At 30.7% G+C, this 115343-nt stretch carries 127 protein-coding genes, 2 tRNA genes and 1 other annotated feature (1 of these 130 running past the window's edge); of the genes, 117 read left to right on the forward strand and 12 right to left on the reverse strand.

Annotated features, from left to right (window positions below):
- Nucleotides 1-78 precede the first annotated feature (78 nt).
- Nucleotides 79-153, forward strand: a tRNA-Cys gene (locus ACQPVP_RS10295).
- Nucleotides 154-187: 34 nt separating this feature from the next.
- On the opposite strand, the gene ACQPVP_RS10300 is transcribed toward ACQPVP_RS10295, so the two are convergent.
- The 3 genes from ACQPVP_RS10300 to ACQPVP_RS10310 all read right to left on the reverse strand — a co-directional run bounded on the left by ACQPVP_RS10300 (nucleotide 188) and on the right by ACQPVP_RS10310 (nucleotide 3617).
- Nucleotides 188-1114: a S66 peptidase family protein gene (locus tag ACQPVP_RS10300; RefSeq protein ID WP_430849695.1), complete on the reverse strand. Its 927-nt coding sequence runs from the start codon at nucleotides 1112-1114 to the stop codon at nucleotides 188-190.
- A gap of 193 nt (nucleotides 1115-1307) precedes the next feature.
- Nucleotides 1308-2255 (reverse strand): magnesium transporter CorA family protein, encoded by a 948-nt coding sequence (locus ACQPVP_RS10305; RefSeq protein ID WP_430849697.1) that lies wholly within the window; start codon nucleotides 2253-2255, stop codon nucleotides 1308-1310.
- 210 nt (nucleotides 2256-2465) lie between these two features.
- The gene (locus tag ACQPVP_RS10310; RefSeq protein WP_430849699.1) at nucleotides 2466-3617 is read right to left on the reverse strand and encodes a M20 family peptidase; all 1152 of its coding nucleotides are present in this window, start codon (nucleotides 3615-3617) and stop codon (nucleotides 2466-2468) included.
- A gap of 142 nt (nucleotides 3618-3759) precedes the next feature.
- Here ACQPVP_RS10310 and ACQPVP_RS10315 point away from each other — a divergent pair, with 142 nt between their 5' ends.
- The 7 genes from ACQPVP_RS10315 to ACQPVP_RS10345 all read left to right on the forward strand — a co-directional run bounded on the left by ACQPVP_RS10315 (nucleotide 3760) and on the right by ACQPVP_RS10345 (nucleotide 7380).
- Nucleotides 3760-3975, forward strand: a complete 216-nt coding sequence (locus tag ACQPVP_RS10315) for a sigma factor G inhibitor Gin (RefSeq protein ID WP_430849701.1) — start codon at nucleotides 3760-3762, stop codon at nucleotides 3973-3975.
- 10 nt (nucleotides 3976-3985) lie between these two features.
- The gene (gene tmk, locus ACQPVP_RS10320) at nucleotides 3986-4615 is read left to right on the forward strand and encodes a dTMP kinase (RefSeq protein ID WP_430849703.1); all 630 of its coding nucleotides are present in this window, start codon (nucleotides 3986-3988) and stop codon (nucleotides 4613-4615) included.
- 87 nt (nucleotides 4616-4702) lie between these two features.
- Nucleotides 4703-5032, forward strand: a complete 330-nt coding sequence (locus tag ACQPVP_RS10325) for a cyclic-di-AMP receptor (protein WP_430849705.1) — start codon at nucleotides 4703-4705, stop codon at nucleotides 5030-5032.
- A 14-nt stretch (nucleotides 5033-5046) separates the two neighbouring features.
- Nucleotides 5047-5982 (forward strand): DNA polymerase III subunit delta', encoded by a 936-nt coding sequence (locus ACQPVP_RS10330; RefSeq protein ID WP_430849707.1) that lies wholly within the window; start codon nucleotides 5047-5049, stop codon nucleotides 5980-5982.
- Nucleotides 5983-5984: 2 nt separating this feature from the next.
- Nucleotides 5985-6890 (forward strand): PSP1 domain-containing protein, encoded by a 906-nt coding sequence (locus ACQPVP_RS10335; RefSeq protein WP_430849709.1) that lies wholly within the window; start codon nucleotides 5985-5987, stop codon nucleotides 6888-6890.
- Nucleotides 6891-6903: 13 nt separating this feature from the next.
- Nucleotides 6904-7107: a heavy-metal-associated domain-containing protein gene (locus tag ACQPVP_RS10340; protein ID WP_430843051.1), complete on the forward strand. Its 204-nt coding sequence runs from the start codon at nucleotides 6904-6906 to the stop codon at nucleotides 7105-7107.
- Between the two features lie 102 nt (nucleotides 7108-7209).
- Nucleotides 7210-7380 (forward strand): DUF362 domain-containing protein, encoded by a 171-nt coding sequence (locus ACQPVP_RS10345; protein WP_066889771.1) that lies wholly within the window; start codon nucleotides 7210-7212, stop codon nucleotides 7378-7380.
- Nucleotides 7381-7402: 22 nt separating this feature from the next.
- On the opposite strand, the gene ACQPVP_RS10350 is transcribed toward ACQPVP_RS10345, so the two are convergent.
- Nucleotides 7403-8056: an MBL fold metallo-hydrolase gene (locus ACQPVP_RS10350; protein ID WP_430849711.1), complete on the reverse strand. Its 654-nt coding sequence runs from the start codon at nucleotides 8054-8056 to the stop codon at nucleotides 7403-7405.
- A gap of 150 nt (nucleotides 8057-8206) precedes the next feature.
- Here ACQPVP_RS10350 and ACQPVP_RS10355 point away from each other — a divergent pair, with 150 nt between their 5' ends.
- The 5 genes from ACQPVP_RS10355 to ACQPVP_RS10375 all read left to right on the forward strand — a co-directional run bounded on the left by ACQPVP_RS10355 (nucleotide 8207) and on the right by ACQPVP_RS10375 (nucleotide 14021).
- The gene (locus tag ACQPVP_RS10355) at nucleotides 8207-8662 is read left to right on the forward strand and encodes a CtsR family transcriptional regulator (protein WP_430849713.1); all 456 of its coding nucleotides are present in this window, start codon (nucleotides 8207-8209) and stop codon (nucleotides 8660-8662) included.
- 64 nt (nucleotides 8663-8726) lie between these two features.
- Nucleotides 8727-11165 (forward strand): ATP-dependent Clp protease ATP-binding subunit, encoded by a 2439-nt coding sequence (locus ACQPVP_RS10360; protein WP_430849715.1) that lies wholly within the window; start codon nucleotides 8727-8729, stop codon nucleotides 11163-11165.
- Between the two features lie 195 nt (nucleotides 11166-11360).
- Nucleotides 11361-12302 carry a thioredoxin-disulfide reductase gene (gene trxB / locus ACQPVP_RS10365; RefSeq protein ID WP_430849717.1) on the forward strand — a complete coding sequence of 314 codons (942 nt, stop codon included), beginning with the start codon at nucleotides 11361-11363 and terminating at the stop codon, nucleotides 12300-12302.
- A 23-nt stretch (nucleotides 12303-12325) separates the two neighbouring features.
- Complete coding sequence (locus ACQPVP_RS10370) at nucleotides 12326-12550, forward strand: glutaredoxin family protein (protein ID WP_430849719.1); 225 nt, start codon at nucleotides 12326-12328, stop codon at nucleotides 12548-12550.
- 13 nt (nucleotides 12551-12563) lie between these two features.
- Nucleotides 12564-14021 carry an NADP-dependent glyceraldehyde-3-phosphate dehydrogenase gene (locus ACQPVP_RS10375; RefSeq protein ID WP_430849726.1) on the forward strand — a complete coding sequence of 486 codons (1458 nt, stop codon included), beginning with the start codon at nucleotides 12564-12566 and terminating at the stop codon, nucleotides 14019-14021.
- A 121-nt stretch (nucleotides 14022-14142) separates the two neighbouring features.
- Here ACQPVP_RS10375 and ACQPVP_RS10380 read toward each other — a convergent pair whose 3' ends face one another.
- Nucleotides 14143-14370 (reverse strand): glutaredoxin family protein, encoded by a 228-nt coding sequence (locus ACQPVP_RS10380; RefSeq protein ID WP_430843039.1) that lies wholly within the window; start codon nucleotides 14368-14370, stop codon nucleotides 14143-14145.
- Nucleotides 14371-14517: 147 nt separating this feature from the next.
- Nucleotides 14518-14679: a hypothetical protein gene (locus tag ACQPVP_RS10385; RefSeq protein WP_430849728.1), complete on the reverse strand. Its 162-nt coding sequence runs from the start codon at nucleotides 14677-14679 to the stop codon at nucleotides 14518-14520.
- A 131-nt stretch (nucleotides 14680-14810) separates the two neighbouring features.
- On the opposite strand from ACQPVP_RS10385, the gene ACQPVP_RS10390 reads away from it, so the two are divergent.
- The 4 genes from ACQPVP_RS10390 to disA all read left to right on the forward strand — a co-directional run bounded on the left by ACQPVP_RS10390 (nucleotide 14811) and on the right by disA (nucleotide 18871).
- Nucleotides 14811-15533 carry a GntR family transcriptional regulator gene (locus tag ACQPVP_RS10390; RefSeq protein ID WP_430849730.1) on the forward strand — a complete coding sequence of 241 codons (723 nt, stop codon included), beginning with the start codon at nucleotides 14811-14813 and terminating at the stop codon, nucleotides 15531-15533.
- Entirely contained in the window at nucleotides 15530-16255 is a 726-nt protein-coding gene (nagB, locus tag ACQPVP_RS10395) for a glucosamine-6-phosphate deaminase (RefSeq protein ID WP_430849732.1), read from the forward strand. The genes ACQPVP_RS10390 and nagB overlap by 4 nt, the downstream gene beginning before the upstream one ends.
- Nucleotides 16256-16418: 163 nt before the next feature.
- A complete protein-coding gene (gene radA, locus ACQPVP_RS10400) occupies nucleotides 16419-17786 on the forward strand; it encodes a DNA repair protein RadA (protein ID WP_430849734.1) in 1368 nt (455 codons plus the stop codon).
- Nucleotides 17787-17806: 20 nt separating this feature from the next.
- A complete protein-coding gene (gene disA, locus ACQPVP_RS10405; protein WP_430843029.1) occupies nucleotides 17807-18871 on the forward strand; it encodes a DNA integrity scanning diadenylate cyclase DisA in 1065 nt (354 codons plus the stop codon).
- 67 nt (nucleotides 18872-18938) lie between these two features.
- On the opposite strand, the gene ACQPVP_RS10410 is transcribed toward disA, so the two are convergent.
- Entirely contained in the window at nucleotides 18939-19328 is a 390-nt protein-coding gene (locus tag ACQPVP_RS10410; protein WP_430849736.1) for a DUF1573 domain-containing protein, read from the reverse strand.
- 213 nt (nucleotides 19329-19541) lie between these two features.
- Between ACQPVP_RS10410 and ACQPVP_RS10415 the strand changes: the two genes are divergently transcribed.
- The 65 genes from ACQPVP_RS10415 (at nucleotide 19542) to ACQPVP_RS10735 (ending at nucleotide 70417) form a co-directional block, all read left to right on the forward strand.
- Nucleotides 19542-20636: a PIN/TRAM domain-containing protein gene (locus ACQPVP_RS10415; RefSeq protein WP_430849738.1), complete on the forward strand. Its 1095-nt coding sequence runs from the start codon at nucleotides 19542-19544 to the stop codon at nucleotides 20634-20636.
- A gap of 11 nt (nucleotides 20637-20647) precedes the next feature.
- On the forward strand, nucleotides 20648-21316 hold the full coding sequence (ispD, locus tag ACQPVP_RS10420; protein ID WP_430849740.1) for a 2-C-methyl-D-erythritol 4-phosphate cytidylyltransferase: 669 nt from the start codon (nucleotides 20648-20650) through the stop codon (nucleotides 21314-21316).
- Nucleotides 21317-21707: 391 nt separating this feature from the next.
- The gene (locus ACQPVP_RS10425) at nucleotides 21708-23420 is read left to right on the forward strand and encodes a proline--tRNA ligase (protein ID WP_430849742.1); all 1713 of its coding nucleotides are present in this window, start codon (nucleotides 21708-21710) and stop codon (nucleotides 23418-23420) included.
- A gap of 11 nt (nucleotides 23421-23431) precedes the next feature.
- Nucleotides 23432-24832 carry a cysteine--tRNA ligase gene (gene cysS, locus ACQPVP_RS10430; protein WP_430849744.1) on the forward strand — a complete coding sequence of 467 codons (1401 nt, stop codon included), beginning with the start codon at nucleotides 23432-23434 and terminating at the stop codon, nucleotides 24830-24832.
- Nucleotides 24833-24876: 44 nt separating this feature from the next.
- Nucleotides 24877-25293, forward strand: a complete 417-nt coding sequence (locus tag ACQPVP_RS10435; protein ID WP_430849746.1) for a Mini-ribonuclease 3 — start codon at nucleotides 24877-24879, stop codon at nucleotides 25291-25293.
- Nucleotides 25294-25332: 39 nt separating this feature from the next.
- Nucleotides 25333-26226 (forward strand): 23S rRNA (guanosine(2251)-2'-O)-methyltransferase RlmB, encoded by an 894-nt coding sequence (gene rlmB, locus ACQPVP_RS10440; protein ID WP_430849748.1) that lies wholly within the window; start codon nucleotides 25333-25335, stop codon nucleotides 26224-26226.
- 21 nt (nucleotides 26227-26247) lie between these two features.
- Nucleotides 26248-26763, forward strand: coding sequence for an NYN domain-containing protein (locus ACQPVP_RS10445; protein ID WP_430849750.1), 516 nt, complete (start codon nucleotides 26248-26250; stop codon nucleotides 26761-26763).
- A 64-nt stretch (nucleotides 26764-26827) separates the two neighbouring features.
- Entirely contained in the window at nucleotides 26828-27457 is a 630-nt protein-coding gene (gene sigH / locus ACQPVP_RS10450; RefSeq protein ID WP_430849898.1) for an RNA polymerase sporulation sigma factor SigH, read from the forward strand.
- An 87-nt stretch (nucleotides 27458-27544) separates the two neighbouring features.
- A tRNA-Thr gene (locus tag ACQPVP_RS10455) sits at nucleotides 27545-27620 on the forward strand.
- Nucleotides 27621-27756: 136 nt separating this feature from the next.
- A complete protein-coding gene (gene tuf, locus ACQPVP_RS10460) occupies nucleotides 27757-28950 on the forward strand; it encodes an elongation factor Tu (RefSeq protein WP_430849752.1) in 1194 nt (397 codons plus the stop codon).
- A gap of 174 nt (nucleotides 28951-29124) precedes the next feature.
- Nucleotides 29125-29274 (forward strand): 50S ribosomal protein L33, encoded by a 150-nt coding sequence (gene rpmG / locus ACQPVP_RS10465; RefSeq protein WP_430843143.1) that lies wholly within the window; start codon nucleotides 29125-29127, stop codon nucleotides 29272-29274.
- 51 nt (nucleotides 29275-29325) lie between these two features.
- Nucleotides 29326-29559 carry a preprotein translocase subunit SecE gene (gene secE / locus ACQPVP_RS10470; RefSeq protein ID WP_430843141.1) on the forward strand — a complete coding sequence of 78 codons (234 nt, stop codon included), beginning with the start codon at nucleotides 29326-29328 and terminating at the stop codon, nucleotides 29557-29559.
- Nucleotides 29560-29595: 36 nt separating this feature from the next.
- Complete coding sequence (gene nusG, locus ACQPVP_RS10475) at nucleotides 29596-30117, forward strand: transcription termination/antitermination protein NusG (RefSeq protein ID WP_430849754.1); 522 nt, start codon at nucleotides 29596-29598, stop codon at nucleotides 30115-30117.
- Nucleotides 30118-30187: 70 nt separating this feature from the next.
- The gene (rplK, locus tag ACQPVP_RS10480; protein ID WP_430843137.1) at nucleotides 30188-30613 is read left to right on the forward strand and encodes a 50S ribosomal protein L11; all 426 of its coding nucleotides are present in this window, start codon (nucleotides 30188-30190) and stop codon (nucleotides 30611-30613) included.
- Nucleotides 30614-30665: 52 nt separating this feature from the next.
- On the forward strand, nucleotides 30666-31355 hold the full coding sequence (rplA, locus tag ACQPVP_RS10485; protein ID WP_430849756.1) for a 50S ribosomal protein L1: 690 nt from the start codon (nucleotides 30666-30668) through the stop codon (nucleotides 31353-31355).
- Between the two features lie 42 nt (nucleotides 31356-31397).
- Nucleotides 31398-31528: a sequence feature (ribosomal protein L10 leader region), on the forward strand.
- Nucleotides 31529-31566: 38 nt separating this feature from the next.
- Entirely contained in the window at nucleotides 31567-32070 is a 504-nt protein-coding gene (rplJ, locus tag ACQPVP_RS10490; RefSeq protein WP_430849758.1) for a 50S ribosomal protein L10, read from the forward strand.
- A 32-nt stretch (nucleotides 32071-32102) separates the two neighbouring features.
- Nucleotides 32103-32471, forward strand: coding sequence for a 50S ribosomal protein L7/L12 (gene rplL / locus ACQPVP_RS10495; RefSeq protein ID WP_066889828.1), 369 nt, complete (start codon nucleotides 32103-32105; stop codon nucleotides 32469-32471).
- Nucleotides 32472-32814: 343 nt separating this feature from the next.
- Entirely contained in the window at nucleotides 32815-36522 is a 3708-nt protein-coding gene (gene rpoB / locus ACQPVP_RS10500) for a DNA-directed RNA polymerase subunit beta (protein WP_430849760.1), read from the forward strand.
- 21 nt (nucleotides 36523-36543) lie between these two features.
- Nucleotides 36544-40077: a DNA-directed RNA polymerase subunit beta' gene (rpoC, locus tag ACQPVP_RS10505; protein WP_430849762.1), complete on the forward strand. Its 3534-nt coding sequence runs from the start codon at nucleotides 36544-36546 to the stop codon at nucleotides 40075-40077.
- Nucleotides 40078-40446: 369 nt separating this feature from the next.
- Complete coding sequence (gene rpsL / locus ACQPVP_RS10510; protein ID WP_008681201.1) at nucleotides 40447-40827, forward strand: 30S ribosomal protein S12; 381 nt, start codon at nucleotides 40447-40449, stop codon at nucleotides 40825-40827.
- A 152-nt stretch (nucleotides 40828-40979) separates the two neighbouring features.
- Entirely contained in the window at nucleotides 40980-41450 is a 471-nt protein-coding gene (gene rpsG, locus ACQPVP_RS10515) for a 30S ribosomal protein S7 (RefSeq protein WP_066889835.1), read from the forward strand.
- A 78-nt stretch (nucleotides 41451-41528) separates the two neighbouring features.
- Nucleotides 41529-43592, forward strand: a complete 2064-nt coding sequence (gene fusA, locus ACQPVP_RS10520) for an elongation factor G (protein WP_430849764.1) — start codon at nucleotides 41529-41531, stop codon at nucleotides 43590-43592.
- Between the two features lie 184 nt (nucleotides 43593-43776).
- Nucleotides 43777-44970: an elongation factor Tu gene (gene tuf / locus ACQPVP_RS10525; RefSeq protein ID WP_430849752.1), complete on the forward strand. Its 1194-nt coding sequence runs from the start codon at nucleotides 43777-43779 to the stop codon at nucleotides 44968-44970.
- Between the two features lie 707 nt (nucleotides 44971-45677).
- Entirely contained in the window at nucleotides 45678-45986 is a 309-nt protein-coding gene (rpsJ, locus tag ACQPVP_RS10530; RefSeq protein WP_008681195.1) for a 30S ribosomal protein S10, read from the forward strand.
- A gap of 78 nt (nucleotides 45987-46064) precedes the next feature.
- Nucleotides 46065-46694, forward strand: coding sequence for a 50S ribosomal protein L3 (gene rplC / locus ACQPVP_RS10535; RefSeq protein WP_430849766.1), 630 nt, complete (start codon nucleotides 46065-46067; stop codon nucleotides 46692-46694).
- Nucleotides 46695-46718: 24 nt separating this feature from the next.
- Nucleotides 46719-47339 (forward strand): 50S ribosomal protein L4, encoded by a 621-nt coding sequence (gene rplD / locus ACQPVP_RS10540; RefSeq protein ID WP_430840853.1) that lies wholly within the window; start codon nucleotides 46719-46721, stop codon nucleotides 47337-47339.
- The gene (gene rplW, locus ACQPVP_RS10545) at nucleotides 47339-47629 is read left to right on the forward strand and encodes a 50S ribosomal protein L23 (protein WP_317274682.1); all 291 of its coding nucleotides are present in this window, start codon (nucleotides 47339-47341) and stop codon (nucleotides 47627-47629) included. The genes rplD and rplW overlap by 1 nt, the downstream gene beginning before the upstream one ends.
- Nucleotides 47630-47693: 64 nt before the next feature.
- On the forward strand, nucleotides 47694-48527 hold the full coding sequence (gene rplB, locus ACQPVP_RS10550) for a 50S ribosomal protein L2 (protein ID WP_430840851.1): 834 nt from the start codon (nucleotides 47694-47696) through the stop codon (nucleotides 48525-48527).
- A 68-nt stretch (nucleotides 48528-48595) separates the two neighbouring features.
- A complete protein-coding gene (rpsS, locus tag ACQPVP_RS10555; RefSeq protein ID WP_066889845.1) occupies nucleotides 48596-48880 on the forward strand; it encodes a 30S ribosomal protein S19 in 285 nt (94 codons plus the stop codon).
- A 21-nt stretch (nucleotides 48881-48901) separates the two neighbouring features.
- Nucleotides 48902-49237, forward strand: coding sequence for a 50S ribosomal protein L22 (gene rplV, locus ACQPVP_RS10560; protein WP_008681188.1), 336 nt, complete (start codon nucleotides 48902-48904; stop codon nucleotides 49235-49237).
- Nucleotides 49238-49256: 19 nt separating this feature from the next.
- Nucleotides 49257-49925 (forward strand): 30S ribosomal protein S3, encoded by a 669-nt coding sequence (gene rpsC / locus ACQPVP_RS10565; protein WP_430849768.1) that lies wholly within the window; start codon nucleotides 49257-49259, stop codon nucleotides 49923-49925.
- A gap of 17 nt (nucleotides 49926-49942) precedes the next feature.
- Complete coding sequence (gene rplP / locus ACQPVP_RS10570; RefSeq protein WP_008681186.1) at nucleotides 49943-50377, forward strand: 50S ribosomal protein L16; 435 nt, start codon at nucleotides 49943-49945, stop codon at nucleotides 50375-50377.
- Nucleotides 50377-50589, forward strand: a complete 213-nt coding sequence (rpmC, locus tag ACQPVP_RS10575) for a 50S ribosomal protein L29 (RefSeq protein WP_008681185.1) — start codon at nucleotides 50377-50379, stop codon at nucleotides 50587-50589. The genes rplP and rpmC overlap by 1 nt, the downstream gene beginning before the upstream one ends.
- Before the next feature lie 22 nt (nucleotides 50590-50611).
- Entirely contained in the window at nucleotides 50612-50866 is a 255-nt protein-coding gene (gene rpsQ / locus ACQPVP_RS10580) for a 30S ribosomal protein S17 (protein ID WP_066889849.1), read from the forward strand.
- 28 nt (nucleotides 50867-50894) lie between these two features.
- A complete protein-coding gene (gene rplN / locus ACQPVP_RS10585; protein WP_008681183.1) occupies nucleotides 50895-51263 on the forward strand; it encodes a 50S ribosomal protein L14 in 369 nt (122 codons plus the stop codon).
- Between the two features lie 17 nt (nucleotides 51264-51280).
- Complete coding sequence (rplX, locus tag ACQPVP_RS10590) at nucleotides 51281-51595, forward strand: 50S ribosomal protein L24 (RefSeq protein ID WP_430849770.1); 315 nt, start codon at nucleotides 51281-51283, stop codon at nucleotides 51593-51595.
- 23 nt (nucleotides 51596-51618) lie between these two features.
- Nucleotides 51619-52161 carry a 50S ribosomal protein L5 gene (rplE, locus tag ACQPVP_RS10595; RefSeq protein ID WP_066889853.1) on the forward strand — a complete coding sequence of 181 codons (543 nt, stop codon included), beginning with the start codon at nucleotides 51619-51621 and terminating at the stop codon, nucleotides 52159-52161.
- Between the two features lie 15 nt (nucleotides 52162-52176).
- Nucleotides 52177-52362 carry a type Z 30S ribosomal protein S14 gene (locus ACQPVP_RS10600; protein WP_008681179.1) on the forward strand — a complete coding sequence of 62 codons (186 nt, stop codon included), beginning with the start codon at nucleotides 52177-52179 and terminating at the stop codon, nucleotides 52360-52362.
- 31 nt (nucleotides 52363-52393) lie between these two features.
- On the forward strand, nucleotides 52394-52792 hold the full coding sequence (gene rpsH / locus ACQPVP_RS10605; RefSeq protein ID WP_430849772.1) for a 30S ribosomal protein S8: 399 nt from the start codon (nucleotides 52394-52396) through the stop codon (nucleotides 52790-52792).
- A 62-nt stretch (nucleotides 52793-52854) separates the two neighbouring features.
- Nucleotides 52855-53397 (forward strand): 50S ribosomal protein L6, encoded by a 543-nt coding sequence (gene rplF, locus ACQPVP_RS10610; protein ID WP_430840846.1) that lies wholly within the window; start codon nucleotides 52855-52857, stop codon nucleotides 53395-53397.
- Nucleotides 53398-53417: 20 nt separating this feature from the next.
- A complete protein-coding gene (gene rplR, locus ACQPVP_RS10615; protein ID WP_416179364.1) occupies nucleotides 53418-53780 on the forward strand; it encodes a 50S ribosomal protein L18 in 363 nt (120 codons plus the stop codon).
- 19 nt (nucleotides 53781-53799) lie between these two features.
- Nucleotides 53800-54297 carry a 30S ribosomal protein S5 gene (gene rpsE / locus ACQPVP_RS10620; RefSeq protein ID WP_430840844.1) on the forward strand — a complete coding sequence of 166 codons (498 nt, stop codon included), beginning with the start codon at nucleotides 53800-53802 and terminating at the stop codon, nucleotides 54295-54297.
- Between the two features lie 12 nt (nucleotides 54298-54309).
- A complete protein-coding gene (gene rpmD / locus ACQPVP_RS10625; RefSeq protein ID WP_008681171.1) occupies nucleotides 54310-54489 on the forward strand; it encodes a 50S ribosomal protein L30 in 180 nt (59 codons plus the stop codon).
- A 23-nt stretch (nucleotides 54490-54512) separates the two neighbouring features.
- Complete coding sequence (rplO, locus tag ACQPVP_RS10630) at nucleotides 54513-54953, forward strand: 50S ribosomal protein L15 (protein ID WP_066889862.1); 441 nt, start codon at nucleotides 54513-54515, stop codon at nucleotides 54951-54953.
- A gap of 1 nt (nucleotide 54954) precedes the next feature.
- Nucleotides 54955-56229 carry a preprotein translocase subunit SecY gene (gene secY, locus ACQPVP_RS10635; protein WP_430849774.1) on the forward strand — a complete coding sequence of 425 codons (1275 nt, stop codon included), beginning with the start codon at nucleotides 54955-54957 and terminating at the stop codon, nucleotides 56227-56229.
- Between the two features lie 22 nt (nucleotides 56230-56251).
- On the forward strand, nucleotides 56252-56902 hold the full coding sequence (locus ACQPVP_RS10640) for an adenylate kinase (protein WP_430849776.1): 651 nt from the start codon (nucleotides 56252-56254) through the stop codon (nucleotides 56900-56902).
- Nucleotides 56902-57651 carry a type I methionyl aminopeptidase gene (gene map, locus ACQPVP_RS10645; RefSeq protein WP_430849777.1) on the forward strand — a complete coding sequence of 250 codons (750 nt, stop codon included), beginning with the start codon at nucleotides 56902-56904 and terminating at the stop codon, nucleotides 57649-57651. The genes ACQPVP_RS10640 and map overlap by 1 nt, the downstream gene beginning before the upstream one ends.
- Nucleotides 57652-57702: 51 nt before the next feature.
- On the forward strand, nucleotides 57703-58014 hold the full coding sequence (locus ACQPVP_RS10650; RefSeq protein ID WP_430849778.1) for a hypothetical protein: 312 nt from the start codon (nucleotides 57703-57705) through the stop codon (nucleotides 58012-58014).
- A gap of 7 nt (nucleotides 58015-58021) precedes the next feature.
- A complete protein-coding gene (gene infA / locus ACQPVP_RS10655; protein WP_066889870.1) occupies nucleotides 58022-58240 on the forward strand; it encodes a translation initiation factor IF-1 in 219 nt (72 codons plus the stop codon).
- A gap of 42 nt (nucleotides 58241-58282) precedes the next feature.
- Nucleotides 58283-58396: a 50S ribosomal protein L36 gene (rpmJ, locus tag ACQPVP_RS10660; protein WP_016205879.1), complete on the forward strand. Its 114-nt coding sequence runs from the start codon at nucleotides 58283-58285 to the stop codon at nucleotides 58394-58396.
- A 220-nt stretch (nucleotides 58397-58616) separates the two neighbouring features.
- The gene (gene rpsM, locus ACQPVP_RS10665; protein ID WP_430840837.1) at nucleotides 58617-58982 is read left to right on the forward strand and encodes a 30S ribosomal protein S13; all 366 of its coding nucleotides are present in this window, start codon (nucleotides 58617-58619) and stop codon (nucleotides 58980-58982) included.
- A gap of 15 nt (nucleotides 58983-58997) precedes the next feature.
- Nucleotides 58998-59390 carry a 30S ribosomal protein S11 gene (gene rpsK, locus ACQPVP_RS10670; RefSeq protein ID WP_136006888.1) on the forward strand — a complete coding sequence of 131 codons (393 nt, stop codon included), beginning with the start codon at nucleotides 58998-59000 and terminating at the stop codon, nucleotides 59388-59390.
- 23 nt (nucleotides 59391-59413) lie between these two features.
- Nucleotides 59414-60034, forward strand: coding sequence for a 30S ribosomal protein S4 (rpsD, locus tag ACQPVP_RS10675; RefSeq protein ID WP_430840835.1), 621 nt, complete (start codon nucleotides 59414-59416; stop codon nucleotides 60032-60034).
- A 102-nt stretch (nucleotides 60035-60136) separates the two neighbouring features.
- Nucleotides 60137-61084 carry a DNA-directed RNA polymerase subunit alpha gene (locus ACQPVP_RS10680; RefSeq protein ID WP_430840833.1) on the forward strand — a complete coding sequence of 316 codons (948 nt, stop codon included), beginning with the start codon at nucleotides 60137-60139 and terminating at the stop codon, nucleotides 61082-61084.
- Nucleotides 61085-61098: 14 nt separating this feature from the next.
- Entirely contained in the window at nucleotides 61099-61440 is a 342-nt protein-coding gene (rplQ, locus tag ACQPVP_RS10685) for a 50S ribosomal protein L17 (RefSeq protein WP_008681157.1), read from the forward strand.
- 204 nt (nucleotides 61441-61644) lie between these two features.
- Nucleotides 61645-62490, forward strand: a complete 846-nt coding sequence (locus ACQPVP_RS10690; protein WP_430849780.1) for an energy-coupling factor transporter ATPase — start codon at nucleotides 61645-61647, stop codon at nucleotides 62488-62490.
- Nucleotides 62475-63335, forward strand: a complete 861-nt coding sequence (locus ACQPVP_RS10695; protein ID WP_430849782.1) for an energy-coupling factor transporter ATPase — start codon at nucleotides 62475-62477, stop codon at nucleotides 63333-63335. The genes ACQPVP_RS10690 and ACQPVP_RS10695 overlap by 16 nt, the downstream gene beginning before the upstream one ends.
- An 11-nt stretch (nucleotides 63336-63346) precedes the next feature.
- Nucleotides 63347-64150 carry an energy-coupling factor transporter transmembrane component T family protein gene (locus tag ACQPVP_RS10700; RefSeq protein WP_430849784.1) on the forward strand — a complete coding sequence of 268 codons (804 nt, stop codon included), beginning with the start codon at nucleotides 63347-63349 and terminating at the stop codon, nucleotides 64148-64150.
- Between the two features lie 21 nt (nucleotides 64151-64171).
- Entirely contained in the window at nucleotides 64172-64906 is a 735-nt protein-coding gene (gene truA, locus ACQPVP_RS10705; protein WP_430849786.1) for a tRNA pseudouridine(38-40) synthase TruA, read from the forward strand.
- Between the two features lie 180 nt (nucleotides 64907-65086).
- Complete coding sequence (gene rplM, locus ACQPVP_RS10710) at nucleotides 65087-65521, forward strand: 50S ribosomal protein L13 (protein ID WP_008681152.1); 435 nt, start codon at nucleotides 65087-65089, stop codon at nucleotides 65519-65521.
- A 25-nt stretch (nucleotides 65522-65546) separates the two neighbouring features.
- Nucleotides 65547-65939 carry a 30S ribosomal protein S9 gene (gene rpsI / locus ACQPVP_RS10715; protein WP_430849788.1) on the forward strand — a complete coding sequence of 131 codons (393 nt, stop codon included), beginning with the start codon at nucleotides 65547-65549 and terminating at the stop codon, nucleotides 65937-65939.
- 232 nt (nucleotides 65940-66171) lie between these two features.
- On the forward strand, nucleotides 66172-67788 hold the full coding sequence (locus ACQPVP_RS10720) for a Na/Pi cotransporter family protein (protein WP_430849790.1): 1617 nt from the start codon (nucleotides 66172-66174) through the stop codon (nucleotides 67786-67788).
- 172 nt (nucleotides 67789-67960) lie between these two features.
- Nucleotides 67961-68641 (forward strand): N-acetylmuramoyl-L-alanine amidase CwlD, encoded by a 681-nt coding sequence (cwlD, locus tag ACQPVP_RS10725; RefSeq protein WP_430849792.1) that lies wholly within the window; start codon nucleotides 67961-67963, stop codon nucleotides 68639-68641.
- A gap of 360 nt (nucleotides 68642-69001) precedes the next feature.
- On the forward strand, nucleotides 69002-69844 hold the full coding sequence (locus tag ACQPVP_RS10730) for a fumarate hydratase (protein ID WP_430849794.1): 843 nt from the start codon (nucleotides 69002-69004) through the stop codon (nucleotides 69842-69844).
- 12 nt (nucleotides 69845-69856) lie between these two features.
- Nucleotides 69857-70417 carry a Fe-S-containing hydro-lyase gene (locus ACQPVP_RS10735; RefSeq protein ID WP_430849796.1) on the forward strand — a complete coding sequence of 187 codons (561 nt, stop codon included), beginning with the start codon at nucleotides 69857-69859 and terminating at the stop codon, nucleotides 70415-70417.
- Between the two features lie 119 nt (nucleotides 70418-70536).
- Here the strand turns inward: ACQPVP_RS10735 and ACQPVP_RS10740 are convergent, their stop codons facing one another.
- Nucleotides 70537-71397 (reverse strand): YitT family protein, encoded by an 861-nt coding sequence (locus ACQPVP_RS10740; RefSeq protein WP_430849798.1) that lies wholly within the window; start codon nucleotides 71395-71397, stop codon nucleotides 70537-70539.
- Nucleotides 71398-71579: 182 nt separating this feature from the next.
- Between ACQPVP_RS10740 and ACQPVP_RS10745 the strand changes: the two genes are divergently transcribed.
- The 9 genes from ACQPVP_RS10745 to iadA all read left to right on the forward strand — a co-directional run bounded on the left by ACQPVP_RS10745 (nucleotide 71580) and on the right by iadA (nucleotide 82297).
- On the forward strand, nucleotides 71580-72275 hold the full coding sequence (locus tag ACQPVP_RS10745; protein ID WP_430849800.1) for a response regulator transcription factor: 696 nt from the start codon (nucleotides 71580-71582) through the stop codon (nucleotides 72273-72275).
- Complete coding sequence (locus ACQPVP_RS10750; protein ID WP_430849802.1) at nucleotides 72259-74034, forward strand: sensor histidine kinase; 1776 nt, start codon at nucleotides 72259-72261, stop codon at nucleotides 74032-74034. The genes ACQPVP_RS10745 and ACQPVP_RS10750 overlap by 17 nt, the downstream gene beginning before the upstream one ends.
- Nucleotides 74035-74085: 51 nt before the next feature.
- Nucleotides 74086-74442 carry an arsenate reductase family protein gene (locus ACQPVP_RS10755; protein ID WP_430849804.1) on the forward strand — a complete coding sequence of 119 codons (357 nt, stop codon included), beginning with the start codon at nucleotides 74086-74088 and terminating at the stop codon, nucleotides 74440-74442.
- A gap of 215 nt (nucleotides 74443-74657) precedes the next feature.
- The gene (locus ACQPVP_RS10760) at nucleotides 74658-76886 is read left to right on the forward strand and encodes a ribonucleoside-diphosphate reductase subunit alpha (RefSeq protein ID WP_430849806.1); all 2229 of its coding nucleotides are present in this window, start codon (nucleotides 74658-74660) and stop codon (nucleotides 76884-76886) included.
- Between the two features lie 44 nt (nucleotides 76887-76930).
- Nucleotides 76931-77965: a ribonucleotide-diphosphate reductase subunit beta gene (locus ACQPVP_RS10765; RefSeq protein ID WP_430849808.1), complete on the forward strand. Its 1035-nt coding sequence runs from the start codon at nucleotides 76931-76933 to the stop codon at nucleotides 77963-77965.
- Nucleotides 77966-78287: 322 nt separating this feature from the next.
- On the forward strand, nucleotides 78288-79907 hold the full coding sequence (ptsP, locus tag ACQPVP_RS10770) for a phosphoenolpyruvate--protein phosphotransferase (protein ID WP_430849810.1): 1620 nt from the start codon (nucleotides 78288-78290) through the stop codon (nucleotides 79905-79907).
- 91 nt (nucleotides 79908-79998) lie between these two features.
- A complete protein-coding gene (locus ACQPVP_RS10775; RefSeq protein ID WP_430849812.1) occupies nucleotides 79999-80535 on the forward strand; it encodes a chromate transporter in 537 nt (178 codons plus the stop codon).
- Nucleotides 80536-81060 carry a chromate transporter gene (locus tag ACQPVP_RS10780; protein ID WP_430849814.1) on the forward strand — a complete coding sequence of 175 codons (525 nt, stop codon included), beginning with the start codon at nucleotides 80536-80538 and terminating at the stop codon, nucleotides 81058-81060. It abuts the gene before it with no gap.
- A 61-nt stretch (nucleotides 81061-81121) separates the two neighbouring features.
- On the forward strand, nucleotides 81122-82297 hold the full coding sequence (gene iadA, locus ACQPVP_RS10785) for a beta-aspartyl-peptidase (RefSeq protein WP_430849816.1): 1176 nt from the start codon (nucleotides 81122-81124) through the stop codon (nucleotides 82295-82297).
- A 113-nt stretch (nucleotides 82298-82410) separates the two neighbouring features.
- Here the strand turns inward: iadA and ACQPVP_RS10790 are convergent, their stop codons facing one another.
- Both ACQPVP_RS10790 and ACQPVP_RS10795 read right to left on the reverse strand, forming a co-directional pair.
- Complete coding sequence (locus tag ACQPVP_RS10790; RefSeq protein WP_430849818.1) at nucleotides 82411-82974, reverse strand: cell wall hydrolase; 564 nt, start codon at nucleotides 82972-82974, stop codon at nucleotides 82411-82413.
- 63 nt (nucleotides 82975-83037) lie between these two features.
- On the reverse strand, nucleotides 83038-84033 hold the full coding sequence (locus ACQPVP_RS10795) for a hypothetical protein (protein ID WP_430849820.1): 996 nt from the start codon (nucleotides 84031-84033) through the stop codon (nucleotides 83038-83040).
- A 151-nt stretch (nucleotides 84034-84184) separates the two neighbouring features.
- Here ACQPVP_RS10795 and cdaA point away from each other — a divergent pair, with 151 nt between their 5' ends.
- From cdaA to glmM, 8 genes are all read left to right on the forward strand, one after another.
- Nucleotides 84185-85042 carry a diadenylate cyclase CdaA gene (gene cdaA, locus ACQPVP_RS10800; protein WP_430849822.1) on the forward strand — a complete coding sequence of 286 codons (858 nt, stop codon included), beginning with the start codon at nucleotides 84185-84187 and terminating at the stop codon, nucleotides 85040-85042.
- A complete protein-coding gene (locus ACQPVP_RS10805) occupies nucleotides 85015-86298 on the forward strand; it encodes a CdaR family protein (RefSeq protein ID WP_430849824.1) in 1284 nt (427 codons plus the stop codon). Before cdaA ends, ACQPVP_RS10805 begins: the two co-directional genes overlap by 28 nt.
- Before the next feature lie 153 nt (nucleotides 86299-86451).
- Entirely contained in the window at nucleotides 86452-88053 is a 1602-nt protein-coding gene (locus ACQPVP_RS10810) for an NAD(P)/FAD-dependent oxidoreductase (RefSeq protein WP_430849826.1), read from the forward strand.
- 155 nt (nucleotides 88054-88208) lie between these two features.
- Nucleotides 88209-89117: a phosphate butyryltransferase gene (gene ptb / locus ACQPVP_RS10815; protein WP_430849828.1), complete on the forward strand. Its 909-nt coding sequence runs from the start codon at nucleotides 88209-88211 to the stop codon at nucleotides 89115-89117.
- A 21-nt stretch (nucleotides 89118-89138) separates the two neighbouring features.
- On the forward strand, nucleotides 89139-90209 hold the full coding sequence (gene buk, locus ACQPVP_RS10820; RefSeq protein WP_430849830.1) for a butyrate kinase: 1071 nt from the start codon (nucleotides 89139-89141) through the stop codon (nucleotides 90207-90209).
- A 231-nt stretch (nucleotides 90210-90440) separates the two neighbouring features.
- Nucleotides 90441-91271 carry an AIM24 family protein gene (locus ACQPVP_RS10825; RefSeq protein ID WP_430849832.1) on the forward strand — a complete coding sequence of 277 codons (831 nt, stop codon included), beginning with the start codon at nucleotides 90441-90443 and terminating at the stop codon, nucleotides 91269-91271.
- Between the two features lie 103 nt (nucleotides 91272-91374).
- Complete coding sequence (locus ACQPVP_RS10830) at nucleotides 91375-91680, forward strand: YerC/YecD family TrpR-related protein (protein ID WP_430849834.1); 306 nt, start codon at nucleotides 91375-91377, stop codon at nucleotides 91678-91680.
- 83 nt (nucleotides 91681-91763) lie between these two features.
- Complete coding sequence (gene glmM, locus ACQPVP_RS10835; RefSeq protein WP_430849836.1) at nucleotides 91764-93107, forward strand: phosphoglucosamine mutase; 1344 nt, start codon at nucleotides 91764-91766, stop codon at nucleotides 93105-93107.
- A 55-nt stretch (nucleotides 93108-93162) separates the two neighbouring features.
- On the opposite strand, the gene ACQPVP_RS10840 is transcribed toward glmM, so the two are convergent.
- Entirely contained in the window at nucleotides 93163-94068 is a 906-nt protein-coding gene (locus ACQPVP_RS10840; RefSeq protein ID WP_430849838.1) for a MerR family transcriptional regulator, read from the reverse strand.
- Between the two features lie 282 nt (nucleotides 94069-94350).
- On the opposite strand from ACQPVP_RS10840, the gene ygiD reads away from it, so the two are divergent.
- From ygiD to ACQPVP_RS10905, 13 genes are all read left to right on the forward strand, one after another.
- Nucleotides 94351-95127, forward strand: a complete 777-nt coding sequence (gene ygiD / locus ACQPVP_RS10845) for a 4,5-DOPA dioxygenase extradiol (RefSeq protein ID WP_430849840.1) — start codon at nucleotides 94351-94353, stop codon at nucleotides 95125-95127.
- Between the two features lie 607 nt (nucleotides 95128-95734).
- A complete protein-coding gene (ilvN, locus tag ACQPVP_RS10850) occupies nucleotides 95735-96247 on the forward strand; it encodes an acetolactate synthase small subunit (protein WP_430849842.1) in 513 nt (170 codons plus the stop codon).
- Nucleotides 96248-96315: 68 nt separating this feature from the next.
- A complete protein-coding gene (gene leuC, locus ACQPVP_RS10855) occupies nucleotides 96316-97584 on the forward strand; it encodes a 3-isopropylmalate dehydratase large subunit (RefSeq protein ID WP_430849844.1) in 1269 nt (422 codons plus the stop codon).
- 48 nt (nucleotides 97585-97632) lie between these two features.
- On the forward strand, nucleotides 97633-98121 hold the full coding sequence (leuD, locus tag ACQPVP_RS10860) for a 3-isopropylmalate dehydratase small subunit (RefSeq protein WP_430849846.1): 489 nt from the start codon (nucleotides 97633-97635) through the stop codon (nucleotides 98119-98121).
- A 138-nt stretch (nucleotides 98122-98259) separates the two neighbouring features.
- Complete coding sequence (gene leuB / locus ACQPVP_RS10865; protein WP_430849848.1) at nucleotides 98260-99330, forward strand: 3-isopropylmalate dehydrogenase; 1071 nt, start codon at nucleotides 98260-98262, stop codon at nucleotides 99328-99330.
- Nucleotides 99331-99349: 19 nt separating this feature from the next.
- Nucleotides 99350-101008, forward strand: coding sequence for a dihydroxy-acid dehydratase (gene ilvD, locus ACQPVP_RS10870; RefSeq protein ID WP_430849850.1), 1659 nt, complete (start codon nucleotides 99350-99352; stop codon nucleotides 101006-101008).
- 128 nt (nucleotides 101009-101136) lie between these two features.
- A complete protein-coding gene (gene ilvB / locus ACQPVP_RS10875; RefSeq protein WP_430849852.1) occupies nucleotides 101137-102807 on the forward strand; it encodes a biosynthetic-type acetolactate synthase large subunit in 1671 nt (556 codons plus the stop codon).
- Between the two features lie 19 nt (nucleotides 102808-102826).
- Entirely contained in the window at nucleotides 102827-103831 is a 1005-nt protein-coding gene (ilvC, locus tag ACQPVP_RS10880; RefSeq protein ID WP_430849853.1) for a ketol-acid reductoisomerase, read from the forward strand.
- 245 nt (nucleotides 103832-104076) lie between these two features.
- Nucleotides 104077-105042, forward strand: coding sequence for a 1,4-dihydroxy-2-naphthoate polyprenyltransferase (gene menA, locus ACQPVP_RS10885; protein ID WP_430849855.1), 966 nt, complete (start codon nucleotides 104077-104079; stop codon nucleotides 105040-105042).
- A 173-nt stretch (nucleotides 105043-105215) separates the two neighbouring features.
- Nucleotides 105216-105704 carry a hypothetical protein gene (locus tag ACQPVP_RS10890; protein WP_430849857.1) on the forward strand — a complete coding sequence of 163 codons (489 nt, stop codon included), beginning with the start codon at nucleotides 105216-105218 and terminating at the stop codon, nucleotides 105702-105704.
- Between the two features lie 136 nt (nucleotides 105705-105840).
- Nucleotides 105841-106113: a GIY-YIG nuclease family protein gene (locus ACQPVP_RS10895; RefSeq protein WP_430849859.1), complete on the forward strand. Its 273-nt coding sequence runs from the start codon at nucleotides 105841-105843 to the stop codon at nucleotides 106111-106113.
- 611 nt (nucleotides 106114-106724) lie between these two features.
- Entirely contained in the window at nucleotides 106725-108551 is a 1827-nt protein-coding gene (gene glmS, locus ACQPVP_RS10900) for a glutamine--fructose-6-phosphate transaminase (isomerizing) (RefSeq protein WP_430849861.1), read from the forward strand.
- Nucleotides 108552-108576: 25 nt separating this feature from the next.
- On the forward strand, nucleotides 108577-108747 hold the full coding sequence (locus ACQPVP_RS10905; RefSeq protein ID WP_430849863.1) for a hypothetical protein: 171 nt from the start codon (nucleotides 108577-108579) through the stop codon (nucleotides 108745-108747).
- Nucleotides 108748-108823: 76 nt separating this feature from the next.
- Here the strand turns inward: ACQPVP_RS10905 and ACQPVP_RS10910 are convergent, their stop codons facing one another.
- Nucleotides 108824-109702 (reverse strand): ATP-binding cassette domain-containing protein, encoded by an 879-nt coding sequence (locus tag ACQPVP_RS10910; protein ID WP_430849865.1) that lies wholly within the window; start codon nucleotides 109700-109702, stop codon nucleotides 108824-108826.
- A 195-nt stretch (nucleotides 109703-109897) separates the two neighbouring features.
- On the opposite strand from ACQPVP_RS10910, the gene ACQPVP_RS10915 reads away from it, so the two are divergent.
- The 5 genes from ACQPVP_RS10915 to nifJ form a co-directional block, all read left to right on the forward strand.
- Nucleotides 109898-110320: a MarR family winged helix-turn-helix transcriptional regulator gene (locus tag ACQPVP_RS10915; RefSeq protein ID WP_430849867.1), complete on the forward strand. Its 423-nt coding sequence runs from the start codon at nucleotides 109898-109900 to the stop codon at nucleotides 110318-110320.
- A gap of 62 nt (nucleotides 110321-110382) precedes the next feature.
- On the forward strand, nucleotides 110383-110982 hold the full coding sequence (locus tag ACQPVP_RS10920; protein WP_430849869.1) for a nitroreductase family protein: 600 nt from the start codon (nucleotides 110383-110385) through the stop codon (nucleotides 110980-110982).
- A 58-nt stretch (nucleotides 110983-111040) separates the two neighbouring features.
- Nucleotides 111041-111718, forward strand: coding sequence for a pirin family protein (locus ACQPVP_RS10925; protein WP_430849900.1), 678 nt, complete (start codon nucleotides 111041-111043; stop codon nucleotides 111716-111718).
- Nucleotides 111719-112153: 435 nt separating this feature from the next.
- A complete protein-coding gene (locus ACQPVP_RS10930; RefSeq protein WP_430849871.1) occupies nucleotides 112154-112657 on the forward strand; it encodes an FxLYD domain-containing protein in 504 nt (167 codons plus the stop codon).
- 414 nt (nucleotides 112658-113071) lie between these two features.
- Nucleotides 113072-115343, forward strand: partial view of a pyruvate:ferredoxin (flavodoxin) oxidoreductase gene (gene nifJ / locus ACQPVP_RS10935; protein WP_430849872.1) — the 5' portion only. Its footprint extends 1259 nt past the window's final position; the window shows 2272 of its 3531 coding nt (coding positions 1-2272); it begins with the start codon at nucleotides 113072-113074; its stop codon lies beyond the right edge, outside the window.

Here is a 115343-nt window from a genome sequence, read left to right on the forward strand (position 1 = left end):
TCGATAGCTCAGTCGGTAGAGCAGAGGACTGAAAATCCTCGTGTCCCTGGTTCGATTCCTGGTCGAGCCACCAGGTATGGCGCTATAGCCAAGTGGTAAGGCAGAGGTCTGCAAAACCTTTATTCCCCGGTTCAAATCCGGGTGGCGCCTCCAAAAAAAATCCTACAAGTTATCTTGTAGGATTTTTTTACTTAAAGATAATTTCTTTTTGAATAAGTAAATTTTCATTAGATGAAAACTTGAATTTGCATCCTATTGGAAGAGTTATATTAGGATAGTCATGTCCTATTCTTAAACCATGAATGATAGGTATATTTAATGGGATAAGCTTTTCTTTTATTATATCTTCAAACTTAAGTTTATTATCTTTGCTAATACAGTTTGTAAAATATCCTATTATTATTCCAGATAATTTTTGAAGTTTTCCACAAGAAATTAGTTGAGATAACATTCTATCCACAGAATAAGGACTTTCATTCACATCTTCAACAAGTAAAATATTATTATTAAACTTTATTTCATAAGGAGTACCTATAGTAGAACAAATAATAGATAAATTTCCTCCAACTATAGTTCCACCGAAATCTTTCTTATTACAAACTATATAGTTATCATGGCAGATATCATTCAAATTATATATGACTTTATTATTATCATGATTTATTATATTAAGGAAGTATTTTCTAGTTATAATATCATTAAAGTCAGAAGTTATCATAGGTCCATGAAAAGTAGTGAATTTGCATTTACTGCTGATGTAGTTTAATAACAATGTTATATCACTATAACCAAAGAATGGTTTAGGGTTCTTTTTTATTAGTTTCAAATTTAAATAAGGAGCCATTCTAATAGAGCCATATCCACCTCTAAGACAAATTATAGCTTCTACTTCTTTATCTGCAAACATTTCATTTAAATCTTCAGCTCTATCTTTATCATTGCCAGCTAAATATCCATAATTATCATATAAATGTTTCCCTTTTTTTATTTTGAAACCTAGTGATTTAAAGAGAGTTATTTTTTTATCTATGAAATCTCTAGATTCTGGGGATGCAGGAGCAACTATTCCTATAGTTGCTGATGGTTTTAGACTATTAAGTTTATTTTTAAACAAAGAAATACACCCACTTTATAATATTTATATAATATATTATGAGAGTTATTTTATAATTATATGATTAATTTTTAATAAACTATATTATTTGAGATATTATAATTAAAGGATAAGTTTTGACATGATTTTAGATTAACTTAAAGAGAAAAATAGAATAATTAATTTATGGGGCTGTCTTTTCGACAGCTCCATCTTATGTGAACATATCTTTTTTATAAAGTAAGTAGGCAGCACCAAAGGTTAAAACTAATGTGATAATCATAGTAATTTCAAATCCGTATTCATTATTGATAAGAGGCATTCGGATAAAGTTCATTCCGAATATACCACCTATTACGGTAGGTATTGCCATTAAAATCGTAACAGAAGCAAGTACTTTCATCACTATATTTAGGTTATTAGAAATTACTGATGCAAAGAAATCCATAGTACTTGCAAGTATATTACTATAAATTTCTGTCATTTCTATAGCTTGTTTATTTTCTATAATAACATCTTCTAGCACATCTTGATCTTCTTCGTATTTTTGCATAATATCTAATTTTAGCATTTTTTCTAAGGTTATTTCGTTTGCCTTAAGTGATGTAGAAAAATAAACTAAAGATTTCTCTAAAGAATGAAGTTGAATTAGCTCCCTATTTTTCATAGATTTATGAAGTCTTTTTTCTATCATAAGACTCTTTTTATCTATTTGTCTTAAATACACTAAATAAGCATTAGATATTCTACTTAATATTTGTAATATAAATCTAGACTTTTTAAATGAATAAAATGATTTTATCTTTCCGTTTATAAAATCAGTTAAGATTCTACTATTTTTTAGGCATACAGTAATAAGTTGTTTTTCTGTATGAATTATAGCTAGAGGGTATGTATCATATGTTAATGAATTATCTTCCATTTCAGTAAATGGTATATCAACTATAACTAATAAGCAATTATCTTCAATATCTATACGAGAGGTTTCTTCATCATCTAATGGAGCCTTTAAGAAAGATAAAGGTACACCAGTTTTCTTTGATATTAGAATAAGTTCCTCATCTGATGGTGCTACTATATTAATCCAACATCCTGGTTCTAAATTATCAAGAATTTTTAGTGAAGGATTATTCTCATTAATACTTTTATAGATTTGTATCATAATTAAAACCCCCTTAAATAGAATTCATAGATAATTATACTATTTATAAGTGATTTTGTATCAAAATTTAAAATTTAATTTTTAATTTTATATATAAAAATATAAATGATTAAAGATATTCATATGAATATTGAAATTTAAATTTAGAATAAATAGTAGAAAGTTAATATAATGTACTATTTATGAAGGAAAATAGACTCTTTATAGAGCCTATTTTTTGTAAAATTCATTTTTAACTTCTGCAAGAAGATTTTCTTTTGAAATAATATCATAACCTGTAAAGGCTAAAGCTAATGCTGTTTTCATAGCTTCTTTAAAAGCATAATCAGTCATAGTAGCATTAGCAAAATCTTTCGTTCCATATTGTATGCTTTCATTATTTATTATTGAGAAAAATGGTTGAATTGATGGTACATTTTTACTTACAATTCCTAAACTTAAACCAGAGTAAATATCTCTAGGTCCATCTATATTAATAATACCTGTTTCTTTAAGGTTATGGCTAAATAACCTATTTAATGACCTATTAGTTATAAGTTCTTCATTTTCTGGTTCATATAAAGAAATAGAATTTTGTACTCTAATAAGTTTAGAAACATATATTGCTATTTCTCGTAATTTGCTTTCTACTATTCTTGCAACATCCATTTCTTTTGAACGTATATAAAACTTTGCTTCAGATTCTATAGGTAATAGTAAAGGCGTAAATCCTCCCTTAGATAATATTGAATTTACTTCTACATCTTTAGGAAATCCCTTTAATAATGAATTTAGTATATTAAATGTTAATAATACTCCATCTAATGATGTATATGCACCTTTGTTTAAAAAGCTAAGTCCATTATGTCCTAAGAATTTAATACTTAAGGGAATGATAGCAGAAGAACTTCCACTTTCTGAAGTAACAACATCAGGATGGGCAGTTAATACTATATCAATGCTATCAAAAACTCCTTGTTTAACCATAACTGATTTTGTTCCACCTAGGTATTCACCAGGACAACCGATTATAACTACAGAACCGCCAATTTTCTCAATTATAGAGCTTAATGCTAAGGCTGCTGCAACTGAAGTAGTTGTTAAGAGATTATGTCCAGTTATATGACCTTCATCTGGAATAGAATCATATTCACATAGAAAGCAAATTTTAGGATGATTATTTCCTTTATAGGCATAAAAAGAAGTTTTTAAATCTAAAAAGTTCTTCTCTATATTAAAATTATATTTTTCCAATAAGTCACAAATATAATTATATGAGTTAAACTCAGCATAGCTTTTCTCAGGATTATTATACAAAAATTTATTTAAGTTAAATAAGTCATCTTTATATTTTTCTATAAAATTAATCATTTCTTGTTTCATTTCTTTTTCCTCCCAAATTATCTTGCTTTTAATTTTCCCTTAAAGTCCAATAATTATTTATTAAATATGAGTTTTTAGAAAAAGTATAAAACTTACCAATATGGGTGAGAATTATTAATAAAAATTAGAAAGGATTGGTTTTATGAATTTAAATATTAAATCTATAGATTATGAAAAAAATAAATGTAGTGTCTGTGGTAAAAAAATATATGAAGATGATATAATTATAAACAGACGCTTACTATGCCATGAATGTAATGAAATAATTTCAAATATTGATCTAGATAATATTGAATATAATTTTTATAAGCAAAAAATTAAACAATGGCTTTTAAGCAAATATAATTTAATTGCATGAGGTAAATAAAATGAACAGAGGAAAATTTATAGCATTCGAAGGTGGAGATGGCTCGGGTAAAAGTACCATATTAGAAATGATATATGAATATCTAGTTAATAGTGGAATAAAATGTATAAAGACTAGAGAACCAGGTGGAATTAAAATTTCTGAGGATATAAGGAGTATAATATTAGATACTAAAAATACAGAAATGGATAGAAAAACAGAAGCTCTATTATATGCTGCTGCAAGAAGACAACACTTAGTAGAGAAAGTTATTCCAGAATTAAATAAGGGCACTATAGTTCTATGTGACAGATTCGTTTATTCTTCATTAGCATATCAAGGCTATGCTAGAGGAATAGATATTGAAGAAATATCTCAGATAAATAAGTTTGCTGTAGGAGAATATATGCCAGATTTAAATGTATTATTTGATGTTTCTCCAGAAGTAGGGTTAGCAAGAATAAATAAAAATAAAGATAGAGAGGTTAATAGACTTGATCTTGAAAAAATAGATTTTCATAAAAAGGTAATGGAAGGATATTACAAATTAGTAGAAGAAAATAATGATAAATTTGCAGTTATTAATGCAGAAAAATCAATAGATGAAGTTTTCGGTGAAGTCAAGGAAATAATTATAAATTTTATTAAATAAAATATAGTATAATATAAACTTTTTGATTAATTTATATATATTTTGTGATAAAATGTTAATAGGGGATAAATTTATGGAGGGATCAATATGAAATTAGTAATAGCTATGGTACAAGACGATGATGCATTAGATGTAGTAGATGCAATTACTGAAGCTGGGTTTAGAGTAACTAAATTAGCAACTACAGGAGGATTTTTAAAGTCTGGCAATACAACTTTAATTATAGGTGTAGAAGCTAATAAAGTTCAAAAAGTTATAGATGTAGTAGAAGAGGTTTGTAAAACTAGAAAACAAATCATTACTACTCCAACTACTATAACAGGAAATGTAGATATGTATATGTCATATCCAATTGAAGTTGAAGTTGGAGGAGCTACAATATTTGTAGTAGATGTAGATCAGTTCATTAAAATATAAGGTTGGAGGGTGTAATGGGACAATTTATTGGACATAAAAGTATAATAGATAGCTTTAAAAAAAGAGTAGATTTAGGAGAAATTTCCCATGCACACATAATTGTTGGAGAAGATGGTATTGGAAAAAGCAATTTAGCTAATAAATTAGCCAGAAATATATTAGGTAAATTTGAAGAGAAAGATTATATTGATATTATAAATTATAGATGTAAAAAGGCTTCTTTTGGAGTTGATGATATTAGGGATATTGTCGATGAAATAAATAAGAAGCCTTTTGAAGGAGATAAAAAGGTAATTATAATTTATGATGGAAATAAATTGACTGTTCAGGCACAGAATGCTCTTTTAAAGACTATAGAAGAGCCGCCAATGGGAGTTTATATAATTTTATTGTGTGAAAGTTTGGAGCTTATTTTAGATACTATAAAATCAAGATGCCAAATCTATAAACTAACTCCATTAACTAAGGATGATATAAGAGTTTATATAGATAGAATAAATGATTATAATTATAGTCAAGAAGAGATTAATGCGGCTATTGCTTATAGTGAGGGGATCCCTGGAAGGGCAGAAGCATTTTTAAGGGATTCTTCTTTAAAGGAACTAAGAAATACTTTAGTTGATTTATTATTTATTGTAACTAAAAGTAACTCTAAGGAGCTTTTAGATTTTGAAAATAAGATAATAGCCTTTAAGGATAAGAAAGAGGACATATTAAACATTTTAGCCTCCTTTATAAGAGATATTATAATTTATAAAGAAATTAGAGACGGTAATGGAATAATAAACGGGGATAAAATTGAAAGCATAAAAAAATTAGCTATGGAACTTTCCTATAAGAGACTCAACAATATTATTGATAAAATAGGAGAAGCTAGAAGATCATTACTAAGCAATTCCAATTTTCAATTGACAATTAGAGTAATGCTTATAGGTTTTATGGAGGTTTAATAATGATAAAAGTAATAGGCGTTAGATTTAAAAAGGCCGGTAAAATATATTATTTTGATCCAAGTGAATTAGATGTTAAGAAAGGTAACTTTGTTGTTGTTGAAACAGCAAGAGGAATAGAATTTGGGGAATGTGTAATAGGACCTAAAGAAATTCCAGAATCTGATATAGTTTCTCCATTAAAGAGCGTTATAAGAGTTGCAGGAGAAGCAGATATAAATAAACATAAGGATAATAAGGTAAAGGAGAAAGATGCCTTAGATATATGTTTAAAGAAGATTGAAGAACATGGATTAAATATGAAACTAATAGATGTAGAATATACATTTGATAATAATAAAGTAATATTTTACTTTACTGCAGATGGAAGAGTTGATTTTAGAGAATTAGTTAAAGATCTTGCAACTATATTTAAGACTAGAATTGAGCTTAGACAAATAGGTGTTAGAGACGAGGCTAAGATGCTTGGGGGGTTAGGACCTTGCGGTAGAACTTTATGTTGTTCTACTTTCCTTGGAGATTTTGCATCTGTATCTATAAAAATGGCTAAGGAGCAAAACTTATCACTAAATCCAACTAAGATATCTGGTATTTGTGGAAGACTTATGTGTTGCCTAAATTATGAGCAAAGTACTTATGAAGATATAAGAAAGAGATTGCCTAAAGTCGGGTCTATAGTAAATATAGGCGATGCTAAAGGAGAAGTTATTAGTAACAATACAGTAAAAGAAAGTGTAAAGGTTAAGTATAGAAGAGGCGATGAAGAAATAGTCGAAGACTTTAACATCGATGATATTGAATTGATTGAGGGTGGATATGAAGATTCAGTAGATGAATCCGAAATTAAGCTTGAAATAGAATCACCAGAAGATAAAAAATTAATAAAAGACCTTATAAAAGATAATTAAAGGAGGGGAGTATATGAAGACGGTATTAAACATTTCAAATCTTAATACAAATGAGGATGTTATCAGTGTTAAAGATGTTATAGCGCATAATGAAGGTGTGATAGCTTGTGAAGTTAACTTATCTAAAAAGGAAGTTAATGTTGTTTATGACGATAAAGCTGTAGATCTTGAAAAAATAGTAGCATCAGTTGAAGAATTAGGATATAGTGTAAAATAAAAATATATAAAATCAATATTTTTTTTAGAAACCTTTAAAATTTTGTACCTATGTGATAAAATAGTCAGTGAAATAAATTCATAATATTAGGAGGTGCTTATTATGGCATTCAAAATAGAAGATTCATGTATCAATTGTGGCGCTTGCGCTGCAGAATGTCCAGTTAATGCTATAAGCCAAGGAGATACTCAATTCGTTATCGATGAAGACACTTGCATAGATTGTGGAAACTGTGCAAATGTTTGTCCAGTAGGAGCTCCAGTACAAGCATAATTTTTTACATAAAGAACCGCTATTATAGCGGTTCTTTATTGTTTTTCCTTAATAAAATAACTGTTGGTTTATTATTAAATGATAAATCCTTAGAGTAAATAGTATTAGAATCATAGGAAGATATGTTTTTATATGAAGATAAAAATTTCAAAGGCCCATCTAAATAGAAGTCTTCAGAGGACGTTTTAAAACACATAGGAATAATATATTTAGGTTTTAAAATAGAAGCAAGTTTAGCAGCAGAACCTCCGTCTAAACAAAAATGTCCACCTACAGGAATAAATAAGAAATCTAAATCAGAGAGTTTATTAATTAACTCATTATCTAAAATATGACCCAATAGACCAAGATGACAAATCTTAAATCCATCAATTTCTATTAGATAAATTATATTTTTTCCTCTCTTAAATCCTGAAAAATTATCTCGAAAGCTATTAAATCCTTGAATATTAAAATAAGTATTACTATATGTAGTGGCTGAATTAATTATTTTATAACTATTATTTATATATTCATTAACAATTTCATTACTATGAAAGTGACTAAAAGTAATTATATCTGCTTTTAAATCATATTTTTGTATATAGGGATATATTTGTATTGGATCTAGAAGAATTTTTTTACCTAAGCAATTTTTTATTAAAAAGCTTGTATGATCGATCCACTTAATTTCCATATTTATCACCTCTTTTATAGTTTAGACAAATGGAATAACATCATTCCTCTAAATGAAAAAATATTAGCAAATTGGACATATTAAGACTTATAATATATAATAAAAGTCAAAGAAGGTCAATTTAAAATTTAAGTTTAAGAAGGTGAATATATGGCAAGAATTTCAGATACAATAGAAAATTTTATAAAAGAATTGTTAAATGAAGAAAGAGAAAGACAAGTTTTAATTCAAAGAAATGAATTAGCAGATAAATTTTCCTGCGCACCATCACAAATAAATTACGTATTAACTACAAGATTTACTCACGAAAAGGGATATATTATAGAAAGTAGGAGAGGTGGTGGAGGTTGTATAGTTATTAGAAAGATAACATACGATGACAAGGCTGAGAGATTAAATGTAATCAATAATTCAATAGGTGAAAGTATAACCTATGGGAATGCTTTATCTATTTTAGATCATTTAAAAGATACTAAATCAATTACCAATAAGGAGTATGAAATTATAAAGATATCTTTAAATGATAGAACCTTAGCATCTGTGGAAGATAAAAATAAATTAAGGGCAGATATGCTTAAGGGAATTCTAGCTGTTGTATTATCTTAAAGTATGTTATATATCTAGGGTTTGTCTGTAAATTGTAATTTAGCAATAGGGTATGGAGGTATTTATGGTTTTTAGTAAATTTACAGAAAGAGCACAATTAGTACTTGTAGAGGCTCAAAAAGAATCACAGTATTTTAAACATGGGTATATAGGAACAGAGCATATTTTATTGGGTATATTAAAAGAAGGTGGTTTTGCTAATAGGGTTTTGTATATTAGTGGTGTTACAATAGATAAGTCTAGAAAGCTTATAGAAGAATATTTAGGATTTGGTGATATAGAAATATCACTAGGGGAGATGATATTAAATCCTAGAACGAAGAGAGTTTTCGATGATAGCTTAGCTAAAGCAATGATGTACAATCATGATTGTATAAATCCAGAGCATATACTACTTGCTATATTAGATGATGTTGAAAGTGTAGCATATAATATAATTTTAAGTTTAAAGATAGATTTAAAATTAATAAAAAATGAATTGATAAGTTATCTTAAGAAGAATGATTTAAAGGATGTTAAATCTATAGAAGATAAGAATAAAAAAAATTTAGTTAAAACACCAATGCTAAATCAGTATGGAAGAAACCTAACTAATTTTGCTAGAGAAGGTAAGCTAGACCCCGTAATAGGAAGAGAATCTGAAAATAAGAGAGTCCTAGAAATACTATGTAGAAGAGGGAAAAATAATCCGTGCTTAATAGGTGAACCAGGAGTCGGAAAAACTGCTGTTGTAGAAGGATTAGCTCAAATGATAATTGAAGGAAGAGTTCCAGATATATTAAAGGATAAGTCCATAATAGCTTTAGATTTAACTGCTATGATAGCAGGAGCTAAGTACAGAGGTGAATTTGAAGATAGATTAAAAAAAGTGATGGATGAAATTATAAATTCCAAAGATGTAATTATATTTATAGATGAACTTCATACAATTGTTGGAGCTGGTGGTGCTGAAGGTGCAATAGATGCATCCAATATTTTAAAACCTTCCTTAGCTAGGGGAGAAATAAAGTGTATAGGAGCAACAACTATAGATGAATATAGAAAATATATAGAGAAAGATTCTGCATTGGAAAGAAGGTTTCAACCTGTTATGGTGGAAGAACCATCAAGAGAAGCTACTCTTGAAATTTTAAAAGGAATTAGAGAAAAATATGAAATTCATCACATGGTTAAGATAGAAGATGAAGCTTTAGAGGCAGCTGTGGAATTATCAGATAGATATATTAGTGATAGATTTATGCCAGATAAAGCAATTGATCTAATAGATGAAGCTTCAGCAAAAGTAAGAATAGATAATCTAACTTCACCTCCTGAAATAGGTAATTTACAGAAAAGTTTAGAAGAAATATCAAGAGATAAGGAAGTAGCAATTAAAAGTCAAAGATTCGAAAGAGCATCTTATCTAAGAGATGAAGAAAGAGAAATTAAAGAGAAGCTTGGGGTATTAAAAGTTAATTATAATATTGGCGAGCTTTTCAATGTAGTAAATAGAGAACAAGTTGCAAAAGTAGTTTCAACTTGGGCTAAAATTCCATTAGAAAAATTAACAGAAGAAGAGTCTGAAAGATTATTAAAACTTGAAGATGTTCTTCAGGAAAGAGTTATAGGACAGAGAGATGCTGTTACAGCAGTTGCAAAGGCTGTAAGAAGAGCTAGAGTTGGACTTAAGGATCCAAATAGGCCTATAGGTGCGTTTATTTTTTGTGGTCCAACAGGAGTGGGTAAAACAGAACTTTCAAATACATTGGCAGAAGTAATGTTTGGAGATAAAAAAAATTTGATTAGAATAGATATGTCTGAGTATATGGAGAAACATTCTGTATCTAGACTTATTGGTGCCCCTCCAGGGTATGTAGGATATGAGGAAGGCGGTCAGTTAACTGAAGCAGTTAGGAGAAGTCCTTATGCTGTTATTCTCTTAGATGAAATAGAAAAGGCGCATCCAGATGTTTTTAATATACTTCTACAAATTATGGAGGACGGAAAGTTAACTGACAGTAAGGGAAGAAGTGTTAATTTTAAGAACACAATTATTATAATGACATCTAATGTTGGAGCTCATGAGATTAAAAAGCAAAGTACAGTTGGGTTTTTAAATCAAAGTGCTATTGAAGATAATGAATATGAAAAAATGAAAAAAAATATAATGGAAGAAGTAAAAAAGCAGTTTAAACCAGAATTTTTGAATAGGGTAGATGATATTATTGTTTTCCGTAAATTAATGGATAAGGATATATTAAAGATTGTTAATTTAATGTTGAATAGTACCATAGATAAGCTAAGGGAAAGGAAGATAACAATAAATCTAAATGATGATAGTAAAAAGTTTTTAGTTAATAAAGGAGTAGATATTAACTATGGAGCAAGACCTCTAAGAAGAATAATTGCTAAAGAGTTAGAAGATAAGTTAAGTGAAGAAATGCTAAAGGGTTGTATCAAGGGTGGAGATAACTTAGAAGTTTATTGTGATGGTGAGGAACTTTATTTTAAGCATATATCATAATATAAAGGAAGATTTTCTTTGGGGAAATCTTCCTTTTATTATTTTAATAAATTTTAAGCAATGAATTAATACTATAAAAAAGGGGGGGGAAATAGAATTAATAAAAATTATTAATTAAAAGTAGTTGCATTTTAAAATATAGAAGCATATAATTAAATTAAAGAATATACCCCTAGGGGGTAGGAGGAGAAAAATATGAGTAAGGAAATAAAACATAAAGAACTTATAATAATTGGTGGTGGACCTGCTGGTTTAACTGCTGCAATATACGGAACAAGAGCAAAGCTGGATATGCTTTTATTAGAAGATCAAATATTAGGTGGTCAAGTAAGAAATAGTTATACTATTGAAAATTATCCAGGTTTTAAACAAGTTTCAGGTGCAGAGCTTGCAGATTTAATGCAACAACAGGCTGAAGAACTTGGTGCTGAAATTGATGAGTTTGATATGGTTGAAAGAGTTGATTTTAGTGGAGATGAAAAAATAATTGAAACTAATAATTATATATATAAAACTGACACAGTTATTATAGCAACAGGGGCTATTCCTAGAAAGTTGCCTATCGCAAATGAAGAAAAATTCTCAGGAAAGGGAATACATTATTGTGCAGTATGTGATGGTGCGATGTACGAAGGAAAGGTAATAGGAGTAGTTGGCGGAGGTAACTCTGCATTAGAAGAAGCTTTATTTTTAACTAGATTCGCTACTAAGGTATATATGATAAGAAGATTTGATTACTTTAAAGGTGAAAAAGCAACTATCGAAGAAGTGATGAACCATCCAAAGATAGAAGTTCTATTTAATGAGGATTTAGTTGATGTTGAAGGTGATGACTTTGTACAAAGAGCTATAATAAAGAATACTAAGGATGGTACAGAAAAAGTAATGGAAATGGATGCTATATTTGGATTCATAGGAACTGAACCGAAAACAGCATATTTTAAAGATTATATAGATTTAACACCAGCTGGTTATATAAAGAGTGATGAAAGTATGAAAACTAGTGTTGATGGAGTTTTTGCAGCTGGGGATGTTAGAGAAAAAGAATATAGGCAAATAACAACAGCAGTTGCAGATGGAACAATAGCAGCTTTACAAGCAGAAAAATTTGTAGTCGATAAGAAGAGAAGAAAGTAATAATCGTAGTAAGGAGAGATAAAATGATTAAAATTTATTCAACATCATGGTGCCCATCTTGTATCAAAGCAAAGAGATTTTTTGATATTAAGGGATGGGAGTATAAAGAAATAAATGTAGCTGATAAACATGAAGATAGAGAAGAGGTATTTAAAGTTTCAGGACAAAGAACAGTACCTGTTATTGATATTGATGGAGAAATTATAGTTGGATTTGATAAAAATAAAATAGAATTAGCAAAGAAATAAGAGGGGGCATAAAATGTTTACTTGTATAAAAGGAGAAAAGTTAACTTTTAAGAATTTAGTGAATGGTAATTGGATAACTAGTAATAGTAACAAATTTATTGATATATATTCACCAGTAGGAAATTGCCTAGTGGGTAAGGTTCCAGCAATGACTAAGGAAGAAGTAGACTTTGTAATTAAATGTGCAGATGAGGCACAAAAATCTTGGAAGAATATTCCTGTAAATGAAAGAGCAGAAATATTATATAAAGCTGCAGATTTACTAGTAGAAAAAGCAGATGAAATGTCTGATATAATGATGAGGGAGATTGGAAAAGACAAGAAGTCATCTGAATCAGAAATATTAAGATCAGCAGATTATATTAGATTTACAGCCGATACAGCAAAAAATTTATCTGGTGAAAGTATTCCAGGGGATAGCTTCCCAGGATTTAAGAAAAATAAAATATCTTTAGTAACTAGAGAGCCGTTAGGAGTAGTATTAGCTATATCACCTTTTAACTACCCAATTAACCTTGCATCTTCAAAAATTGCTCCAGCATTAATTGCTGGTAACACAGTAGTGTTAAAACCAGCAACTCAAGGAAGTCTTTGTGGATTATATTTAGCAAAGATATTTGAGCAAGCTGGAGTGCCAGTAGGTGTACTAAACACTATTACTGGAAGAGGTAGTGAAATAGGAGATTATATTGTAACACATCCTGAAATTGATTTTATAAACTTTACTGGAAGTACAGAAGTTGGTACTAGAATTTCTAAAATAACAAGCATGGTACCATTACTAATGGAACTTGGTGGTAAGGATGCAGCTATAGTATTAGAAGATGCAGATTTAGATTTAGCAGCATCTAATATAGTTTCAGGAGCATACTCTTATTCAGGACAAAGATGTACAGCTGTTAAGAGAATATTAGTAGTTGATGCAATTGCAGACCAATTAGTTGAAAAAGTTAAAGAAAAGGTAGAAAAGCTAAAGGTCGGTAATCCTGTAGATGGAGCAGAAGTAGTTCCATTAATAGATAATAAGGCTGCTGATTTTGTTTGGGAATTAATTGATGATGCTAGAGAAAAAGGTGCTCATTTATTAGTTGGTGGAAATAGAGAAGAAAACTTAATTTATCCAACATTATTTGATTATGTAACAACAGATATGAGATTAGCTTGGGAAGAACCATTTGGACCTGTTCTACCTATAATTAGAGTTAAAGATAAGGATGAAGCCATAGAAATTGCTAATAAGTCCGAATATGGTCTACAATCATCAGTATTTACAGAAAATATTAATGAAGCTTTCTATGTAGCTGATAGACTAGAGGTTGGTACAGTTCAAGTTAATAATAAAACTGAAAGAGGACCAGATCATTTCCCATTCTTGGGAGTTAAGGCTTCAGGAATAGGAACTCAAGGAATAAAATATTCAATAGAAGCAATGTCAAGACCAAAAGCTACAGTAATTAATATAAGAAGATAATTATATAACAAGTTATATAACAAAAGGAGTAGTTCCGAAGAACTACTCCTTTTGTTATATTAATATATGATAAAGGTCAAAATATTAATATATATTTAGTGAAACATTTTATGTTTTAAGATTAAATATTTAATGCTTTATCTATAGCATTTTTATCAAAACCAACGATAACTGTTCCATTTATATCTAAAACAGGGACTCCCATTTGTTTTGATTTGCTAACCATTTCTTCTCTAGCAGTCATATCTTCTTGTACATTAAATTCTTCAAATTCAACATTAGCTGATTTCAAATAATTTTTTGCTTTTACGCACCATGGACAAGTATTTGTACTATAAACTTTAACCATTTTAAAGCCTCCTTTTTATTATCAATAGATAATAAATATTATTTAATATAAAGTTTACACCATTTTACCACTAAATTCAACATTTATATTACAATTTATAAAAAATAAAGAATGTGGTATTATATCAATGGGAAATATAAGTATAAACTATTTAATAACATTATTGTTTTCTAAGTTAGAGTTAAGAATAATATTATCTAAAGAACTATCAGTATAATTTGAGAATAAGTCTTCAGATAGAACTTTACTTTTATATTCTCGTACAATATTTTTTGATTGCATATTTGAAAAATAATTTCTACTAACCATAAAATCACTCCTTCTCGGGTTATAGTATTATTTTTTGCAAAATAGTAATTTTTATAACATTAAAATAAATTAAGTAACTGGTCTAGACATCTATAACAATTTTTTATATAATATTTATAGGAGGATTAACAATGATAGATAAGAGTAGTCCGATTCCGGTTTATTATCAGCTAAAAAATGATTTAACATCTAAGATTTCTGAAGGTGTATGGAAGCCGGGGGAATGCATAGCAAGTGAAAGAGAGCTATGTGAAATATATGGAGTTAGTAGGATGACCATAAGACAGGCTATTGGAGAGCTAGTTCAGGAGGGAGTACTACTAAGAATTAAAGGAAAAGGAACTTTTGTATGTGAGCAAACTTTCAAACAAAAAGATATGATGAGCTTTACTGAAATAATAAAGCAAATGGGGAAAAACTTAAGATCTGAAGTAATTGAATTTGATAAAATTCCTACCCCAGAAGATTTTATAGATATTTTTTGTTTGGATGAAGTTTATAAAATAACTAGAAAGCGTATAGTTGATGATGAGTGTGTTGCACTAGAAAAAGTTTATATACCAGTAGATTATTGTGGATATATAGATGAAGAAATGCTAAAAGGGTCTCTATTCAAAATATTGGAGGATTATGGGTATATAATAGATAATTCCCAATCATCAATTATGTCAGTCATTATGGATGATGAACTTAAAGACACATTTAAGGTTAGCAGTCAGGTTCCTATGCTAAAGATTATTAGTAAGACTTATGATTTAAATAATAAACTTATTTTTATAGAAGAAGCTATATATAGATCTGATAAATTTATTTTGCAAGTAAATATATCGAGAAGAGAGGGGAAAATGCGATGAAGGTAATTGTTACGAAGAACTATGAAGAATTAAGTAAAGTAGCTGCTAATGAAATGGCTGAGGTTGTTAAAAATAACCCTAAAGCTATATTAGGATTAGCAACTGGTGGCTCACCAATAGGTATGTATAAAGAATTAATAAAAATGAACAAAGAGGGAGAAATTGATTTTTCAAATGTTACCACAGTAAATCTTGACGAATATGTTGGTTTAAGTGGAGATCATCCTCAAAGTTATAGATACTTCATGAATGATAATTTATTTAACCACATTAATATAGATAAGAAAAATACTTATGTTCCAAATGGTTTAGCAAAAGATGTAGAAGAAGAATGTAAAAATTATGATTCTAAGATAGCTCAATTAGGTGGTACAGATGTTCAATTATTGGGAATAGGAAATAATGGACATATAGCATTTAATGAACCTGATAATGCTTTAGTATCAGGAACTCACTTAACTAACTTAACTGAAGATACAATTAAAGCAAATGCAAGATTTTTTGATTCAATTGATGAGGTTCCAAAGACTGCTTTAACTATGGGGCTTGGTGGAATAATGAAATCTAAAAGGATTATAGTTATAGCAAGTGGTGAATCAAAGGCAAAAGCTGTTAAATCAATGGTAAATGGAAAGATAAGCACAAATATGCCAGCATCTATGTTACAAATGCATAGAGATGTTGTAGTAATAATTGATGAAGCAGCAGCAAAATTATTATAGAATTTAGATATAATGTTATAAAAGAGTTGTAATAATATGATTATTACAACTCTTTTATATTTTTTAGAAAATTATATTTTATATCATTGGTTTTTATAATTTTCTTATGATATAGTATTTATAGAAATTTATATGAAATAAACAAGATTGGTAGGTAAATTTTATGGCTAAGATTAAATCCATGTTTGTTTGTCAAGAATGTGGATATGAGTCTCCTAAATGGTTAGGGAAATGTCCAGATTGTAATAAATGGAATACATTAGTAGAAGAAATAAAAGAAACACAAAAAGAAGTAAAATCTAAGGTTAATAATATTAGAGTATTAGAAAATATGCCAAAGAGCATAAGGGATATAAAGTCAGGTGAAAAGGAAAGATATAATACTGGATTAAAAGAGCTTAATAGAGTATTAGGTGGAGGATTAGTCAGAGGTTCGTTAACTTTAATATCAGGAGATCCTGGTATTGGTAAATCTACATTACTTCTTCAAACAGCATATTCTATATCAAAAAATTATGGTAAGGTGTTATATGTTTCGGGAGAGGAATCAGAGGAGCAAATTAAAATTAGAGGAGATAGGCTAGGAGTTGATGCAGATCAACTGTATATATTATCTGAAACTAATCTAGATTTAATAGAAGCATATATTAATGAGTTAAAGCCTATATTTGTAATTATAGATTCTATTCAAACTGTTTATAAGGAGTCTATAACATCAGCTCCAGGAAGTGTATCTCAAGTTAAGGAATGTTCTAATGCTATAATGAGAATAGGAAAGAGTCAAAACATTCCATTGTTTATAGTAGCACATGTTACTAAACAAGGAGAACTAGCAGGTCCTAGGGTTCTTGAACATATGGTAGATACTGTATTATACTTTGAAGGTGAACGTACTGAAGAGTTTAGGGTTCTTAGAACAATGAAAAATCGTTTTGGTACTACTAGTGAAATAGGAGTATTTGAAATGGCAGAGGAAGGATTAAAGGAAATATACGATCCCTCAAGGATATTCCTAGAAGATACGAATTTTAATCAAGAAGGTTCTGCTGTAATAGGGGTTATGGAAGGTACTAGACCTATATTAGTTGAGATGCAAGCTTTAGTCAGTGAAAGCAATACACATTTAGCTAGTAGAACAGCTGTAGGTATAGATAATCAAAGATTAAGACTTATTTTAGCAGTTTTAGAAAAAAAACTAAGAGTACCATTTTATAAATATGATGTTTATGTTAATGTAGTTGGCGGTCTTACTTTAGATGGAACTACAGGTGACTTAGGATTAGCTTTGGCACTATTATCAAGTGTAAAAAATACAGGATTAAAACTTGAGAGAACAGTGATAGTAGGAGAAGTTGGATTAACAGGAGAAATTAGACCAGTTGCTTCTTGTGAAAGATTAATTAAAGAGGCCGAAAAGATGGGATTTAAAAATGCTATAATTCCAGAAAGAAATAAGGATAAGGCAAATAGTAGTACTATTAATATAACAGGTGTAAGCAATTTAAGAGAGGCAATTAATAAGATATTCTAATAGATTGGGTGAGTGTATGTATGAGGATAAAAGATGATGAAGAAATAAAAAGTATATTAAAGCTTATGAGTCCAGGAACAGCTTTGAGAGAAGGATTAGAAAACATACTAAGGGCCAAAACTGGTGGATTATTAGTAATTGGTGATGGCGAAGAAGTTATGAAAATAGTTGATGGAGGATTTAATATTAACTCCGAATATTCTCCAGCATATGTTTATGAATTAGCAAAGATGGATGGGGCAATAGTATTAAGTAGCGACTTAAAAAAAATAATTTATGCAAATACACAACTAGTACCAGATTATACTCTTACAACATATGAAACTGGTACTAGGCATAGAACGGCAAATAGAGTTGCAAAACAAACTGGAAATGTAGTTATAGCTATTTCTCAGAGAAGAAACATAATTACAGTCTATAAGGGTGACTTAAAATATGTTCTTCAAGAAAGTAGTATTATTCTTGCAAGAGCAAATCAAGCAATACAAACATTAGAAAAATATGTAAATGTACTTGATAGAGTGATAAATAATTTGAATTTATTAGAGTTTCAAGACTTAACTACTATATTTGATGTAGTTACAGCTATTCAAAGAACAGAAATGGTAATGAGAATAGTAGAGGAAATAAAAAGATATATAGTAGAGCTTGGTAATGAAGGAAGATTGATTTCAATGCAACTTAGCGAGCTAATAAGATTTATTGAAAGAGATGGAATATTATTAATAAGAGATTATTGTAAGGAAGATATGGATTATAATGAGATATATAATGAAATACAAAGACTTACATCGGAAGAATTAGTAGATCTAGATTTAATTGCTAAGTTATTAGGATATTCAGGAATGCCATTAACTGATACATTAATTTCTCCAAAGGGTTTTAGAATATTATTTAAAGTTCCAAGAATACCAGTATCGGTAATAGAAAATTTAGTAAGACATTTTAAAGAGCTTAAGTATGTAATTAAAGCTGATACTTCAGAATTAGATCGTGTAGATGGAATAGGAGAAGCTAGAGCAAAGGCCATTAGAAGTGGCTTGAAGAGGATAAAAGAACAAATATACTTAAAAAATGAGATTTAGTAATAAGATGTATAAAAGCAAAAAAAATAGATAATAATAGAAAAGCAGGGGTTATCCTGCTTTAAAACTATCTAAGGGTGAATTTCCCTAAGATATTAATTTTATTTTCTTCTTTTAGAAATATGTCATATAAATTCAAATCTAAGCAATTACATAAAGAAGTAAGATAAAATATACTATTTCCGATTTCATTTTCTATAACTTCACGACAATTATTACAAAGTTCTCCTTCTATATGAGTACTTAAAGAAGGTGGTGAATTGTTAGTGTCAATAAAAGTATCTTGTTTTGTTGCAGATATTTTTATACAGCCACAATTAGTCACTGCTTTAGCAAGAGCTCTATTGACTCTAGCGTTTGCTTCGCTTAATTTTGTCATTAAATCTAAAATACTTCTATGATGTAGCAAAGATTCATTAACATCATTCTGAAAACTATCAAATATTATATCTTTCATATACATCAACTCCTTGAAAGTTATGGCTGTTGTTTATGGTGTTATAGTGTTGAAAAGAAAATAGTAATTAACTTAAACCTATAATAAATTAAATGTTTGAATTTTTATAGGGGGTATTATTAAATTAATAAGATTTTAATAATTATTAATATTAGCAAATACCTTTATATGGTATAATTAAATAGTATATTATAGATAATAGGAGGTGAAAATATGTTAAAAAAGATTATAAGAGTTATATTTACCATAATAGGTTTAATAAGCGGATACATTGTTAGTGGATTCTTATTAAATATAATACTTATAAGTGGAAATTCTTTTTTATCTAAACCAATTGGAATTATATCTTTTCGTATCGTTATAACTTTATTATTTGGACTTATTCTTTATAGTGTTTCACCACGTATTTATGACTCTATTGTTAAAGCTATTGAATATATAGAAAAAAACATTCAAAAACTTACAGCAACTGAAATTATTTACGGGGGATTTGGAGCATTAATATCATTAATACTAACATCTTTGATAGGATTACCTTTAAATAGTATAGATTTATTTGGTCTAGGACCGATACTTTTTGTTTTATTAAACTTAATATTTGCAATAATAGTTGCTAATATTTTTATAGAAAAAAGGGATGATATTTCAAATGTCCTTTTAAATCTAAGAAAAAATAGTATTAAGGATAAAAAATCAAAGGTTAGTACTAAGAGTAGTCCTAAGGTATTGGATACATCAGTTATAATAGATGGAAGAATTTTTGATATATGCCAAACAGGTTTTGTTGAAGGACCATTAGTTATACCAAATTTTGTTTTAGATGAGTTAAGACATATATCAGATTCAGCTGATTCTCTAAAAAGAAACAGAGGAAGACGAGGACTAGATATATTAAATAAAATTCAAAAGGAATTAGATATAGAGACGCAAATTTGGGAAGGTGACTTTCCGGAAATTCAAGAAGTAGATAGTAAATTATTGAAGCTTGCTCAAACATTAAAGGGTAAGGTAATAACTAATGATTTCAATCTTAACAAAGTTGCTGAATTCCAAGGGGTTCCAGTACTTAATATTAATGAATTAGCAAATGCTATTAAGCCTGTAGTTCTTCCGGGGGAAGAGATGAAAGTAGTAGTGGTTAAAGATGGGAAAGAGGCTACTCAAGGTATTGGATATTTAGATGACGGAACTATGATAGTTGTAGAAGGCGGAAGAAAGTACATGGGTGAGCAAATAGTAGTTATAGTTACCTCTGTATTACAAACTGCTGCAGGTAGAATGATATTTGCAAAACCAAAAGATGAATAGTAGGTGTTTATATGATTAGTGCTATAATTTTAGCCGGTGGAAAAGGAAAGAGAATGGGTGCTAAAGTTAGTAAGCAGTATATAGAAGTTAAGGGTAAACCTATTTTATATTATACATTAGAGAAATTTGCTGCTTGCAAGGATATTGATAAAATTGTTTTAGTATTACCAAAAGATGAAATAGAATATTGTACTAAGGAAATATTAAATAAGTATTCTTTAAAAGTAGATATTATAGTAGAAGGTGGAAAAGAGAGACAAGATTCAGTATTTAACGCATTAAATAAACTAGAGGATGATGAAATAGTATTAATCCATGATGGAGCTAGACCTTTTGTTTCTGAAAGAATAATAAAGGATGGAATAAAATATGCAAAGCTTTATGGATCAGCAGCTCCTGGTGTTACACCTAAAGATACTATTAAGATTAAGGATAAAAATAATTTTTCTATTTCTACTCCAGATAGAAATGAGTTAGTGGCTATTCAAACGCCACAAGTATTTAAGCTTGATATCATAAAGAAATGTCATAAAAAAGTAAAAGAAGATAAACTAACGGTTACAGATGATACTATGGTAGTTGAGAACTATAATAATAAGGTCTATTTGTTTGAAGGTGATTATACTAATATTAAGGTAACCACTCCAGAAGATTTAATATTAGCTGAGAAACTTGTTTAATCAATATTCTAAGTATATTGACATTAGTTTAGTTAGAATATATAATAAATTAAGCTAAAATTAAATAGATATAAAGCAGTGAAGAAGAATAGTAGAATCCGATTTTCAGAGAGAAAATTCATAGGCTGTAAGATTTTCGATAGGATTTGAACCAGCTTTGGAGTTGTAGGAAAAAACTATCGGTTTAATATCGTTAAAATTATTAAAGTACAAATTTAGGTGGTACCGCGATACAAGTTCGCCCTAAGCAATTGGGGTGGGCTTTTTTTATTTAAAAAAATATTTACGAAAGATGATGAAAATATTTTTATGAAGCTATATAAGAATATTATATTCAAGCGATGTACTACTAGTTATAAAATATATATAAAAGTAATAGGAGGAAGCAAAAATGAAAATGTCTAATATGTTAATATCAACATTAAGAGAGGTTCCAGCAGAAGCAGAAATTAATAGTCATAAGTTAATGTTAAGAGCTGGAATGATTAGAAAAATGGCATCAGGTATATATAATTATATGCCATTAGGTTTAAGAGTTTTAAAAAAGGTAGAAGATATAGTTAGAGAAGAAATGAATAATGCAGGAGCTCAAGAGTTTTTAGCTTCAGCAGTATTACCAGCAGAATTATGGCAAGAATCAGGTAGATGGGATGTTTACGGAGAAGAAATGTTTAGACTTAAGGATAGAAATAATAGAGATTTCTGTCTAGGACCTACTCATGAAGAAGTATTTACTGATATAGCTAGAAATGAAATTAAATCATATAAGCAACTTCCAGTAAATCTTTATCAAATTCAGACTAAGTATAGAGATGAAAGAAGACCAAGATTTGGAGTTATGAGATCTAGGGAATTTATAATGAAAGATGCGTATAGCTTTGATAAGGATCAAGAAGGGTTAGATGTATCATATAATAAGATGCATGAAGCTTATATAAAAATATTTAATAGATGTGGAATAGATGCAAAATGCGTTGAAGCAGATTCAGGAGCAATCGGTGGTTCAAATTCTGCTGAGTTTATGGTTAAATCAGAAGTAGGAGAAGACGATGTGGTTTTCTGTACATCTTGTGATTATGCTGCTAATATAGAAAAAGCACCTTCTACTGTTGAAAAAGGTGAGATTGAAGATTTAAAAGAATTAATTAAAGCTGAAACTCCAAATACGAGAACTATTGAGGAGTTAGTAAAGTTCTTTAATACGACTGAAAAGAAATTTGCAAAAACTTTAATATACAATGCTGATGGAAAAATAGTAGCAGTAATGGTTAGAGGTGACAGAGAAGTAAACGAAGTTAAGGTATCTAATGCTTTAGGTGGAATAGTTAATTTAAATATGGCTACACCAGAAGAAGTTTTAAAGGCTACTAATGCACAAGTTGGCTTTGCGGGCCCTATAAATATAAAAGTGGATACTTTATTAGTTGATGAAGAAGTTGCAAATATGTATAATTTTATAGTAGGAGCAAATGAAACTGGGTATCATATTGAAAATGTAAACTATGGAAGAGATTTTGAAGGTGTAGTTGGTGATTATAGAAATATTACTAAAGGAGAAAAGTGTCCAGTTTGTGGAGAAAAAGTAACTATAGCAAGGGGAACCGAAGTAGGCCATATCTTTAAACTTGGAACTAAATACTCTGAAGCTATGAAGGCAACATTCATAGATGAAAATGGCAAAGAAAGGCCGTTTATGATGGGATGTTATGGAATAGGAGTAACTAGAACTATGGCATCTATAATAGAACAACACAATGATGAAAATGGAATAGTTTGGCCTTTAGCAGTAGCTCCATATCATGTAAATGTAATACCAGTAAATATTAAAGACGAAGAGCAAATGAAAATTGCTAATAATATTTATGAAGAGTTGAAATCTATTGGAATAGATGTAGTATTAGATGATAGAAATGAAAGAGCAGGAGTTAAATTTAAAGACTCAGAACTTATAGGGATTCCAATGAGAGTTACTGTAGGTAAGAAGATTTCAGAAGGTGAAGTTGAGTTTAAAATTAGAACAGCTGAAATGGAAAATATAAAAATAGAAGAAGTAGTTAATAGGGTAAAGGAAGAATTTAAGAAAAACAAATTATCTGTTAGATAGGAGGTAATTAAATGAAAATTTATAATAGCTTAACGAGAAAAAAAGAGGAGTTTGTGCCACTTACTCCAGGTGAAGTTAAGATGTATGTTTGTGGGCCTACTGTTTATAATTACTTTCATATTGGAAATGGTAGAACATTTATAGTTTTTGATACGATTAGAAGATATTTTGAATATAGAGGATACAAGGTTAAATTTATTCAAAATTTTACAGACATAGATGATAAGATGATAAAGAAAGCTAATGAGGAAGGCACAACAGTTGCATGCATTGGTGATAGATATATAGATGAGTATTATAAGGATGCAGATGGATTAAATATTAAAAGAGCATCTATTAATCCAAGGGCTACTGAATTTATAAACGATATTATAGATTTTGTTGAGGGCTTAATTGAAAAAGGATATGCTTACGAAGTAGATGGAGATGTTTATTTTAGAACTAAAAGATTTAGTGGTTATGGAAAGTTAATAAAACAAAGTCTAGAAGATCTTCAATCAGGTGCAAGAATAAATGTTGATGAAAGAAAGGAAGATCCAATGGATTTTGCTTTATGGAAGTCGCAGAAGCCAGGAGAACCTGCTTGGATAAGTCCATGGGGCTTAGGAAGACCAGGATGGCATATAGAATGCTCATGTATGGCAAAAAAACTACTTGGTGAAACTATAGATATTCACGCAGGTGGAATGGATTTAGCTTTCCCACATCATGAAAATGAGATAGCTCAAAGTGAAGCTCTAACAGGAAAAACTTTTGCTAGGTATTGGATGCATTCAGCATATTTAAATGTTAATAATCAAAAGATGTCTAAGTCTTTAAATAATTTCTTAACTGCAAGAGATGCTCTTGAAAAATATGATGCAGATGTAATTAGATTTTTAATGTTATCTGCTCACTATAGAGTACAATTAAATTTTAGCGATGATTTACTAGAATCTGCTAAGGCGTCAGTAGAAAGATTATATAATGCTATTTCAAATTTAGAAAATTTAATTGAAGAAGTTAAAAAAGAAAAGATGGATGAATCAGAAGAAAAGTATCTAAATTCATTAGATTCTTACAGACAAAAATATATAGAGAAGATGGATGATGATTTTAATACAGCTGATGCAATTACGGCTATATTTGATCTTATAAAGGATATTAATACAAACATTTCTATAGAATCATCTAAAGAACTTTGTGAAAAGACACTAGAGTTAATAAGAGAGCTTGGAAATCCATTAGGTATTCTTCAAAAGTCAACTAAGGGTAGATTAGAAGAGGAAATAGAAAGACTAATTGAAGAAAGACAACAAGCAAGAAAAGATAGAAATTTTGCTTTAGCCGATAAAATAAGAGATGATTTAAAAGCAAGAAATATAGTTTTAGAAGATACACCTCAAGGTGTTAGATGGAAAAAAATAAATTAATATAAAGGCTGCAAAATGCAGCCTTTATTTAAAGGAGAGAAAGTATGTTAGAGGATTTAAGAATTAGAGAATTTAGTAGAGAAGAAGCTAGGCAATTAAATCCTTTGCAGTTAGCGTTAATAGGAGATGGTGTATTTGAAGTGTATATAAGAAATTACATTCTTTCAAATAATACACAACTATCTGCACATAAAATTCATGTAAAGGCTATTAGTTATGTTAAAGCAAAAAGTCAATCTAATATAATGCATATAATAGAAGAAGAGTTAATGGAAGATGAACTGTATATCTATAAAAGAGGAAGAAATACTAAGTCAGCTACAGTACCTAAAAATGCAAATGTTATAGATTATAGGAATGCAACTGGTTTTGAAGCATTACTTGGTTATTTGTACTTGACGGGAAATAAGGAAAGACTATTTAATATATTAGAAAAATCTACTGAAATACAGGTAACATAACTTGTAAAAAGTATATAATAGAGATGAGGAGTGATTAAGATGACTAAAGGAACAAGAGAAGCTAGAATGAGAGCTAGAATGGAAAGACAAATGTTTGAAGATAGTCAGAATAAGCCTAAAAAACAGTTTTCTAAAGGAAATAAAAGACAATTAGATAATAGAGATAATTCTTTTGAAATAAATGAAGCTGAAACTAGAGAAGATTTAATCATAGGCAGAAATGCAGTAATGGAAGTTCTTAAAAGTGATAGGACTATAGAATCTGTATATATTGCCAATGGACACATGGAAGGTTCTATAAAGGTAATAATAAATATAGCAAGAGAAAAAGGTCTAGTTTTAAAAGAAGTAGATAGAAAAAAACTAGATGCTATGAGTGGAGGAACTAATCACCAAGGAGTAATAGCTCAAGTTACACCATATAAGTATTGTGAAATAGCAGATATGCTAAATTTAGCTAAGAAAAAAGGCGAAGATCCATTCATAGTTATATTAGATGAAATAGAAGATCCTCATAATCTAGGGTCTATAATAAGAACTGCTGAATTATGTGGTGTTCATGGTATTATTATACCAAAGAGAAGAAATGTTGGTATAACATCTACAGTTTATAAATGTTCAGTAGGAGCTATTGAACATATGAAGATAGCAAAGGTAACAAATATAAATGCTGCTATAGATGAATTAAAAAAAGAAGGCCTTTGGATATATGGAGCAGATATAGCTGGAGATGAATATAGCTATGAGGTTAATTTCGGAGGACCATGTGCTATGGTTATAGGAAGTGAAGGAAGAGGAATATCTAAGCTTACTTTAAAAAAATGCGATAAGTTAGTTAAAATACCTATGGTAGGTAAAATAAATTCTTTAAATGCTTCGGTTGCAGGTGGTATAATGATGTATGAAATATTGAAGGGAAGACTAGCAAAATAGTCATCTCGTAAGAGGTACCATGTGAAAATAATATTTGTTGATGGGTATAATGTTATAAATAGTTGGCCTAATCTAAAGGCTCAAAAAGATTATAGTTTTGATGGATCTAGGCAAAGTTTAATAGATAGTTTACATAATTACTCTGTTTATGAGGGATGTAAAATTATAATCGTTTTTGATGCACATAAGGTAAATGGAAGCATTGAAAAGAAGGAAGATATAAATAATAATATAAGTATAGTTTTTACTAAGGATGGAGAAACGGCTGACTCATATATAGAGAGAGAAGTTAATAACATAGGTAGAAGATTTGAAGTCTATGTTGTGACATCGGATTGGCTTGAGCAACAAACTATTTTTCAAAGAGGAGCAGTTAGAATGTCCTCCATTGAATTTTACAATGAAGTTCTTGATACACAAAATAGAATAAAAAGAAAAACATTAAAAAATACTAATATATCAAATAAAAATAATTTATTTGACAATATAGATGATGATGTTTTGAAAAAGTTAGAAGCTATGAGACGTAGTAAATAATATATGTACTTATTTATAGTATGGGCTTAAAAAAAGGGGGGGATATATAGTGGAAAGTATTAGAATGGAAGAAACTTTATATGTTGAATTCCAAAATAAATCGGATGAGGAAGTGGTTGATGAGGCTAAAAGAGGAAGCAGCAGAGCTCAAGAATACTTAATTTCAAAGTATGAAAATTTTGTAAAGGCTAAATCTAAATCGTATTTTCTTATTGGAGCAGATAAGGAAGATATTTATCAAGAGGGAATGATAGGTTTATATAAAGCTATACGAGATTTTAAAGCTGATAGATTAACCAGCTTTAAGGCTTTTGCGGAAATTTGTATAACTAGGCAAATAATAACGGCTATAAAAACAGCTACTAGACAAAAGCATATCCCCCTAAACACATATATATCTTTAAACAAACCAATTTATGAGGAAGAGTCGGATAGAACTTTAATTGATGTATTATCTGAATTTAAGATAACAGACCCTGAGGAACTTATAATAGGAAAAGAACAAATAAAACATATTGAAGGAGAAATGGCTAAAGTACTTTCTGACTTGGAAATGGAAGTTCTTCAATCTTATTTAGATGGAAAGTCATATCAGGAAATTGCTTGTGATTTAGATAGGCAAGCGAAGTCTATAGATAATGCACTTCAAAGAGTTAAGAGAAAACTTGAAAAATGTCTTTATAGCGAAAAATAAGTCAATAAATTCATATTGACAAATTTTTTGAACAATAGTAAACTTTATAATTGGTATATTAAAATGTAAACTAAAAAAGATGGAAATGCTCATGTAGCTCAGTAGGCAGAGCGTCGCCTTGGTAAGGCGGAGGTCGTCGGTTCAATCCCGATCATGAGCTCCAATATAGTTGAGTGCTCACTAATTGCGATTATTGTAATTTTAGGTTGCTTTGATCTTTGTGTGGGCTCAATATATCAACAAAAAAACTAGAAAACGCTAGGCAAAGTTTATTACAAAGATTAAAGGAGGATTTTACAATGGCAAAGCAAAAATTCGAAAGAAGTAAACCACACGTAAATATTGGAACAATCGGTCACGTTGACCACGGTAAGACAACTTTAACAGCTGCTATCACAACAGTATTAGCAAACAGAGGATTAGCAGAATCATTCAAATATGATGAAATTGATAAGGCTCCAGAAGAAAAAGAAAGAGGAATCACAATCAACACAGCTCACGTTGAATATCAAACAGACAACAGACACTATGCACACGTTGACTGTCCAGGACACGCTGACTATGTTAAGAACATGATTACAGGAGCAGCACAAATGGATGGAGCTATCTTAGTTGTATCAGCAGCAGATGGTCCAATGCCACAAACAAGAGAACACATCCTACTAGCATCAAGAGTTGGAGTTGACTACATAGTAGTATTCTTAAACAAAGCAGATATGGTAGATGATGAAGAATTATTAGAATTAGTAGAAATGGAAGTTAGAGAATTATTATCAGAATACAACTTCCCAGGTGATGATATTCCAATAATTAAGGGATCAGCATTACAAGCTTTAGAAAACCCAACAGATGAAAAAGCAATCGCACCAATCCTAGAATTAATGGATGCTGTAGATAGCTACATCCCAACACCAGAAAGAGCAACAGATAAGCCATTCTTAATGCCAGTAGAAGACGTATTTACAATCACTGGTAGAGGAACAGTTGCTACAGGAAGAGTTGAAAGAGGAGTTCTTCACGTAGGAGACGAAGTAGAAATCGTTGGATTATCAGAAGAAAGCAGAAAAGTAGTAGTAACAGGAATAGAAATGTTCAGAAAGTTACTAGACGAAGCGCAAGCTGGAGATAATATCGGAGCTCTTTTAAGAGGTGTTCAAAGAACAGACATCGAAAGAGGTCAAGTATTAGCAAAAACTGGATCTGTTAAACCACACAACAAGTTCGTAGGTCAAGTATACGTACTTAAGAAAGAAGAAGGTGGAAGACATACTCCATTCTTCGATGGATACAGACCACAATTCTACTTCAGAACAACAGACGTTACTGGATCAATCAAATTACCAGAAGGAATGGAAATGGTTATGCCAGGAGACCACATCGATATGAACGTTGAATTAATCACAAGAGTTGCTATGGACGAAGGATTAAGATTCGCGATCAGAGAAGGTGGAAGAACTGTAGGTTCAGGAGTTGTTACTAGCATAATAGAATAGTAATAATTAAATTATATAATGCATTGGGTTGGGTTTCATTACCTAGCCCAATGCAAGGTTTATATATTGACATAATACATGTTTTGTGATAATGTGTTTAAGTAATTAACGAAAACAAATTAACATAAAGTAGTAGATTTTTATATTATTTACGGTAAACTGGAGGTGCAGACTGTGAGAGTAAAGGTAACTTTAGCATGCACAGAGTGTAAGCAAAGAAATTACAATTCAATGAAAAATAAGAAAAATGACCCAGACAGATTAGAAATGCATAAATACTGCAAGTTCTGTAAAAAGCATACAACTCATAAAGAAACTAAGTAATTAGCTGATATAGTGTTGACATATACTCACAAAGATTAAGGATGTGAAGTAATGGCTGTTAAGGAAAATGTGAATTTAACTAAAAAATCACCAAGTAATGGTGGTGTATTCAAATTTTTTAGAGAGGTAAAAGCAGAAGTTAAAAGAATAACTTGGCCTTCTAAAAATGAAACTAAAAAAGCGTTAATTGCAGTTGGCGTAGTTGTACTAATATATCTTATATTAGTAGGTGGGTTAGATTATATTTTTCAAAACCTCTTTGGATTCTTTTTAAAACTAAAATAAAAGGAGGTTTAGGCGGGTGATCGCCTATAAGAAAATATGAGCGAAAGAGCAAGATGGTATGTTGTACACACATACTCAGGCTACGAAAACAAAGTTAAAGCAAATCTTGAAAAAACCATTGAAAATAGAAATCTTCAAAGCTTACTTCAAGACATTCAAGTGCCTATGGAGGAAGTTGTAGAAGAAAAAGATGGGAAACAAAAGATTTCTCTAAAAAAGAAGTTTCCTGGATATGTGTTAGTAAAAATGCTAATGACTGATGAGTCATGGTATGTGGTTAGAAACACTAGGGGTGTAACAGGTTTTGTTGGCCCAGCTTCTAAACCAGTTCCCCTAACAGATGAAGAAATTGAGTCTATGGGAGTTAATGAAGCTCCAGTAGAAATTGATTTAGAAGTAGGGGAAAGTGTAAGAGTTATCTCTGGTCCACTAAGAGAATTTGTGGCTATAATACAAGAGATAAATCTAGAAAAACGCAAAATTAAAGCGTTAATTGATATGTTTGGTAGAGAAACTCTAACTGAACTAGAATTTACACAAGTTGAAAAATTAGTTTAATATAAACTAATCTTTTAATAAGGTGGGAGGACATAAGTCCGTATTACCACAGTATAGGAGGAATATTAACATGGCTAAGAAAGTAACAGGGATGATTAAACTTCAACTTCCTGCAGGTAAGGCGACACCAGCACCACCAGTAGGACCAGCATTAGGTCAACATGGTGTTAACATTATGGGATTCTGTAAGGAGTTCAATGCAAAGACTGCTAACCAAGCTGGATTAATAATACCAGTTGTTATAACAGTTTACCAAGATAGATCTTTTAGTTTTATACTAAAAACTCCACCAGCAGCAGTTCTTATAAAGAAGGAATTAGGAATCGAAAGTGGTTCAGGAGTTCCGAATAGAACTAAAGTTGGTAAAATAACAAAAGAACAAGTTAGAAAAATTGCTGAGTTAAAGATGCCTGACTTAAATGCAGCAAACATCGAAACTGCTATGAGCATGATCGAAGGTACTGCAAGAAGTATGGGAGTAACTGTTGAAGAGTAATTCGTAAAAAAGTGGGAGGTAAAAACCGTTAACACCACAAAGGAGGCAAATTATGGGAAAGAATTATATTGAAAGCGCAAAATTAATAGATAAGAGTGCATTATACACTCCATCTGAAGCTTTAGATTTAGCTGTTAAGACAGCTAAGGCAAAGTTCGATGAAACTATAGAATTACATGTTAGATTAGGGGTAGACCCAAGACATGCTGATCAACAAGTTAGAGGAGCAGTTGTTCTTCCAAATGGAACAGGTAGAACTGTAAGAGTTTTAGTGTTCGCTAAGGGAGAAAAAGCTAAAGAAGCTCAAGAAGCTGGTGCAGATTTCGTTGGAGCAGAAGAATTAGTTCAAAAGATCCAAGCTGAAAATTGGTTTGACTACGATGTAGTTGTAGCTACACCAGATATGATGGGTGTTGTTGGTAGAATCGGTAGAGTTTTAGGACCTAAAGGATTAATGCCAAACCCAAAATCAGGAACAGTAACATTTGACGTTGCTAAGGCAATAGCTGAAATTAAGGCTGGTAAGGTAGAGTATAGAGTTGATAAAACTGCTATAGTTCACTGCCCAATCGGAAAAAAATCTTTTGGAACTGAAAAGTTACAAGAAAACTTCCGTGCATTAATGGATGCTTTAGTAAAAGCTAAACCAGCAGCTGCTAAGGGACAATACATTAAATCAGTATCTGTTTCTAGCACAATGGGACCAGGAGCAAAAGTTAACCCAACAAAAGTTTTAGATTAGTATTGACAGAAAAAAGATTATATAATATAATCTTAAATGTTGTTAAAAAGAATACTGATTCCAAAGACAGTAGGTGCCGAAAGGTTTAAATGATTGCCTACCGAGGAATACCAAGGTAAGTAATTATTTATTGGTCTTCCTATGTCTATGGGAAGGCCTTTCTTAATATAAATTTGCAGTTAAAAAACTGTGAGGAGGTGGACACACAGTAATGAACAAGAATAGACAAATTAAAGAAGCTAAAGTAGCTGAAATTAAAGAAAAGTTAGAAAAAGCTCAAGGAGTTGTTCTAGCAAACTATCAAGGTTTAACAGTTGAAGAAGATACAGCTTTAAGAAGAAGCTTAAGAGAAGCAGGTGTTGAATACAAGGTTTATAAAAACAACCTAGTAGTATTAGCTGCTAACGAATTAGGGATTCAAGGTCTAGATGAATATTTAGAAGGACCAGTTTCTATAGCATTTGGATATGAAGATGCTACTGCTCCAGCAAGAGTATTACATACATTTGCTAAGGATCACAAGAAATTAGAATTAAAAGCTGGTATGGTAGACGGTGCTGTATATAACAAAGCAGAAGTTGAAAAGCTTGCTACAATACCATCAAAGGAAGTTCTTATTGCAAAACTTCTTGGAAGCTTCAAGGCTCCATTATCAAACCTTGCATATTTATTAAATGCAATTAAAGAAAAAAAAGAATCAGAGTCAGCTGAATAATAACTGATAAAAATTTTGGAGGTGCAATTAAAATGACAAGAGAAGATATAATTCAAGCTATAAAAGAAATGACTGTTTTAGAATTAAACGAGCTAGTTACAGCTTGTGAAGAAGAATTTGGTGTAAGTGCTGCTGCTCCAGTAGCAGTTGCAGGAGCTGTTGCAGGTGGTGCTGCAGCTGCAGAAGAAAAAACTGAATTTGACGTAGTATTAGCTAACGCTGGTGCTCAAAAGATAAAAGTAATCAAAGTAGTTAGAGAATTAACTGGTTTAGGATTAAAGGAAGCTAAGGAAATAGTTGACGGAGCTCCTAAGACATTAAAAGAAGGCGTTTCTAAAGAAGAAGCTGAAGACATGAAAGCTAAATTAGCTGAAGTTGGAGCTGAAGTAGAAGTTAAGTAATTAACTTTAAATTTAAAAAGGTGCTGTAAAGGCACCTTTTTAATTGTCTAAATAAAACTATATAAAATATGAAATTGCTGGGATACTTTATATAGTTTTATATAAAAAACATTTAAAAAATAGATTTACATAAGTTATACAATAAAATAATTGACATTGAAAGAAGAATATGATAGTATCATTAAATGTACTATTCATTATGGGTAGGTATATATTCATATGAAAAAAATGTATAATAGCTTAAAAGCTGGTTATACTAATTAGTGATGTTGTCCGAAAACATAAAGTCCTTAGGGAAAGTGTGTTTTTGGTTATTTTAGTTTTATACAAGGGGTGAAAATTCATGGTACATCCTGTCCAAGTCGGAAAAAGAACTAGAATGAGTTTTGGTAAAGTTAAAGATGTAACAGAAATGCCAAATCTTATTGAGGTACAATTAGATTCATATCAGTGGTTTTTAAAGGAAGGTCTTCATGAAGTATTTGATGACATTAATCCTATTACAAATTTCACAGGCAATCTTGTTCTTGAATTTGTAGATTATAAACTTGATATGGATAATATTAAGTATTCAGTGGAGGAGTGTAAAGAGAGAGATTCTACTTATGCTGCACCACTAAAGGTTTCTGTAAGGTTACAAAATAATGAAACTGGAGAAATCAAAGAACAAGAAGTATTTATGGGTGATTTTCCACTAATGACTGAACAAGGAACTTTCATCATTAATGGTGCTGAAAGAGTAATTGTAAGTCAGCTAGTAAGATCGCCAGGAGTTTATTACAGTTTTAATATTGATAAAACTGGTAAAAGATTATACTCATCTACAGTTATTCCAAATAGAGGAGCATGGTTAGAATATGAAACTGATTCTAACGATATTATCTATGTAAGAATAGATAAAACGAGAAAACTTCCAATTTCTATATTAGCTAGAGCTATGGGATTTGGAAATGATCAAGAGCTTTTAGACTATTTTGGTGAAGATGAGAGATTTAAAGCTACAATAGAAAAAGATAATACAAAGACTAAAGAAGAAGCCTTATTAGAAATATACAAAAGGCTAAGACCAGGTGAACCACCTACAGTTGATAGTGCTATATCTCTTATTGATTCATTATTCTTTGATGCAAAGAGATATGATTTATCAAGAGTTGGTAGATATAAGTTTAATAAAAAATTAGCATTAAATTTAAGATTAGTCAATCAAATTGCTGCTACTGATATAGTTAACCCTGAAACAGGTGAAATTATGGTAGAGCAAGGGAAGAAAATCAGCAGAAGTATTGCTGAAGAAATCCAAAGCGTAGGTATTAACTCAGTTGATATTTTAGTTGAAGATAAGGTAGTTAGAGTAATTGGTAATCATTTTGTTGATATAAAGAAGTTTGTATCTTTTGATATAGAAGACTTAAATATCAAGGAATATGTTCATTATCCAATATTAAAAGAAATATTAGATAACTACGATGATGAAGAAACTATAAAAGAAGAAATTAAGAAAAATATAAATAGACTTATTCCTAAACATATAATTAAAGATGATATATTTGCAACTATAAGCTATGAATTAGGATTACCTTATGGCGTAGGATATGTAGATGATATAGATCATCTTGGTAATAGAAGATTAAGATCAGTTGGAGAGTTACTACAAAATCAATTTAGAATTGGTTTATCAAGAATGGAAAGAGTAGTTAAGGAAAGAATGACTATTCAAGACCAAGAAGCTATAACTCCTCAAATGTTAATTAACATAAGACCAGTTGCAGCTGCTATTAAAGAATTCTTTGGTAGTTCTCAATTGTCACAATTCATGGACCAAACAAATCCACTTTCAGAGTTAACTCATAAGAGAAGATTATCAGCTTTAGGACCAGGAGGACTTTCAAGAGAAAGAGCTGGTTTTGAAGTTAGAGACGTTCACCACTCACATTATGGTAGAATGTGTCCTATCGAGACTCCGGAAGGACCAAACATAGGTCTTATTAACTCTTTAGCTACTTATGCAAAAGTTAATGAGTATGGATTTATTGAGACTCCATATAGAGTTATTGATAAAGAAAAAGGAATAATAACTGACGAAATAAGATACTTTACAGCAGATGAAGAAGACCAATATCTTGTAGCACACGCTAAGGAGCCAATTGGTGAGGATAGAAAGTTTGTTGATAGTAGAGTTACTGTTAGAAACAAACATGACATTATAGTTGTTAATGCTGAAGAAGTTGATTTAATCGACGTATCCCCAAGACAAATTGTATCTGTAGCAACGGCTATGATACCATTCCTTGAAAATGATGATGCTTCGAGAGCACTTATGGGATCAAACATGCAACGTCAAGCAGTTCCACTATTAAAGCCACAAGCACCAATAGTAGGTACTGGTATAGAATTTAAAGCAGCAGTAGACTCAGGAGTTCTTCCAAAGGCTAAGAATGCTGGTAAAGTTGTTTATGTTAGCTCTAATGAAATAAGAGTAAAGAGAGATGTAGACGGCGGAATAGATACTTATAAACTTCTTAAATTTAAGAGAAGTAACCAAGGTACATGTATAAACCAAAGACCTTTAGTAGATAAGGGTGAAATAGTGTTTAAAAACCAAGTGTTAGCTGACGGTCCGTCAACTGATTTAGGTGAAATAGCACTTGGTAAGAATATAAGAATGGGCTTCATTACTTGGGAAGGTTATAACTACGAAGATGCTATGCTTATTTCTGAAGAACTAGTTAGAGAAGATGTATTTACTTCAATACATATTGAAGAATATGAATGTGAAGCTAGAGATACGAAACTAGGACCTGAAGAAATAACAAGAGATATTCCTAATGTAAGTGAAGATGCATTAAAAGATATAGACGACAGAGGTATTATTAGAATAGGTGCTGAAGTTAGATCAGGAGATATTCTTGTAGGTAAAGTTACACCTAAAGGAGAAACTGAATTAACTGCAGAAGAAAGACTATTAAGAGCTATATTCGGTGAAAAGGCTAGAGAAGTAAGGGATACTTCATTAAGAGTTCCTCATGGAGAAGCTGGTATTATCGTTGATGTTAAAGTGTTTACTAGAGAAAATGGGGATGAATTAAACCCAGGAGTAAATGAACTAGTAAGATGTTATATAGCTCAAAAGAGAAAGATATCTGTTGGAGATAAGATGGCCGGACGTCACGGTAACAAAGGGGTTATATCGAGAGTTCTTCCAGAAGAAGATATGCCATTCTTACCAGACGGAAGACCACTACAAATATGCTTAAATCCATTAGGGGTTCCATCACGTATGAACATCGGTCAGGTACTAGAAGTTCACTTGGGATGGGCAGCAAGTCAATTAGGATGGCATATAGCTACTCCTGTATTTGATGGTGCTACAGAAAAAGATATTGAAGAATGTCTAGAAAAAGCAGGTTACAATGCAAATGGTAAAACTGTACTATATGATGGTAGAACAGGCGAAGCATTTGATAATGAAGTAACTGTTGGTATAATGTATATCTTAAAGCTAGCTCACTTAGTTGACGATAAGATTCACGCAAGATCAACAGGACCATACTCATTAGTAACTCAACAACCACTTGGTGGTAAGGCACAATTTGGTGGTCAAAGATTTGGAGAAATGGAAGTTTGGGCATTAGAAGCATATGGTGCAGCTCATACACTACAAGAAATATTAACTGTTAAATCAGATGATGTTGTAGGTAGAGTTAAGACATATGAAGCTATAGTTAAAGGTGAAAATATACCAGAACCTGGAGTTCCAGAATCATTTAAGGTTCTTATTAAAGAACTTCAAGCTTTATGTTTAGACGTTAAAGTTTTAAATGAAGATAACCAAGAAGTGAAACTTAAAGAGTTTGCTGAAGAAGATATGGAAGATTTAGAAGTTAACATCGAAGGAACAGAAGATGTTGTTTCAGAAGATGTAAATATAGATGATAGTTATACAATTTCAGAGGACGAAGTTGAGGAAGAGGTTGAGTTTGATAACTTTGCATTAGAAGGATTCCATGAAGAAGACTTAGAACTTGATGATTTTGTAAATGATGAACATTAAATTTGAAGGGAGGATATACCCTTGTTTGAATTGAATAATTTTGATGCTATACAAATAGGCTTAGCTTCACCAGATCAAATAAGAGAATGGTCAAGAGGAGAAGTTAAGAAACCAGAAACAATAAACTATAGAACCTTAAAACCAGAAAGAGATGGTTTATTCTGTGAAAGAATATTTGGACCTATTAAAGATTGGGAATGTCACTGCGGTAAGTATAAGAGAGTAAGATATAAGGGCATAGTTTGTGACAGATGTGGAGTTGAGGTTACTAAGGCTAAGGTAAGAAGAGAAAGAATGGGGCATATTGAACTTGCTGCCCCAGTTTCTCACATTTGGTACTTTAAAGGAATTCCATCAAGAATGGGATTACTTTTAGATATGTCACCAAGAGCTTTAGAAAAAATATTATACTTTGCTTCATATGTTGTAATAGATCCTAAAGAAACACCATTATTAAAGAAACAACTTCTTAATGAAAAAGAATATAGAGAAGCTGTTGATAAATATGGTGAAGAAAGCTTTGTATGCGGAATGGGAGCTGAATCAGTTCAAGAGTTACTTGGAGAAATTGATTTAGAAGCTCAAGCAAGAGATCTTAAAGAAGAATTAAAAGTAAGCACTGGACAAAAAAAAGTAAGAATCATAAGAAGATTAGAAGTGGTAGAATCTTTCAGAAAATCAGGTAACGATCCAAGATGGATGGTTATTAATGTAATTCCAGTAATTCCTCCTGATTTAAGACCTATGGTTCAATTAGATGGAGGAAGATTTGCAACTTCTGATTTAAATGATTTATACAGAAGAGTTATAAACAGAAATAACAGATTAAAGAAGTTATTAGATTTAGGTGCACCTGACATTATTGTTAGAAATGAAAAGAGAATGCTTCAAGAAGCTGTAGATGCACTTATAGATAATGGTAGAAGAGGAAGACCAGTAACAGGACCTGGAAATAGACCACTTAAGTCATTATCAGATATGCTTAAAGGTAAGCAAGGTAGATTTAGACAAAACTTACTTGGTAAGAGAGTTGACTACTCTGGTAGATCAGTTATAGTTGTTGGACCAGAGTTAAAGATGTACCAATGTGGACTTCCAAAAGAAATGGCTTTAGAATTATTTAAACCATTTGTTATGAAAAAGCTTGTTGAAGATGGTGTAGCTCATAATATTAAGAGTGCTAAAAGAATGGTTGAAAGAGTAAATAATCAAGTATGGGATGTACTTGAAGAAGTTATTACTGATCATCCAGTACTATTAAACCGTGCCCCTACTCTACATAGACTAGGAATTCAAGCTTTCCAACCAGTTTTAGTAGAAGGTAGAGCAATAAAACTACATCCATTAGTATGTACAGCTTACAATGCTGACTTCGATGGTGACCAAATGGCGGTTCACGTTCCATTATCAGTTGAAGCGCAAGCAGAAGCTAGATTCTTAATGCTAGCAGCAGGAAATATAATGAAGCCTTCAGATGGAAAACCAGTTTGTGTACCTACACAAGATATGGTTCTAGGATCATACTATTTAACTATGGATAAGACTGGAGCAAAAGGTGAAGGCAAGATATTTGCTTCTAAAGATGAAGCTATTATGGCTTATGAAGTAGGAGAAATAGCTATACATGCTGAAATAAAAGTAAGAATGTATAGAGAAGTAAATGGAGAAAAGAAATCAGGAATTATTACTACTACAGTTGGTAAGATAATATTCAATGAATCTATTCCTCAAGATTTAGGCTTTGTTAATAGAAATAACAAAGATGAAGAATTTAACTTAGAAGTTGACTTCCTAATAACTAAAAAGACATTAGGAAAATTAATAGATAAATGTTATACAGTTCATGGACCAACTAATACATCTATAATGTTAGATAAAATAAAAGCTTTAGGATATCATTATTCATCAATTGGAGCCGTAACAGTTGCTGCTTCAGATATGATAGTACCAGAAGCTAAATATAGACTTCTAAAAGAAGCTGATGAAACAGTTGATAAAATAGAAAAGATGTATAAAAGAGGTTTCATATCAGAAGAAGAAAGATATGAAAGAGTTATAGAGAAGTGGACTAAAACAACAGAAGATGTTGCTGATGCACTTATGGATAGCTTGGATAAATTCAATCCGATATTCATGATGGCTGACTCAGGAGCCAGAGGTTCTAAGTCTCAAATTAAGCAATTAGCTGGTATGAGAGGACTTATGGCGAGTCCAACTGGTAAGATTATAGAATTACCAATCAGAGCATCATTTAGAGAAGGGCTTGAAGTATTAGAATACTTTATTTCTACTCACGGAGCTAGAAAAGGTAATGCTGATACAGCTCTTAAGACAGCTGACTCAGGATACCTAACAAGAAGACTTGTTGATGTATCACAAGATGTTATCGTAAGAGAAATTGATTGTGGAACTACAGAAGGTATTTATGTTTCAGAAATTAAAGAAGGTAATGAAGCTATCGAAGGATTAGCTGAAAGACTTTACGGTAGATATACAGCTGAACAAGTAATAAATCCAGAAACTGGAGAAGTTATGGTTGAAGCAGATCAATATATGGATTTAGATACTGCAGAAAGAGTTGCAGCATCTGGAATCGAAAAAGTTAAGATAAGATCTGTATTTACATGTAAATGTAAAGTTGGTGTATGTTCTAAATGTTATGGTATGAACATGGCAACAGCACAAAAGATTAATATAGGTGAAGCAGTTGGTATTATAGCAGCTCAATCAATCGGAGAGCCTGGTACTCAGCTTACAATGAGAACATTCCACACAGGTGGAGTTGTTGGAGCCGATATTACACAAGGGCTTCCAAGAGTTGAAGAGTTATTTGAAGCTAGAAAACCAAAAGGATTAGCTATAGTAAGTGAAATAGCAGGTACAGTTAGAATTGAAGAAACTAAGAAGAAGAGAACTGTATTTGTTACAGCTGGAGATGGAGAAGAACGTAGTTACGAAATACCATTTGGTTCAAGGTTAAAAGTAACAGATGATAGCTTTATAGAAGCTGGGGATGAAATTACTGAAGGTTCAGTAAATCCACACGATATTGCAGCTATTAAAGGTATAGATGGAGCTAGAAAATACTTACTATCAGAAGTTCAAAAAGTTTATAGACTTCAAGGTGTTGATATTAATGATAAGCACTTGGAAGTAGTTGTTAGACAAATGACTAGAAAAGTTAAAGTTTTAGATTCAGGTGATACTGATCTATTACCAGGAACTATGATAGATATGTTTGACTTTGAAGAAGAAAATACAAGAGTAAGAGAGTTTGGTGGAGAAGAAGCTAAAGGAGAGCAAGCGTTACTTGGTATAACTAAAGCAGCTTTAGCAACTGATAGTTTCTTATCAGCGGCATCATTCCAAGAAACTACAAGAGTTCTTACTGAAGCAGCAATCAAAGGAAAGATAGATCCATTAGTAGGATTGAAAGAAAATGTTATTATTGGTAAGTTAATACCAGCAGGTACTGGAATGATGAGATACAGAAATGTAAAGCTAGATGTAGAGGATGTTCCAGTCAATAATGAAGTAATAGAATCAATTGAATAATACAGCGCAATTTTATTGACATGTGTATGCGAAAATGATAAAATACGAATTGTATGATTTTGAGATATACTACAATATAATTGCTTACATGGATTCATGGAGGCAAAGTCATGAGCTATGCCTCTATGAACTTTTATAAATGAAATCAGTTCTTTATAAATAATATAATTAAATAGAAAACAATATATAATATTTATAAAAATGATAAAATAATTGTTTGTGTATAGCTTAGAAATAAGATAATTAATTTATTAAAAACGATAGATTTAACATAGGGATTTAAATGTAAAAAAAACTTTGTTAATTCGTAAAAATGCTTTTATCTTAAATTTTAGATATATAGATAAAAAAATTTCAGGAGGTGAAAAAATGCCAACTATTAGCCAATTAGTAAGAAAAGGCAGAAAAACTGTTATCAACAAGTCAACAGCACCAGCACTTAATGAGTGTCCACAAAGAAGAGGGGTTTGTACAGTTGTAAAAACAACTACTCCTAAGAAGCCTAACTCAGCGTTAAGAAAAATCGCAAGAGTAAGACTAACAAATGGATTCGAAGTAACTGCATATATTGGTGGTGTAGGACACAACTTACAAGAGCACAGTGTTGTTCTTATAAGAGGTGGTAGAGTTAAGGACCTTCCTGGTGTTAGATACCATATCGTAAGAGGAGCACTTGACTGTGCAGGAGTAGCTAACAGAATGCAAGGAAGATCAAAGTACGGTGCTAAGAAGCCAAAGGCAAAGAAGTAGTTTAAACTATAAACTACAGTAGTGCTTATCTTCAGCATTTACATAGATTTATAAATTAAGTTTATATAGATGAAGAGGCGAAGCACTTTACGGCAATGTTAATTGCAGAGTACCAATGAACTTAAATTTATTATGTTAAGGAGGGAAGAAAAGTGCCAAGAAAAGGACATATCGCAAAAAGAGATGTATTACCAGATCCAATATACAATTCAAAGGTTGTTACTAAATTAGTAAATAACGTTATGGAAGACGGTAAAAAAGGAGTAGCTCAAAAAATATGCTACGAAGCGTTTGAAATAGTGGCGCAAAAAACAGGCAAAGATGCTTTAGAAGTATTTGAAGAAGCAATGAATAATGTAATGCCTTTATTAGAAGTTAAAGCTAGAAGAATAGGTGGTGCTAACTACCAAGTTCCAATAGAAGTTAGACCTGAAAGAAGACAGACTTTAGGTTTAAGATGGCTTTTAGATGCTTCAAGAAAAAGAGGCGAAAAGGTAATGGCTCAAAGATTAGCTGGAGAATTAATGGATGCAGCTAATAACACAGGAGCAGCTGTTAAGAAGAGAGAAGATACTCATAAGATGGCTGAAGCAAACAAAGCATTTGCTCATTACAGATACTAATAAATACAAACTGTTTTGGACTTTTACCAAAACAGTTTTGTCGAATTTAAAATTACTCGTTGAGAGGAGGAAATACAGATGGCAAGAAAATATCCGTTAGATAAATTCCGTAACTTTGGAATAATGGCTCATATAGATGCTGGTAAGACTACAACTACTGAGCGTATATTATTCTATACTGGAAGAAGTCATAAAATAGGAGAAGTTCACGAAGGTGCAGCTACAATGGACTGGATGGTTCAAGAGCAAGAAAGAGGTATAACAATTACTTCTGCTGCTACTACTTGTGAATGGAGAGGTCACGAATTAAATATAATAGATACTCCAGGTCACGTAGACTTTACGGTTGAAGTTGAAAGATCATTAAGAGTACTTGATGGAGCTGTTACAGTTCTAGATGCAAAGAGTGGGGTTGAACCACAAACTGAAACTGTTTGGAGACAGGCAGATAAATACGGTGTACCAAGAATGATATACGTTAATAAGATGGATGCTACAGGAGCAGACTTCTTTAGATGTATAAACACTGTAAGAGATAGATTAAAGGCTAATGCTGTTCCAATACAAATTCCGGTTGGATCAGAAGATCAATTTAAAGGAATGGTAGACTTAATAACTAATAAAGCTATTATGTTCTACGATGATCTTGGAAAAGATGTTAGATATGAAGAAATACCAGCAGATTTAGCTGATCAAGCAGAAGAATATAGAATGGCTATGTTAGAAGCTATCGCTGAAACTGATGAAGAGTTAATGGAAAAATACCTTGAAGGTGAAGAATTAACTGAAGAAGAAATAATGACTGCTTTAAGAAAAGCTACTATAGCTAATGAAGTAGTTCCATGTATTTGTGGATCATCTTATAAAAACAAAGGTGTTCAACAAATGATTGATGGGGTTGTTGCATTCTTACCATCACCATTAGATATTCCTGCTATTAAGGGAACTACTTTAGAAGGTGAAGAAGAGACAAGAGAATCTTCAGATGAAGCTCCAATGTCAGCTTTAGCATTTAAGATAGCTACTGATCCATTCGTTGGAAAACTTGCTTTCACAAGAATTTACTCAGGTGTTATGCAAAGCGGAACATATGTATTAAATTCTACTAAGGGCAAGAAAGAAAGAATCGGAAGACTTGTTAAAATGCATGCTAACCACAGAGAAGAGGTTGAAGCATTAGAAGCAGGTGAATTAGGAGCAATTATAGGATTAAAGAATACAACTACAGGGGACACTCTTTGTGTAGAAAATGATCCAATAATATTAGAATCAATGGAATTCCCAGAACCAGTTATATCTGTAGCTATCGAGCCAAAGACAAAAGCTGGTCAAGAAAAGATGGGATTAGCATTAGCTAAGTTAGCTGAAGAAGATCCAACATTTAGAACTCACACAGACCAAGAAACAGGCCAAACAATTATAGCAGGTATGGGAGAACTTCACTTAGAAATCATAGTTGATAGATTAACTAGAGAATTCAAAGTTGAATGTAACGTTGGAGCTCCTCAAGTTGCTTACAAAGAAACAATTAGAAAGGCTGTTAAGGCTGAAGCTAAATATGCTAAGCAATCAGGTGGTAAAGGACAATACGGTCACTGTGTTATCGAAATGGAACCAACTGAAGGAGAATATACATTTGAAAATGCTATTGTTGGGGGAGCTATTCCAAAGGAATATATTCCAGCTATAGACAATGGTATTCAAGAAGCTGCTAAAAATGGTATAATAGCAGGATATGAGACTATTAACTTCAAAGTTAAATTAGTTCATGGATCATACCACGAAGTTGACTCATCTGAAATGGCATTCAAAATTGCAGGATCTATGGCATTTAAAAATGCAATGACTAAAGCAGATCCAGTATTACTTGAGCCAGTAGAAAAGGTTGAAGTTACAGTACCAGAAGAATACATGGGAGATGTAATGGGAGATCTTAACTCAAGAAGAGGAAGAATTGAAGGTATGGAAGCTATAAATGGAGCTCAAATAATAAGAGCATTCGTTCCACTTTCAGAAATGTTTGGATACGCAACTACTTTAAGATCAAGAACTCAAGGTAGAGGTACTTACTCAATGGTATTCGATCACTTCGAAGAAGTGCCAAAGAGCATTCAAGAAAAAATTAAAAGCGAAAGAAACTAATTCGCTTTAGTTATAAATTTTAGTAATGTTGCTAATAATTTAATTATAAGTAACATTACTAAAGATAAATTTAGTATATTAATACTAGAGGAAAATTCATATAAGTATAGAAAAATGGAACTAAATTAGATATAATAACTAAGAAGGTTCATATTATTTAATTTCCATAAAGGAGGATTTTACAATGGCAAAGCAAAAATTCGAAAGAAGTAAACCACACGTAAACATTGGAACAATCGGTCACGTTGACCACGGTAAGACAACTTTAACAGCTGCTATCACAACAGTATTAGCAAACAGAGGATTAGCAGAATCATTCAAATATGATGAAATTGATAAGGCTCCAGAAGAAAAAGAAAGAGGAATCACAATCAACACAGCTCACGTTGAATATCAAACAGACAACAGACACTATGCACACGTTGACTGTCCAGGACACGCTGACTATGTTAAGAACATGATTACAGGAGCAGCACAAATGGATGGAGCTATCTTAGTTGTATCAGCAGCAGATGGTCCAATGCCACAAACAAGAGAACACATCCTACTAGCATCAAGAGTTGGAGTTGACTACATAGTAGTATTCTTAAACAAAGCAGATATGGTAGATGATGAAGAATTATTAGAATTAGTAGAAATGGAAGTTAGAGAATTATTATCAGAATACAACTTCCCAGGTGATGATATTCCAATAATTAAGGGATCAGCATTACAAGCTTTAGAAAACCCAACAGATGAAAAAGCAATCGCACCAATCCTAGAATTAATGGATGCTGTAGATAGCTACATCCCAACACCAGAAAGAGCAACAGATAAGCCATTCTTAATGCCAGTAGAAGACGTATTTACAATCACTGGTAGAGGAACAGTTGCTACAGGAAGAGTTGAAAGAGGAGTTCTTCACGTAGGAGACGAAGTAGAAATCGTTGGATTATCAGAAGAAAGCAGAAAAGTAGTAGTAACAGGAATAGAAATGTTCAGAAAGTTACTAGACGAAGCGCAAGCTGGAGATAATATCGGAGCTCTTTTAAGAGGTGTTCAAAGAACAGACATCGAAAGAGGTCAAGTATTAGCAAAAACTGGATCTGTTAAACCACACAACAAGTTCGTAGGTCAAGTATACGTACTTAAGAAAGAAGAAGGTGGAAGACATACTCCATTCTTCGATGGATACAGACCACAATTCTACTTCAGAACAACAGACGTTACTGGATCAATCAAATTACCAGAAGGAATGGAAATGGTTATGCCAGGAGACCACATCGATATGAACGTTGAATTAATCACAAGAGTTGCTATGGACGAAGGATTAAGATTCGCGATCAGAGAAGGTGGAAGAACTGTAGGTTCAGGAGTTGTTACTAGCATAATAGAATAGTAATAATTACTATATAAGTAAATTAATACTTTAATTAATAAATAGAAAATTGTGATCACATTTAGAGAGTAAGGGGACGCTTTTACTCTCTTTTCTTTTTAGGGTATATACGAATTATAAAAATGTTATCATGTGAATAAACTTTTATGATTTTTTTATTTAGTTCAGAAGTGATTCTATTAAGTTTGAGATGACTTTGATAAAATGTAACGGGATAAGCAAAATGAATATAGAAAAAACTTATTTATTAAAGTTTAAATTAAAAAAATATAAAAATTTAAATATTTGTAAATGATTAATATATTGAATTTAGTTAAGAATAATAAATGATATAGAAATATCAGAAAAATTTACTAAAAAAAATATATTGATAAATAAAAGAAACACATATAGAATATATTTGCTAACGAAATTATGTGATAGAATTAATAAAAAATATGCTTTGAAATTTATTAAAAAAAGGTTAAAAAACTCTTGAAAAGCCTATGTAAACATAGTATAATGTAGGAGTTGTATAGCAAACAGCGATGAGTCAGGAGGTTGCCGGACTTCCGGGTTAATTCCTGATGAGTATGTTAGGATCTAGAATCCAACGACAGGGGTTTTGTAAAATACTGTTTCAAAGTAGGAAACACCAGGAACAGTTTATAGAACATCCGCTGTTGTGCGTTAGAAGTAAAGCGTACATGAAAAGGAGGGAAACCAAGATGTCAAAACAAAAAATAAGAATCAGATTAAAAGCTTTTGATCACAATATTTTAGATCAATCAGCTGAAAAAATTGTTGAAACAGCAAAATCAACAGGAGCTAAGGTTGCAGGTCCAGTACCACTACCAACTGAAAAAGATGTTGTTACTATATTAAGAGCTGTTCACAAATACAAAGATTCAAGAGAGCAATTCGAAATCAGAACACACAAGAGATTAATCGATATAGTTAACCCATCACCAAAGACAGTTGATGCGTTAATGAGATTAAACTTACCAGCTGGTGTTGATATCGAAATTAAGCTATAATTAATACTTATTAAATAAACAGTTTGAACTATTATGATTGTCTAACAATCCGCTAATATGTTTAGGAGGTGTAAATACATGAAAAAAGCTATATTAGGAAAGAAAATCGGAATGACTCAAATTTTTGATGTTAACGGAAAAGTTGTTCCTGTAACAGTAGTAGAAGCTGGCCCATGTGTTGTTGTTCAAAAGAAAACTATCGAAAAAGATGGTTATGAAGCAATACAAGTTGGTTTTGGAGACGTAAGAGAGAAATTAGTTAATAAGCCAAAGAAGGGACACTATGCTAAGGCTGGGGTTTCACTAAAGAGAAGATTAAAAGAATTCAGATTAGAAGATTGTTCAGCTTATGAAGTTGGTCAAGAAATTAAGGCTGATTTATTTGAAGTTGGAGAAAAGGTAGATGTATCTGGAGTTTCTAAAGGTAAGGGATTCCAAGGTGTTATCAAGAGATGGAATGCTAATAGAGGACCAATGAGTCACGGTTCTAAATTCCACAGAGCAGTAGGTTCTATGGGAGCTTCATCAGATCCATCAAGAACTTTCAAAAACAAGAATATGCCAGGACATATGGGTGCTGTTAACACAACAGTATTAAACTTAGAAGTAGTTAAGGTTATAGCTGAAAAGAACTTAATACTAATCAAGGGTGGTATCCCAGGACCTAACAAGGGTACAGTAGTAATAAGAAACGCAGTTAAAGCTTAATTTCTGTAGAAAGGAGGAAACAGGATGCCTACAGTAGGATTATTTAATCAAGAAGGAAAACAAGTTGGAGATATCCAATTAAACGATAATGTGTTCGGAGTTGAAGTTAACACAGATGCTATGCATCAAGTTGTTGTTGCTTTATTAGCAAACAAGAGACAAGGAACTCAATCAGCTAAAACAAGAGCTGAGGTTAGAGGAGGCGGAATCAAGCCTTGGAGACAAAAGGGAACTGGTAGAGCAAGACAAGGTTCTATTAGAGCACCTCAATGGATAAAAGGTGGTATTGTTTTTGCACCAAAGCCAAGAGATTATAGAGTTTCAGTGCCAAAGAGTATGAGAAGAGTAGCTATGAAATCTGCTTTAACTAGCAAAGTTCAAGATGGCCAAATGGTAGTACTTGAAGCACTAGCATTAGAAGCTCCAAAGACTAAGAAAATGATTGAAGTTTTAAAAGCATTTGATGCTAAGAAAACTTTAATAGTAACTGGAGAATCTAACGAAGTACTTTACAAATCAGCTAGAAATATTGCTGATGTACAAATTATGCCAGTTAACAACATCAATGTTTATGATTTATTAAAATTTGAAAAATTAATCATAACTAAGGATGCTGTATCAAAAATTGAGGAGGTGTACGCATAATGACAAGCTATGATATTATAAGAAAGCCTGTTATCACTGAAAAGAGTATGACTGCTATGGCAGACAAGAAGTACACTTTCATAGTTCAAATAAATGCTAACAAAGTTCAAATCAAAAAGGCTGTTGAAGAAATCTTCGGCGTTAAGGTTGAGAAAGTTCAAACTTTAAGAACTATGGGAAAAACTAAGAGAATGGGCGTACATGTAGGAAAAAGAGCTGACTTCAAGAAAGCTGTTGTTACTTTAACAGAAGATAGCAAGAGTATTGAATTCTTCGAAGGAATGCAATAAGGCGAATAAAGCATATTATTGGTATTTAGATACCAGAGAAGCTTAAAGTAAGGAGGGAATTTACATGGCAGTTAAAAAGTTTAGACCAACTACCCCATCAAGAAGACAAATGACAATGGCTACTTTTGAAGAAATTACAACAAGTACTCCTGAGAAGTCACTTCTTGTTTCATTAAACAAAACTGGTGGTAGAAATGCTCAAGGTAAAATAACTGTTAGACACCACGGTGGTGGAGCTAAGAGAAAATATAGAATAATAGATTTCAAGAGAAATAAGGATGGTATCCCAGCAAAGGTTGCTACAATAGAATACGATCCAAACAGAACAGCATACATAGCTTTAGTTGTATATGCTGATGGTGAAAAGAGATATATAATTGCTCCAGTTGGATTAAAGGTTGGAGATGTTATAGTTTCTGGAGCAGATGCTGATATTAAAGTTGGTAACGCTCTTCCATTAAAGAATATACCAGTAGGTACTTTTGTACACAATATAGAATTACAAATTGGCAAAGGTGGCCAAATGGTAAGATCAGCTGGTACTTCTGCTCAATTAATGGCTAAAGAAGGTAACTATGCTACATTAAGATTACCTTCAGGTGAAATGAGATATGTTAGAATCGAATGTAGAGCTACAATCGGAACGGTTTCAAATACTACTAACGATATAATCAATATCGGTAAAGCTGGTAGAAAGAGACACATGGGATGGAGACCTACAGTTAGAGGTTCTGTAATGAACCCTTGTGATCACCCTCACGGTGGTGGTGAAGGTAGATCACCTATCGGTAGACCAAGTCCAGTTACTCCATGGGGTAAACCAGCACTTGGATACAAGACTAGAAAGAATAAGAAGTATTCTGACAGATTCATAATAAAGAGAAGAAACGATAAGTAGTATGAAGAGAAGTTAAATTTCTCTTCATGGCTTGTCAGCCTAGAGATTATGAAGGGAGGCAAATTATAGTGAGTAGATCAACAAAAAAAGGGCCTTTTGTACATGAAGGACTTTTAAAGAAAATTGAAGAAATGAATGCTAGTGGAGATAAGAAGGTTGTTAAAACTTGGTCAAGAAGTTCAACAATATTCCCACAAATGATTGGTCATACAATTGCTGTTCACGATGGAAGAAAGCATGTTCCAGTTTTCATAAGTGAAGATATGGTTGGACATAAGCTTGGTGAGTTCGCTTTAACTAGAACTTACAGAGGACACGATTATGACGAAAAAGCAGCAAGAAAAAGAAAGTAATCCCGGAAAGGAGGAACATAAATGGAAGCTAGAGCTATAGCTAAATATGTTAGAATGTCTCCAACAAAAGTAGGAGTAGTTCTTGATTTAATAAGAGGAAAAAATATTCAAGAGGCTTTCGCTATTTTACAATATACTCCAAAAGATGCAGCTGTTGTTATAAACAAAGTTTTAAAATCAGCTGTTGCTAATGCAGAAAATAATCACGAAATGGATGTAGAAAGATTATATGTAGCAGAAGCATTCGTTGGTGCAGGTCCAACACTTAAGAGATTTAGACCAATGGACCACGGTAAAGCATTTAGAATTAACAAAAGAACAAGTAACATTACACTTGTAGTTAAAGAAAGAGCTTAGAAAGAAGGAGGGAAATCAAGTGGGTCAAAAAGTACATCCTCACGGACTTAGAGTAGGAGTTATCAAAGATTGGGATGCTAAATGGTATGCTTCAAAGAAGAACTTTGCAGACAATCTAATAGAAGATAACAAAATAAGAGAATTCGTAAAGAAGGAACTTTTCTCAGCTGGTATTTCAAAGATTGAAATTGAAAGAGCTGCTAAGAGAGTTAAATTAAATATATATACTGCTAAACCAGGTGTTATAATCGGAAAAGGTGGAGCAGGAATTGAAGCTTTAAAAGCTAAATTAGCTAAAGTAGTTGATAATAAGAATTTATTAATCAACATAGTTGAAGTTAAAAATGCTGAAGCAAATGCCCAATTAATGGCAGAAAACATAGCTGCTCAATTAGAAAAAAGAGTATCATTCAGAAGAGCTATGAAACAAAGCATCCAAAGAGCTATGAGACTTGGAGCTAAAGGTGTTAAAACAGCTTGTTCAGGTAGATTAGGTGGAGCTGAAATAGCTAGAACAGAACAATATCATGAAGGAACAATTCCACTACAAACTTTAAGAGCAGATATTGATTATGGATTTGCAGAAGCTGATACAACTTATGGAAAGATCGGCGTAAAAGTTTGGGTTTATAATGGAGAAGTTCTTCCAACTAAAAAAGTTGAAAAGAAGGAAGAAGTTAACGCATAAGAAAGGAGGAATTAGTCATGTTAATGCCTAAAAGAGTTAAGCATCGTAAGGTACAACGTGGTAGAATGAAAGGGAAAGCTACAAGAGGTAATTTCCTTGCATACGGAGATTTTGGTATTCAAGCTACAACATGTGGTTGGATAACTAGTAATCAAATTGAATCTGCCAGAATTGCTATAAACAGATATATAAGAAGAGGAGGAAAACTTTGGATAAAGATTTTCCCAGATAAGCCAGTAACTGAAAAACCAGCTGAAACAAGAATGGGTTCAGGTAAGGGTTCACCAGAATACTGGGTAGCAGTAGTTAAACCTGGTAGAGTTTTATTTGAATTATCAGGAGTTAATGAAGAAGTTGCAAGAGAAGCTATGAGACTTGCATCACACAAACTTCCTGTAAAGTGTAAGTTCGTTACAAGAAGAGATTTTGAGGAAATGGGTGGTGAAGAATAATGAAGGCTAGAGAATTAAAAGAATTAAGAGCAAATAATCCTCAAGATTTAAAGGTTAAATTAAATGACCTTAAAGCTGAATTATTCAACTTAAGATTCCAATTAGCTACAGGTCAATTAGAAAATCCTATGAGAATAAGAGAAGTAAAAAAATCTATAGCCCAAATCAAAACCATCATTAGAGAAGAAGAGATCAGGGCTTTCGAGCAGTAAATCTGAAAGGAGGTAACTCTTAATGGAAAGAGGATTAAGAAAGAAAAGAATAGGTAGAGTTGTTTCAGATAAAATGGATAAAACAATAGTTGTTGCTGTTGAAACTAAGGTTAGACACCCATTATATGGAAAAACAGTTAATAGAACAACTAAGTTTAAAGCTCATGATGAAAACAATGAAGCTAAAATTAATGATAGAGTTTTAATTATGGAAACTAGACCATTATCTAAAGATAAGAGATGGAGACTTGTTGAAATAGTTGAAAAAGCTAAATAGGCTTTAAGTCTGAAAGGAGGGTAATTCAATGATACAACAACAAACCTTACTAAAAGTAGCAGATAACTCAGGTGCAAAGGAAATAATGTGCATAAGAGTTTTAGGCGGTTCAAAAAGAAAGTTCGGTAACATTGGAGATGTAATAGTTGCTAGCGTTAAAAGTGCAACACCAGGCGGAGTTGTTAAAAAAGGAGACGTTGTAAAGGCTGTTATAGTTAGATCAGTTAGAGGATTAAGAAGAGCTGATGGTTCATACATTAAGTTTGATGAAAATGCAGCTGTTATTATAAAGGATGATAAGCAACCAAGAGGAACTCGTATCTTCGGACCAGTTGCTAGGGAGCTAAGAGATAACGAATTTAACAAGATTTTATCATTAGCACCTGAAGTTCTATAATGGAGGAGGTGTCTTATTTGAAGGTACATGTTAGAAAAAACGACACAGTTGTAGTTGTTTCTGGTAAAGATAAAGGTAAAACTGGTGAAGTTTTAAAGGTATATCCTAAAACAGGTAAAGTTATTGTTCAAGGAGTTAATATAATTAAAAAGCACCAAAAGCCAAGCAGAACAAACATGCAAGGTGGAATAGTTGAAAGAGAAGGAGCTATATACAGCTCAAAAGTTATGTTATACTGCACAAAGTGCAAAAATGCTACAAGAATTAGTAACAAAATATTAGAAGATGGTACTAAAGTTAGAATTTGTAAGAAGTGCGGAGAAACATTCTAAAATCTGAAAGGAGGTACTAAATTATGACAACAAGACTTCAAGAAAAGTATCAAAAAGAAGTAATTCCAGCTATGATTGAAAAGTTCGGATATAAAAATATAATGGAAGTTCCAAAGCTTGAAAAGATAGTTATCAACATGGGTGTTGGAGAAGCTAAGGACAATCAAAAAATATTAGAAGCTGCAGTTAATGATTTAAGCATCATTGCAGGTCAAAAGCCAATCTTAACAAGAGCGAAGAAATCAGTTGCTAACTTTAAGATTAGAGAAAATATGGCTTTAGGATGTAAGGTTACATTAAGAAAAGCAAAGATGTATGAGTTTGCTGATAAGTTAATGACAATTGCTCTTCCAAGAGTTAGAGACTTCAGAGGAGTTTCAAGCAAAGCCTTTGATGGTAGAGGAAACTACTCATTAGGAGTTAAAGAGCAATTAATATTCCCAGAAATCGAGTATGATAAAATAGACAAGGTTAGAGGAATGGATATAATCTTCGTAACAACAGCTAATACTGACGAAGAAGCAAGAGAATTATTAAGATTCCTTGGTATGCCATTCGCTCAATAATAAGGAGGGGAAACCGTGGCACGTAAAGCTATTATAGAAAAGTGGAAAAAAGAACCTAAATATAAAACAAGAGCTTATACAAGATGCAGAATATGTGGAAGACCACATTCAGTATTAAAGAAGTTTGGTATATGCCGTATATGTTTTAGAGAACTTGCTTACAAGGGCCAAATCCCTGGTTGTAAGAAAGCAAGTTGGTAAAAAACAGATATAGTGAAAGGAGGCACATTAAATGGTTATGACAGATCCTATCGCAGATTTGCTAACTCGTATAAGAAACGCAAATGCTGTAAGACATGAAGTAGTAGAAGTTCCTTCATCAAACGTGAAGAAGGCTATTGCAAATATATTATTACAAGAGGGATATATTAAAGAATTAGAGGAATATAACGATGGTGTTGTTCCAATGTTAAGAATATCTCTTAAGTATGGTGCAGATAAAGAAAGAGTTATAACTGGTATAAAGAGAATTTCTAAACCAGGACTAAGAGTTTACTGCAAGAAAGATGAAATTCCAAAGGTATTAAGCGGACTAGGTATTGCTATAATCTCAACTTCAGCTGGATTATTAGTTGATAGAGAAGCAAGAAAAGCTGGATTAGGCGGAGAAGTAGTTTGCTACGTTTGGTAATTATAAATTAGAAAGTAACTAGATTAACATATATAAGAACAAGTAAAACAGGAGGTGCGATTATGTCAAGAGTAGGTAGATTACCTATAACTATACCTGCAGGCGTAACTGTAGCTGTTTCAGCAGATAACGTTGTTTCAGTTAAGGGTCCAAAGGGCGAACTTGTTAAAGCTATGAACAAAGACATGAATATAGCAGTTGAAAATAACCAAGTTGTTGTTACTAGACCTAGCGATCAAAAAGAGCACAGAGCTCTTCACGGATTAACTAGAGCATTAATCAACAACATGATAATCGGAGTTGAAAAAGGATTTGAAAAGAGCTTAGAATTAATCGGTGTTGGTTATAGAGCTCAATTACAAGGAAAGAAACTTGTAATGAACTTAGGATATTCACATCCAGTTGAAATAGAACCAATTGAAGGTATTACTTTCGAAACTCCAGCTGCAACTAAAGTAGTTGTTAAGGGAATAGATAAAGAAAAAGTTGGAGCAGCAGCGGCTGATATCAGATCATGGAGAAAGCCTGAACCATATAAGGGTAAAGGAATTAAGTACGATAACGAAGTAATCAGACGTAAAGAAGGTAAAACTGGTAAGAAATAATAGAAAGGAGTGAAACCTTTATGTTTAAGAAGGTAGACAGAAAAGCTAGTAGAGAAAGACGTCACCTAAGAGTACGTAAGAAAATTTCTGGTACTCCTGAAAGACCAAGACTTTCAGTATATAGAAGTGAAAAAAATATATATGCTCAAATTATAGATGATGTTAATTCAGTAACATTAGTTTCAGCTTCAAGCTTAGATAAAGCAGTAGATGTTAAAGTAGGCGGAAACAAGGAAGCTGCTAAATTAGTTGGTGAATTAATAGCTAAAAAAGCTTTAGAAAAAGGAATCTCAGAAGTAGTATTCGACAGAGGTGGATACGTATATCACGGAAGAGTTCAAAGTTTAGCTGAAGCTGCAAGAGAAGCAGGCTTAAAATTCTAATAAACAAGGAGGGAAATACATGAGAATCGATCCTAGCACACTAGACCTTAAGGAAAAGGTTGTTAATATAAACAGAGTAACTAAGGTTGTTAAGGGTGGTAGAAACTTCAGATTCAGCGCTTTAGTAGTTGTAGGTGACGAAAACGGACACGTAGGCGTTGGAATGGGTAAGTCAATAGAAATCCCAGAAGCAATTAAAAAAGGAATAGAAGACGCTAAGAAAAACTTAGTAAGTGTTGCAATAGTTGGAACAACTGTTCCTCATCAAATATATGGAAAATTCGGAACTGGTAAAGTTCTTATAATGCCGGCTAAAGAAGGTACAGGAGTTATCGCTGGAGGTCCAGCTAGATCTGTATTAGAATTAGCAGGTTTAAAGGATGTTAGGGCTAAGTCATTAGGTTCAAACAATCCAAAAAACATGGTAAATGCTACAATCAACGGTTTAGCAAGCTTAAGAACAGCTGAAGATATAGCTAAATTAAGAGGCAAAACTGTTGAAGAAATTTTAGGTTAGGAGGGAAAAGCAATGGCAAAAATTAAAGTTACTCTTGTTAAGAGTTTAATTGGAAGAAAAAAAGACCATATTGCTACTGCACATGCCCTTGGACTAAAAAAGATCGGTAAGACAGTAGAACATGAAGAAACTCCTCAAATCAGAGGAATGATTAATAAAGTTGACTATCTACTTAAAGTAGAAGAAGTTTAAAAAAAGAGGAGGTGCATTGAGTAATGAAACTTCATGAATTAAAACCAGCAGCTGGAAGTAAAAAAGCTCCTAAAAGAGTTGGTAGAGGTACTGGTTCAGGTTTAGGTAGAAATGCTGGAAAAGGTGAAAAAGGCCAAAAGGCTAGATCAGGTGGTGGAGTAAGACCAGGATTTGAAGGTGGTCAAATGCCATTATATAGAAGACTTCCTAAGAGAGGCTTCACAAATATATTTGCTAAACAATATGTTAGCATTAATGTTGATAGATTAAATATATTTGAAAATGGTACTGAAATAACTCCAGAAGTTTTACTTGAAAGAAGAGTTATCAGTAAGGTAAAAGACGGCGTTAAGATTTTAGGAAACGGCACATTAGAGAAAAGCCTAACTGTTAAAGGATGTAAGTTTTCAAAATCAGCAGCTGAAAAGATAGAAGCAGCTGGAGGAAAAGTTGAGGTGATTTAGTATGCTATCAACCCTACGTAATGCCTGGAAGGTTCCCGAATTAAGAAAGAGATTTTTATGGACTATATTTTTAATTGCAATTTTCAGGATAGGAACACATATTCCTGTTCCTGGAATTGACACAACTGTTTTAAATAGTTTAGCAAGTAGTGGAACAATATTTGGTTTCTATGATTTAATATCAGGAGGAGCATTTAGACAATTTAGTATATTTGCTTTAAGTGTTACACCTTATATTAATGCTTCTATAATAGTACAACTATTAACTATAGCTATTCCTTCATTAGAACAACTTTCAAAAGAAGGTGAAGAAGGAAGAAAGAAAATTCAAAAGATTACAAGAATTTTATCAATAGTTATTGGATTTATTCTTGCTTTTGGAACATATAGTATGGTTGCCGCTAGAGGTGCCGTAACAGGAATGCCTTGGGCTGAAATTATTGTTGTTTTAATAGCATTAGTTGCAGGTTCAACATTCTGTATGTGGTTAGGAGATCAAATCACAGCTAAAGGATTTGGAAATGGTATATCCATATTAATATTCGTAAATATAGTATCTCAGTTACCTATAACTTTAATGTCATTATTTACATTAAAGGATCAAGGAAAAATTACTATAATTGAAATTTTATTATTTGTTGCTGCTGCAATTGTATTATTAGGAATAGTAATATTCTTCTCACTAGCAGAAAGAAGAATTCCTGTTCAATATGCTGGTAAGGCTGTTGGCTCTAAGGTTATGAGAGGCCAAAGCACTCATATTCCTTTAAGTATAATAGGATCAGCTGTTATAGCAATAATCTTTGCTATGTCAGTGATGATGTTCCCTAAGACAATTGCTGAGTTTTTCCCAAGTCACAACTGGGCAATTTGGATAACAAGTAGTAGTTATAGTATATTTAATGAAACAACTTGGATGTATCCAGTAGTTTATGCATTATTAACTATATTCTTTACTTGGTTCTATACACAAATTACATTCAAGCCAGATGAAATGGCAGAAAATCTTCACAAATCAGCTGGATTTGTGCCAGGAATAAGACCGGGCGAGGCAACAGAAAAATATTTTGAAAAAGTACTTACAAAAGTATCTTTAATTGGAGGAGTATTTGCTGCTTTACTAGCAATACTACCAATATTAATTTCAAATTCACAACTACAAGGAATTCAATTTGGTGGAACATCATTATTAATTATGGTTGGTGTTGGACTTGATTTCTCAAGACAATTAGATTCACAATTAGTAATGAGACATTATCAAGGATTCTTAAAATAGATTAATAATGGAGATGATGCCCGTGAAGATAGTATTATTAGGTCCTCCTGGAGCAGGTAAGGGAACACAGGCAAAATCAATTAGTAATAGATACTCAATACCACATATTTCTACAGGAGATATATTTAGAAAGAACATTTCTGAAAATACTCCTCTAGGAATAGAAGCTAAGAAGCACATCGATAAAGGACAGTTAGTACCTGATGAAGTTACTATTAATATGGTAAAAGATAGGCTAGAACAAGATGACTGTAAAAATGGATATTTATTAGATGGTTTTCCAAGGACAGTTAATCAAGCAGAAGCTCTTCAAGAATTTCTTTTAGGAAGAAATGAAGGAATTGATACAGCTTTATTAATTGAAGTACCTACTGGATTTATTTTAGAAAGAATGACTGGTAGAAGAGTATGTCCATCATGTGGAGCTAGCTATCATATAAAATTTAATCCACCAACTATAGCAGATAAATGTGATGTTTGTGGAAGTGATATAATCCAAAGAAAAGATGATACAGAAGAAACTGTATCTGAAAGACTTGATGTGTATGAGAGACAAACACAACCACTGATTGATTTTTATAAAGAAAGAAACTTACTTTCAATTGTAGATGGAACGAAAGCTATTAATGAAGTATTCGAAGGTATCTGCAGTATCTTAGGGAGTGTTGAATAGTGATTTTCATTAAAAACAACAAAGAAATAGACCTAATGAGAAAAGCAGGTAAAATAGTAGCAGAAACATTGCTATTAGTTGAGGAAAAAGTAAGACCAGGAATAACTACTGCTGAATTAGACAGAATAGCAGAAGAATTTATAACTAAGCATGGAGCGAAGCCTTCATTTAAAGGGCTGTATGGTTTTCCAGCTTCACTATGTATATCTGTTAACGAGCAAGTAGTTCATGGGATCCCAGGAGGTTATGTATTAAAAGATGGAGATATAATTAGTGTGGACTGTGGAGCTAATATAAATGGCTTTCACGGAGATGCTGCTAGAACATTTGCTGTAGGTAATATCAGTGAAGAAGCTAATAAGTTAATTAATGTAACTAAAGAAAGTTTTTTTAAAGGTATTGAATATGCAAAGGTTGAAAACAGACTTACTGATATATCACATGGAATACAAAGCTACGTTGAAGCTTCAGGCTTTTCTGTAGTAAGAGATTTCGTAGGACACGGTATAGGTAGAGTTGTACACGAAGATCCAGAAGTACCTAATTATGGTCTTCCGGGAAGAGGACCTAAGTTAGTAGAGGGAATGGCTTTAGCCATTGAACCTATGGTTAATGTAGGCAGCTATAAAGTTAAAACATTAAGCAATGATTGGACTGTAGTAACTAGTGATGGAAGTCTATCTGCACACTACGAAAATACAATTGTAATTTTACCAGATGGACCCGAAATATTAACACTGATTAAATAAGTGTTGCTTAGTTATAAATTCGCATGATACCAAAAGGTGGCTTGTAGATTTATGGCTAAGGTAATCATTGAGGTGAAAAGTTTGCAAAACAATGACTTAATTGGGAAAGTGGTTCTTTCAAGAAGCGGAAGAGATAAAAATTATTTATATGTTGTAATAGGACATTTAAGTGATGACTATGTAATTCTGAGTAATGGGAGTACTAAAACAGTTCAGATGCCTAAACATAAGAATCTAAAACATATAGATGTTTTAGATGATGTAGATGATGAGATTAAAGCATCTATCATATCAAAGGATAGAGGTACTGATTTAAAAATAAAGAGATTTCTAAAACTTAAAGGCATTGTTAAGGAGGGTTGATTACCTTATGTCAAAAGATGATGTAATAGAAATGCAAGGTACTGTACTAGAAGCATTACCAAATGCTATGTTCCAAGTTGAACTAGAGAGTGGTCACAAGATTCTAGCACATATTTCAGGAAAATTAAGAATGAACTTCATAAGAATTTTACCTGGAGATAAGGTTACAATAGAACTTTCTCCATATGATCTAACAAGAGGTAGAATTACATGGAGAGCTAAATAAAAGTGAAAAAATAACCACTAAGTATTACAAGGAGGGTTAGCGATGAAAGTAAGACCATCAGTTAAGCCTATTTGCGAAAAGTGCAAGATTATAAGAAGAAAAGGAAAAGTAATGGTTATCTGTGAAAATCCTAAGCACAAGCAAAAACAAGGCTAATACAATCAAAGTATAGGCAAAAAAAGTATAATTTTACTATGTATATCGTATTGACTTTTCAGTTAAAGTCAAATATGATTATATAGGCATTTAAATAAGTAGATAAATTTTAGGTGCGGCTGACAGTAGAGAATAACTCTATTGACCTAGGATTTTATTATATAAATACACATATATAATAAAAGTGTATGCATTTCAATATCAGGAGGTGTAAGTTTTAATGGCAAGAATTTCAGGCGTAGACCTACCAAGAGAAAAAAGAGTTGAAATAGGTCTAACATATATATACGGTATAGGACTTTCTACTTCACACAAGATTTTAGCAGAAACAGGAGTAAATCCTGATACAAGAGTTAAAGATCTTAGTGAAGATGAAATAACAAAAATCAGAGAATACGTAAAGACTTTAACAATTGAAGGTGACTTAAGAAGAGAAGTTGCATTAAATATTAAAAGATTAGTAGAAATTGGATGTTATAGAGGAATCAGACACAGAAAAGGTCTTCCAGTTAGAGGTCAAAAGACTAAGACTAACGCTAGAACTAGAAAAGGTCCAAAGAAAACTATCGCAAATAAGAAGAAGTAGTGAGGAGGGAATTCGATGGCTCAAAAAGTTAAAAAGACTAGAAGAAGAAAAGAAAGAAAGAATATTGAGCATGGTGCTGCACACATCAAATCAACTTTCAATAACTCAATAGTTACTTTAACTGATGCGGCAGGAAATGCTTTATCATGGTCAAGTGCGGGAGCTCTAGGCTTCAGAGGATCAAGAAAGAGCACTCCATTCGCAGCTCAAATGGCAGCAGAAACAGCAGCTAAAGCAGCTATGGAACATGGCTTAAAAAGTATAGAAGTATATGTAAAGGGACCAGGTGCTGGTAGAGAAGCAGCAATCAGATCTTTACAAGCGGCAGGATTAGAAGTAACTTTAATTAAAGATGTTACTCCAATCCCACATAACGGATGTAGACCACCAAAGAGAAGAAGAGTCTAGTATTCATATAGGAGGTGTAATTAATGGCAAGATATACTGGAGCTACATGTAGATTATGTAGAAGAGAAGGTATGAAGTTATTCCTTAAAGGGGATAGATGTTATACAGATAAATGTGCTTTTGTTAGAAGAAGTTATGCACCAGGACAACATGGAGCAGCTAAGAAGAAATTATCTAACTACGGAGTACAATTAAGAGAAAAGCAAAAAGCTAGAAGAATATACGGAGTATTAGAAGGCCAATTCAGAACTTATTATGAAAAGGCTGAACATATGAAAGGTATTACAGGTGAAAACTTACTTAAGTTATTAGAAATGAGATTAGATAACGTTGTTTATAGATTAGGATACGGTGCTTCAAGAGCTGAAGCTAGACAATTAGTTACTCATGGACATTTCTTAGTAAATGGTAAGAAAGTTGATATTCCTTCATATAAAGTTTCTGCTAATGACGAAATTTTAGTTACAGAAAAGAGCAGAGGAACTGAAAAATTCAAGACATTTATAGAAAATCCTAAGACATTACCAAAATGGTTAGAAGCAAATGTTGAAAATTATTCAGGTAAAGTTATTGCTGAACCAACAAGAGAAGATATTGACGTACCAGTTAATGAAACTCTTATCGTTGAGTTATACAGCAAATAATAGTTTAATATTTGTATTGTTAAGATTTATCTTACAATACAAATATATAAGCAATTGCCCTCAGAATAATGTTGCCATTTAAGATATAAGGAGGGTTTGTGCATGTTAGAAATAGAAAAGCCAATAATTGAATGTATAGAGACAAATGAAGATGGTACTTATGGTAAATATGTAGTTGAACCGTTAGAAAGAGGATATGGTATAACACTTGGAAATGCTCTAAGAAGAATACTTTTATCATCACTTCCAGGTGCAGCTCCAACATCAGTTAAAATTGATGGAGTACTACATGAATTTTCGACTGTACAAGGGGTTAAAGAAGATGTTACAGAAATAATATTAAACATCAAATCTTTAGCTTTAATAATGAATGGTGAAGGTCCAAAGACAATATATATAGATGCTCAAGGACCAGGAGAAGTTACAGGTGCAGATATAAAGACTGATGGAGATGTTGAAGTTATAAGCAAGGATCTTCATATTGCTACATTAGATGATAATGGTAAGTTATATATGGAAATAACAGTTAATAGAGGAAGAGGATATGTTACTCAAAATAAAAATAAGAGTGAAGATCTTCCATTATCAGCTATTGCTGTAGACTCAATTTATACACCAGTTAAAAGAGTTAACTTTACTGTTGAGAATACAAGAGTAGGTCAAATTACTGACTATGATAAGTTAACATTAGAAATCTGGACTAATGGAACTATTAAGATAGATGAAGCTATAAGCTTATCAGCAAAAATTCTTATAGAGCATTTTAAATTATTTATGTCATTAGGAGATAGTACTAATGATGTAGAGATTATGATAGAAAAAGAAGAAGATAAGAAAGAAAAAGTACTAGAGATGACTGTTGAAGAGCTAGATTTATCAGTTAGATCATATAACTGCTTAAAGAGAGCTGGAATTAATACAGTTCAAGAACTTGCTGGAAAGTCAATGGATGACATGATGAAGGTAAGAAATCTAGGAAAGAAATCTTTAGAGGAAGTCGAAAGAAAGCTTAAGGAATTAGGCTTAGGATTAAGACTAAACGATGAGTAAGGAGGTAAATCCATATGGCAGGTTATCGTAAATTAGGTCGTCCTACTGACCAAAGAAGAGCTATGCTAAGAAGCCTTGTTACAAGCTTTTTAAAGCATGGTAAAATAGAAACAACTGAAACAAGAGCAAAAGAAACTAGAAAATTAGCTGAAAAGATGATCACTTTAGCAAAAAGAGGTGACCTTCACGCTAGAAGACAAGTTTTAGCTTTTGTTAATGAAGAAGAAGTAGTTCAAAACCTATTTGACAATGTTGCTCCAAAGTACGCTGAAAGAAATGGTGGATACACTAGAATGTACAAAAAAGGCCCAAGAAGAGGGGATGGAGCTGAAGTTGTTATACTTGAATTAGTATAATATGTAGGGGATTAAGTGATACAACTTAGTCCCCATTTTTGTATATAAAAAATTAAATATTATATAAGAACTTAAAAATTTATTTTTAAATTAATTGTAATTAAAGAAATGTATATTATAATATTCTTATGTTAATGTATATACACCAATTGAGTCTTTATATAATACTTAATGAAAGTTAAGCGATAGAAGGAGGGCTATATTGTGAAAGAAGCAATGATTAAATGTGATAATGTATCTTTTAAATATAGGGTAAATGAAGGAGAAGAAGAACGATATGCTGTTAATGGTGTAAGTCTTCAAGTTGAAAAAGGAGAATTTTTAGTAATATTAGGCCATAATGGTTCAGGGAAGTCAACAATTGCTAAACATATGAATGCTCTTTTACTACCCTCTGAAGGAACAGTAATAGTAGATAATCTGAATACTTTAGATCCAAATAATTTATGGAAAATAAGATCCAAGTCAGGTATGGTATTTCAAAATCCAGATAACCAATTAGTAGCTACTATAGTTGAAGAAGATGTTGCCTTTGGACCAGAGAATCTTGGGGTTCCACCAGAAGAAATAAGAAAAAGAGTAGATGAAAGTTTAAAAAAGGTTGGAATGTATGAGTATAGAAGACATGCACCACATTTGCTTTCAGGAGGTCAAAAACAAAGAGTAGCTATAGCTGGAGTGTTAGCAATGAAACCAGAATGTATAATTTTTGATGAACCAACAGCTATGTTAGATCCATCAGGAAGAAAAGAAGTATTAAAAAATATCAAAGATATAAATGAAAACTATGGAATAACTATAGTGCTTATAACTCATTATATGGATGAAGCAGCTCAAGCGGATAGGGTAATAGTTATGGATGATGGAAAGATAATATTAGAAGGTAAACCAAGAGAAGTATTTTCTAATGTTAAGAAAATGAAGGAAATAGGGTTAGATGTCCCTCAAGTTACAGAACTATGCTATGAATTAAAGAATACTGGGATAAATATAGATACAAATATTTTAAATGTAGATGAGATGGTGAATGCGATATGTCAATTAAAATAGAAAACTTATTACATGTTTATATGCCAAAGTCACCTTTTGAAAAAGTGGCTTTAAATAATGTCAATATAGAAATAAATGAAGGGGAATTTGTTGCCCTTATAGGTCATACAGGCTCAGGAAAATCAACTTTAATTCAACATATGAATGGATTACTTAAACCTACTTCAGGAAGGATAATAGTTGATGGACAGGATATAACAAAAGATGGAGTAAAGCTAAGTGACATAAGAAAAAAAGTAGGATTAGTATTCCAATATCCAGAATATCAGTTGTTTGAAGAAACAATAGAGAAGGATATTGAGTATGGGCCTAGAAATTTAGGACTTGAACAAGAGGAAATTACAGAAAGAGTCAAAAAGGCTATGAAAATGGTAGGCTTAGATTACGAAAGTTACAGAAATAAGTCCCCTTTTGATTTAAGTGGTGGACAAAAGAGAAGGGTTGCTATAGCAGGGGTAATTGCCATGGAGCCAAAGGTACTTATTTTGGATGAACCTACAGCTGGATTAGATCCTAAAGGTAGAGATGATATTTTAGATCAAATAAAAAATTTACATGATGAATATAAGATGACTATTATATTAGTTAGCCATAGCATGGAGGATGTTGGTAAACTTGCAAAAAGGATTATAGTTATGAATAATGGTGAAGTTGCGTTACAAGGAACTCCAGCTAGAGTTTTTAAAGAAGTTGAAACTTTAGAGAAAATAGGATTAGCAGTACCACAAGTAACTTATCTTATGAGAGCTTTGAGACAAAAAGGTTTTAATGTGTCAGATGAAGTTTATACTATTAGTCAAGGAAAAGAGGAATTACTAAAATTATTAAAGGAAATTAAAAACTAGGGGGATCAGAAATGATAAAAGATATAACTATAGGTCAATACATACCAGGCGAAACCTTTGTTCATAAGTTGGATCCTAGGACTAAAATAATTTTATCAATTTTATTTATTATTTCTTTATTTATCGTAGATAAATTTGTTGGATATATTTTAATAGTTGGATTTTTAGCATTGACAGTATATGTTGCTAAACTGCCACCTAGATATTTATACAAAGGGCTGAAACCAGTATTTTTTCTAATAATTTTTACTGCAGTTTTAAATGTATTTATGATAAAGGGAACAGCAGATTCATTAATTTTTGAGCTTGGGTTTATAAAGGTCTATACTGAAGGATTAAGAACAGCAGCATTTATGGCATTAAGGCTTATATTCTTAATTATGGGAACTTCAGTATTAACATTAACCACATCACCAATAGAATTAACAGATGGGATAGAAAGATTATTAAGACCTATTGGAAAAGAAATGGCGCATGAGCTTGCTATGATGATGACAATAGCATTAAGATTTATACCAACTTTAATGGATGAAACAGATAAAATTATGATGGCTCAAAAGGCAAGGGGAGCTGATTTTGAAAGTGGTGGATTAATCCAAAAGGCAAAGAGTTTAATACCACTATTAGTTCCTTTATTTATAAGTTCTTTCAGGAGAGCAGATGAACTTGCTATGGCAATGGAAGCTAGAGCTTATAGAGGTGGTGCTGGGAGAACAAGAATGAAAGAGTTGAGATTTTCTAATAAGGATACTATAGCTTTTTTAATATTTTTAGTGTTGTTTATAGGAAGTTTAATAGTTAGATTTATACTATAAGAAAATAAAGGTGATAATATTATGAGAAATATTAAGCTTACTTTAGAATATGATGGAACTAATTATTTAGGTTGGCAAAAGCAAAAAGTAGGAACAACTTTACAGGGAGCTTTAGAAGAAGCTATTAAACTTTTAACTAATGAAGAAGTTGAAGTTACAGGTAGTTCTAGAACTGATGCTGGTGTCCATGCAAAAGGATTTGTAGCTAATTTTAAAACAAATAGTAAGATACCAGCTGAAAAGTATAGAGAAGCCATAAATCATAAATTGCCTGATGATATTATAATTTTGAAGTCTGAAGAAGTAGAAGAAGAATTTCATTCACGATATGATGCTAAAGGAAAAACTTATTCTTATTCTATATTAAACAGGGATATTCCATCGGCAATATATAGAAACTATTTATATCATGTAAAACGAAAATTAGATGTAGAATATATGAATGAAGCTTGCAAGTATTTTATTGGCACTCATGACTTTTCTGCTTTTAAAACAAGTGGAAGCTCAGTTAAGACAACAGTAAGAACAATAACGGAGTTATATGTAGAAGAAACTGGAGATATAATAAAAATTTATGTAACAGGTGATGGATTTTTATATAATATGGTTAGAATAATAGTTGGAACACTTATTATGGTAGGATTAAATAAAATTGAACCAGTAGAAATAAAAGATATTATTGATAGTAAAGAAAGAGATAAAGCAGGAATATGCGTTCCTGCCAATGGTTTAGTACTAGAAAAAGTATATTATTAAAATAAAAAAATAATTGAAATAATGGAACAAAATATATTGACACACCCGTATGCGTGTATTATAATAGTTTTGTTTGTTAGAATAATTTATGTATATAAGATCCACTAGCCCCGGGTCTTGACATAAAAGCAGTTACTTAAAAAAAGTAAGGCACAAATGTAAGTTCAGGGAGGGAAAAACATGAAATCATACATCGCTAAGGCGCAAGAAGTTGAAAGAAAATGGTATGTTGTTGATGCTGCTGGTAAGCCACTAGGAAGAGTTGCTAGCCAAGTTGCTTCAATTTTAAGAGGAAAAAATAAACCAACATTTACACCAAATGTTGACTGCGGAGATTTCGTTATAGTAATCAATGCTGAAAAAGTTGTTTTAACTGGTAAGAAGTTAGATCAAAAATTAATGAGAAAGCATAGCTTATATCCAGGTGGATTAAAGGAAACTCCATACAGAGAAGTATTAGCTAAGAAGCCTGAATTCGCTTTCGAAGAAGCTGTAAGAAGAATGCTTCCAACAGGTGTTTTAGGAAGAAAAATGCTTAAGAAGTTAAAAGTATACAGAGGTACTGAGCATGGACATGATGCTCAAAAACCAGAAGTACTTGAGTTAAAGTACTAATACATGCTCGGGAGGAGGAATAAAAATGGCAAAAGTTCAATACATGGGAACTGGAAGAAGAAAAAAATCAATAGCAAGAGTTAGACTTGTACCAGGAAGTGGTAAAGTTATTATAAATAACAGAGAAATAGAAAACTATTTCGGATTAGAAACTTTAAGAATGATCGTTAATCAACCATTAGTTTTAACAGAAACTAAAGACAGATTCGACGTTTTAGTTAACGTTCACGGTGGTGGATTCACAGGTCAAGCTGGAGCAATAAGACACGGAATAACTAGAGCTTTAATAAAATCTGATGAAAACTTAAAGTCAGAATTAAAGAAGGCTGGTTTCGTAACTAGAGATCCAAGAATGAAGGAAAGAAAGAAATACGGTCTTAAGAAAGCAAGAAGAGCTCCACAATTCTCAAAGAGATAATATTTGGAAGCTTACAAACCTCGCAACCCATATGGTTGCGAGGTTTATTTTATATATATAAATATTATGATAGATTAATATTAAAGTAATTTTATAAAGATAATATTAAAATTGGATATTTGAAAAAATTACCACATTAAAATGGCTTTAAATGTATGTTTAATTACTTAACAAATGTTAAGAAATAATGTAAACTTATTTTGTAAAAATATTGTTGAAAAGGAGAATAACTTTGGAATCATTAATGGTTATAATAAAGTTACTTGGTGGTTTAGGACTATTTATTTATGGAATGAAGATCATGGGGGATGGTCTAGAAAATGCTGCTGGAGATGGATTAAAGTCAATTCTTGAAAAAGTGACGAAAAATCCAATTATTGCTGTTATAGTAGGTGCAATAGTTACAGCAGTTATTCAAAGTAGCAGTGCCACAACAGTAATGGTGGTGGGTTTTGTTAATGCAGGCCTTATGAACTTGGCTCAGGCAGCAGGCATTATAATGGGAGCTAATATAGGTACTACAATTACAGCGCAACTCGTTGCATTTAAGTTAGATCAAATTGCTCCGTTATTTGTATTTGTCGGAGCGTTAATGGTTATGTTCTCTAAAAAGAAGAAGAGAAAAGATGTTGGAAATATTATTTTAGGTTTTGGAATATTATTTGTTGGTATGGGACAAATGAGTGCTGCTATGAAGCCGTTAACTCAATTACCAATATTTAATGAGATCATTGGAACTGTGGGTGGACATTGGTATTTAGGAATAATTGCAGGGGCAATTATAACAGCTGTACTTCAAAGTTCTTCTGCAACTACAGGTATCTTAGTAGCTTTAGCAACTGCAGGTGCAATAGATATTAAAGCTGCATTACCAATAGTATTTGGATGTAATATAGGGACTTGTATAACTGCGATGTTAGCATCAATAGGAACAACTAAGACAGCACGTAAGGCAGCAATACTTCACTTAATATTTAACTTAGGTGGTACGATAATATTTATTCCAGTATTATTAAGTGGAATTTTAGGTGAGGCGGTATCTGTTATAAGCCCAGGAGATGTTAGTAGGCAAATAGCTAATGCACATACAGTATTTAATGTAGTAAATACTGCTATAATGCTACCTTTAACAGGCTTATTAATAAAAACAGTTAATATGATAATTCCTGGTGATGATGAAGATGAAAAAGCAGGTCCAAAATACATAGATGATAGATTATTGGAAACACCAGTAATAGCTGCTGGACAAGTGGCTAAGGAAACATTAAGAATGGCAAACAAAGCTAAAAAAGGTTTAGCTTTATCATTAGAAGCTTTTGAAAATAATGATGAGAATCTAATTCAAAAGGTTTATGAAAATGAAAATATTATAAATACATTAAATGAGGCTATTACAAATTACTTAATTAAGCTTTCAAAATGTGAGTTATCAGATAAAGAGCAAAGCATAGTTGCAGCAACATTCCATATTATTAATGACATTGAAAGAATAGGTGACCATGCTGAGAATATAGCAGATTTAACATTACAAAAAATAAATAAGAAATTAGAATATAGTGAAGATGCTATTAAACAAATAAAAAATATGTACCAAAAGACTTCTGAATCTTTAGAAATGGCAATAAATAGTTATGCAAATAAAGATATAGATAAAGCTAAAGAGGTAAACACAATAGAAATCGAAGTAGATAAAATGCAAAAGAAATATAGAGATTTACATATAAAAAGACTTTATGATGGAACTTGCAATGCTTATGCAGGTGCTATTTTTCTAGATTTATTAAGTAATTTAGAAAGAATTAGCGATCACTCAATGAATATAGCAGAAAGTGTTATAGATAATAGTTAATATTTTAATAAGATGCTACTTAATAACATTAATTGATTATTAAGTAGCATATTTATTTTTGTATTGGAATATATATTTTGATCATAAAAATTATAATAAAAATAATAGTAAATAAATCGATAAAATGGACATAATATTTTTATAAGTATTAATAAAATATGGAGGAATATCAATGAAGAAAATAAAATTAGCATCCTTATTGATAATAGTATTTACTATTATTTTTATGCCTATAAAGACCATGGCTGTAGGTGAAGAGAAAATTATCCTTATAGATCCTGGACATGGAGGTTTTGACGGTGGTGCCAAATCTAAAAATGGAACGATAGAAAAGGATTTAAATTTACAAATAAGTTTGAAACTCAAGGAAGTTTTAGAAGCTAAAGGATATAAAGTTTATTTAACAAGAGAAAATGATGAAGCTTTGGGTAATAGTGGTTCTACCATTAAAGAAAAGAAAAGAGAAGATTTAAAAAAGAGAAGAAATATGAAAAAAGAAGTAAATTGTGATGTTTTTGTATCTATTCATCAAAATATGTTTCCTCAAGAAAAATGTTATGGTGCACAAGTATGGCATGGATCTAATGAAATAAGCAAAAAATTAGCGAATAATATCCAAGAGGCTGTAAAAGAGATAGTTAAAGATAATAATAAAAGAGTTTCAAAACCAGCAGGAGATGCCTATTTAATATTAAGAGATGACTACAAAGGAGCTTCGGTATTAGTAGAATGTGGTTTTTTATCAAATATGGAAGAGGAAAAAAAGCTACAAACGGAAGAACATCAAAATTTATTAGTTGAAGGCATTTACTTGGGAATAGAAAGATATTTTGAGGATATAAAGACTAATTAACAAATAATTTCCGGGGAAATACATCAAAAATCACTATGTAATAATAAAATAATATATAAATTTACATAAACAATGAGTTATAAGAAAATTTATGAATTTTTATATAGCTCATTGTTTTATTTTATATTTTTAAGCTATTATTAGGGACTGAATTAAAAGAAGATAGAATTAAATAAAATAAGTTGTAGAATATAGTTGTCAAAAGTAGAACTATTAAAATGTATACAAAGTAAGTTGCATATTTAGATAGTTTATTATTCATAACAGCTCCTAATTAGAAGTATTTACTAAAATATAATAAATGTAAGATCAAAATATGATAAAATATTTATAGTTATTTTTAGTAAAAGGAGTAGGCAAATGAGAGAAATTCATATTGAGAAAGTTCAAGAGGTTATTGAAAAATTATGTATTGAAGCAAATTATAATTTATCTAATGATGTATTTAATGCTTTAGATAAAGCTAAGAAAAATGAAACTTGGAATTTAGCAGGAGATATATTAGATAAGATAATAGTAAATGCTGAGATAGCTAAAAGTGAGAGTATGCCAATTTGTCAGGATACAGGTATGACTTGTATATTTGTAGAGATTGGACAAGAAGTTCATATAATTGGAGGTAGTCTTGAAGAGGCTATAAATGAGGGAGTTAGAAGAGGATACAATAATGGATATTTAAGAAAATCAGTAGTTAAAGATCCTATAGATAGAATTAATACAAATGATAATACACCAGCTGTTATTCATTATAAAATAGTAACTGGAGATAAACTTAAAATTACAGTAGCACCAAAGGGATTTGGATCTGAAAATATGAGCCAAATAAAAATGTTAAAACCAACAGATGGAATAGATGGCATAAAGGAATTCATTATAAAAGTTGTAAGGGATGCTGGACCTAATCCATGTCCACCTATGATAGTTGGTGTTGGTATTGGGGGTACCTTTGAAAAGGCAGCATATTTATCTAAAAAAGCTTTAATAAGGTCTATAGATAGTAAAAATGAAAATAAGTTTTATAGTGATTTAGAAGATGAGTTATTAGAAAAAATTAACAAATTGGGAATTGGACCACAAGGCTTTGGGGGAAAGACAACTGCTTTAGGAATCAATATAGAAACATATCCAACTCATATAGCAGGATTACCAGTTGCAGTAAATATAAGCTGTCATGCAACTAGACATAAGGAAGTAATTTTATAGGGGAGGAAAATTATGGACATAATGATAAATACACCATTAACATATGAAAAAATAAAAAAATTAAAGGCTGGTGATAGAATACTATTATCAGGAACTATATATTCTGCTAGGGATGCGGCTCATAAAAGATTAATAGGGTTATTAGATGAAGGAAAAGAACTTCCTATTAATATTAAGGATGAAGCTATATATTATGTTGGACCAACTCCTGCAAAAGAAGGACAAGTTATCGGATCAGCAGGCCCTACAACGAGTTATAGAATGGATGATTATTCTCCAAGACTCTTAGATTTAGGATTAAAAGCTATGATAGGTAAGGGCGCTAGAAATGAGGAGGTATTGAATTCGATAATAAAAAATAAAGCTATTTATTTAGGAGCAATTGGTGGAGCAGCAGCTTTAATATCTAAAAGGATAGTTGCATCAGAAATCATTGCCTACGAAGATTTAGGAGCAGAAGCAATTAGAAAGATGGAAGTTAAAGATATGCCATTAATAGTTATTATAGATACAGAAGGTAATAATTTATATAAATTAGGACAAGAGGAATATCTTAGAACAGCTAAGAATTAAAAAATAATAAATGGAAAATAAAATATAATTATAAGATCTATAGACATATTAATACTAAAATAGACTTTAATAAAGACGATTGAGAGTGAGTATAATATGTCTATAGATTAGTTATATAATTAAATTTTGTAGAAACCTTTTCCGTTAACTTCAGAAACATCTATTATTGTAATAAAGGCTTTTGGATCTATTCTTAAAATTTTATTTTTTAAGTGAACCATCTGAGAGGATGTTACGGCTATGTACAGCATTTTCTTTAATTCGTGAGTATATTCTCCTTCAGCTACAAGAGAGGTAACTCCTCTATTCATATCTTTAATAACGTATTTGATTATTTCTTCTTCTTTTTCAGTTAAAATTAGTAAAAGTTTCTTGCTGTTAAATCCATTAATAACCTTATCAACTACAATTCCTTGAACGAACATTGATATTAATGTATATAAAGCTTTAGGAAGTCCAAAGATCAATGCACCTATAAAAACGATAATACAATTTAAACCAAAGCTAAGTTTACCAATTTCAAAATTAGAATATTTTTTTCTAACTACCATAGTTATAATATCTGTACCACCAGTTGATCCATTTCTTAAAAACACTAATCCATAGCCAAGTCCAGATAAAAATCCACCATAAATACAATAAAGTAATATATCATCGACTCTCACTAAGCTAGATAAGGGTTTTGTTATCATTAACGATATTGATAAAGATATCATTCCTACTGCTGAGTATAGAGTAAATTTTTTATTTAGCATTTTATAGCTAACAAAAAATAAAGGAATATTAATTAAAAATACTGTTATACCAGAAGGTATATTATATAAATATTGAAGAATAAGTGCTACACCAGTTGCACCACCACTTAACAATTGCGCATTAACTAGGAATAAGTTAACTCCAAGAGAAGCAATTATACATCCAGCAAAGATTAGAATAAAATCTAAAATCATGTGTTTTTTGATTGAAAACTTGTTAAACATCTTTAACTCCTTAAAATTTAAGTAAATCTACAACAAAAATTATATATTAAATATGTAGATATGTTAATATAATTTATCCAATTTAGTATTTTAATAAAAATGTAATTTTTATAATTAGTAAAATACTGCAATATAAGATATTATATTTATAAGATAGAATAATTCAAGGGGTGTTTTATAATATGTTTAATGTTTTAGTTGTTGACGACGAAAAAGAAATTAGAGATGCCATTGACATATATTTAAGAGGAGAGGGCATGAAAGTTTATAAGGCAAAGGATGGTATAGAAGCCTTAGAAGTTTTAGATAAAGAAAAGGTACATTTAATAGTTTTAGATATAATGATGCCAAGAATGGATGGTATTAAAACTTGTTTAAAAATTAGAGAAAAAAGAAATTTACCAATAATTATGTTATCGGCTAAAGGTGAAGATAGTGATAAAATATTAGGATTAAATGTTGGAGCTGATGACTATATAGCTAAGCCATTCAATCATTTAGAGTTAGTTGCAAGGGTCAAATCGCAATTAAGAAGATATCAAAATCCTTTAGAATTAGAAGGGGATAGTCCAGATATAATAGGAGTTAAAGATTTGATTATAAATAACAAAGAAAAGACAGTATTTTTAAGAGGAGAAGAAATCAAGGTTACAGCTACAGAGTTTAAAATACTTCAACTTTTAGCGTCAAATTTAGGAAGAGTTTTCTCCATAAAGGAAATATATGAAAAAGTATGGGAAGAGCCTTTTTATAGAAGCGAAAATACTGTAACTGTCCATATAAGAAGAATTAGAGAAAAAATTGAAATTAATACAAAGGACCCAGAATATATAAAAGTAGTATGGGGGGTTGGGTATAAAATTGAGAGAGAAAATTAAAAATTATTTAACAGGTGTTTGGGGAATAGAAATATTAATATTAGGAATATTATTATTTTTACTAGCCACAGGATATTATCAAGCCTTTAACGATAGTTCTGCAAAAATAGGTGCAGGAACTTTTGATGTTTTAATAAATAAAGAAAAATATGTTGAATCAATGATATATTACGAGAGTAAAAATATATCTAAATACATATACTCAAATAGTAATAACTTAGAAGATATAAGTGCGATACAATATGAAAATGAACACTTATCAGATAATATATATTACTATGATGAAGTTTTCTACGTGTTAATAAATAAAGAAACTGGAGACTTTACAACAAATGATATAAATTTATATAATTCAGTACAACAATATGATAATAATGTTCCTCTATTGGAGGATAATATAAATTTATATTTAAAGGAAATTGGCCTATCCTCAGTTAGATTAGATAATAAGGATAAGTATAATTACTATGTTATGAGTATGTCGGATAAGGTAAATATGAAAGGCATAGACAAATATATTGAAATATATTATAAAAATCCAGCAGCTTATTCAAATCTAATAAGAACAGAGTTATTAATAGCAAGATTTATGATAATTGTAACTATAATTACTTTAGTACTTTTAGTAAAAGTTATATTTAATTCAATATTTAATAGGAATAATATTCATTTAGAAATTAAAGTATTAAAAAGATTGATATTTGTTATAAGGTATGGATATAAGTATAGAAATACAAGAAACAAGATAATTTTTTCAATAAGCGGAGCTATAGCTGTAATTGTAATATATTTATATCTAGTTGCAGGAATAAGAAATCAAAATTTATTAGTAACTTTTTTAACAAGATATCCTTTTAAAGGGACACTAATATTAGTTTTAATACCATTAGTTTGTGTTATATATTCACTTAAAAAAAGTTTAGATGTATCTATAATTAATGATGGATTAAAGAAAATTAATTCTGGAGATTTAGAATATACCTTAGGGGATATAGGAGAAAGAGAAGTTAAGGATTTAGTAAATAATATAAATAAAATTAAAGAAGGATATAAAATAGCTTTAAATGAACAAATTAGAAATGAAAAGTTGAAAACAGAGTTAATTTCTAATGTTTCACATGATTTAAAAACCCCATTAACTTCAATTATTAATTATGTGAATATATTAAATGAACCTAATATAACAGAAGAGGAAAGAAAAGATTATTTAATGATTTTAGATAGAAATTCAAAAAGGTTAAAAAGCTTAATTGAAGACTTATTTGAAGCGTCAAAATTAAATAGTGGGAAGATGAAGATAGAAAAAGAAAAATTAGACATAGTTTCATTAGTTTATCAAGGAATTGGTGAATATTCAAATCTATATGAAGAGAAAAATATAGAATTTAAGGTTAGTTCAAATGAAGATGAAATTATCTTAGATTTAGACGGTAAATTAATGTCTAGAGTTTTTGAGAACTTAATTGTTAACGCGTTGAAGTATTCATTAAATAATACTAGAGTGTATATTGATATAAATTCTGGAGAAAATTCAGTGGAGATATCTTTTAAAAATATTTCAAATTATGAAATGGATTTTAATACAGAAGATATTTTTGAAAGATTTACTAGGGCAGATAAGTCTAGAAATTCAGCTGTAGAGGGTTCAGGAATGGGGCTTGCAATAACAAAGAGCATAATAGAGCTCCATAGTGGAAGTATAAAAATTGAAGTAGAAGGAGATATGTTTAAAATATATCTGATTATACCTAACAAATAATATGTTATAATAAATATAGTTAAAAAATAATTATAATTAAGGAGTGATATTATGTCAGTTTTATTTGTTGAATACCCAAAGTGCACTACTTGTAGAAGAGCAAAGAAGTATTTAGAAGAAAATAATATTGAATTTATAGATAGGCATATAGCAGAAGAAAATCCAACAAAGGATGAGTTAAAAGCTTGGCTTGAAAAAAGTGGATTACCAATAAATAAATTCTTTAATACTTCAGGAGTACTTTATAGAGAAATGCAGTTAAAAGATAAGGTTAAAACTTTGCCTGAAGATGAACTTTTAGATATACTATCTACTAATGGAATGTTAGTTAAGAGACCTATAATAGTTAAAGATGATACAGTATTAGTAGGATTTAAGGAAGAAGAGTGGACTGAAAAATTAAAATAATATTTATTTTAAAGTATTAGGTCTTAATAAATAATTGATATTATCGGCAATGAATGAGAAAGGGAGATATTAAAAGATATCTCCATTTTTTTAGTATATTTTTTAGAATCTCCAATTTTACATGAAGGAAAAATGAAACTATAATGTATCTATATGTTGTATATTTTTACAACAAAGGAGAGAAGATATACTATATATAGTGGAAGGGGAAAGCTATGGATTTATTAGATATTTGTAAGAACTCTTTAATTAGTTTAGATAATGAAGAGGAAGTTTATACGGCAGAAAAGCTTTTAGAAGCGTTAAATCATATAATAAGACCTAATATGAGTAAGGATGAAGTAAGAGATTCACTAATACAAGTTTCATTGGAATTAACTACAGATATGGAGCCAAATTGGCAAAAAGTTGCTGAAAGACTTTATGTATATAAACTATATGATGAAGTAAGAAAAAATAGAAAGTTAACTTCAGATGATAAACTATATGGAAATTTGTACGGTTTTATAGAGGAACTAACTAATAAAGGCCTGTATGGAAAATATATATTAGAAAATTATACTAGGGAAGATATCTTAGAGCTAGAAAAGGAAATTAAGTCTGAAAGAGACTTTTTATTTACTTATAGCGGGATTAATCTTTTAGCAAAGAGATATCTAATTCAAGATTATGACAGAAGTAGATTAGAATTACCGCAGCAGATGTTTATGGGAATAGCCATGCATCTTGCTATTCCAGAAAAGAAAGAAAATAGGGTAGATTGGGCTAAGAGATTTTATGATGTATTAAGTTCTCTAAAAGCAACCATGGCAACACCAACTATGTCAAATGCAAGAAAGCCATTTTATCAATTAAGTTCATGCTTTATAGATGCAGTAGATGATAGTTTAAAAGGAATATATAAATCTCTAGATAACTTTGCAGAAGTATCAAAATTTGGTGGAGGAATGGGAATATATATTGGTAAGGTTAGAGCATTAGAATCTCCTATAAGAGGCTTTAAAGGTGCTTCAGGAGGAGTAATACCTTGGATTAAGTTATTTAATGACACAGCAATTGCAGTTGATCAATTAGGTGTTAGAAATGGCTCTGTAGCAATATGGCTAGATGCTTGGCATAAAGACATACCTGAATTTTTACAATTAAGAACTAATAATGGTGATGATAGAAAGAAAGCCCATGATGTTTTTCCTGGAATATGTTATCCAGATTTATTCTGGAAGTTAGCAGAAACAAATATAGATGCTAATTGGTATATGATGTGCCCACATGAAATTAGATTAGCAAAGGGCTATTCATTAGAAGATTTCTATGGAGAAGAGTGGGAAAGAAGATATTATGAATGTGTTGAAGATGAAAATATAAGTAAAAGAGTTATGCCAGTTAAGGAGATAGTTAGACTAATAATAAAAAGTGCTGCAGAAACAGGAACACCATTTGCTTTTTATAGAGATACAGTAAATAAGATGAATCCTAATAAACATAAGGGAATAATATACTCATCGAACCTTTGCACAGAAATTATGCAAAATATGAGTTCTATGGATATTCAAAAATCAGAGATTGTTGATGAAAATGGAGATATCGTAGTAATTGAAAAGACTAAGCCAGGAGATTTTGTAGTTTGTAATTTATCATCAGTAGTTTTAGGAAATGTAGAAGTTAAGGATGATGAGGAACTTGGATATGTAGTTGAAACACAAATAAGAGCTATGGATAATGTAATAGACTTAAACTACTATTCAGTGCCATTTGCAGAAGTAACAAATAAGAAATATAGATCAATAGGTCTTGGAACTAGTGGATATCATCATATGCTAGCAAATAATTTAATTCATTGGACAGCAGATGAACATAAAGAATTTGCAGATGATGTTTATGAAAGAATAAATTATCATGCCATAAAAGCAAGTATGAATATTGCAAAAGAAAAAGGAAAATATTCTTGCTTTGAAGGATCAGATTGGCAAACTGGTGAGTATTTCAAACTTAGAAATTATAATTCAGATAAGTGGAATAAGTTAAGAGAAGAAGTAGGAACTTATGGACTTAGAAATGGATATTTATTTGCAGTAGCACCAAATGGATCTACAGCAACCATTGCTGGAACATCAGAAGGAGTAGATCCAGTAATGGCAAGATTCTGGCTTGAAGAAAAGAAGGGAAGTATAATTCCAAAAACAGCACCTAACTTAAATGAAGAAAATTATTGGTACTATAATTCAGCTTATAATATAGATCAAAAGTGGTGTATACAAATTAATGGAATAAGACAAAGACATATAGATCAAGGTCAATCTTTTAATTTATATATAACTACAGATTATACTATGAGACAAATTATGAATTTATATATAGAAGCATGTAAGGTAGGGGTAAAATCAATTTACTATGTAAGATCAAAATCATTATCAGTTGCTGATTGTGAAAGTTGTTCAGCATAATTATTAAATATTAAAAATATAAAGCTTCATCTGGGAGGAAAAGCATGGTTATTAATAAGAAACCTCTTTTTAATGAATTAGGAGATATAGAAACATCAAAAAAGAGGATGATAAATGGAAATACAACAAATTTAAATGATTTTAATAATATGAAATATAAATGGGTAGCTGATTGGTATAGGCAAGCTATGAATAATTTCTGGATACCAGAAGAAATAAATCTTGCCCAAGACCTTAAAGACTATAATAAATTAACACAAGAAGAAAGAACGGCCTATGATAAAATTCTTTCGTTCTTAATATTTTTAGATTCAATCCAAACTGCAAATTTATCAAATATAAATAGTTATATAACAGCTAGTGAAGTAAATTTATGTTTAACTATTCAAGCTTTTCAAGAAGCAGTTCACTCACAAAGTTATAGTTATATGCTAGATACAATTTGTTCTCCAGAAAAGAGAAATGAAATATTGTATCAATGGAAAGACGATAAAATATTATTGGAAAGAAATAAATTTATAGGAGAGCTTTATAATAATTTTTTAGAAGCACCAACAGAAAAAAACTTAGTTAAGACTGTAATGGCAAACTATATACTGGAAGGAATTTATTTCTATTCAGGATTTATGTTCTTCTATAATCTTGAGAGAAATGGAAAAATGCCAGGTTCAGCTCAAGAAATTAGATATATAAATAGAGACGAAAATACTCATTTATGGTTATTTAGAAACATATTAAAAGAATTACAATTAGAAGAATCAGAAATTTTCACTGAAGAGTTAAAAGATGAATTAAAAGAAATGATGAAAACAGCAGTGGAGCATGAAATTTCTTGGGGGCATTATGTAATTGGAGATAATATCCAAGGAATTAATAAGCAATTAATAAGCAATTATATTAAGTATTTAGGTAACATAAGAATGAAAGCTATAGGCTTTGATGAAATATATGAAGGACATAGCAAAAATCCAGCAGATTGGGTAGATATATTAGCAGATGCGAATGCAGTTAAAACAGATTTCTTTGAAGCAAAATCAACTGCATATGCAAAAGCTGGAGCTCTAGTAGATGATTTATAATGTAGTAATGAAAAAGAAGGATATCTAAAAACTAATATTTTAGTTTAGGATACCTTCTTTTTATGATTAAATTTTATTTTAATTGAAATATTAGGGAAAATTTTTAGATAAAATATGCTTATATAGTAATAATATAGATAAAATAAATGAAAAATAAAATTAAAGATAGAAAATAATAAAAATTGCGTGTATTCTTATTAACATAAAGAAAAAATATGTTATAATACATAGTAGTTGTAATTTATAAAAATAGATTAGTACGTTCTATAAAATTCATATATTTTTTGAATTTATAGCTATTATTTAAGGAGGAATCTCAACAATGAAAAAAGGTATAGCCGCATCTAAAGGATATGCAATAGGAAAAGTATTTTTACAAGAACATGAAGAGATAGTTATAACAGATGCAAAGGTTTCTGACGTAGAAGCTGAAAAGGAAGTTCTAAGAAAAGCTTTAGATCAATCAAAATCTCAATTAAGCAAAATAAGAGATAAGGCTTTAGAAGAAATTGGAGAACATGAAGCTCAAGTTTTCGAAGCTCATCTTACTTTATTAGATGATCCAGAATTCACTGGTGGAATGTTACTAGAAATAGAATCAAATAGCATAAATGCAATGAAGGCAGTTGAAAGTGTTACTAATACTTTTGTAATGATCTTCGATTCAATGGAAGATGAATATATGAAAGAAAGAGCTGCTGATATAAAGGACGTTTCAAAGAGAATAATCTCTAATCTAGCAGGAAAAGGTGGAGATGCTTTTGCTATAACAGAAGCAAACACAGTAGTTGTTGCACACGACTTAACTCCATCAGATACAGCTCAATTAGATAGAAGTAAGGTAGTTGGTTTCTTAACTAACATTGGAGGAAGAACTTCTCACTCAGCTATCATGGCTAGAACATTAGAAATTCCTGCAATAGTTGGATTAAAGGATATAACTACTTCAGTTAAAAATGGAGATATGGTTATAGTTGATGGTATCGAAGGTATATGTATAATAAACCCAGATCAATCAGTTATCGATGAATATACTGCAAAGAGAGAAAAGTTCTTAGCAGAACAAGAAGAGTTAAAGAAATTAATAACTGTTAAGACAGTTACTAAATCAGGAAGAAGAGTTGAAGTTTGTGGAAATATAGGATCACCTGCTGATGCTGAAGCAGTAGTTGCAAATGGTGGAGACGGTGTTGGATTATTCAGAACTGAATTCTTATATATGGATAGAGACTCAGCTCCAACAGAAGAAGAACAATTCGAAGCATATAAGAAGGTTCTTGAAATAATGGATGGAAAGCAAGTTGTTATAAGAACACTTGATATCGGTGGAGATAAAACACTTCCATACTTACCATTACCACAAGAAATGAACCCATTCTTAGGTTATAGAGCAATCAGATTATGTTTAGATAGAAAAGATATATTCAAGGTTCAAATCAGAGCATTACTTAGAGCTTCTGTATATGGAAATCTTGCAGTTATGTTCCCAATGATTTCAGGCTTAGAAGAATTCCAAGCTGCAAAAGAATTTGTTGAAGAATGTAAAGCTGAATTAAGAGCAGAAGGAAAAGAATACTCAGAAAAAATCCAATGGGGTATAATGGTAGAAATACCTGCTGCTGCTGTATACGCTGATGAGTTAGCTAAGCATGTAGACTTCTTCTCAATTGGAACTAATGACTTAATCCAATATACATTAGCTGCTGACAGAATGAGTGAAAAGGTATCATACCTTTACAACCCAATGCATCCAGCTGTATTAAGATTAATAAAGATGACTATAGATGGAGCTCACAAACATGGTAAGTGGGTTGGAATGTGTGGAGAAATGGCAGGAGATGAAACTGCTATCCCAACATTAGTTGAATATGGTTTAGATGAATTCTCAATGAGTGCTACATCAATATTAACAGCTAAGAAAATAATATTAGAACAAGAATAATTAAATTTTTAAAAAGTCGCATACTATAAATGCGGCTTTTTTATTTTATAGATAAAATTATATTAAATATAATTATTAAGGTGGTGAAGGAATGAAAAAAATTATAGAAATGTTTATTTGCTTTTTTAAAATAGGAGCTTTTACCTTTGGAGGAGGTTATGCTATGATTCCTTTAATTGAGGAAGAAGTAGTTAATAATAAAAAGTGGATAAATAAAGACGAGTTTATGGATATATTAGTAGTTTCTCAAAGTCTTCCAGGAGCTTTAGCAGTAAATTGTTCAATATTTTTAGGATATAAAATATCAGGATTTCTTGGAGCTATCATGGCATTATTAGCAGTGATTTTACCATCTTTTTTAATTATACTTTTAATTGCAGCTTTCTTTATGAAATTCAGAAATAATTATTATGTTAATGCAGGTTTTATGGGTATAAATGCAGCAGTTCCATTATTAGTTTTAGTTGGTGCTATTAGCTTAAGTAAGGGATTAGAAAAAAATATTAGAACAATATTAACTATTATAGTAGCTCTCATAGCTTTAGTACTTTTTGATATTCATCCAGTAATAGTAATAATAGTGTCTGCCATATATGGAGTTATATTTTTAAGAAAGAAGGTGGAGTAGTTGTATTTATTAATTAAACTATTTTTAGCATTTCTTAAAATTGGAACATTTAGCTTTGGTGGTGGATACGCAATGCTACCATTTATACAAAAGGAAATAGTTGATAATAATAATTGGATTAGTATAAGTGAGTTTATGGATATTATAGGTGTATCACAAATGACACCAGGGCCTATTGCCATAAATTCAGCTACTTTTGTAGGGTATAAGCTTTCAGGAGTACTTGGAAGCATTATGGCAACATTAGGAGTTATATTTACATCCTTTGTATTAGTTTCTATAATAAGCAAGATGCTAGAAAAATTTAAAGAATCAACTGTAATAAAAGCAGCTCTAATGGGTATGAGACCAGTATTAATTGCATTAATAATTAAAGCTTTTTTAGATTTAGCTAAAGAGTCATATTTAGATATAAAAAGCTTAATAATAGCTGGAATTATTGGATTAGTACTATTAAGCAAAAAAGTACATCCCATATTAGTAATAGTGATAGCTACAATTATAGGAGTAGTATTTTATGGTTGATATTAATTAAATTTATAAGGATAATGTAGGATAAGAAATTATAAATTCATAGGAGGATTACATGATAAAGATAATTAAAAAAGTAAAGGTTTATGCTCCAGAGTATTTAGGAGTTAAGGATGTTGTTATATCATCTAATAAAATTGAAGGAATATATGATAATTTAGATATACCAGAAAATTTTATTAACATCGAGGTTATAAACGGTGAAGAAAAGCTATTATTTCCGGGATTTATAGATAATCATGTTCATATTAATGGAGCTGGTGGTGAAGGTGGCTTCAATATGAGAACACCTGAAATTAAATTATCAGATATAACTAAGGCGGGAATTACAACAGTAGTTGGATGTATAGGAACTGATGGAGTTTGTAGAGATATGGCAAGCTTAATAGCAAAAGCTAAAGCCTTAGAAGAAGAGGGAATAACTACATATTGTTATACTGGGTCTTATGAAATACCAGTAAAAACTTTAACAGATAGTATTAAAAAGGATATTATGTTAATAGATAAGATTATCGGTATTGGAGAAATAGCAATCTCAGATACTAGAAGTTCTCAAGCAACATATGATGAGTTAATTCAAGCAATAGCTCAATCTAGAGTAGGTGGATTATTATCAGGAAAATCAGGAATAGTTAATATTCATCTAGGAGATGGAACTAGAAAGTTAGGCTATTTATTTAGATTAGCAGATGAAACAGAGATTCCTATAACTCAAATTCTTCCAACTCATATAAATAGAAATGGAGATTTATTTAAATCAGGAGAAGAGTATATTAATAAAGGTGGATATATAGATTTTACTACAAGTACACCAGTAGAGCTATTAGCACCAGGAGAATTAAGAGCTAGCGAAGCATTAAGCATTTTAATAAAAAATAACTCCAATACTAAAAATGTTACATTTTCATCTGATGGGAATGGAAGTATGCCAACATTTGATGAGAAGGGAAGATTAATAAAAGTAGGTATTTGTTCAGTAGCAAGTTTATATGGAGAGGTTAAAGAGTGTATCACTACGTATAATATTCCAATAGATGATGCAATTAAGGTTATAACTTCAAATGTTGCGAAGGTATTAAAGTTAAAAAATAAGGGATCAATAGAAATTGGAAAAGATGCAGATTTAGTTTTAGTTAATGAGGATAATCTACAAATAGATACTGTTATAGCTATGGGAAAGATTATGGTTAAGAATGGAGAAGCTATTGTGAAAGGAACCTTTGAGGACTAAAAGTATAAATTTACTTGGCTTAAGTCTTTAATATAAATTACCATGAAAATGGAAATGGCTGTCTTTATGGCAGCCATTTCTTACTTTCTATAAAATTATATAGAAGTACTTTTTTAGTAACTTGTTTTAAAAAATAAATGTTGCCCAATAAGTTTACTATCTGATTTTTCAACATCCTGCATCCAAGCACATGTAGCTATATCAGGATTATAAAAGAACAAAGCTTCATTAGTAGGATCATTTCCTTCAATAGCATCATAAACAGCATCATAACATTCTTCAGTAGGAAGAACATTAATTTCACCATTATTTACGCAAGAAAATGCATTTGGTTGAAAAACAACTTCCTTAACGCTATTTGGAAATCCAGGGGTCAACACTCTATTTAAAATAACCGATGCAACTGCAACCTTACCCTCGTAGGGCTCACCTTTACTTTCAGCATAGACTATTTTAGCCATTAGGTCTAAATCTTCTTTGGTTAAATAAATTAAGTTGTCATTGTGGTTAAAAACTTCAACAACTTTTTCTTTTGGAATATTTATTAATATAGTATTCAATTCATCATTTAAATTTTTCTTCCTCATTTCTATAGTATCGCTATAAGCAAATACTTTAATTTCTGCTGAAAATAAAAGAGTTATTAATAAAATAAATATTGTTTTTAAATATTTCATAAACAACCTCCTTTTGGATAATAGATATCCAAAATTATTATTACCAAAAGGAAAATTTTAATACTAGAAATTTTTTAATTTATTTTCATAAGATTCATAAGCCTTTAGGACATCATTTCTTTTTGATGTAGAATTCTTATAATTTTTAGTAATTTGCTCAGAAGCGTCATCTGCATTTGAGGATATCTTTTCATATATTACAGCTTCTTTTATAGTATTTAAATAAGCTGAATAAGTATTTAAATATTCATTTAAGGATTCATATATTTCCATGCAACCTTCTGGAATAGATAAGAAGGCCAACTTATCCTTTAAATTATTAAAGGTGTCCTCTTTATTATATATATCATCTATAATACCTTGAAAATCTCTCTTATCTTCTCTTATTTTATTGATTGCTAAAGTTAAATCTTCATTCAAATAAGTAATGTCATCATTAAAACTTTCAAGTGTATATATAAAATCTTTTTGTTGACTATTCTTAAAATCCGAATCTCTATTAATTTTAATTAATGTATTCATATAGTTGTTGAAGTTGTCTATAAATTTTAAGGAGTCATCTGAAAAACTTATTTTTATATTATTATCTACTAGTTTTGAGTAATCTAAGATACAGTTTTCTTTAAAAGTGTTGAATTTATTTAATTCATCATTATCTTTAACATTCTCTGGATTAGACAAAATTATAAGACTATTGTCATACAAGTTTATTGTGGAGTTTAAAGCATTAGTTAAATTTTTCTTTAATGATGAGACATCAGAAGATTCACTATTAACTTCTGAAACAGATATAAGAATTTCATTTAGGCTTTCAATACCTGTAGACAATATCTCTTTAGTATTATTTGTATCTATAGTTAAGTCTTTTACTCCATTAGTAAGAGTTGAATTAACATCATTTAACTCTTCAGCTAGATTTTTTAAATATCTTTTTGTTCTATTATCTTTTGAATTATATGTCATGAAAAATAAAGAAAATGATAATATAAATAGTAATAATAAAGAAGCAATAACAATATTTTTATGCTCTTTAACATAAGTAAAAAAATTTTTATCCATAAATAAATCACCCCTAATTCTCTTTACATAAATTTATATTATAGAAACTCTTAAAATATTATTAAATTAATCAAAAAAAATAAAGTCTTATACTAAGATAATATTAATTGGTGTATAATTAAAATATATAAGTAGTTGGGGGGACCCTTAGATGCAAGAAATAAGTACAATTTTAATTAACACAATAAAAAACATATCAGTTTCATCAATTTTAGATATATTAGTGGTTGCATATATTTTTTATAAAGGATATTCATTAATAAAAGAAACGAGAGCAGAGCAACTTTTAAAAGGTATTATTTTAATGATTATACTTATACCAATAAGCTATATATTAAAGTTAGAGGTGCTTAATTTTATATTAAATAAAACTCTTACTATAGGATTGCTATCAGTAGTGATTATTTTTCAACCTGAAATAAGAAGAGCTTTAGAACATATAGGGAGAAGCGCATTTGAAGAGATTCACATTATTCAAGATGCTGAAAAAAGAAATATAACTGTAAATGAAATAGTAAATGCAGTATGTAATTTGGCTGAGACTAAAACAGGAGCATTAATAGTAATAGAGCAAGTAACTAGGCTTGGAGATGTGTTAAATTCAGGTACTATATTAGATGCAAATGTAACATCAAATTTACTTGAAAATATCTTTGTAGTTAATACACCATTACACGATGGAGCAACTATTATAAGAAATGATAGAATATTAGCTTCAGGTTGTGTATTACCTTTAACGAATAATAATAATATAAATAAAAAGTTAGGAACAAGGCATAGAGCTGCTATAGGGTTATCAGAAATCTCAGATGCTATAGTTATTATAGTTTCTGAGGAAACAGGAGTTATATCTTTAGCTATTAATGGTAGATTAACAAGGAATTATAATAAAGAGAAATTAAGAATTATTTTACTTAAGATGCTACAACATAGTGATAAGAAAAATGTTAAATTTAAATCAGCTGGGGAGAAGGTGAAGGTATGGATAAAAAGGAAAAAAGCAAGATAGTAGTACCTATAATATGCCTTTTAATATCTATAGGCTTGTGGGTTTATGTTACTAATGTAGAGAATAAAATAAGAACTACTGAAATTAGTAAGATACCAGTTGAATTAATTAATTCTGATGCTTTAACTTCATCTAAATTAGCTTTAACTCCTGGACAAGAATTTTATGTAACATTAAAAGTAGAAGGAAATACTAATGATATTAATAAAATAAAAAAAAGTGACTTTAAGGTTCAAGTTGATTTAAGTGAATATGTTTGGAAAAAGGGAGAAAATAAAGTACCAGTTTCAATAGTTGATTATCCAATTACAGTTAGTATAAGAAACACTAATACCTTAACTGTAAGCATTAATATAGAAGACATGGTAGAAAAGACTATGCCTATAACATCTAATATTAAAGTTACTCCTAAGTCAGGATATTTTGCTTCAGAACCAACTATAACTCCAGAAGAAGTCAAAGTAACAGGAGCAGAATCTGCGGTAAATAAAGTATCTAAACTAGTAGTAACGGATAGTAAAGAAAATATTAATGAGGATATTGTTGATAACTATCCAATAGTACCAGTAGATGAATCAGGAACTGAGGTAACAGATGTTAATCTTTCAGTAGAAACTGCAAAAGTTGAAATAAATGTTAGTAAAGGAAAATCAGTTAAGATAAATGTAGCTACCGTTGGAGAATTACCGAGCACCATGAAATTAAAGTCTATAGAAAGTAGTAGAAAAACGGTAGAAATTATTGGGCCTACTGAGGTATTAGATACTATAAATGAGTTATCGACAACTGCAATTGACCTTTCAAGTATAACTGGAAACCAAGATGTAAACCTTAGTGTTATAATACCTAACGGAGTAAGTGTAGCTCAGGGAGAAGAGTTGTTAACTGCAAGAGTTAATGTTATATCTATGACAACTAAGGAAATTAGTGTTAAATTAAATATTACTGGATCTGTTGATGGGATAAAAGTACTTCCCAATAAAGAAAATATCAAAGTAACGATAAAGGGTTTTGAAGATGAATTATCAAATGTTACTGAAGAAAATATTATAAATTCTTTGGATATTAGTAGCTATAAGGAAGAAGGAACTTTTGATGTTGAACCAAAAGTAACATTGAAAAATCTAAGTGAAAGCATATCCATAGAATCAGTAGAACATGTTACTCTTACAGTATCTAAAGAAATTGCGCAAGGATCACAAGAAAGCAATAATAACAATAATAATAGCGACAATACTCAAGGGTCTGGAGAATAATTATTATATGTAGAATATATATAAAGTTGCCAAAGGTTTATAAAACCATAAGTAATATAGTATATATTCTACTTTTTTTACTTAATATATGATAAAATTAAAAACTGTAAATATTTTTATATAGTAATACTACCTTAGAGAGGGGAAGAGAAAATGGCTATAAAAATTAATAATATCGCCTTAAGTATAGATGATGATAAAACCTTATTAATAAATAAGATTTCAAAGAAGTTGAAAACTCCTAAAGAAGAAATAATTAATTTTAAGATAATAAAAGAAAGTTTAGATGCTAGAAAGAAAAATGATATTAAATACATATACTGTGTAGAAGTTGAGCATAAAAATGAAGAAAAATTAGTTAAGAAACTTAAGGATAAAGATATAAAATTAGAAACTCCTTCATATAATGCGGATATTGAATTTGGTGATAAGGAACTTAAAAATAGACCTGTAGTAGTTGGATTTGGGCCAGCTGGAATTTTTGCAGCATTGCTATTAGCAGAAAAGGGATATAAACCTTTAGTAATTGAGCGTGGAGAAGATGTGGATAAAAGAACTGCTACTGTTGATAAGTTCTGGAAGACTGGTGAATTAAATACTGAATCCAATGTTCAGTTTGGTGAAGGTGGAGCTGGAGCTTTTTCAGATGGAAAATTAACTACTAGGATTAAGGATACTAGATGTGATTATGTATTAAGGGAATTAGTTAGGGCTGGGGCACCAGAAGAAATAACTTATATTGCAAAGCCTCATGTTGGAACAGATCTTTTAAAGGGAGTAGTTAAAAACATAAGAGAAAGAATTAAAGAATTAGGTGGAGAAGTTTTATTTTCTTCTAAATTAGAAGAAATAAAAATAGAGGATAGTAAAGTAAAGTCCATTATAGTAAATGGTAAAGAAATTCAATGCGAAAATTTAATTTTAGCAATAGGACATAGTTCAAGAGATACATATGAAATGCTACATAAAGTTGGTGTATTTATGGAACCAAAAGCTTTTGCTATAGGAGTTAGAATAGAACATCCACAAGAGGTAATAAACAAGAGTCAATATGGAGAGATGTATAACCACCCAAGACTAAAGGCAGCTGAATATAGATTAACATATCAAAGTGAGAAATTAAAAAGAGCTGTTTATTCTTTCTGTATGTGTCCAGGTGGAGTTGTGGTAGCAGCAGCTTCTGAAAATGAAAGATTAGTATCTAATGGAATGAGTTATCATGCAAGAGATTTAGAAAATGCAAATTCAGCATTAGTAGTTACTGTAGGACCAGATGACTTTGAAGGTTCATCTCCATTAAGGGGAATGGAATTCCAAAGACATTATGAAAATTTAGCTTATAAGTTAGGCGGAGAAAGCTATAAGGCTCCGATTCAATTACTAGGAGACTTTATGCAAGATAAGGTTAGTACAAAACTTGGAAAGGTTAAGCCTAGTTACACAGCAGGATATATATTTGAAGATTTAAGAAAATGCTTACCATCTTATGTAATAGAGGCATTAAAGGAAGCTGTTGTGGATTTTGATAGAAAAATAAAGGGATATGGAGACTATGACTCAATTTTAACAGGTATAGAGACAAGAACTTCAGCACCTGTTAGAATAAATAGAAATGAAAACTTACAAAGTATTTCTGTAGAAGGATTATTTCCTGCAGGAGAAGGTGCAGGTTTTGCTGGAGGAATAATTTCGGCAGCCGTTGATGGACTTAAGGTTGCAGAGAAAATAATAAGAGAATATAAGCCAATAAAATAAATATTAAGGAAAATTCTGAAAATTATTGTTTTCAGAATTTTTTTTGTTACAATATAAAGGAAAAGGAGTTAATCATATAAAAATATGACATATTTTTAACAAATTTTTGTTATTGTAGAGGGAAGAAAATCAACTAGAGTATCAGAGGTGTAATTATGAGTAAAAATTTTGATGATCTATTACTTAAAGCTAATAGTTGTTCTAATAAGAAAGTTGCAGTTGCAGTTGCCCAAGACGAACCTGTATTAGAAGCAATTAAGTTAGCAAAAGAAAAAGGTATTGCAGATGCCATCTTAGTTGGGGATAAAGTAAAAATTAAAAAAATAGCAGATAAGATAGGCATGGATCTTTCAGAGTATGAAGTAGTTAATGAAGTAAATACTACTAAAGCTTCGTTAGAAGCTGTAAGATTAGTTTCAACTGGAAAAGCTGACATGGTAATGAAAGGCTTAGTAGATACTGCTACTTTTTTAAGAAGTGTACTTAATAAAGAGGTAGGATTAAGAACAGGAAAACTTATGTCTCATGTATCTGTATTTGAGATAGAAGGAATTGATAGATTAATTCTATTAACAGATGCAGCATTTAATACTTATCCAGATTTAAAAGCTAAAGTTCAAATCCTTAATAATTCAGTAGATGTAGCACATGCTTGTGGAATAGAAGTTCCAAAGGTAGCAGCTGTTTGTGCTGTTGAGGTTGTAAATCCAGATATGCCAGCAACTATTGATGCATCATTACTAGCAAAAATGAATGATAGAGGACAGATAAAAGGCTGTCTTGTAGATGGACCTTTAGCCCTTGATAATGCTTTATCAGAAGAAGCAGCATATCATAAAGGAATAACGGGAGAAGTTGCAGGAAAGGCAGATATAATTTTACTTCCAAACATAGAGACTGCAAATGTTATGTATAAGACTTTAACATATACAGCTAAAACAAAAAATGGTGGACTTTTAGTTGGTACATCAGCACCTGTTATTTTAACTTCAAGAGCAGATAAATTTGAAACTAAGGTTAATTCAATTGCTTTAGCTGCATTAGTAGCAGATGCAAAGAAATAATATATATTGGGAGGTTATGTTATGTCAGACATGTTATTAATTATTAATCCGGGGTCAACATCAACTAAAATAGGTGTATTTGAAGGGGAAAGAGAATTATTTCAAGAAACTTTAAGACATTCATCAGAAGAAATAGAAAAATACGAAACAATATTCGATCAAATAGATTTTAGAAAAAATATAATAATAAATATATTAAAGGAAAAAAACTTTGACTTAAAAAGTTTATCAGCAGTAGTGGGTAGAGGTGGTATGCTAAAGCCTATGGAAAGTGGTACTTATAAGGTTAATGATACAATGATAGAAGATTTAAAGATGGGAGTACAAGGACAGCACGCTTCAAACTTAGGAGGTATACTTGCTAATAAAATAGCTGGTGAACTAAATATACCATCATTTATAGTTGATCCAGTTGTTGTAGATGAACTTGAAGAAGTGGCAAGAATTTCAGGTGTTCCAGAACTTCCAAGAGTAAGTAAATTTCACGCGCTAAACCAAAAGGCAGTTGCAAAAAGATATTCAAAAGAGAGTGGAGTCAAGTATTCTGATTTAAATTTAATTGTAGTTCATATGGGTGGAGGAGTTTCTGTTGGTGCTCATAGAAATGGAAGAGTTATAGATGTTAATAATGCTTTGGATGGAGAAGGACCATTTTCACCAGAAAGAGCTGGTACAGTCCCAGTAGGTGAACTAATTAGAATGTGTTATAGTGGAAAGTATTCAGAAAAGGAAGTTTATAGTAAAATAGTTGGAAAAGGTGGATATGTAGCATACTTAAATACAAATGATGCAAGAGATGTATTAAAGCTTGCAGAGGAAGGAAATAAGAAAGCTATATTATGCCTTGATGCATTTATATATCAAGTATCAAAAGCCGTTGGAGAGATGTCAACTGTACTCCATGGAAAAATTGATGGAATAATTCTTACAGGGGGAATAGCTTACTCAGAAAAAATTGTAGCAGAATTGAAGAAGAGAATAGGATGGATTGGAGAAATTATAGTTTATCCTGGAGAAGATGAATTATTAGCATTAGCACAAGGGGCTCTTAGAGTATTATCAGGAGAAGAAGAAGCTAGAGAATATAAATAAAATCTTAAAGGTAGAATATTGAAATATAAATTGGAACATAAGGTACTATATAAATTTAAAACATTAAATAGAATATATAATTAAAGTCTTACTATATAAAATACTTGGTTTAAATAATTATTATTAATTTAACTAAGTATTTTATATAGTTTTTTTATGTATATAGGTAAAACAATATTTATAGTTTACAGTTTATAGAATATGGTAAAATGATAAAAAGGAGGGGATGCTTTGATAACTTCAGAAGATATGAAAAATAGGCTTACTATGGTATCAGAAATGAAAAATGAAAGTACTTTTCAAATATTAGAATATGATGACTTACAAGGGGCAAAAGACTTAAATACTGCAATGCAAATAAATCTAATGAAAAACTCATCTATTAGGTTAAAGCAAATTAGAATTATTTTAGAGGATAGTGCAGTTAAAATTGAAGCAGGTGCATTAAGCTATATGAAAGGAGATATTGATATAGTAAATAAAGCAACTGGGTTAATAGGACTAGGTAAAAAATTTTTTTCTAGCAAGGTAACTGGAGAATCAATGTTTAAGCCAATATTAAGAGGAACAGGTGAAGTATTTTTAGAATCTAGCTTTGGACATTTTACCTTAATAGAATTGGAAGATGAAGAAATTATAATAGATGATGGATTATTTTATGCATGTGAAGAAGAAGTAGAAGTAGAACCTATAATTCAAAAAAATATATCATCTATGCTCTTTGGAAATGAAGGAGTGTATCAGACAAGACTAAAAGGAAGTGGAATAGTTGTATTAGAAATTCCTGTTCCAGAAAAAGAAATATTAAGATGTAAGTTATTTAGAGATGTGTTAAAAGTAGATGGTAATTTTGCAATATTGAGAAGTGGAAATATTGAATTTACAGTAGAGAAATCAGGAACAACTCTTATAGGAACAGCATTAAATGGAGAGGGGCTACTTAATGTTTATAAAGGAACTGGTGAGGTTTGGTTAGTTCCAACGAGTTCAGTTTATGATGATTTAGAAAATAGAGGACTTAAAGATTTAAAATATGTAAATGAAGAAATATTAGATGAATAATCACTTTAGCCTAGCATAGTTGTAAATTATAAAAAGTAAAGTTATAATTTTATTTATATAATGCTTATTCTAAAGATAATAATGAAAGTTAGGAGTGAATTATTTGGGTATAGTTGAAAATAAACTAAAAAATCCAGAACTAGATTTATTTTTTGAAGCAGTTTTAAAATTGGAAACAATAGAGGAATGCTATAGTTTTTTCGAAGATGTAGCAACTATAAATGAAATAAAGGCATTAGCTCAAAGAATGCATGTTGCACAATTACTAAATGAAAAGAAGGTCTATACAGAAATTGCAGAGAAAACGGGAGCAAGTACAGCAACTATAAGTAGAGTTAATAAATGCTTAAATTATGGACCTGGTGGATATGGATTAATTTTAGATAGATTAGAAAAAATTAAGAAATAATAAAGTTGTAATGTATAAACTATAAATATATACTATTATTAGGATATTATGTATAACCAATAGAAAAAAGCGAGGTAAAAAATATGGGTAGAATGTTTGGTACAGATGGAGTTAGGGGAATTGCTAATACAGAATTAACATCAGAAATTGCTTATGGACTAGGTAGAGCAGGTGCTTATGTATTAACAGAAGGAACTCACAAACCAAAGATATTAGTAGCTAAGGACACAAGAATATCAGGAGATATGTTAGAAGCTGCTTTAGTATCGGGTATATTATCAGTAGGAGCCGAAGCAGTAATATTAGGAGTAGTTCCTACACCAGCAGTAGCACATTTAATAAGAGAATATAACGCTGATGCAGGTATAATGATATCAGCTTCACATAATCCAGTTGAGTATAATGGAATTAAATTTTTTGATAACAAGGGATATAAGTTACCAGATGAATTAGAAGATGAGATTCAAAGAGTAATTGAAAGTGGATTTGAAGGAGTTCCAAGTCCAACAGGACATAGTTTAGGAAGATCACATATTGAAGTTGGTGCCCTTGATGAATATACAGATTATGCTCTATCAACTATACCAGTAGATTTAAAAGGCTTAAAGGTTGCTTTAGATTGTGCAAATGGAGCATGTTACAAGGCTGCTGTAAAGGCTTTTAGACAATTAGGAGCAGAGGTTTATGTAATTAATGATAATCCAGATGGAACTAATATAAATGAAAATTGTGGCTCAACTCATCCAGAAGAGTTACAAGAATATGTAGTTAAAAAGAAATGTGATTTAGGATTTGCTTTTGATGGAGATGCTGATAGATGTTTAGCAGTAGATGAAAAAGGAAATCTTATTAATGGAGACTTTATACTAATGCTATGTGCAAAGCATCTTAAAGATTTAGGAAAACTTAAAGATGATACATTAGTAGTTACAGTAATGAGCAACTTAGGATTAGATATAGCATGCAATAAAGAAGAGATTAGAACTATAAAAACTAAAGTTGGAGATAGATACGTACTAGAAGAAATGGTTAAAGATGGATATGTGCTAGGCGGAGAGCAATCAGGACATATAATATTCTTAGACTACAATACTACTGGAGATGGATTGGTTACAGCACTTCAAGTAGCAGCTATAAGAAAGAGAAGTGGAAAATCTTTAAGTGAGCTTGCAGGAATAATGAAAGAATTACCACAAGTTTTAGTTAATGCTAAAGTTCCAAATGATAAGAAAAACATATATTTAGAAGATGAAGAAATAGTAAATCAAATAAAGAAAATAGAAGAAGCTTTACATGGAGCAGGAAGAGTTTTAATAAGACCTTCAGGTACAGAACCTTTAGTAAGAGTTATGTTAGAGGGAGAAAACCAAGAAGAGATAGACAAAATGGCTCATGGATTAGTAGATTTAATATTAAGTAAAATATAGGAAATTTAAAGGGGGTGTCGCAAAGACAGCCCCGATTTGTTAGGATAAGGGTTTATTACTTATTTTCATCTATTATTAAATTATAATTAGAGTCATATTTTAATCCAAGTTCAGCACATATCTTATTATTTAAATTCATTAATGCATTATGGTATTCATTATATTTAGGACTAAGTTTCTTTAAATTAGGAATAAAAATATCATTATATCCACATCTTTGTAATTCTTTCATCATTCTTCTTTTGGCAATTGAAGCAATACTATATTTATATAAAAAACTATTTTGAATCTTATAGCTAGAGTATATCATTTGTTTAGTTTTTTCATATTCTTCTTCTGTAGGATTTAGCATCATTAAAATGGTTTTATCTATTTTTTGTGTTACTTCCTCTATGTTATTTTTCATTAAGAATTTATTTATAAAATTAGAAATTCTCAGTGATAAAGGAATCTTTATTTTAACATTATCCCAAAACTCTATAATATTGTTATATGCATCCCTTTGCTCGTCACTTTCAAAAGGTATATTTAAATACGGTAAGAAATGGTACATAAACATTTGTCCGTATACCCCTGGTATCATTTCTTTAATTGAATCAGCAATGCTTATATAATCTAACTCCTGATTTAGTGTTGTATATTTAATTTCTCTACTATGTATCATTTCTTCTAATATTAAAAGTTGCTGCTTTTGATTTTCTATGTCACACTTCTTTTTAGTATATAGATCCTCTAATACTTTCTTTTCTATTTCTGGATTAGTTAAAATATTTTTAATTGAATTTAAATCCATACCGATTTTTCTATATACAGATATTTGTTCTAAAACTCCTATATCTTTCTCGGTATAATTTCTATATCCATTTTCGTCTTTATTAATTTTAATTAATCCTTTTTCTTCATAATACTTTACAGCTCTTTTACTTAACTCTACACGCTCCACAACTTCATTTATTCTCATTATTTTCACCTCTTTCTACATAGAGTTTATCACTATACGTAACGTGCAGGTCAATAAATTATTCTCAAAAAGTAGTAATTATTTTTTTGAAGTACAAATATTAATAGGTATCAAAATTTATTAATGATTTAAGATGTATTATTTAATTTATGTATAACATTTAGATAGAATAAGATGAATAATGAACAATCATATGGATTAAATTAGATAATAACAAATTTGACATAATATGTAGTTATAGTTATTATGTGTATAATAAACGAATTTTATGAGGTGACAATAATGAATAAAAAAATGCCAGTTTTATTTTTAGCTCATGGTAGTCCAATGAATGTAGTTTTAGATAATGAATATACAAGATCATTAATAAAACTTGGACAAGAGTTAGAAATCCCTAAAGCTATAATTATAATTTCAGCTCATTGGAAAACTAGAGGAACATATCTAACATATAGTAATAAACCAAGACAGATTTATGATTTTTATGGATTTCCAGAGGAAATATATAATATAAAATATGAACCAGATGGTGGAGAAAAATATGCTGAAATGGTTGCGAATGAGTTAAAAGAAGAGGGAGCAAAACTTACTGATGAGTGGGGGTTAGATCATGCAGCATGGGGAGTACTAAAGTATCTTTACCCAAAGGCTAATATACCTACTTTTGAAATAAGTTTAAATGCTTTACTTACAGAAGAGCAACATTATAAGATAGGGCAAAAGTTAGCAAAGTTTAGAGAAGAAGGCATACTAATTATAGGTAGTGGAGATATAGTCCATAATTTAGGAGCAGCAGACTATGATATTTATGGAAAACCATATGAATGGGCAGAAGCTTTTGATAAGTATATAATTAAAGCAATAAAAAATAATAATCACGATATATTAATTAAATATAAAGTATTAGGTGATATATCAAAGCTTGCAGTACCAACAGATGAACATTTTTTACCATTATTATACGTAGCTGGAGCACAAGATAAAAATGATAATGTAGAAGTAATTCATAGAAGCATACAGAACAGCTCTGTTTCAATGTCATGCATTAGAATAGGATAGTGTTAAAATGTAAGATTAATAAAAGGAATTCATATTATTGAGTTCCTTTTATTAATCTTATATATTATATAATTTTACACATTAATTTCATAAAATATCAGCAAATTAAATTATTAATATTTAAATATAAAAACAAATAATATAAATATATAAATTAATAAAAAGTATTAAATTATTAATAAAAATCTCTATTTAATAATAAAGTATTAATGAAGTATATATAAAAAAGTATTTTAAAAGTGAATTTACAAAGTTTTCAAAAAATTCTTGACACTGGAAAGTTTGGGTAGTAAAATTTTAACAATACTAAAATTTAATATGACCTTATGAATATAAATGCAATGAAGGAGAAGTTTATTTAGATTAAAACTTTCAGAGAGTCCATGGTTGGTGGGAATGGATAGTTTACTAAATAATAATCACTCTGGAGCAGTATCTCAGAAAGTGTAAAGATGCATTAGTAAGTGATAACCGGTAAGCACCGTTAAAGGCAAGGGTTTGTTAGAACCTAGTGATTGTATAAATTAAGGGGGAATTTTATTACCACCAGAATGAGCTATCATTAAGGGTGGTTTTTTTACACAATTTTTTAAAGGGGGCTAAGAATTTGGAGAGACATGTATTATCTGTATTAGTTAGAAATTCATCAGGAGTTTTGACGAGAGTTTCAGGCTTATTTGCAAGACGTGGATTTAATATTGATAGTTTAACAGTTGGTAGAACAGAAAATTTAGAAATATCAAGAATGACAATTGTATTAATGGGGAATGATGATGTTTTAGAACAATTTACTAAGCAGCTTAATAAGCTGGAAGATGTTCTAAGAGTACATGAATTAAATTCTGAATATTCAGTATATAGAGAGCTTGTTCTAATAAAAGTACAAGCTTCATCAGAAAAAAGAGGGGCAATAAATGAAGTAGTTAAGATATTTAGAAGTAAGATTATAGATGTTGCACATAATACAGTAACTATTGAATTAACAGGAGATGAAAGCAAAATCAATGCTTTGATAGAGCTTATGGAAGACTACGGAATAGTGGAAATAGTGAGAACAGGTATTGCAGCTTTAGAAAGAGGAGATAAAGATATAACTGAGTATGGAGAATACTTCAATTAAAAATGAATAATTAATAATCATACATTATTCATTTTACATTCTACATTTAAATAAGGGGGACTAAAAATATGGGAATGACTATGACTCAAAAAATTCTTGCAGACCATGCAGGGTTAGAAAGTGTAAAGACGGGGCAATTAATAGAAGCCAATTTAGATTTGGTGCTAGGTAATGATATTACATCACCGGTAGCAGTTAATGAATTTTATAAATTGAAATTAGAAAAAGTTTTTAATAAGGATAAGATTGCAATAGTACCTGATCATTTTACTCCTAATAAGGATATAAAGGCAGCAGAGCAAAATAAAATGATAAGAGAATTTGTTAGGGAAAAAGATATAAAAAATTACTTTGATGTTGGAGAAATGGGAATTGAACATTGTTTAATTCCTGAGAAAGGACTAGTGGTTGCTGGAGATGTTGTAATTGGGGCAGATTCGCATACGTGTACTTATGGAGCATTAGGAGCTTTTTCAACAGGAATAGGGTCCACAGATATGGCAGCGGGAATGGCTATAGGTAAGTGTTGGTTCAAGGTTCCTTCAGCTATAAAATTTATTTTAAAGAATAAGCCAGCTAAGTGGGTAAGTGGTAAAGATATAATTCTTCATATTATAGGAATGATAGGTGTTGATGGAGCTTTATATAGATCAATAGAATTTGTGGGAGATGGAATAAAATATCTTTCAATAGATGATAGATTTACAATGTCAAACATGGCTATCGAAGCAGGTGGAAAAAATGGAATTTTTGTTGTAGATGATGTAACTATTGAGTATCTAAAGGATCATTCAGATAGAGAATGGAAGGTTTATGAAGCAGATGAAGATGCAGAGTATGATGAGGTATATGAAATAGATTTAAGTACATTAAGACCAACAGTAGCATTTCCTCATTTACCAGACAATACAAGAACTATTGATGAAGTTGGGGAGATAGAAATAGATCAAGTAGTTATAGGATCGTGTACAAATGGGAGAATATCTGATTTAAGAATTGCAAGGGATATAATAAAAGGGAAAAAAATCAAAAAGGGAATTAGATGTATTGTGTTCCCAGGAACTCAAAATATTTATCTTCAAGCTTTAGAAGAAGGTATAATAAAAGATTTAGTAGAAGCAGGAGCTGTATTCTCAACATCAACTTGTGGACCTTGTTTAGGAGGTCATATGGGAATCTTAGCAAAAGGTGAAAGAGCAGTTTCAACTACAAATAGAAACTTCGTAGGTAGAATGGGACATGTTGAGTCAGAAGTATATCTAACAAGTCCAGCAGTTGCAGCAGCATCAGCACTAACAGGAAAGATTACTAATCCAGAAACTGTGAGCAATGCATAATGGATAATTAATTACTAATTATTAATTATAAATAGGGGGTTATAGGAAATGGAAGCAAAAGGTAGAGTTTTTAAGTATGGAGATAATGTAGATACAGATGTAATAATTCCTGCAAGGTATTTAAATACTTCTGATCCAAAGGAATTGGCTACTCATTGTATGGAAGACATAGATAAAGAATTTATAAAGAAAGTTCAAAAAGGAGATATTATAGTCGCACATAAAAATTTTGGATGTGGTTCATCAAGAGAACATGCGCCAATAGCTATAAAGGAAAGTGGAGTAAGTTGTGTTATAGCATCGACATTTGCAAGAATATTTTATAGGAATGCAATTAATATAGGCCTGCCAATATTAGAATGTGATGAAGCTGTTAAGGCAATAGATGAAGGAGATGAACTTGAAATAGATTTTACAACAGGAATTATAAAAAATAATACTAAAAAAGAAGAGTATCAGGGCGAACCGTTTCCAGAGTTTATGCAAAAAATAATTAATTGTGGAGGACTAGTAAACTACATTAAAAATAATGCATAATGGATAATTCATAATGAATAATTAATGAATAAACTCCTAAGGAGTTTGGAAAATTTAATAATTCAGTCTGCTGAATTATATCTACAATTATAAATTATGCATTATCAATTATTAATTGTAAAATAGGGGGTCATTAAGATGAAGTATAAAATAGCTGTTATACCGGGAGATGGAATTGGTCCAGAGGTTGTTGAAGAAGCTGTGAATATTTTAAATTGTGTTGGGGATAAGTTTAGCCATACTTTTGAATATGAATACTTATTAGCTGGAGGGTGTGCAATAGATGAACAAGGGACACCACTTCCAGAAGAAACTTTAGAAGCTTGCAAAAAAGCTGATGCAGTATTACTTGGAGCTGTTGGGGGACCTAAGTGGGATGGCCAAAATGCAAAAGTAAGACCAGAACAAGCATTACTTGGGTTAAGAGAGGCTCTTAACTTATATTGCAACCTAAGGCCAGCTTTATTATATGCACCATTAAGGGATGCGTCTCCACTTAAAGATAGCATAATTGGAGATGGAATAGATATATGCGTAGTTAGGGAATTAACTGGAGGTATATATTTTGGAGAAAGAGGAACAGAAGAATTAGATGGAGTAAAAGGTGCTTATGATACTGAAAGATATAATGTAAATGAAGTAAGAAGAATAGCAAAAATTGCATTTGAAACAGCTATGAAGAGAGATAAAAAACTTACAAGTGTAGATAAAGCAAATATATTAGAAACTTCAAGACTTTGGAGAAGTGTTATAGAAGAGGTTGCCAAGGATTATCCAGATGTAAAAGTTAATCACATGTATGTGGATAATGCTTCTATGCAATTAGTAAGGGATCCAAAGCAATTTGATGTAATAGTTACTTCTAATATGTTTGGGGATATTTTATCAGATGAAGCAAGTATGATAACAGGATCTATTGGTATGTTGCCTTCAGCATCTTTAGGGGAAGGAAAGTTTGGAATGTATGAGCCTATACATGGTAGTGCACCAGATATTGCGGGAAAAGGAATAGCAAATCCATTAGCAACTATACTTTCTGCAGCAATGATGCTGAAGTTTAGCTTTAATTTAGAGGACGAAGCAAGAGTTATAGAAGGGGCTATAGTTAAAGTTTTAGAAGAAGGATATAGAACAGGGGATATAATGAGTGATGGAATGAAACTGGTTGGAACTAGTGAGGTAGGAAAGTTAGTATTAGAAAAAATTTGAGTTTTATGAGGTGGATTATATGAGGAGTGATGTAATAAAGAAGGGGCCACAAAAAGCCCCACATAGATCATTACTAAAGGCAACAGGATTAACAGATGAAGAAATAAATAAACCTTTAATAGGTGTTGTAACTTCACAAAATGATATAATAGCAGGCCATATAAATCTAGATAAAATAGTAGAATCAGTTAAAAAAGGAGTATTGATATCTGGAGGAACTCCAATAGTATTTCCAACTATAGGAGTATGTGATGGAATTGCAATGGGACATGAGGGAATGAGATATTCATTAGTTACAAGAGAACTTATTGCAGACACTATAGAATGTATGGTTAAGGCACATGCATTCGATGCTTTAGTATTAATTCCAAACTGTGACAAGATTGTTCCTGGTATGATGATGGCTGCATTAAGACTTAATATACCAGCAATAGTAATTAGCGGAGGGCCAATGTTAGCTGGTAAATTCAAGGGTAAGGATGTATCACTTTCAACTATGTTTGAAGCAGTTGGGGCATTTGAGAATGGGACTATGTTAGAAGGTGATTTATGCGATATGGAAAATAAAGCATGTCCAACATGTGGATCATGTTCAGGAATGTTTACAGCAAATTCAATGAATTGCTTAGCAGAGGTTTTAGGTTTGGGATCGCCTGGAAATGGAACAATACCAGCAGTATATTCAGAAAGAATGAGACTTGCTAAATATGCAGGAATGAAAATAATGGACTTATTAGAAAAAGATATTAAGCCAAGAGATATAGTAAATGAAAAATCTATAAGAAATGCATTAACTGTGGACATGGCATTAGGATGTTCTACAAATAGCGTACTTCATTTAACAGCAATAGCAAATGAAGCAAAGGTAGAGTTAAACCTAGATATGATTAATGAAATATCAGAAATAACACCTAATCTTTGCAGATTAGCACCAGCTTCAGATACACATATTGAAGAATTATATTGGGCTGGTGGTATTCAAGCAGTTATGAAAGAGCTTTCAAAGAAAAATTTATTAAATCTAGATTGCGTTACAGCTACATCTAAAACGCATCAGGAAAATTTAGAAGAAGTAGAAGTACTTGATCATGATGTTATTAGAAGTATAGAGACTCCATTTAGCCAAACTGGTGGAATAAGAGTATTAAAAGGAAACTTAGCAGAAGATGGAGCAGTAGTTAAAAAATCAGCAGTATTAGAAGAAATGTTAGTGCATAAGGGACCAGCAAGAGTATTCGATTTAGAAGAAGATGCAATTGCTGCAATTCTTTCTAAGAAAATAGTTAAAGGTGATGTAGTAGTAATAAGATACGAGGGACCAAAGGGAGGTCCAGGCATGAGAGAAATGTTATCACCTACATCAGCAATTGCAGGAATGGGATTAGATAAATATGTAGCACTTATAACAGATGGAAGATTTAGTGGGGCAACAAAGGGAGCTGCAATAGGACATATATCTCCAGAAGCAGCTGAAGGTGGAACTATAGCTCTAGTAGAAGAGGGAGATATTATTTCAATAGATATTCCAAAGGGAAGACTAGAACTATTGGTAGATGATGAAGTTTTATCAGAGAGAAGAAAAAACTTTAAGCCATTACCACCAAAAGTTACAGAAGGATATTTAGCAAGATATGCAAAATTAGTAAGTTCAGCAAGCACAGGAGCAATACTTAAGTAATGGACAATGCATAATTAAGGAATAAACTCCTTCGAAGTTTAGAAATTTAATAATTCAGCTTTTCTGAATTATATCATTAATTTTTCATTTTTAATTCTTAATTTTACATTCAAAAAAGGGGGGTATTTATGATTATAACGGGAGCTGAGATATTAATAAAATCTCTTTTAGATGAGGGTGTTGATACTATATTTGGATATCCAGGTGGTGCTGTTCTTAATATATATGATGAGTTATATAAATATAGAGATAAGCTCACGCATATATTAACAGCTCATGAACAGGGAGCTTCGCATGCTGCAGATGGATATGCAAGAGCTACTGGGAGGGTTGGAGTTTGTCTAGCTACTTCTGGTCCTGGGGCAACTAATTTAGTGACTGGTATTGCTACAGCATATATGGACTCTATTCCTATAGTTGCTATCACGGGAAATGTAACAAAGCAGTTATTAGGCAAGGATAGTTTTCAAGAAGTCGATATTACAGGGATAACAATACCCATAACAAAACACAATTATATAGTTAAAGATGTTAATGATTTGCAAAGAGTAGTAAAAGAAGCGTTTTATATAGCAAGGGAGGGGAGACCGGGACCTGTATTAATAGATATACCTAAAGATATAACACAAGCTAAAGCAATATATGAACCATTAATTCCGAAGGAAGTTGAAAGAAAAACTAAGCATATTACCAATGAGGCTTTACAAAATGTAGCAAGTTTAATTAATGAAGCAGAAAATCCATTTATATATGCAGGTGGAGGAGTAGTAGCATCAGGAGCTTATGAAGAGCTTATGGAAATAGTTAATAAGATAAATTCACCAATTGCAACTTCACTTATGGCGATGTCATCATTTCCATATAATCATCCATTATATACTGGGATGATTGGAATGCATGGAAGTAAGGCTTCAAATATATTAACCAGTAAATGTGATTTATTAATAAATCTTGGTGCGAGATTTAGTGATAGAGTAATAAGTAACCAAGATCATATTAGAAATGCAAAGATAATTCATATAGATGTAGATCCAGCAGAAATAAATAAAAATGTAAAAGTAGATGCTTTTGTAATTGGAGATTTAAAAACAGTTCTCCAGAGATTAATACCACTTCTTAAAGAAAAAAAGAATGAGGAGTGGCTTAGAAAAATGAGGGAACTTAAAGCTCTAAATATTGAAGAAACTTCTGAAACAGGTGAATTAACTCCAGAGTTTTTATTTAGAAAATTAAGTCAGTTAGATGATGGCAATTTTGTTCTCACAACGGAAGTTGGACAGCATCAGATGTGGGCTTCTCAATTTTTTAAGTTTAAGACACCAAGAACATTTATATCTTCAGGTGGTCTTGGAACTATGGGATATGGACTCGGGGCTTCAATTGGAGCACAAATGGCATTAAAGGATAAACAAGTAATTAATATTGCCGGTGATGGAAGTTTTGGAATGAACTGCAATGAATTAGCAACAGCAGCCAAAAATAAGTTGCCTATAATAGTTATAATAGTAAATAACAATTCATTAGGAATGGTTAGACAGTGGCAAAATTTTTTCTATGAAGGTAGATATTCATCAACAACTTTAAATAGTACTACAGATTTTGTAAAAGTAGCAGAGGCTTTTGGTGGTAAGGGATATAGGGTTTTCGAAAAAGAGGAACTTGTACCTGTATTAAAAGAGGCTCTGGAATATAAAGGGCCTGTTGTAATAGATTATGTAATTCACAATGATAAAAAAGTATTTCCTATGGTTGCACCTGGTGCACCAATTAATGAAATAATAAGCGAAGAAGATGTATAAATAATAGGGGGTTAGACAAATGGCAAAAATGTATTATGAAAAGGACACAAATTTAGATTTATTAAAGGGGAAAAAAGTTGCTATCGTTGGGTATGGTAGCCAAGGGCATGCACATGCACTAAACTTGCAGGAAAGCGGAGTAGATGTTGTTGTAGGACTTTATAATGGTAGTAAATCTTGGGAAAGAGCTGAAAAATCAGGATTGCAAGTAGCAACAGTTTCAGAAGCAACAAAGGCTTCGGATGTTATAATGATTTTATTACCAGATGAAAAACAAGCACAAGTTTATAAAACAGAGATAGCACCTAACTTAGAATCAGGAAATGCCTTAGTATTTGCTCATGGATTTAATATTCATTATGGACAAATAGTTCCACCAGCAGATGTAGATGTGTTCATGTGTGCACCTAAAGGACCTGGACATATGGTAAGAAGAACTTATACTGAAGGTTCAGGAGTACCATGCTTAATAGCTGTATATCAAAATGCAACAGGAAATGCTCGCGATTTAGCTCTTGCATATTCAAATGGAATTGGTGGAGCTAGAGCTGGAGTTTTAGAAACTACATTCAAAGATGAAACTGAAACAGATCTATTTGGAGAACAAGCAGTTCTTTGTGGAGGTTGTACAGCTCTTATAAAAGCAGGTTTTGAAACATTAGTGGAGGCTGGATATGCACCAGAAAATGCATACTTTGAATGTTTGCATGAAATGAAGTTAATTGTAGACTTACTATATCAAGGTGGTATGAGTATGATGAGATACTCTATATCGGATACTGCTGAATATGGTGATTATATGGTTGGTGATAGAATAGTAACAGATGAAACAAAGAAAGAAATGAAGAAAGTATTAAAGGAAATTCAGGATGGAACATTTGCGAAAAATTGGTTATTAGAAAATCAAGTTGGAAGACCAATGTTTAATGCAAGAAGAAAAATGGAAGCTGAACATCCAATAGAAGTAGTAGGTAAAGAATTAAGAGAAATGATGAGTTGGATAGACACTAAGAAGTTAGATTAATAGAAAGGCTGCCTAAAGGTAGATTTTTTATATAAAATTATCAAAGTGTCGAAAGTTATATTAGTAATAATTAAGAGAAAAAATAATTTGAAAATAATTTAAAAAGTAATGCAGAATGATAGATTAGTCATAATGCATTACTTTTTCATTTTAAATTGTATATATATTTTTAGGTATAAATATTTTATTTATATATTTTTTTAGTTTATGTTAAAATATTAAGGAATAAATGAGGAGGAAATTAAATGAATATCAAAAGCTTTTTAAATTTAGTAGAGATTCGAACAAAGGTAGCAAGTGTTATTCCCTTTTTATTAGGAACATTTTATGCAATATATAGATTTGACACTTTTAATGTGAAGAATGCTATTATAATGTTTTCTTCAATGATAATATTTGATATGACTACTACAGCTATAAACAATTATATGGATTATTCTAAAGCAATAAAAAAAGAAGGCTATGGATATGAAACTCATAATGCAATAGTAAGTCATAATTTGAATCCAAAGGTGGTAAGAGTAACTATTTTCATTATGCTAATCATAGCGACTGCTTTAGGTTTATTATTAGTTAAAAATACCAATATAATAGTTTTATTTATTGGAGCAGTATCATTTGTTATAGGAATTGCATATTCTTTTGGCCCGATTCCAATTTCAAGAACACCTTTTGGTGAAATTTTTTCAGGGTTAGCTATGGGATTTATAATCACATTCTTAACTATTTATATCCATGTATTTAATGCGGGAATATTAAGTATAAGTTTTAATGAATTAAGTAGTATAAGCATTAACTTTAATATAATTGAGTTAATAAATATATTTTTAATAAGCTTATGTCCAATAATGGGAATATCCAATATAATGCTTGCAAATAATATTTGTGATATAGAAGATGATATTGAAAATAAGAGATATACATTACCAATTTATATAGGAAAAGAAAATGCATTGAAGTTATTTAAGTTCTTATATTATATTGGATTTATAGCAATAGTTATAGGTGTATTAGTTGGAGCATTACCTACAATTTCAATAGTAACTTTACTAGTTTTAAAATTAGTTCAAGGAAATATAAATAAATTCAATAAACTTCAAACTAAAAAAGATACATTTATATTAGCTGTGAAAAATTTTGTAATTACAAATTTAGTTTATTCTTTAACTATATTAAGTGGGGTATTATTACAATTAATAAGCAACAGCTAACTAGGGACAATTAGGAAAATAATTTATTTAAGTTACTAAAATAAGATTTTAATATATATATTTTTTGTTTTAACTTTTAGATCAATTGATACAAGTAACATAACATTTCACTAATAGTATAATTTATAAAATTAGAGAGAAAATAATTATGTAGCAAGAGAGGAGGAGTTAAAGTGAAAAAAATATTAATTGGTATGTTGATAACTTGCAGTTTTGGACTAGCAGCTTGTGGAAAAACTAATACAGAAAATCCATCAACAAATAATAATGCTGGTACAGGTGTAACAGACGGAACAAATGGAAACACAAATGGTACAGGTGTAACAGATGGAACTAATCCTAATACTAACGGAACAAATATGCCTGAATCAACAGTAGATGAAAGCAGAACATCTGTAAATAATTTATATACAGAGTTTAAAGGAAAAGTTGAAGGCGGAATAGAAAATATAAAAACTGAGGATTGGGATAAATATAGTACTGAATTTAAGGGAAAAGTCACCGATTTAAAGAATACAGTTGAAGATGCTTCTTTAAGAAGTACTGTTACTGATATGGAAAATCTATTTAATGAATATGATACAGCTATAAGAGAAAAATCAACTGTTGCTAAAGATAAAGTTGAGGAGATAAAAACACGAATTGAAAATGCATTTAAATAAATAATTATAAGGTTATCTTAAATATAATTTTTTTAAGATAACCTTTGTTTAATATTTAGGGAATTATATAGAAGCACTTTTTTAATGTATAATCTATTTATTAAAGTTAATAAATAGATTATATTGGAGAGATTAAATGAATTATGTTTATATATTAAAATGTTGTGATAATACTTTATATACTGGATGGACAACCTCCTTAGAAAAAAGACTTAAGGCTCATAATAGTGGAAAGGGAGCAAAATATACTAAGGCTAGGTTACCAGTAGAAATAGTTTATTTTGAAGAATTTGATAATAAGATAGAAGCAATGAAAAGAGAATATGCCATAAAGCAATTATCTAGACAAGAAAAGTTAAAATTAATAGATAGAAAAGTGAATAATAAAAACTTATTTCAAGAATTATAAATTAACAGTTATGAATTGTAAATATGTCTAGACATCTACATGTATAGTTATTAATAGGAGCAAACAAGAGAAAATTAAAGAAATATAAAAATAAACTTAAAAAATAACTAAAAATAATTAAATTTAAATTAAAATCGTTGATTTTGAGAAAAAGTATGATAAAATTAGTGTAGATTTTAATTTGAAGTGCATAGAATGTACTATAAATTAAAAGACATAATAAAAAAGGAGGATAGAAAAAAATATAAAGCGCCAGAGCTATTTGATTCATTTGTAGAAGAAAATAGCTGACGAGGTTGGGGAGTATCGATACTTCGGCGGGTGCCCCACGGTATTGCACACTACCGTTAACAGCTAACAAAACTGTGAAGTGATTTGCAGGACAATATTAGCTTGGTGTTAAAGCCTTCAAGGTGATGTCTCACAATGAACGTGTAAAATTAAAGAAAAATTTTTAATTAACTGCTAAAGTAAGTATATTTTTAGTAATTTATTTTAAAGTAAATAGGTAGTTAGATATTTTACATTGTAAATTTCAAATTTTCCATATATGTGACAGAACCTTAATTTTAGAAGCAAAAAATAATAGACAATGGAAGGAAGAAAGAAATATGTGCGGAATAGTTGGATTCGTAGGAAAGAAAGAAGCATCTCCAATATTAGTTGAGGGATTATCAAAGTTAGAATATAGAGGATATGACTCAGCAGGAGTAGCTGTATTAGAAAATGGAGAAATAGAAGTTAGAAAGTATAAGGGGCGTTTAAAGAATTTAGAAGATAACTTAAAGGAAAATCCTTTAAAGGGTAATATAGGAATTGGACATACTAGATGGGCAACTCATGGAGAGCCATCAGATGTTAATTCGCATCCTCATACAAATGGAGATGCAACAATTAGTGTTGTTCATAATGGAATCATAGAAAATTATATAAAGCTAAAAGAGTGGTTAAAAACTAAGGGATATAAGTTTTATTCAGAAACTGATACAGAAGTAATTCCAAACTTAGTAGATTACTATTACAATGGAGATTTATTTGAAGCTGTAACAAAAGCTACATCAAAGATGGAAGGAAGCTATGCTATTGGAGTTATCTGCAAAAATGAACCAGATAAAATAGTGGCAGTTAGAAAAGATAGTCCATTAATAGTTGGATTAGGAAAAGATGAATATTTTATAGCTTCAGATATACCAGCAGTTCTTAACCACACTAGAGAAGTTTATTTATTAGAAGATAAAGAATTCGTGATAATAACTAATGATGGAGTAGAAATTAAAACAGAAGATGGAGAACAGATAAATAAAGAAATTTATCATGTTACTTGGGATGTAGATGCAGCAGAAAAAGGTGGTTATGAAGATTTCATGTTAAAAGAAATCCATGAACAGCCAAAGGCAATAAAAGATACATTAACATCTAGAGTTTTAAAGAATACACAGGTTAAGTTAGATGATATAAATCTTACAAAGGAAGAACTAGAATCTTTCGATAGAGTGTTTATAGTTGCATGTGGAACAGCTTATCATGCAGGATTAGTTGGAAAAACTATAATAGAAAAACTAGCTAAGATACCAGTAGAGGTTGATATAGCTTCAGAATTTAGATATAGAGATCCACTTATAACAGAAAAATCATTATTAATAGTTGTTAGCCAATCTGGAGAAACAGCTGATACTTTAGCAGTTTTAAGAGATGCTAAAAAAGTAGGAGCAAAGGTTCTTGCTATTACAAATGTTGTTGGAAGCTCAGTTTCAAGAGAAGCTCATCATGTTATTTACACTTGGGCAGGTCCAGAAATTGCAGTTGCATCAACAAAGGCGTATGAGACACAATTAATAGCATTTTATGTTGTAGGATTATACTTTGGAGAGCTTAAGGGAACTTTAGATAGTAACTTATCAGAAGAAATAAAAGAAGAATTATTAGCATTACCTGAAAAAGTTGAATTAATCTTAAATAAAAAAGATGAATTACAAAAATATGCTTCAAAGCACTATATGAATAAAGACTTATTCTTCTTAGGAAGAGGAGTTGATTATGCTGTAGCATTAGAAGGTTCATTAAAGCTTAAAGAAATATCTTATATTCATTCAGAAGCATATGCAGGTGGAGAACTTAAGCATGGTCCAATAGCATTAATAGAAAAAGAAACTCCAGTAATAGCATTATTAACTGAAGATAGGTTAAGAGATAAGATGATAAGCAATATTAGAGAAGTAGTTACAAGAGGAGCAAGAGTTTTAGGAATAGCAAATGAAGGCTACGAAGATGCTAAAGAAGTTTGTGATGACGTAATTTATATACCAAAAACAAACCCATTACTAACTCCAGTATTATCAGTAGTACCACTTCAACTAATATCTTATTATATGGCAAAACAAAAGGGTTGTGATGTAGATAAGCCTCGTAACCTAGCAAAATCAGTTACTGTTGAGTAAAAGTATATTTTAAGGAGAGAAAAATATGAGAGATGAATTAATTAAAAAATTATTAGAAGAATATAAAGAAACAGAAAAAGCCTTAGAATTAGGTATAGATTGGTTAAATGAAAAGGACTATGCGAAGGGTAAGCTAGACCTAGTTAAAGTAATAATTAAAGACTTAGAGCAGCTATCTGAAACTTCAGCTAGCTAGTTATATAAATTCCAAATAAAAACTATGCATCAAAAGATGCATAGTTTTTTATTAAAATTAAAATATCACATTTAAATTATATTGAATAGGCAGTAACTTTAGGTAAAATTTCATTTCTTAAATTATGAGTAACAAATATAACACATAAATCCTTAGATGATATTAATGTATCTTCAATTTCTTTAGCATTTTCTTTATCCAAGGCTGATGTACCTTCATCTAAAATAATAAAATTAATTTTCCTAATAAGAGCTCTTGCTAACGCAATTCTTTGCCTTTGCCCACCAGAGATATTTTTTCCATTCTCTTTTATAATTGTATTGATTGCATTTGGTAATTCATTAATAAAATTTATTAAACAGCTTTTAGTTAAAGCCTCATATAAATCATCATCACTAAAATCTTGACCAAGAGTTATATTATCTTTTATAGTGCCATTAAATAAATATATATTTTGATCTATATAACTTATATTATTATAAATACTAGTAGGCGAAACTTCTCTTAGTTCTGTATTATCATACAGTACATTACCATTATAATCTTTAAGAAATCCTATTAATATTTTTAATAGAGTTGATTTACCACTTCTACTTTCTCCAGTAATAACATATTTATGACCTTTTTCAAATGAAATATTTATGTCATATAGAACTTGTTTATCTGAATAATTATAGGAGATATTCTTAAAAGTTATACTTTCAATATTCTTTAGGGAGATATTATCATATTTAACTGAAAAATTTTCGAATAATGTATTAGATGATTTTAATATTGATATAGATTTTATAACAGCTCCGATGCCTGAAAAGAAGGAACCAGCTAAATTACCAACTGACAAAACAGCTCCAATTGGTGTTAGATTATTAATTGATAAAAATATAGTAACTACTAATAGAATTACTTGGCTTATTAAATTAAATCCTACTATTAATGTTGAAACTGTTGCTTTCATTTTGATGAAAAATTTATAAATGAAGAAGTGCAAAAAATAACGTAATTTTATAATACCTATTTTACTTGTTTTTTTATAAATTTTTAAATAAAAGGTTCTTAATGAGTAATTGAAAATAATTTTCAGTATTTATCTTGACTTCAAGATAAATTAGGGTTATAATTATCTTGAAATCAAGATAATGTAGGTGAATATATGAACAATGTGAATTTAAAGCTAGTTATTGCAATGGCTAGAACTTATGATAGTTTATTTTTTGAAATAGAAAAAAGTCTTAAAGAGTTTGAATTAAATATAAGTGAATTTGGTGTTTTAGAAATGCTATATCATAAAGGTGATCAACCTGTGCAAAAGGTAGCCGAAAAGATTCTTGTTACTAGTGGAACTATTACGTATGTAATAAATAAGCTAGAGAAAAAGGATTTTGTAGTTCGTAGAAAATGTAATAAAGATAAAAGAGTTTATTATGTTTCATTAACGGAAAAGGGACATGATTTTATAGCTCATATATTTCCTAAACACAAGGAATTTATAGATAATTTATTTAAGGATATAAGTGAAGAAAATAAAATTCAACTTCTTGAAAATTTAATTCAATTAAGAAAAGTTTTAAAGTAATTTTTTTCATTGAAAATATATAAAAATAAAATAGGGTAATGAAAGATAGGAGAGGATTATAAATGAATAAAAATTTTTATGATGCAATAAAGGAAAGAAGAAGCATTTATGCAATAAGTAAGGAATCACCAATAGCGGATGAAAGAATTCAAGAAATTGTAGAGGATATAGTGAAGCATGTACCATCTGCTTTTAATTCTCAAACAACAAGAACTGTTATTTTATTAGGAGAGTCTCATGATAAGCTATGGGATATAACTATGAATGCGTTAAGAAAGATAGTTCCAGCAAGTGATTTTACATCAACTGAAGAAAAAATTAATTCTTTTAAGGGTGGATATGGAACAGTATTATTCTTTGAAGATTTTGCAGTAGTAGAAGCATTACAACAACAATTTGAATTATATAAGGATAACTTCCCAGTATGGGCATTACAAACTTCAGGAATGATGCAATTCTCAGTTTGGACTGCTTTTGCAACAGAAGGGCTTGGAGCAAGTCTTCAACACTATACTGAATTGATAGATTCAGAAGTTAAGAGGGAATTCAATATACCAAGTACTTGGAAGATGATGGCTCAAATGCCTTTCGGTAAGATTGTAGCAGGAGCAGGTGAAAAAACTTTTAATCCAATAGAAACTAGGGTCAAAGTTTTAAAATAATTAAAAATTAAGAAGCAAGGAGGAATTTAATTTGTTAAGAAAAGTTAATCATAAAAATATGGGAAAGAGTGACTTAGGATGGTTAAGAAGTATATTTCATTTCTCTTTTGCAGATTATTTTAATATTGATAACATGAACTTCGGAGTTTTAAGAGTTATAAATGATGATTTAATTGCAACAGGAACAGGATTTGATTTACATCCACATAAGGACATGGAAATTGTATCTTATATTATTAATGGTGGATTAACTCATGGAGACAGTATGGGTAATAAGAATACTGTATATAGAGGTGAAGTTCAGTATATGAGTGCTGGAACAGGAGTTTATCATAGTGAAGAAAATTTAGGTGATGAAACTACAAGAATACTTCAAATATGGATAGTTCCAGATAAAAAAGATTATAAGCCAGCTTATGGAGATTATAGATTTAATGAAAAAGATAGACAAAATAATTGGCTTAATATAGTTTCAAGCAAAGAAGGAAATGCACCTATAAAGATAAATCAAGATGCAAACTTCTATGTAGTTGAATTAGATGAAGGAAAAGAGATAGAGTTTTCAGTAGAAAAAGGAAGACAAGGATATTTAGTTCAAATAGAAGGAGATTCAATTATTAATAATCTTGAACTTAATGAAAGAGATGGACTTGAAATAGTTGAAGAGAATATAAATATTAAAGCAAAGAAAAAATCACATATACTTGTTATTGAGATGAAAAAGTATTTAAATTAAATTAGAAAACTCAAGTTTATAATGGCTTGAGTTTTTATTTGTATTTAAATTAAGGATAAAGAGTTAATAGAAAATAAATTTAAAATAATTCATAAGTAAACTAATAAAGTTAATTTAAGTTTATTCAAATATATTATAGAACAGTGTATGATTTTACGTTTAAAGACTTCTTCATAGATAAATAATTATAAGATTAAACATATGTAACTTATATATAGTTAAAAAGAAGAAAAAATAGCGACTAAAAATTTATATATGAATTGGAATGAAAAGTACCAATATTTCTTCATTGATGAATATAATGAAAAATTATATTATATGACACTAGATAAAAATAGTAAGTACCTTCAAAAATTAGCAAATTTCGACAATGACTATATGATATAATGTCTATTGGAAAAATCATATTATAGTTAAATAAAGGAGAATTAAATGATGGCAAAAATGATACAATGTAAATCTTGCTCTAAAGAAATAGCATCGAGTGCGAAAATTTGTCCAGGGTGTGGAGCGAAAAATAAAAAACCAATATATAAAAGAGTGTGGTTTATAGTTATAGTACTTTTGATAATAGTTGGAGCAATAAATGCAGCCGGTGGCGGTAATTCTACTACACCAAATGGTGGAACAACTGAAACTGGACAAGTAGAAAATTCTACAGCAAAGAAGGAAAAGTTTGAATTAGTTGGGGAAGTAGAAACAGAGACAGATCAATTTGCAACTTACTTAAAAGGTGTTATAAAAAATAATAGTGGTAAAGATTGTAGTTATGTTCAAGTAACTTTTAATTTATATGATTCTGAAGGAAATCAAATAGGAACAGCTTTGGATAATATAAATAATCTTGAATCAGATGGAACTTGGAAGTTCAAAGCTATGGGGATTGATGTTGATGGTGAAATAGCATCTTACAAACTAGCTGAAATAACAGGATTCTAAGATTATAAAAATAATATATAACTAATCATGTGATATTATTAAAAAGATAATAAAAAAGAGTCTTAAGTGGCATGTGTGCGGGATTTTACCGTATGCATGTCGTTTTTATTTATAAATATTTACTATTATAGAAAGCTAAGTGTTAAAACTAGGGAGTAGTTAAATTATAGAATATTGTATAAGTTATGAAAGAGGTTAGTTAAATAGAAATTTTTATTTTAGATGAAGTTACTATTTAAAAATAATTATTATCTTTTAAATTCAAGAAAAATTTGGTATAGTGAATTTACGTTATGTTTATTAGATAAAATATTAGTTGCATAATAGAACATAGCGATGCAAATACTTAAAATATTAAGGCGTTTTATATAAATTTATTTTATTATTAGAATTTAAAGGAGGATTAATAGGAGAATGAGAAAAACAAAAACCATGGATGGAAATACCGCAGCAGCTTATGTTGCTTATGCTCTTACAGAAGTAAGCTCAATTTTCCCAATAACCCCTTCATCACCTATGGCTGAGCATGTAGATGAGTGGGTTGCAAAAGGAAGAAAAAATATTTTCGGTAAACCAGTAAATGTAGTTGAAATGCAATCTGAGGCAGGAGCAGCAGGAGCACTTCATGGATCCCTTCAAGCAGGAGCTTTAAGTACTACTTTTACAGCTTCTCAAGGTTTATTACTTATGGTTCCTAATATGTATAAGATAGTTGGTGAAAGGCTTCCAGCAGTTATTCATGTAGCTGCAAGAGCAATAGCAACTTCATCACTAAGTATATTCGGTGACCACCAAGATGTTATGGCAGCAAGACAAACTGGTTTTGCAATGATTTCAGAAGGTTCTGTTCAAGAAGTTATGGATTTAGCACCTGTAGCTCACTTAACAGCTATAAAGGCTAGAATGCCTTTTGTAAATTTCTTTGATGGATTTAGAATATCTCATGAAATACAAAAGATTGAGGTTTTAGAATATGATGAATTAGCGAATCTTGTTGATTATGAAGCTTTAAATGAATTTAGAAAAAATGCTTTAAATCCTGATCATCCAGTTATAAGAGGTACAGCACAAAATCCAGATGTATATTTCCAATTAACTGAATCATTAAATAAGTATTATGAAGATATTCCAGATATAGTTGAAGAGTATATGGCAAAAATAACTGAACTTACTGGAAGAGAATATCATTGCTTTGATTACTATGGAGATCCAGAAGCAGATAGAATATTAGTAGCTATGGGCTCAGTAATTGAAGTTGCAGAAGAAACTATAGATTACTTAAGATCAAAGGGCGAAAAGGTAGGTCTTGTAAAGGTAAGACTTTATAGACCATTTTCAATAGAAAAGTTATTGAAGGTTATTCCAAAGAGTGTTAAAAAGATTGCTGTACTAGACAGGACTAAGGAGCCTGGTTCTATTGGTGAGCCTTTATTTTTAGATATAGTTAGAGCTGTTAATGAAATGGAAAACCCACCAAAGGTATATGGAGGTAGATTTGGACTTGGTTCAAAGGACCCATACCCATCTCATATAGTAGCAGTTTTTGATAATTTAAAAGAAGAGAAACCAAAGAATAGGTTTACTATAGGAATAGAAGATGATGTAACTTATTTATCTTTATCACCTAAAGAGGATATAGATGCAACACCAGAAGGAATAACAGCATGCAAGTTCTGGGGGCTAGGTTCAGATGGTACAGTAGGGGCAAATAAGAGTGCTATTAAGATTATAGGTGACCATACCAATATGTATGCACAAGGATATTTTGCCTATGATTCTAAAAAATCAGGAGGAATCACAGTTTCTCATTTAAGATTTGGAAAAACTTCGATAAAATCTCACTATGAAATAGATAAAGCAGATTTTGTTGCATGTCATAATCAATCTTATGTTTATAATTATGATGTATTAAAGGGACTTAAAAATAATGGGGTATTTGTTTTAAATACTATTTGGAGTGAGGAAGAATTAAATAAAAAGCTTCCTGCTAAGATGAAGAGATATATAGTAGAAAATAATATACAGTTCTATATTATTAATGCAATAAAAATAGCTCAAGAAATAGGTCTTGGTGGAAGAATTAATATGATAATGCAAGCAGCATTCTTTAAGTTAGCTAATATTATACCTATTGAAGATGCTGTTAAATACTTAAAGGAAGCAGTAGTTACTTCATATGGTAAAAAGGGTGAAAAAGTTATCAATATGAACTTTGAAGCTATTGATAAGGGCTTAGATTCATTAATGAAAGTAAGTCCTCCAGAAAATTGGAAAAATGCTGAAGATGATATGATTGAAGAGAAGATGAGTGTTCCAAAGTTTGTAGAAGAAATATGTATTCCAATAAATAAATTGGAAGGAAGCAGTTTACCTGTATCAACATTTGTAGATTCAGGAGTTTCAGATGGTACATTTATGTCTGGTACAACTGCATTTGAAAAGAGGGGAATAGCAGTCAATGTTCCTGAATGGCTTCCAGATAATTGTATTCAATGTAACCAATGTTCCTTTGTTTGCCCTCATGCAGTTATTAGACCATTCTTAGCAACTAAAAAGGAAATAGAAAATGCTCCAGACAGTTATAAGAGTGTAAAGGCTAATGGAGTTAAGGGAGATAAAGAATTCCATTATACTATTGGAATTACTCCTTTAGATTGTACTGGATGTGGAAACTGTGCTCAAATTT

Source organism: Clostridium nigeriense, assembly GCF_050585265.1.
Lineage (GTDB): Bacteria > Bacillota > Clostridia > Clostridiales > Clostridiaceae > Clostridium > Clostridium nigeriense_B.

Coding starts and splice junctions, on each gene's coding strand:
- nusG (WP_430849754.1), top strand. CDS start 29,596: ATGAGCGAAAGAGCAAGATGGTATGTTGTACACACATACTCAGGCTAC.
- ACQPVP_RS10315 (WP_430849701.1), top strand. CDS start 3,760: ATGAATTTAAATATTAAATCTATAGATTATGAAAAAAATAAATGTAGT.
- ACQPVP_RS10355 (WP_430849713.1), top strand. CDS start 8,207: ATGGCAAGAATTTCAGATACAATAGAAAATTTTATAAAAGAATTGTTA.
- rpsK (WP_136006888.1), top strand. CDS start 58,998: ATGGCTCAAAAAGTTAAAAAGACTAGAAGAAGAAAAGAAAGAAAGAAT.
- cdaA (WP_430849822.1), top strand. CDS start 84,185: ATGCAAGAAATAAGTACAATTTTAATTAACACAATAAAAAACATATCA.
- ACQPVP_RS10930 (WP_430849871.1), top strand. CDS start 112,154: ATGGCAAAAATGATACAATGTAAATCTTGCTCTAAAGAAATAGCATCG.
- ACQPVP_RS10325 (WP_430849705.1), top strand. CDS start 4,703: ATGAAATTAGTAATAGCTATGGTACAAGACGATGATGCATTAGATGTA.
- ACQPVP_RS10650 (WP_430849778.1), top strand. CDS start 57,703: ATGGCTAAGGTAATCATTGAGGTGAAAAGTTTGCAAAACAATGACTTA.
- ACQPVP_RS10340 (WP_430843051.1), top strand. CDS start 6,904: ATGAAGACGGTATTAAACATTTCAAATCTTAATACAAATGAGGATGTT.
- leuB (WP_430849848.1), top strand. CDS start 98,260: ATGAAGTATAAAATAGCTGTTATACCGGGAGATGGAATTGGTCCAGAG.
- ACQPVP_RS10795 (WP_430849820.1), bottom strand. CDS start 84,033: ATGGATAAAAATTTTTTTACTTATGTTAAAGAGCATAAAAATATTGTT.
- ACQPVP_RS10910 (WP_430849865.1), bottom strand. CDS start 109,702: ATGAAAGCAACAGTTTCAACATTAATAGTAGGATTTAATTTAATAAGC.
- menA (WP_430849855.1), top strand. CDS start 104,077: ATGAATATCAAAAGCTTTTTAAATTTAGTAGAGATTCGAACAAAGGTA.
- cysS (WP_430849744.1), top strand. CDS start 23,432: ATGAAAATTTATAATAGCTTAACGAGAAAAAAAGAGGAGTTTGTGCCA.
- rpsL (WP_008681201.1), top strand. CDS start 40,447: ATGCCAACTATTAGCCAATTAGTAAGAAAAGGCAGAAAAACTGTTATC.
- ACQPVP_RS10895 (WP_430849859.1), top strand. CDS start 105,841: ATGAATTATGTTTATATATTAAAATGTTGTGATAATACTTTATATACT.
- ACQPVP_RS10765 (WP_430849808.1), top strand. CDS start 76,931: ATGGTTATTAATAAGAAACCTCTTTTTAATGAATTAGGAGATATAGAA.
- ACQPVP_RS10415 (WP_430849738.1), top strand. CDS start 19,542: ATGTTAAAAAAGATTATAAGAGTTATATTTACCATAATAGGTTTAATA.
- glmS (WP_430849861.1), top strand. CDS start 106,725: ATGTGCGGAATAGTTGGATTCGTAGGAAAGAAAGAAGCATCTCCAATA.
- buk (WP_430849830.1), top strand. CDS start 89,139: ATGTCAGACATGTTATTAATTATTAATCCGGGGTCAACATCAACTAAA.
- rplE (WP_066889853.1), top strand. CDS start 51,619: ATGACAACAAGACTTCAAGAAAAGTATCAAAAAGAAGTAATTCCAGCT.
- ACQPVP_RS10915 (WP_430849867.1), top strand. CDS start 109,898: ATGAACAATGTGAATTTAAAGCTAGTTATTGCAATGGCTAGAACTTAT.
- ACQPVP_RS10905 (WP_430849863.1), top strand. CDS start 108,577: ATGAGAGATGAATTAATTAAAAAATTATTAGAAGAATATAAAGAAACA.
- rpsI (WP_430849788.1), top strand. CDS start 65,547: ATGGCAAAAGTTCAATACATGGGAACTGGAAGAAGAAAAAAATCAATA.
- ACQPVP_RS10335 (WP_430849709.1), top strand. CDS start 5,985: ATGATAAAAGTAATAGGCGTTAGATTTAAAAAGGCCGGTAAAATATAT.
- ACQPVP_RS10740 (WP_430849798.1), bottom strand. CDS start 71,397: ATGTTTAACAAGTTTTCAATCAAAAAACACATGATTTTAGATTTTATT.
- rplL (WP_066889828.1), top strand. CDS start 32,103: ATGACAAGAGAAGATATAATTCAAGCTATAAAAGAAATGACTGTTTTA.
- ACQPVP_RS10410 (WP_430849736.1), bottom strand. CDS start 19,328: ATGAAAGATATAATATTTGATAGTTTTCAGAATGATGTTAATGAATCT.
- fusA (WP_430849764.1), top strand. CDS start 41,529: ATGGCAAGAAAATATCCGTTAGATAAATTCCGTAACTTTGGAATAATG.
- ACQPVP_RS10680 (WP_430840833.1), top strand. CDS start 60,137: ATGTTAGAAATAGAAAAGCCAATAATTGAATGTATAGAGACAAATGAA.
- ilvB (WP_430849852.1), top strand. CDS start 101,137: ATGATTATAACGGGAGCTGAGATATTAATAAAATCTCTTTTAGATGAG.
- rplF (WP_430840846.1), top strand. CDS start 52,855: ATGTCAAGAGTAGGTAGATTACCTATAACTATACCTGCAGGCGTAACT.
- sigH (WP_430849898.1), top strand. CDS start 26,828: ATGGAAGAAACTTTATATGTTGAATTCCAAAATAAATCGGATGAGGAA.
- ACQPVP_RS10810 (WP_430849826.1), top strand. CDS start 86,452: ATGGCTATAAAAATTAATAATATCGCCTTAAGTATAGATGATGATAAA.
- cwlD (WP_430849792.1), top strand. CDS start 67,961: ATGAAGAAAATAAAATTAGCATCCTTATTGATAATAGTATTTACTATT.
- ACQPVP_RS10330 (WP_430849707.1), top strand. CDS start 5,047: ATGGGACAATTTATTGGACATAAAAGTATAATAGATAGCTTTAAAAAA.
- rpsD (WP_430840835.1), top strand. CDS start 59,414: ATGGCAAGATATACTGGAGCTACATGTAGATTATGTAGAAGAGAAGGT.
- ACQPVP_RS10745 (WP_430849800.1), top strand. CDS start 71,580: ATGTTTAATGTTTTAGTTGTTGACGACGAAAAAGAAATTAGAGATGCC.
- rpoB (WP_430849760.1), top strand. CDS start 32,815: ATGGTACATCCTGTCCAAGTCGGAAAAAGAACTAGAATGAGTTTTGGT.
- ACQPVP_RS10700 (WP_430849784.1), top strand. CDS start 63,347: ATGATAAAAGATATAACTATAGGTCAATACATACCAGGCGAAACCTTT.
- rpmC (WP_008681185.1), top strand. CDS start 50,377: ATGAAGGCTAGAGAATTAAAAGAATTAAGAGCAAATAATCCTCAAGAT.
- tuf (WP_430849752.1), top strand. CDS start 27,757: ATGGCAAAGCAAAAATTCGAAAGAAGTAAACCACACGTAAATATTGGA.
- leuC (WP_430849844.1), top strand. CDS start 96,316: ATGGGAATGACTATGACTCAAAAAATTCTTGCAGACCATGCAGGGTTA.
- leuD (WP_430849846.1), top strand. CDS start 97,633: ATGGAAGCAAAAGGTAGAGTTTTTAAGTATGGAGATAATGTAGATACA.
- rplV (WP_008681188.1), top strand. CDS start 48,902: ATGGAAGCTAGAGCTATAGCTAAATATGTTAGAATGTCTCCAACAAAA.
- ACQPVP_RS10360 (WP_430849715.1), top strand. CDS start 8,727: ATGGTTTTTAGTAAATTTACAGAAAGAGCACAATTAGTACTTGTAGAG.
- rplC (WP_430849766.1), top strand. CDS start 46,065: ATGAAAAAAGCTATATTAGGAAAGAAAATCGGAATGACTCAAATTTTT.
- ACQPVP_RS10695 (WP_430849782.1), top strand. CDS start 62,475: ATGTCAATTAAAATAGAAAACTTATTACATGTTTATATGCCAAAGTCA.
- ACQPVP_RS10345 (WP_066889771.1), top strand. CDS start 7,210: ATGGCATTCAAAATAGAAGATTCATGTATCAATTGTGGCGCTTGCGCT.
- ACQPVP_RS10390 (WP_430849730.1), top strand. CDS start 14,811: ATGATAGATAAGAGTAGTCCGATTCCGGTTTATTATCAGCTAAAAAAT.
- ACQPVP_RS10425 (WP_430849742.1), top strand. CDS start 21,708: ATGAAAATGTCTAATATGTTAATATCAACATTAAGAGAGGTTCCAGCA.
- ptsP (WP_430849810.1), top strand. CDS start 78,288: ATGAAAAAAGGTATAGCCGCATCTAAAGGATATGCAATAGGAAAAGTA.
- infA (WP_066889870.1), top strand. CDS start 58,022: ATGTCAAAAGATGATGTAATAGAAATGCAAGGTACTGTACTAGAAGCA.
- rplD (WP_430840853.1), top strand. CDS start 46,719: ATGCCTACAGTAGGATTATTTAATCAAGAAGGAAAACAAGTTGGAGAT.
- iadA (WP_430849816.1), top strand. CDS start 81,122: ATGATAAAGATAATTAAAAAAGTAAAGGTTTATGCTCCAGAGTATTTA.
- ACQPVP_RS10805 (WP_430849824.1), top strand. CDS start 85,015: ATGGATAAAAAGGAAAAAAGCAAGATAGTAGTACCTATAATATGCCTT.
- secE (WP_430843141.1), top strand. CDS start 29,326: ATGGCTGTTAAGGAAAATGTGAATTTAACTAAAAAATCACCAAGTAAT.
- ilvC (WP_430849853.1), top strand. CDS start 102,827: ATGGCAAAAATGTATTATGAAAAGGACACAAATTTAGATTTATTAAAG.
- ACQPVP_RS10730 (WP_430849794.1), top strand. CDS start 69,002: ATGAGAGAAATTCATATTGAGAAAGTTCAAGAGGTTATTGAAAAATTA.
- rplQ (WP_008681157.1), top strand. CDS start 61,099: ATGGCAGGTTATCGTAAATTAGGTCGTCCTACTGACCAAAGAAGAGCT.
- rplP (WP_008681186.1), top strand. CDS start 49,943: ATGTTAATGCCTAAAAGAGTTAAGCATCGTAAGGTACAACGTGGTAGA.
- ACQPVP_RS10380 (WP_430843039.1), bottom strand. CDS start 14,370: ATGGTTAAAGTTTATAGTACAAATACTTGTCCATGGTGCGTAAAAGCA.
- rpsQ (WP_066889849.1), top strand. CDS start 50,612: ATGGAAAGAGGATTAAGAAAGAAAAGAATAGGTAGAGTTGTTTCAGAT.
- rpsM (WP_430840837.1), top strand. CDS start 58,617: ATGGCAAGAATTTCAGGCGTAGACCTACCAAGAGAAAAAAGAGTTGAA.
- ptb (WP_430849828.1), top strand. CDS start 88,209: ATGAGTAAAAATTTTGATGATCTATTACTTAAAGCTAATAGTTGTTCT.
- rplR (WP_416179364.1), top strand. CDS start 53,418: ATGTTTAAGAAGGTAGACAGAAAAGCTAGTAGAGAAAGACGTCACCTA.
- ACQPVP_RS10755 (WP_430849804.1), top strand. CDS start 74,086: ATGTCAGTTTTATTTGTTGAATACCCAAAGTGCACTACTTGTAGAAGA.
- trxB (WP_430849717.1), top strand. CDS start 11,361: ATGAGTAAGGAAATAAAACATAAAGAACTTATAATAATTGGTGGTGGA.
- secY (WP_430849774.1), top strand. CDS start 54,955: ATGCTATCAACCCTACGTAATGCCTGGAAGGTTCCCGAATTAAGAAAG.
- ACQPVP_RS10350 (WP_430849711.1), bottom strand. CDS start 8,056: ATGGAAATTAAGTGGATCGATCATACAAGCTTTTTAATAAAAAATTGC.
- rlmB (WP_430849748.1), top strand. CDS start 25,333: ATGACTAAAGGAACAAGAGAAGCTAGAATGAGAGCTAGAATGGAAAGA.
- disA (WP_430843029.1), top strand. CDS start 17,807: ATGAGGATAAAAGATGATGAAGAAATAAAAAGTATATTAAAGCTTATG.
- ACQPVP_RS10840 (WP_430849838.1), bottom strand. CDS start 94,068: ATGAGAATAAATGAAGTTGTGGAGCGTGTAGAGTTAAGTAAAAGAGCT.
- rpmD (WP_008681171.1), top strand. CDS start 54,310: ATGGCAAAAATTAAAGTTACTCTTGTTAAGAGTTTAATTGGAAGAAAA.
- ACQPVP_RS10435 (WP_430849746.1), top strand. CDS start 24,877: ATGTTAGAGGATTTAAGAATTAGAGAATTTAGTAGAGAAGAAGCTAGG.
- ACQPVP_RS10920 (WP_430849869.1), top strand. CDS start 110,383: ATGAATAAAAATTTTTATGATGCAATAAAGGAAAGAAGAAGCATTTAT.
- ACQPVP_RS10760 (WP_430849806.1), top strand. CDS start 74,658: ATGGATTTATTAGATATTTGTAAGAACTCTTTAATTAGTTTAGATAAT.
- rplA (WP_430849756.1), top strand. CDS start 30,666: ATGGGAAAGAATTATATTGAAAGCGCAAAATTAATAGATAAGAGTGCA.
- truA (WP_430849786.1), top strand. CDS start 64,172: ATGAGAAATATTAAGCTTACTTTAGAATATGATGGAACTAATTATTTA.
- rplW (WP_317274682.1), top strand. CDS start 47,339: ATGACAAGCTATGATATTATAAGAAAGCCTGTTATCACTGAAAAGAGT.
- ispD (WP_430849740.1), top strand. CDS start 20,648: ATGATTAGTGCTATAATTTTAGCCGGTGGAAAAGGAAAGAGAATGGGT.
- rplM (WP_008681152.1), top strand. CDS start 65,087: ATGAAATCATACATCGCTAAGGCGCAAGAAGTTGAAAGAAAATGGTAT.
- rpsJ (WP_008681195.1), top strand. CDS start 45,678: ATGTCAAAACAAAAAATAAGAATCAGATTAAAAGCTTTTGATCACAAT.
- rplK (WP_430843137.1), top strand. CDS start 30,188: ATGGCTAAGAAAGTAACAGGGATGATTAAACTTCAACTTCCTGCAGGT.
- rplN (WP_008681183.1), top strand. CDS start 50,895: ATGATACAACAACAAACCTTACTAAAAGTAGCAGATAACTCAGGTGCA.
- ACQPVP_RS10790 (WP_430849818.1), bottom strand. CDS start 82,974: ATGAAATATTTAAAAACAATATTTATTTTATTAATAACTCTTTTATTT.
- tuf (WP_430849752.1), top strand. CDS start 43,777: ATGGCAAAGCAAAAATTCGAAAGAAGTAAACCACACGTAAACATTGGA.
- ACQPVP_RS10775 (WP_430849812.1), top strand. CDS start 79,999: ATGAAAAAAATTATAGAAATGTTTATTTGCTTTTTTAAAATAGGAGCT.
- ACQPVP_RS10375 (WP_430849726.1), top strand. CDS start 12,564: ATGTTTACTTGTATAAAAGGAGAAAAGTTAACTTTTAAGAATTTAGTG.
- radA (WP_430849734.1), top strand. CDS start 16,419: ATGGCTAAGATTAAATCCATGTTTGTTTGTCAAGAATGTGGATATGAG.
- ACQPVP_RS10385 (WP_430849728.1), bottom strand. CDS start 14,679: ATGGTTAGTAGAAATTATTTTTCAAATATGCAATCAAAAAATATTGTA.
- tmk (WP_430849703.1), top strand. CDS start 3,986: ATGAACAGAGGAAAATTTATAGCATTCGAAGGTGGAGATGGCTCGGGT.
- ACQPVP_RS10735 (WP_430849796.1), top strand. CDS start 69,857: ATGGACATAATGATAAATACACCATTAACATATGAAAAAATAAAAAAA.
- ACQPVP_RS10370 (WP_430849719.1), top strand. CDS start 12,326: ATGATTAAAATTTATTCAACATCATGGTGCCCATCTTGTATCAAAGCA.
- glmM (WP_430849836.1), top strand. CDS start 91,764: ATGGGTAGAATGTTTGGTACAGATGGAGTTAGGGGAATTGCTAATACA.
- rplO (WP_066889862.1), top strand. CDS start 54,513: ATGAAACTTCATGAATTAAAACCAGCAGCTGGAAGTAAAAAAGCTCCT.
- ygiD (WP_430849840.1), top strand. CDS start 94,351: ATGAATAAAAAAATGCCAGTTTTATTTTTAGCTCATGGTAGTCCAATG.
- rplB (WP_430840851.1), top strand. CDS start 47,694: ATGGCAGTTAAAAAGTTTAGACCAACTACCCCATCAAGAAGACAAATG.
- rplJ (WP_430849758.1), top strand. CDS start 31,567: ATGAACAAGAATAGACAAATTAAAGAAGCTAAAGTAGCTGAAATTAAA.
- rpmJ (WP_016205879.1), top strand. CDS start 58,283: ATGAAAGTAAGACCATCAGTTAAGCCTATTTGCGAAAAGTGCAAGATT.
- ACQPVP_RS10310 (WP_430849699.1), bottom strand. CDS start 3,617: ATGAAACAAGAAATGATTAATTTTATAGAAAAATATAAAGATGACTTA.
- nagB (WP_430849732.1), top strand. CDS start 15,530: ATGAAGGTAATTGTTACGAAGAACTATGAAGAATTAAGTAAAGTAGCT.
- ACQPVP_RS10305 (WP_430849697.1), bottom strand. CDS start 2,255: ATGATACAAATCTATAAAAGTATTAATGAGAATAATCCTTCACTAAAA.
- ACQPVP_RS10925 (WP_430849900.1), top strand. CDS start 111,041: ATGGGAAAGAGTGACTTAGGATGGTTAAGAAGTATATTTCATTTCTCT.
- ilvD (WP_430849850.1), top strand. CDS start 99,350: ATGAGGAGTGATGTAATAAAGAAGGGGCCACAAAAAGCCCCACATAGA.
- rpsH (WP_430849772.1), top strand. CDS start 52,394: ATGGTTATGACAGATCCTATCGCAGATTTGCTAACTCGTATAAGAAAC.
- rpsE (WP_430840844.1), top strand. CDS start 53,800: ATGAGAATCGATCCTAGCACACTAGACCTTAAGGAAAAGGTTGTTAAT.